We start from the raw sequence: 115,343 nt of genomic DNA, 5'->3' as shown, positions 1-115,343 counted from the left end.
TGGTGGCTAGCAACGCTCCGGCCACCTTCGCCAAGGGCACGACTACGGTAACCTGGACGGCGACCGATGCCAGCGGCAACACGGCCACCGCTACCCAGTTGGTGACCGTGAACGACACCGAAGCTCCCACGATTTCGGCCCCGGCTATGGTGTCGGTTTCGGCCGACCTGGGCCAGTGCTCGGCTAGCCATGTGGCCCTGGGCAATCCTGTTGCCGGCGACAACTGCACCGGCGTAATGGTAACGAGCAATGCCCCCGCAGTTTTCCTCAAAGGCCTGACTACCGTAACCTGGACTGCTACGGATGCGGTCGGCCTCACTGCCACCGCCACGCAGGTAGTGACCGTACTGGATGTGGAGAACCCCATCATCAGCGCGCCCGCCGCGGTAGTAGTAAGTGCTAACCCCGGCCAGTGTAGCGCCACGGGCGTGGCTCTGGGCAATGCTATTGCAACGGACAACTGCTCCGGCGTAACTGTAGCCAACAATGCCCCGGCCACCTTCGCCAAGGGCAGTACTACCGTCATCTGGATTGCTACCGACGCCGCTGGCAACAAAGCCACTGCCACCCAGACGGTAACCGTGAACGACACCGAGCGCCCGAACCTGATGGTGCCCGCCAACATGGTGGTGAGCGCCCCGGCTACGCAGTGCGGGGCCACGGTGAGCTTCAATCCCACTGCTACCGATAACTGCGCCGGTGCCACGGTGGTTGCCAGCCCGGCTTCGGGCAGCACCTTCCCGGTAGGCACCAGCACGGTAAGCGTGACGGCCACCGACGCCAGCGGCAACACCAGCACCGGCAGTTTCACCATGACGGTGAACGACGTGACGGCCCCGACCGTAGCGACTCGCACCGTAACCGTTACGCTGGTAAACGGCGTGGCTTCGGTGACGGCCGAGCAGGTCGATAATGGCAGCACTGATGCCTGCGGTATCCGTAGCCTGAGTCTCAACCGTACCAGCTTCAGCTGTGCCAACCTGGGCAACAACCCCGTAATCCTGACCGTGACCGACATCCACGGCAACGTGGCCAGCGCCCCGGCCACGGTGAGCGTAGTGGGTACTATTCCGGCTCCGGCCATTGCGGTAACGCCCAGCAGCACAGTGTACACCGGTGGCGTCGCTACCAACCTATACATCGGCTACGGTGCTCAGAGCGCCACGCTAACTGCCTCGGGCGGCGTGAGCTACGTCTGGATTGGAAGCAAAGGACTCAGTAGCAATACCGTATCCAATCCCGTGTTCACGGCTACCACACTCGGCACGTTCACCTTCACCGTGACGGCGACCAACCAGTACGGCTGCACGGCCACGGCTACGGTGACGCTCCACGTCATCAATGCCTACTGCGATAAGGACAAGGTAATTGTGTGCCACAACGGCCACGAAATCTGCATCTCGCCCAACGCCGTGCCGGCTCACCTCACCGGCCACCCCGGCGACCAGCTGGGTAACTGCACCACGGCTGTCCGCGGTGTAGCGGCCAACGCTCCGGTGGCCAATTCCACCAACGAGCTGTCGGTGTTCCCGAACCCAGCGGCTGATAAGGCTACGGTGTCGTTCCGGACGGCAGAGAATGGCGCAGCACAAGTAGTGGTATACAACCTGCTTGGCCAGCGCATTGCTACTCTCTACGATGGTACCGTAACGGCTGGCCAGCTCTACTCGGCTACGCTCAACAGTGCCAACCTGTCCACCGGCTTGTACGTGTGCCGCCTCGTTACTAATGGTAAAACCGAGTCGCTGCGACTGAACATCGAGCGGTAATACCACGCCGTCAGGCATCTGAAAAATCCCCTGCCAGAGTATCTGGCAGGGGATTTTTGGTTGAATGGCTGCGGCGCGCCGCCGTGCTACTGCCGCAGATACCCGCTCAAATCCGACACACTCATGATGCCAAGCTTCTGCGCCTGCTGCCCACGCATGAGCAAAGCGTAGGTGTTGTTGAAACCCAGCGGAGCCAGCCACTCCAGGCCAAAGTGGCGGCGGAACTCTGCGCGTACGTAGTTCAGCACCGCTGCCGGCCGCCCGCCCAGCGAGTCGACCACGGCGGGCCGGGGCTGCAGCAGCACCAGCAGGCCGGTGCCGGTGTACTCGGGGTACATATCGATGGCCCCGCTGCGCAGCGCCTCGAAGCAGATGGTGGTGCCGCCGAGGCCGGTTTTGGTTTCCACCGCCAGGTCGGTATTGCCCCGGATGAGGGCCGCGTATAGCTCGGCCAGAATGTACTGCTCGGCGAAAATCTTCGAGCCCAGCTTCACCACCGCCGCACCCGACACGGCCGGGCGGGCATCCCGCCACAGCCCGCGCCGCCGTAGAAAGGCTTCGGCAATGGCTTTTGGGGCCTGATGCAGGTAGTCGGCCCGGTAGTTCAAATCGGTCATTACCGAGTCCGAAATCTGGTTGTCCAGCATCGCCAGAATTGCTCCCAGCTCGGGATGCTCGCGCAGCAGGGCGGGGCGCACCACGGGCACGGCGTAGTAGGGCGGGAATACGCGGCGGTCGTCGCGCAGCACGCGCAGGCCGTAGGCCCGGATGCGGCCGTCGGTGCTGTAGCCGTCAATCACGTCCACGTTGGCATTGCGGGCGGCCTCATACACCAGCGCGGGGGCCAGCACCACGCTGGGCAGGTGTGTGAGGCCGTAGCTTTTGGTGAGGCCCGGCAGCCCATCGGCCCGCCCCACAAACTCGGGGCTGAAGCCGGCCAGCAGCTTGCCCGTGGCGCGGGGCAACAGGTATAGCCCGCCCAGCAGTGGCAGTGCCACCAGCAGCGCCGCGCCCACCTGCCCCAGGCGGCGCGTGCTCAGCTTTTGCACGCCGCCCAGCAGCGCATCAAACGCCAGGGCCAGGCCGGCGGCGGGCAGGGCACCGGCCAGTATCATCACCGGGTTGTTGAGGGCGATGCCGCCGAAAATGAACTCGCCCAGCCCGCCGGCCGCCACGTAGGCCGCCAGCGTGGCCACACCCACGTTGATGACGGTGGCCGTGCGAATGCCGGCCATGAGCACCGGCAGCGCCAACGGCAATTCTACCCGGCGCAGCACCTGCCCATCGGTCAGGCCGAGGCCCCGGGCGGCTTCCACCACGGCCGGCGGCACCCCCCGAATGCCCGCCAGTGTGTTGCGGATAATGGGCAGCAGCGAATACAGGAACAGCGCAAAAATGGCCGGTTTCGGCCCAATGCCCAGCACCGGAATCAGGAAACCGAGCAGGGCGATGCTGGGCACCGTTTGGAGCACGCCAGCCACGCCCAGTACCGCCGGGGCCCAGCGCGGCCGGCGCGACAAAAACAGCCCCAGCGGCACGCCCACCAGTACCCCCAGCAGCAGCGAGCCCGCCGTGAGGCCGATGTGCTGCACCGTTTGTTCGCCGAGCTTGCCGGCCTGCTCGTGCCAGAAAGTGAAGAGGGCCGTTAGCGTTTCCATGGGCAAAGGGGGAGCGGGGAGTGGGAAGCGGGGAGTGGGCGCAGGGGGCTTAGCGTTTCCATGCGTCCTCCTCCCGTTGTAAAGCTTCGCCAAAACCCGCCATCAGTTGGGCCACCGTGAAGGGCGCTGCCGCTGCTGCTGAGCCGGTCAGGGCTTCCAGTGCCTCGTGTACGGTGGTTCCAGCGCGGAAAGCGTCTTTTGGTCCTTCGGCTTCATTGCCCTCAAAAACATCGCCCAACGTGAGCGTGCGTAGCTGCAAAGTCAGCCGTTCGGCCGCAAAAAACCGGCGTACAAAGTCGTTGGCGGGTCGAAACAGCAGCTCGCGCGGCGTGCCCAGTTGCTGAATCTGGCCGGCATCGAGCAGCATAATGCGGTCGGCGAGCTCGAAGGCTTCGGTCACGTCGTGGGTCACGAGCACCATCGTTTTGCTGCGCAGTTCCTCCAGCTCCCGAAACTCGTGCCGGATGCTGGCCCGGGTTACGGGGTCGAGGGCCCCAAAGGGCTCATCGAGCAGGATGATGGGCGGGTCGGCGGCCAGGGCGCGGGCCAGCCCCACGCGCTGCTGTTGCCCGCCCGAGAGCTGGTGCGGATACTGCCCGGCGTAGCGCGCGGCCGGCAAATGCAGCCGCGTGAGCAGCGCCTCGGTGCGCGCCGCGATGGCCGCCGGGGCGTGGCCCAGCAGGCGGGGCACCACGGCCACGTTCTCGGCCACGGTGTAGTGCGGCAGCAGCCCCACCTGCTGAATAACGTAGCCAATGCCGCGCCGCAGCACTTCGGGCCGCTGGCTGAGCACATCCTGGCCGTTGATTTCGATGCGGCCGCCATCGGGCTCAATCAGGCGGTTGAGCATTTTGAGCAGCGTGGTTTTGCCGCAGCCGCTGGGGCCCAGCAGCACCAGCGTTTCGCCGGCTGCTACCGCAAACGACACGTCCTGCACCACCGCGTGCGCCCCAAACGCCTTGCGCAAATGCGATACTTGGATGACGGGCGGCGGGGTTTGGGGCATAAAGCAACAACGGCGAAGGAGCAAGGTAAACCCGCGGCGCTCCATCGGGTTACAGCTACCGGCGACTGTTCGCCGCTTTTCTGCTGCTCTATGCGCCATTCGTTCCGGTCTTTGCTATTGCTTGTCGCCCTGCTGGGGGCGGCCCCCGCCGCGCTCCGCGCCCAGGACGCGCCCGCCACCCCGCCGCGCCCCGACCGCACGCCGCCCCACGTCTTCACCATTCCCAATTTCCGGACTGAAAGCGGGACCACCCTGCCCCTGGCCCGTGTGGTGTACGGCACCTACGGCCACCTCAACGCCGCCCACGACAACGCCATCCTGCTGCCCTCGCACTACATGGCCGACCGCCACGGCTACGAGTGGCTCATGGGGCCGGGCAAGGCCCTCGATACCACCAAAGTATTCCTGGTCACCAGCGAGCTGTTTGGCAACGGCCATTCCTCGTCGCCCAGCAACACGCCGGAGCCCTTCCACGGCCCGCGCTTCCCCGTCATGACCATCCGCGACAACGTGGCCGCTGTGCATCAGCTGCTGGTCAATGATTTGAAAATAAACCACCTGCGGGCCATTATCGGCTTTTCGATGGGGGCGCAGCAGGCCTTTCAATGGGCCGTGAGCTACCCCACCTTTGCCGACCGCCTCGTGGCCACCTCGGGCACGGCCAAAACCTACCCCCACGGCATCGTGCGCCTCGAAGGCCAGATTGCGGCCCTCACCGCCGATGCCGCCTTCCAGAACGGCGACTACACCGCGCCGCCCACCAAGGGCATTGAAGCCTTTTCCGTCGTCTGGACGGCCTGGCTCTACTCGCAGGAGTGGTGGCGGCTGGAGCTCTGGAAAGCCGATAATAAGCCCGGCACCACCTTCGAGCAGGTGCTGCACGAGTACCGCACGCACTTCATCCCCGGAGCCGATGCCAACGACCTGATTTTGCAGATGAGAACCTGGGAATCGAATAACGTGGGCGCCACTACCGGCTTCGGAGGCAACGTCGAAAAGGCCCTCCGCAGCATTAAAGCGCCCATTCTCTACATGCCTTCGGCCACGGACCTGTACTTCCCGCTCACCGATGCCCGCTACGAAGCCGCCTTCATCCCGGGCGTGGTGCTCAAGCCCATTCCGTCGTTGTGGGGCCACACCGCCGGGGCCGCTCCCAACCCCGCCGATGCCAAGTTTCTGAACGACAACATCAAGCAGTTTCTGGCGCAGCCCCGGCGCTAGAGGCAAGAGAACGGTCATGCTTCGGCTGCGCTCAGCATGACCGTTTTTACAGCAGCTAAGACGCGGCTACCAGAGCCGAATATCCGTCATGCCCGCCGGAATGGGCGGCTGGTTGCTGAAACCCAGCACGCACCAGTCGGCCTCTACGCCGAAGTTGCCGCCTTGCAGCACGTAGCTCACCCAGCGGGTAATGGTGCGGCCGGTATGGTTGTTGGCTTCGGGGTCGAACTCGCGCAGCAGCAGCACATCGCCCACCTGAAAATCCTCGTGGTTGCGGCGCACATCGAAGGGCTTGTAGCCCGCTCGCACCGCCGCGAAGCAGTCGGGCCACAGCGGCAGCTCGTGGGTGTGCACGTGGGTTGGGTCGGAGGCGTGAAACTGGGGGGCGAAAGCCTCGGAAATCAGGTTTGGGTACGTAGTCATATAATTGCGATGCTAAATAAAGGTAAGCTGCTCCCGGCCGGAGGGCCAGCAGCTGGCCCGCTACGGTAGGGTGCGGAATTTTATCAAGATAATGAATAATGGCGGGCCAAGGGGCAGTAACAATAAGGAAATCAGTGCGGTTCCAACGCTTCGCGCGTTGTTGTTTCCCGCATCGCCGTGGCTTGGCCCAGCCGGTGCGGGATGCGAAAACCCACCGTCGGGCTATTTAAATCGTTTGGGGTCGGAGCCTGGTGCGCGAATTCCTGCCACCTTTCGCCGCCTGAGTTGTCCTTTTGTAAATTCATTCATTTTCTCTTCCCCGCTCATGCGCTTTCAGTACCTGCTATCCTCATTGCTGCTTCTGTTGCTGGTCGGCCGGCCCGCCGCCGCCCAGATTTATTCCCGCACCGACCCGTTTGCCCACACCTTCAGCATTGTAGCTCGCGACCCGGCCACCGGCGAAATGGCGGTGGCTGTGCAAAGCCATTGGTTTTCGGTGGGCACCTCGGTGAGCTGGGCCGAGGCCGGCGTGGGCGCGGTGGCCACGCAGTCATTCACCAACAAGTCCTTCGGCCTGCGCGGCCTGGCCCTCCTAAAAAGCGGCAAAACGGCCCAGCAGGCGCTCGATGAGCTATTGAGCAACGACGACGGCCGCGACGTGCGCCAGGTGGCCATTCTCGACAACCAGGGCCGCGTGGCCACCCACACCGGCAAAAAATGCGTTGATATGGCCGGCCACCAGCAGGGCAACCAGTTCTCGGTGCAGGCCAACATGATGCTTTCGGATAAGGTGTGGCCCGCCATGGCCGCCGCCTACGAAGCCAATGCCAAGCTGCCCCTGGCCGAGCGTGTGCTGGCCGCCCTCGATGCCGCCCAGGCCGCCGGCGGCGACGTGCGCGGCCGGCAGTCGGCCGCGCTGCTGGTGGTGCGCGGCACCGCCACCGAAGGCCCCTGGGCCGACCGCCTCATCGACCTGCGCGTGGACGACAGCGCTGCCCCGCTGCCCGAGCTGCACCGCCTGCTCAGTCTGGACCGCGCCTACGACCACATGAACGCCGGCGACCTGGCCGTGGAAAAAAATGACATGCCGAAAGCCATTCAGGAGTATCAGGCCGCCGAAAAAATGTTTCCCCAGAACCTGGAAATGAAGTACTGGCACGCCATTACGCTGGCCAATAAGCAGCAGGTGCCCGCCGCGCTGGCCTTGCTCCGCCCCATTTTCAAGCAGGAGCCCAACTGGCGTACCCTCACCCAGCGCCTGCCCAAAGTAGGCCTGCTCACGGTGACCGACGCCGAGCTGAAGCAGATTCTGGCGCTGTAGGCTAGAACGTCATGTCTCGGCTGCGCTCGACATGACGTTCTTTGTGTTGGCTGTATTCTCACGAAATCTATGCAAACATCTCTCTGTCTCCTCGCTGCCCTGCTCCTCAGCACCTCCGCCAAGGCGCAAGCCCCGCTCATCGTGCCCAAGCCCGTAGCTGCCGCCTTAGAGCAAGTGCAGCCCGCCGCCATCAAAGCCCACATCGCCTACCTGGCCGACGACCGCCTGCTGGGCCGCAAGGCCGGCACCCCCGGCTACCAGATGGCCGTCGATTACGTGACGCAGCAGCTGAAAACGCTGGGCGTGCAACCGGCCGGCGAGGGTGGCACCTTCATCCAGAAAGTGCGGCTGCGGCGCGCCTTCCTCCAGCCCGGCGCTGCTTTCACGGCCCGCGATGCGCAGGGGGCTGCAATGCCGCTCACGGCCGGGCCGGATTACGTGGTGTACCCCAGCCCCGAGCTGCCCGCCACCAGCGTGAAGGACGCCCCGCTGGCCTTCGCCGGCTTCGGCATCAACGCGCCCGAGCTGGGCTACGACGACTACGCCGGCCTCGATGTGAAGGGCAAGGTGGTGATGATTGTGCGCGGGGCACCCCGCACATTTGCGTCCACCGTAGCCTCGGCCAGCCAGGATTTGGCGGGGCTGCTGAAGGCGGCCATCAACCACGGGGCCGTGGGGCTGATACTGGCCTCTGCCCACGCCGGCGCGCTGCCTGACCTCAAAAACGGCACGTACAGCGTGCTCGGGGCCGATGGCAAGGTGGCTGTGTCGCGCACCTTTGCGCCGGGCAGCCGGCAGCAGTTCTACGGGGCCGTGAGCGCGGCCACGCTCCAGCGCCTGCTGCAGGCCTCGGGCCTCGATACCACGCAGGCTTTCGCGGCCATGCGGAACGGTAAACCAGCCTCAGCGGGCCTGAAAACAACGATTAGCGCCAGCGCACAGGCTACTTATCAGGATATTGAGAGCTACAATGTGGTGGGCAAATTCGTGGGCTCCGATGCCAAGCTGCTCGACGAGTACGTGGTGCATTCGGCCCACCTCGACCACCTCGGCGTGGCTGCCCCGGTGCGGGGTGACTCGATTTACAACGGCGCGCACGATAATGCCTCGGGCGTGGCCTGCGTGCTCGAAATCGCCAAAGTCTATTCCCGCCTCAAAGACCGGCCGAAGCGCAGCATGCTCTTCGTGTTCATGACCGGCGAGGAGCTGGGCCTGCTGGGCTCGTCGGCTTTCGCGGCCAATCCTACCGTTCCCAAGGCCAAAATAGTGTCCGATATCAACATGGATATGCCCACCATCATTGCCCCGTTGCTGAGCGTGGTGGCGCTGGGAGCCCCGCATTCCACGCTTATCGAGTGCGTGAAAAAAGCCTGCGCCTACATGGTCCTCGACCTGGAGCCCGACCCCGAGCCCGAGCAGAATCGCTTCATCCGCAGCGACCAGTACAGCTTCGTGACGGCCGGCATTCCGGCCCTGCACCTCAAATACGGCAATAAAACCGCCGATGGCCGCAACAACCTCAGCGAAGATGTGCAGAAGTGGCGCGCCGCGACCTACCACAAGCCGCAAGACGACATCAACGGCCGCTTCGACTTCGAGGCCGGCCGCAAATACGTGCAGCTCTGCTTCCTGGTGGGCTACCAGGTGGCGCAGGCCCCGGCCCGGCCCCAGTGGAACAAGGGCGACTTTTTCGGCCAGCGCTACGGCCAGCGGTAGCCGCCGCCCCGGAAACCTTCTGGCCGGCTCAATGGGTTAGACCTTCGTACTTTTGCACCCGTACGCGGCCCCGCCGCTTTTCAATCTAAATTATTACGACAATGGCAGTTTATCCCGAATACATGGTGGCGCCCATCCGCCAGGACCTCACCGAAGTTGGTTTCGAGCAGCTGATGACGGCCGAGGAGGTTGACTCCGCCCTCGCTTCGAACGAAGGCACCGTGCTGGTGGCCGTGAACTCGGTGTGTGGCTGCGCCGCCGCCAAAGCCCGCCCCGCCCTGAAAATGGCCCTCGCCAGCGCCGACAAAAAGCCCGGCAAGCTGGTCACCGTTTTTGCCGGCATGGAAACCGAAGCCGTAGCCAAAATGCGCGAGCACCTGCTGCCCTATCCGCCCTCCTCGCCCTGCATCGCCCTGTTCAAAGACGGCGAGCTGGTGCACATGATTGAGCGCTACCACATCGAAGGCTCCGACGCCATGCGCATCGTGAACAACCTGCAAGGTGCGTTCGAGGAGTACTGCTAAATCACTGATTTTTAGGATTTAAGCGGAGTTCACGGATTTTGTGGACGATTGCGAAGGGCCCCAGCTGCGTGCGCAGTTGGGGCCCTTTTTATGTTATTGAGGCGCAATTAATGGGAGAGCGGGCGGGAGGGATTGTGGAGGAAGCATTTGAACCGGAGGCTGGATTCGCCAAAATTGACTAGAAGCGCAACTTCCAGGTGGTAAGCTTTAAGGTAATTGATTGCCTGCGCATAGTTGAGGGAGGTTAATTCACTGGTTGCCTTTAACTCGACCAACACTTGGTCGTTGACCAGAAAGTCAGCCCGCCGCGACCCAATGGATGTTTCCTTATAGAAGACGGGCAAGTGTACCTCTGCTTGGAAAGCAACGTTAGCCGCCGCAAGCTCCACGCCCAGCCCCCGCTGGAAAATTGCCTCTGGAAACCCACTGCCCAACTCACTATGCACGCTCATGGCGCAGCCAATTATGGTTTCCGTAAGCCTGTTTAACCGAGTTTCAACTAACGTGAAACGGGTGTAATTCAAAACTGCGCGCTGCCACCGCCAAGCAGAAGTTCGGACTGGTATCTGATGCCCTTAGTGGAGCCCAGAGGCAAGGGCCGATGACTCATGAAAAGGGCAGCGCGTAGTTTTGAATTGCACCCCATGAAACCAATCCATAAAAACAAATCGGACATTCAACAGCACGACATTGCCCCAAAATAATCGGCCACAAAATACGTGAAATCCGCTTAAATCCGAAAAATCAGTGATTTAGTTGGCTACCTCACTCAGGAACTTCACACGCACCAGCCGCAGCTCTTCTTCCGTAAAGTCATTGCCCAGCTCCTTCATCGCCACGGCAATGTTATCAGTATTGGCCGACATGAAGTAGCCGTAAATTTCGTCGCGTACTTCTTCTTCCACCATTTCCTCCAGGTAGTAGTCGATATTAAGTCGGGTGCCGGAGTAGCAGATGTGCTCGATTTCCTCCATCAGCTCGCCCATCGAAATGCCTTTTGAGGAAGCAATATCCTCCAGCATCATCTTCTTGTCAATCTGCTGAATGACGTAGATTTTGATTTTCGAGCGGTTCACGGCCGACTTCACCACCACGTCCTCGGCGGTTTCGATGTCGTTGTCCTCCACGTATTTCTTGATGGCGGCCACGAACGGCGCACCAAACTTCTGGGCCTTGCCCTGGCCCACGCCCGATACGTGCGTGAGGTCGTGCAGGCTCTGGGGGTAGGTGGTGGCCATTTCCTTCAGGCTCGGGTCCTGGAAGAGGACGTAGGGCGGCAGGTTCTTCTGCTTGGCCACCTGCTTGCGCAACTCCTTGAGCTGGGCGAACAGGGCTTCGTCGTGGCCGGCGGCTTGCTGCTCCTCCACCTTTTCCTCGTCGGCCTTCTGCTCTTCGTCGAAGTTGTGGTCCTTCGTGAGCGTGATGGAGCGCGGGTTCTCGATGAAGTCGATGCCTTTCTCGGTGATGCGCACCAGACCCAGGCTGTCGATGTCCTTCTCCAGAAAATCGTTCAGCAGGCACTGACGCAGCACCGAGTGCCAGAACTGCGCGTCGCCCAGCGCCTTACCCTGGCCGTAAATCGGCAGCGCATTGTGGGCGTAGCTCTCAATGTGCGGGTTGTTGAGCCCCAGCAGCACCTGCCCGATGTGTTTAAGGTTAAAACGCGCCTCCGTTTGCACGGTCGCGCGCAGGGCCAGGCCCACGGCTGCTTCGCCCTCAAACCGCTCCTTGGGGTGGCGGCAGTTGTCGCAGAAGCCGCAGTCGGTGTCCAGCTGCTCGCCGAAGTAGTGCAGCAGCTGGCGGCGGCGGCACACGGCGCTTTCGGCGTAGTTGGTCATCTCGGCCAGCAGCTGGTGGGCGTTGTCGCGCTCGGTCACCGGCTTGTCTTTGCTGAACTTCTCTAGCTTGAGAATGTCGTCGTAGCTGTAGAACATCAGGCAGTTGCCTTCCAGGCCGTCGCGGCCGCCGCGCCCGGTTTCCTGGTAGTAGCCTTCAATGGATTTGGGCGCGTCGTAGTGAATCACGAAGCGAACGTCGGGCTTGTCGATGCCCATGCCGAAGGCGATAGTGGCCACAATCACGTCGCATTCCTCGTTCAGAAACGCGTCCTGATTATCAATGCGCACCTGCTGGTCGAGGCCGGCGTGGTAGGGACGGGCGCGCACGTCGTTCACGCGCAGCAGCTCGGCAATTTCCTCCACCTTCTTGCGACTCAGGCAGTAAATGATGCCAGCCTTGCCCTTGTGCAGCTTCACGTACTGAATCAGCTGCTTTTTGGTGTTGTGCTTGGCGCGCACCTCGTAGTAGAGGTTGGTGCGGTTGAAGCTGGTTTTGAAGACGCTGGCGTCGTCCATCTGCAGGTTTTTCTGGATATCCAGCTGCACTTTGGGCGTGGCCGTAGCCGTGAGGGCAATAATGGGCACGTTGCCCCCGAGGTTATCGATAATGCCGCGAATCTTGCGGTATTCGGGCCGAAAGTCGTGGCCCCATTCTGAAATGCAGTGGGCCTCGTCGATGGCCACGAAGCTGATGGTCGACTTCAACAGGAACTCAATGGTGTCGTCCTTGGTGAGGCTTTCGGGGGCCACGTAGAGCAGGCGTACCTCGCCGCTTATCACGTCGCGCTGCACTCGTTTCATTTCGGTTTTGGTCAGGGTCGAATTGTACACCTGCGCGTTCACGCCGAAGGCCCCGAGCTGGTCGACCTGGTTCTTCATCAGGGCGATGAGGGGCGAGATGACGATGGCCGTGCCCGGCACCACAAGGGCCGGCAGCTGGTAGCACAGGCTTTTGCCCGCGCCGGTAGGCATAATCACAAACGTGTTGTGCCCGGCCAGCACGTTTTGAATAACAGCCTCTTGCGTACCCCGAAACTGGCCGTAGCCAAATACTTCTTTAAGCGTATATTTCAAATCGGCCGTGAGGACCGGGGCTTCTTGGAGGGCAACTGAGGACATGGGACAAAAGCACTGATGAAAGGCGTACCGACTCGCGGTTCATAACGAAGATAAGCAATAACCCCTATTTTCAGCATGAAAAATGGTGTTTCTCATGAATTGTGGAAAACAATTTATTCATATTGCTGCCGCTTGCGAAATGCGAAGAGGCTATTTGGAAAATTCGGGCTCTCAACCCCGTCCATCTGTGGCAAGTAGCGGTTTCCGAAGTGGCGAGCCACTTGACTTGACATAAGTTAGCGGTTGGCCTGCTATAAATTATCCATTAACCGGCACTGGCTGGTTTTGGCCGGGGGAGGCGGGCTCAGCTTCTTTCCCCCAATTTTGCAATAACATTTCGCGTCTTGCTCATGCCTGCTACTATCCATTCTGATAATGCCACCACCGGGGCGGCCCCGGTTGCCGTCGATGTGCTGGCCATTGCCCGCCAGGTGCTGTACGAGGAGGCCGATGCCGTGCGCGCCGTGGCCGACGCCCTTGCTGCCACGCCCGATTTCGTGGCCTGCGTGCAGGCTATCCTGCAGCTGGAGGGCCGCGTGGTAGTCACGGGTATTGGCAAAAGCGCCCACATCGCGGGCAAAATCGTGGCCACGCTCAATAGCACTGGCACGCCGGCCCTGTTCATGCACGCCGCCGATGCCATTCATGGCGACCTGGGCATGATTCAGCCGCAGGACTTTGTCATTGCCATCAGCAAGAGCGGCGACACGCCCGAAATCAAGGTGCTGGTGCCGCTGCTGCGCCGCAAGGGCGTGCCGCTGGCCGCGCTCGTGAGCAATGCCGATTCCTACCTGGCCCAGCAAGCCACTTACGTGCTGCACGCCCCCGTTACTAAAGAGGCCTGCCCCAACAACCTCGCGCCCACTACCAGCACTACCGCTGCCCTGGCCCTGGGCGACGCCCTGGCCGTGTGCCTGCTCGAAAGTCGCCAGTTCACGGCCGCCGACTTTGCCCGCCTGCACCCCGGCGGCACCCTCGGCAAGCGCCTCTACCTGAAAGTGGGCGACCTGAGCCGCCAGAATCAGCGCCCCCAGGTGCCGGCCGATGCCCCGCTGCGGGAAGTGCTGCTCGAAATATCGGGCAAGCGCCTCGGGGCCACCGCCGTGCTCGATGCCGCCGGCCAGCTCGCGGGCATCATCACCGATGGCGACCTGCGCCGGATGCTGGGCAGCTTTTCGGACCTGGAAAAGCTCAATGCGCGGGACATTCTAACGCCCCAGCCCGCTACAATTGATGTGGAAGACTTTGCCGCCGAAGCCCTGGCCCGCATGCAGCAACGCAACATCACGCAACTGGTAGTGACGGAGGACGGACAGTTTGCCGGGTTCATTCATCTGCACGACCTGCTGCGCGAAGGGTTGGTTTGATTGCGTTGGCTTTTCAATTATATAGTATTTATTGAGTAAATAGCAGACCTGCACGCCCCATCTCGTTCTCCTTTACATTTGCCTCAATGAATTCCAATTACATCGTTGTCATGGCTGGCGGTATTGGCAGCCGGTTCTGGCCGTTCAGCCGCACCAACCACCCCAAGCAGTTTCACGACGTGCTGGGCACGGGCCGCTCCATGCTCCAGCTCACCGTGGACCGCTTCCAGGGTATCTGCCCGCCCGAAAACGTGTTTGTGGTGACCAACCGCGACTACGTAGACTTGGTGCAGGAGCACCTGCCCCACCTGCCCGCCGACCAGATTCTGGGCGAGCCCATTGGCCGCAATACCGCGCCGTGCATTGCCTATGCCTGCTATCGCATTGCCCAGCGTGACCCGCAGGCTATCATCATCGTGACGCCCGCCGACCACGCCGTGCAGCGCGAAGACGAGTTTCGCCGCCTCATCGACATCGCCGTGGCGGCCGCCCGGGCCAGTGATGTGCTCATCACCCTCGGCATCCAGCCTTCCAGGCCCGATACCGGCTACGGCTACATCCAGTACATGGACGACCAGAGCCTGCCCGGCGGCCAACTGCATAAGGTGAAAACCTTCACCGAAAAGCCCAATCTGGAGCTGGCCCGCATGTTCGTGGACAGCGGCGACTTTCTCTGGAACTCCGGCCTGTTTGTGTGGCGCGCCGAGGTCATCATCGATGCCTTCCACCACTATCTGGGCGACATTGCCGAGGTATTTGATGAAGGAGCCGAACAGCTGGGTACGACCGAGGAAGAGGAGTTCATCAGCCGGGCCTACTCGCGCTGCCGCAATATCAGCATCGATTATGGCGTGATGGAAAAGGCCGACAACGTGTACGTGATGCCCGCCGATTTCGGCTGGAGCGACGTGGGCACCTGGGATTCGCTGCACCGTATCGGCCAGCACGATGAGAACGGCAATATGGTGAGCGGTGACGTGATGCTCTACGATACGACCGGCTGCGTCATCAAAACCCCCGCCGACCGCCTCGTGGTAGTGCAGGGCCTGGAAGACTACATCGTGGCCGAGTACGACAACGTGCTGCTCATCTGCAAGCGCAGTGAGGAGCAGCGCGTGAAGGATTTCGTGGCCGATGTGAAGGCGAAGAAGGGCGGGGGGTATAACTAGGCTGCCGAAAAACTCCCCTCCTTACCAAGGAGGGGAGTTTTTGCGTAGCAAAAACGGGGGTGGTTGCGCCGTTGCACGACACCCGAGCGATTCCCGGTATAATCCGGGCGTTTTCGTTCGGGTGTCGTGCAACGGCGCAACCACCCCCGTTCGCGCCTCTTCGGCGCTCACATCCCCTCCTCAACTGAGGAGGGGAGTGGTCGTTCTACTCCGCTTGGTTCACGCGCTGCCGGGCCACTTCAAACATCATAATGCCAGCAGCCACGCCCACGTTCAAGCTCTGAATCTGGCCGCTCATGGGCACTTTCAGCTTCACATCGGCCAAGTTCAGGAGGTCGGGCGAGATGCCGTCTTCTTCTGAGCCCATGAGGATGGCTACGGGGCCGGTGAAGTCAATTTCGGCGGCACCTACTGCTTCTTCGGCTTTCTCGGTACAGGCCACGACGGTAATGCCGGACTGCTGGAGGAAGCGTATGGTTTCGTGCAGATTATTCTCGCGGCACACGGGCAGGATATTCAATGCGCCGGCACTGGTTTTCAGGGCGTCGCCGTTGATTTGGGCCGCGCCCCGGCTGGGCACCACGATGGCCTGCACGCCCAGGCACTCGGCCGTGCGGGCAATGGCGCCGAAGTTGCGCACGTCGGTAATGCGGTCGAGCAGCAGCAGGAAGGGTACTTTTCCTTCCTCAAACAAGCCGGTCACGATGGTATCGAGCGGCGCGTAGTCGATGGGTGATACAAAGGCTACCGCGCCCTGGTGGTTCTTGCGGGTCAGGTTGTCGAGCTTCTCCACGGGCACCAGCTGCACCTGGATGCCAGCGGCGCGGGCGGCCGCCGAAATGTCCGTTACGAGACTGTTTTTGGTGCCGCGCAGTAGGAAAATCTTCTCTAGGGTGCGGCCCGCGTTCAGGGCTTCCTGAATTGGGCGCAGGCCAAACAGCATGTCGATGCTCGCTGCCTGGGCCGGGCGATTTTCGTAGCGGGGGCGCTCGCCGCCGGCGTTGCTGCCGCGCTCGCTGCTTTCGCTGCGCTCGCGGTAGGGTGGGCGCGACTCGCCACGGTCGGAGCGGCCGGTGCGGTCGCCGGCGGCTTCGTCGCGGTTGTCGGAGCCGCCGCGGCCTTTGGGACGGGCGGGCAGGTCGTCAAATTCAGCGCCGCCACGGTCGGGGCGGAACTGTTTCGGGGTGACGGGGCGGTTGGCGCCGTCGTAAAAGCGGCGGCCGGCTACCGGGCGGGCAGGGCGGTTGGGGCGTTCGGGCCGGTCAGGGCGGTCAGTGGGGTTCTCCATTTTTCAACGGCGGCATACCAGAGCAACTCATACTCGGGCCGGCGCACCAATTCGTAGTAATCAGGGGCAAAGGTACTCGGCCGGGGCCGGAAGGTGTAGGTGATGGGCCCGCCGCCCAGCCCGCCATCGGAATAAAACCACCGTTCCTCGCCGTTGAACAGCCGCCGCACGCCCGGCGGCGGCCCCAACACCACGTACAGCAAGCCCCTATCGGTGAGCCAGCCGGCCTTGTGGGCCGCGAAAAGCCGGTTGGCCGCCGTCACGCGGCCGTAGAACTGCCGAATCAATTCCTTGCCCTGCCGCTGGTTGCCCTGGGCAATGTCGAGCCAGAATTTATCCACCGCCCGCTTAGGGTCGGGCGCGTCGGTGAGGCGCTGGCGCTCCTGGCTGGTGGTTAGGTAGCGCAGCGGCTCAATCAGCTCCGAAGCCGTGGTGAGGGCGGGGTAATTGTTGGCCCCCACCAGCACGGCCAGCGTGCGGGTAGGCATGCCGCCCGCGCCGCCCACCTTCAGCGCATACAGCCCGGCCTCCTGAAAGCGCAGCGGCTCGCCGGGCCGGGCCTCGGCCGAGTCGAGGACGGGCAGCAGGCGCGAGCCGGCGGGCATGGCGGCCGGGCTGGTCATGGGCGGCAGGGCGGGGGTGGGCGTCACGGCGTAGCGCTTCCAGCGCACGGGCTGCATCAGGCCGTAGCTGTCCACGCCGAAGGTTTCGCCGGCCCGCACGTAGCGGCGGGCCAGGGGCTGCCCGGCCGAGTCGGTGAGCACGAAGGGGCGCGCCAGCACAGCCTCGGTCAGGCGCAGCCAGGCGGTGGTGGCGGGCTCCTGGTAGTCGTCTTTGGCATCGGCTGGGGCGGTGCTGAGCTGCAGGATGGCCCCGGCGGGCACGCGGGCCGCCGCGATGCAGAAGCTGAGGCGCAGGCTGCCATCGGCCTCGGGGCGCGGGTGCTGTCGGCGGCGCGCGATGCTGTCCTGCCACAGCGGCAGCTTGGCTTCGTAGCTGGGCCAGGCGGCCAGGCGCAGCGGGTGGCCCGGCCCCAGGCGGGCGGGGGCGGGCAGGTGCAGGTAGAGGCGCAGGCTGTCGCCCTCGCGGCGGGTGTCCACGGCCAGGTGCGGGGCGTCGCGGTAGAGGCCGGCGTAGTCGGGGCGCGGGGCCAGGGGCGCGAAGGCCGTGAGCAGCAATACAACCAATAGAAGCAAACGAACCGGCATAGAATAAAACTACGTGAAAACGGACGGCATGGCTAACGAAGAATCTGTCCAAAGTGAAGTATTTGGTGCCGAATGCTCCGGCGGGCCGCATTTGCCCCCAACCCGATGAGTTAGGCGCAAGTGCGACCCGAATGTGTCCATGTCACTTCCTGTCGGAGACAGTTGAGGTCCTCGGGAGCACTTGTCTCCTTGTGCCAAATGCTCCCGAGAACCTCAACTGCCTATGTCACCTCGTTCCCAAGGCAGTTGAGAAATTATTGAAAAGGGTCGTTGCTTAAATGAAAATATCCCGAGCGGTTCTCACTTGCGTAAACTTGAGAGTAAGTAAGTACCAAGCCATTAGCTTTTAGCTGATAGCTGTAAGCCTTTATTCTCATAGCCAATTGATTACGCCGGTCTTATTGTTCGTTTAATTAGGGCTTAGCACTTAATAAACATCGTCTTTCCATGTCTCTCCGCCTCGACCGCACCGCGTTTCACGCCGGCACCCACGCCGAAACCGAAGCCTGCCACCGGGTGCAGGAGCCCGCCACCCTGGCCGAGCGTCTGCGGGTGGCCATGTACCTGAACAGCGTGGCCTTCAATTTCGACCTCAACAACCCGCCCCGACTGGACCGCACGGCGTTTTCGTGCCGCGCCCACGCGGAGCACTAGGAATGGGCAGTTTCGGCCGTAGCGCGAACTTTTAGTTCGCGTCCCCGTGCCGTTGCAACGATTGATGTTTGGGGACGCGAACTAAAAGTTCGCGCTACTAAAAAGGCCGGCCCGCACACTGCGGACCGGCCTTTACTCATTTACTCACTTACCCATTTACCGCGGGTAGTACTGGTTCATCAGGCCCAGGGCTTTTTCGCTGCGGGGCTTGTCGCCGGCCATTTCGGCCGCGCGGTACACGCTTTGCAGGCCCAGGAGGTAGCCGCGCTGGTCGTCCTCGAAGAGGCTGCCGTCGGGCTTGGTGGCGTAGTAGGCCAGCATCTGCTCCGAGCGCTGGGTCATGGTGTCGAGAATCTGGTCGGCTTTGGCTTTTTCGCCACCTGCCACCAGGGCGGGCACCAGCTGGGGCGAGTAGTAGTCGTAGGGAATCGTGTTGTCGGGCATCAGCTCCAGAGCTTTGTCGGCCACTTCCTTGGCCTTGGCCACGTTGTTGGACGCCAGGTAGGCATTGGCCAGGCGGGCGAACTTGTCGCGGTAGTTGGCCGGGAAGCGCAGGTTGTTTTCGTCGTAGAAAATCTTCGGGTTTTGCAGGCCGCGGTAGCTGAAATCCTTCAGCAGGCGCTGGTAGGTGAGGTCTTTTTCCACGTAGCCTTCGTCGCCGGAGCGGGGGTCGTAGTTGGGGTCCTTCAGGGGCAGCAGGCGGTAAGCCATGCCTTCGAGCTGGAAGTAGGGCTGCAGGTTCATGTAGTCGCTCGGGGCCACGGTGCTGCTGAAGTAGATGGGCCGCTTCCAGTTATTGGTGGCAATCATGTCCAGAATCACCAGGTTTTTCTTCTCGATGGCGCGCTTGCCCATGCTCCACTCCATCTTGCTCACGAGCTGGTTTTCGCGGCCTTTGGGGATGATGCCGAGCTTCTTCACGGCCACGGTATCAATCGGCAGGAAGAAATTAGGCGTGGGGAAGCTCATCATCATCGGGCCGTTTTCCTGGTACTGCACCTGCAGCAGCGGGTTGTTGCTCTTCACCAGCTCAATAAATTCCTTGAGGTTCACGCTGGGCACGGCCGGGTTGGCGGCGAAGGGCAGCATGTCGTTGGTGCCCTGGGCGTAGGCTGCCGCCGGCATCGAGATGGGGAAGGGCTGCGAGAGGTAGGAGCGGCGCTTCATCTGGGCAATGTACCAGTCTGTGTTCAGGTAGCTCAGCACGGCCACGCGCACGTCGGTCCGCACGCCTTCCACCTCCTGGGCGTACCAGAGCGGGAAGGTGTCGTTGTCGCCGTTGGTGAACAGGATGGCGTTCGGAGCGCAGCTATTCAGCAGGTTCTTGGCCGAGTCCACCGAGTTGTAGCGGTCGGAGCGGTCGTGGTCGTCCCAGCCCTGCGCGGCCATGATGCCCGGAATCAGCAGGCCCACGGCCAGGGCCAGGCCGGCCCGCAGCCCGTCGGCCTTCACTACTTTGCCAAATAATTCGGCCAGTCCCAGCACGCCCAAGCCTATCCAGATGGCGAAGGCGAAGGTGGCCCCGGTGAAGGTGTAGTCACGCTCACGCGGCTCGCGCGGCGGCTGGTTGAGGTAAATGACAATGGCCAGGCCGGTCATCAGAAACAGCAGGCCGGTCACCCAGGCGTCTTTGCTGTCGCGTCGGCTCTGGAACCATAGGCCGATGAGGCCCAGAATGAGCGGCAGGGCCAGAAAGTTGTTGTGCGCCGGGCTCTCGCCGATGCGGGGGGGCAGCGCCTTCGCGCTGGGGCTGAAGGGCGTAACCACGCCCGCCTGCTGCACGTCGGACTCGCGCCCCACGAAGTTCCACATGAAGTAGCGCCAGAACATGTGGCCCATCTGGTAGCGCAGCAGGAAGCCCAGGTTCTGGCCCATGGTGGGCTTCACGCCGTCCTGAATATCCACCCACTTCTTGTAGTTGGCAATCTGGTCGGGCTCGTAGCTGTAGATGCGGGGCAGCAGCATCTTGTCCTCGTCGCGGTACACCGGCTCCTGCTGGCGCGGCATAATCTCTTTGTAGGTGTTGGTCTTGGGGTCGCGGGCGTAGCGGGGGGCACCCTCGGCGTAGTCTACCGGCTGGGCGTTGAACTGCGGGCCGTAGAGCAGGGGCCGCGAGCCGTACTGCTCGCGCTTGAGGTAGCTCACGAAGGAGAGCACATCCTCGGGGTCGTTTTCGTTGATGGTGGGCTGAAAGGAGCTGCGAATCGGCACAATCAGGTAGCTCGAATAGCCAATCAGGATGAACGTGAAGCACAGCATGGCCGTGTTCAGCAACTGGCTGCGGCGCTGGAAAGAGAGGCGGAAGCCAAACCAAATCAGCCCGATAAACACAATCAGGAAGATGAATAGGCCCGAGTTGAAGGGCAAACCCACGGTGTTGATGAAGAACACCTCGAAGTTGCCGGCCAGCGTGGGCAGGCCCGGAATGATGCCCACCAGGATGGACCCCACGATAATCATGCTCACCACCATCACGATGATGCCGCCCTTCAGCGAAGGATTAGCAGTGCGGCGGTAGTAGTAAATGAAGCCCAGGGCGGGCAGCGTGAGTAGGTTCAGCAAGTGAACCCCGATGCTGAGGCCGATAACGTAGGCAATCAGAATGAGCCACTTATCCGAATCGGCTTCGTTGGAGTGCGCCTCCCACTTCAGCATAATCCAGACCACGGCTGCCGTGCACAGCGCCGACATGGCGTAAACTTCGCCCTCCACGGCATTGAACCAGAAGGAATCGGAGAAGGCAAAGGCCAGTGCGCCCACCACGCCCGCGCTCAGAATGAGCAGGCTTTGGTAGCCGCTGGGCTCAATGGCTTCGGCCGCCAGGCCGCTGTTGCCCGTGGCATCGCGCAGCACCATTTTGCGGGCCATGCGGGTGATAATCCAGAACAGAAACAAGACCGTGAAGGCGCTGCTCAGGCCCGAGAGGGCGTTGATGAGCACTGCGACTTTGGTAACGTCGCCAAACGAGAACAGCGAGAACAGCCGGCCCAGCAGCAGGAAGGTGGGCGCGCCCGGAGGGTGCGGCACCAGCAGCTTGTAGGAGCAGGCAATGAACTCGCCGCAGTCCCAGAACGAAGCGGTAGGCTCCAGGGTGAGCAGGTAGGTAGCGAAGGCAATGGCAAACACGAGCCAGCCGACGAGGTTGTTCAGGCTTTTAAAGGAGCGCATAGAAACGAATGGGACACAAGACACCGGCAAATGTGCAAGCCGCACACTACCGGAAGAAGCAACGAGCAAATCGGTGAAAAGGCAAAAGTAGGCAATGCACCGTTGCACTGATGCTTGCACGAAACCAATTCGGGCTAGAAACACAAAAAGCAGCCCGGGGCTGCTTTTTGTGTTTCGGGTTTCTGACGGCTCGTTGCTGGTTCCTCGCGGCTGGTTGCAAATCAGCAGCCGGCTCAGTTCTGCAGCACGAGGCGTTTGGTGCTGGCCACTTTGCCATCCACCAGCAGGCTGTAGAAGTACACGCCGGTGCGCAGCTCGCTCAGGTCGAGCGCCATGCCGGTGGCGGTCAGCTCTGGTTTAAGGGCTACGGTGCGTACCTCCTGGCCGATGATGTTGCTCAGGCGCAGCTGGTAGCTCTGGCCGGCTTTCTGGCTGAGCTGCACCGTAACCTGGCCACGGCTGGGGTTCGGATACACGCTCAGCGCGGCGGCCAGGTTGGGGTCGATTGTGGCCGTGACAGTGCTCACGATGAGGGTGCCCACCATGCCGGAGTGAACGGTGCAAAAAAACGGATAGGTGCCCGCCGTGAAGGTTGCCGCCGGAAAGGTTTTGGTGGGCGTGGCTGGGTTGATGGTGAACGTGACCCACTGAGCCGCAGCCGTTGGGTGGGTGTTCGAGCCGATGTTTTGAAAAACCAGCACGTCGGTGGGCGCCATGCGAATGGTGGTGGTGCCATCCGGCCCCCGGTAAAAGTTGTCGCCCACCTGCACCGTAATGGTGGCTGCGAAAGCAGAAGCGACCGAGAGCAGCAGCGCAATCATGGGTACTGCCAAACGAGTAAAGAGTTTCATCACAAATGCAAAAAGAAGAAGAGGAGAAAAATAAGGACTCTGCCACAAGGACAAGCACCGTGCCGGGTTGCCCTGCTGGCCACCCAATCAACGCTAGCCGAAGCGTTTCGGTTTGATAGACTGACAAAATACCCAAAAGTTGAATGCCGGCCGCAAGCAGAACGTGGCTGACGGGCGACGGCCATTACCTGTCAGAATTATTATCCTGAAATAAATCACAAACCCTGGATGCCTAAAAGGCTGCCAGGGTTGCCAGGTGTGCCGTTAAATTCTAGCGTCGTCGCCCTCCGCGTGCGCCTCATCCCCCGGCCCCTTCTCCGAAAAGGAGAAGAGGTGCGTTCAACGAGCTCCAGAACTGCTTTTAGAGCAGACCTTTATAGCTCCCCTTCTCCTTTTCGGAGAAGGGGCCGGGGGATGATGCCCCCGGGTAGGACGACGCGAGAACCTAACAGCTCCAGGGTTGCTAGGTGTGCCGAATTTCCTGCAGGCCAAACCGCCGCAGCTCGTTGCCAATGGCCACGGCCAGCCGGCCATCCTCTTCCACCCCGACAATCTGGCCGCTTACCGTTTGCCCGTCGATAATGAACGGATGAGTTTCCTGGTAGCGGTACAGCGCCTGCAGGTAGTCGCGCCGCAGGGTGCCCACCTGCCCGGCCCGCAGCTGCAGGTAGCGCCGCTCCAGGCACTCCAGCAGGCGGGCGGCCAGCGCCTCGCGCGGGTAGGCCCGGCCGGTAAGCAGGGAAAAGGAAGTAGCCGTGTGCAGCTCAAAAGCTTGCTGATTGATATTCAATCCAATACCAATGATGCTATATTGAATTTTTGAGCCGCTCAGGCTGTTCTCAATCAGAATGCCGCCCAGTTTTTGGCTGCCATAATACAGGTCGTTGGGCCACTTCAGCTTCAGTTTGGGGTCGGGGCCGAGCAGGGCCACGGCCCAGTCGTGCACGCCCAACGCCACGGCCTGGCTGAGGCGGAACTGCTCGGTGGCGGCCAGAAACGTGGGCTGCCATACCACCGAAAGCATTAGGTTTTCGGCGGGGGCGGCCACCCACTGGTTGCCGCGCTGGCCCCGGCCGGCGGTCTGAAAGTCCGTTATGACGGTACAGCCCTCACTGGCCCGATTTTGGACTATCAAAGTTTGAGCCTCCGAATTAGTCGAGGGGCAGGTCGGCAGCCAAACTAATTGCTGGCCCGTGAACAGGGTTTTTGGAGTGACAACCACGGCCTTCTTTCGCGTATCGTTAACTTCGTAGACTTTCGGCTGTAAAGCTCACACCTAATAAGACAATATGAAAAGCACGTTGGTCCGTCAGGATTCAGACACATTGGCAGATTTGGTCGTTCGCGGCATGCAGGATAAGAAGGCAGCCGACATCGTGGTGCTGAATTTGAAGGAATTAAAAAATGCCGTTGCCGATTATTTCATCATCTGCTCGGCAAACTCCGATACGCAGCTCGAAGCCGTGGCCCGCTCGGTGGAAGAAGAAGTCGAAAAAGTAACCGGCGAAAGCCCCTGGCAAACCGAAGGCCGCACCAACCGCGAGTGGGTGCTGCTCGACTATGTCGATGTGGTGGTGCACGTTTTCCTGCGCGACCGCCGCAAGTTCTACGCGCTCGAAGAGCTGTGGGGCGATGCCAACATCAGCTACATCGAATCGGAGCCGGCGTAAGGCGGTTGGTCTGAAAGGGCCGAAGAAGAACGTCATGCAGCGCGCGGCGAAGCATCTTTACCGCGCAACGCAATTCAATTAAAAGGAATTACTGCTGCGGCAAAGATGCTTCGCCGCGCGCTGCATGACGTTCTTTTTACTACACGAAGTAAAATAAAACCGCTCCCTCTCCGTCTTCCTTTCTGTCGAACATTTATTTTCGACGCGGTGTTTTACTTCTACCTATAATCGGTTTTAAGTAGCTATTTTCATGTCGGATAAAAATCTGAATAATAAGAAGAAGAAGCCCACCGCCCCGGTGCCCAACCCGCGGCCGGGCTTGCAGCTGTGGGTGCTGGCGGGCCTGCTGGTGTTTTTGTTCGGGGTGATGTGGGTGAACAACCTCAACTCGCCCGCCAAAATCAACCAGCAGCGCTTCGAGAGCATGCTGGCGGCCGGCGATGTGCAGGCAGTAACCATAATCAGCAACCAGAAAATGGTGGAGGTGACGCTTAAGGAAGCGGCCCGCGCCAAATACAAGCAGGAGCTCACGCGCCGCTCGCCCTTCGGGGGCGAGGGGGTGGGCTCGCAGTTCTACTTCCCGGTGGTAGATGCCAAGCTGTTTCAGGAAAACCTGGATGCTTTGCAGAAAGACGTGCCCTCGGCCCAGCGTCTGCCCCTCAACATTGAGGAGCGGTCGAGCCCCGGTGACTACATCGGTACCTACGGCTTCATCGTTCTGATGATTGTCGGCTTCTGGTTCCTGATGCGCCGCATGGGCAGCGCCGGCGGCCCCGGTGGCCAGATTTTCAGCATCGGCAAAAGCAAAGCCGCCTTGTTTGAAGGTGGCGATAAGGTGAAAATCACCTTCAAAGACGTGGCCGGCCTCGAAGAAGCCAAGGAGGAAGTGCAGGAAATTGTGGAGTTCCTCAAGAACCCCAGCAAGTTCACCATCCTCGGCGGTAAGATTCCGAAGGGCGCGCTGCTAGTAGGCCCTCCCGGTACCGGCAAAACCCTGCTGGCCAAAGCCGTAGCCGGCGAGGCCGACGTGCCGTTCTTCTCGCTCTCGGGTTCCGACTTCGTGGAGATGTTTGTGGGCGTGGGCGCGGCCCGGGTTCGTGACCTGTTCAAGCAGGCCAAAGCCAAAGCGCCCTGCATCGTCTTTATTGATGAGATTGATGCCGTGGGCCGTTCGCGCAGCAAGGGCTCGATGCCCGGCGGCAACGACGAGCGCGAAAATACCCTGAACTCGCTGCTGGTGGAAATGGACGGTTTCGGTACCGACTCCGGCGTTATCATCCTGGCTGCCACCAACCGGCCCGATACCTTGGACTCGGCCCTGCTGCGTCCCGGCCGCTTCGACCGGCAAATCAGCATCGACAAGCCCGATATCAACGGCCGCACCCAGATTTTCCAGGTGCACCTCAAGCCGCTGACGCTGGGCCCCGACGTGGATGCCCGCCGCCTCTCGGCCCAAACCCCGGGCTTTGCTGGCGCTGAAATTGCCAACGTCTGCAACGAGGCGGCCCTTATCGCCGCCCGCCGCGACAAGAAATTCATCACCGACCAGGACTTCACCGATGCTATCGACCGCGTGATTGGCGGCCTGGAGAAGAAGAACAAAATCATCTCGCCCGGCGAGAAGCGCATCGTGGCCTACCACGAGGCCGGCCACGCCATTGCGGGCTGGTTCTTGGAGCATGTGGACCCGTTGGTGAAAGTGAGCATTGTGCCCCGTGGCGTGGCGGCGCTGGGCTACGCCCAGTACCTGCCCAAGGAGCAGTTTCTTTACAATACCGAGCAGCTGATTGATGAGATGTGCATGGCCCTGGGTGGCCGCGCCGCCGAGCAGCTGGTGTTTGGTAAAATCTCGACCGGTGCGCTGAGCGACCTGGAACGCATCACCAAGATGGCTTACTCCATCGTGACGATGTACGGCATGAACGCCAAGCTCGGCAACGTGTCGTTTTACGACTCGAAGGGGCAGAGCGAGTATGGCTTCTCGAAACCTTATTCGGAAGCTACCTCGCAGATGATTGACGAGGAAGTGCGGACCATCATCGAAAGTGCTTACGTTCGTACCAAGGAGCTCCTCACCGAGCGCCGTCACGAGCTGGAAGTGGTAGCCAAGGAGTTGCTGGAGAAAGAAGTGCTGCAACAGGAAGACCTGACCCGCCTCGTGGGCCCGCGCCCCTTCGATACCCAGACCAACTACCAGGCCCACATGGCCGGCACCGACCGCAGCGAAACGGCTAGCGAAGTACGCGGCGAGCTGGCTGCCGGTGGCACCATCAGCAGCGACCTGCCCGACCTGAACCTGCCCGGCCTTGATGGCAACACCAGCAATGAAGCCCCCGGCGCCAGTGGCAGCGCCGTAGCTGGCTAGTAACACAGTGCCATAAACTGAAGCTTACGGTCCAATTGGAAAGCCAGCCTCTTATGGGGCTGGCTTTTTTTATGTTATTACTTTTGCGTCATGTCCGAATCTTCCCGCGATGCCGTTTTAGTCCGAATCCGCCAGGGGCTGGCAGCCGGCCCCGCGCCGCTGCCGCCCCGGCCCGATTTTGCCACCCCCGTGCACCCGCCGCTTAGCAACGCCGACGTGGTGGTGGCATTCGCGGAGCGGTTCCAGCAGGTTGGCGGTGAGTTTTACTATTGCGAAGACCTAGCCGAGCTGTCCACGCAGCTGGCAGCTTACCGGGAGCGGCAGCAGGTGGGCGCGCCCTACGTGTGGGAGCCTGATTTGCAGGCTGTACTGCAGGCCGCCGGCGTAAATTTTCGTGCTGACGAAGCCGGTTTCGTGGCCAATGCCGACCTGAGCCTTACTTCGTGCGAGGCACTGGTAGCCCGTACCGGCAGCGTGCTGGTGTCGGCCGCTACGGCCAGCGGCCGGCGGCTGAGCATCTACCCCGACCAGCACCTGGTGCTGGCCCGCCCCAGCCAGGTAGTGGCCGAAATCGGCGATGCGTTGCGCGTAATACAGGAGCGCTACGGCGCGGCCCCGCCCTCCATGGTTTCGCTCACCAGCGGCCCCAGCCGCACGGCCGATATTGAAAAAACGCTGGTGCTGGGCGCGCATGGCCCGCGCCGTATTGCGCTGTTTTTGCTTGAGGAAGAGGGTGAGATATAGAAGTAGAACGTCATGTCGAGCGCAGCCGAGACATCTCGCTCGCATCGTTGAGCAGTTTTGATTACTTAATTCACGCGAGATTTCTCGGCTGCGCTCGACATGACGTTTAATGACGGTTTAGATTACTTGTTTCCTGAATGAAGTCACCCCATTTACTTTCTGATATTATCCTGCCGCCCGGCAAACGGGTGTACTTCGCTTCCGATTTCCACCTCGGCGCGCCCAACGCGGCGGCTTCGCTGGAGCGGGAGAAGCGCATTGTGCGCTGGCTGGATGTGGTGGCGAAGGATGCGGCGGCTATCTACCTGCTGGGCGACTTGTTCGACTTCTGGTTTGAGTACAAGCACGCCATTCCGCGCGGGTTCAGCCGCTTGCAGGGCAAGCTGGCCGAGCTCACGGATGGCGGCCTGCCCATCACCATCTTCACCGGCAACCATGACATGTGGATGTTCGGCTACTTTACCCAGGAAATGGGCATTCCGGTGCTGCGGCAGGAAGTTTCGCAACGGATTGGGGATAAGCTGTTTCATATTGGCCACGGCGACGGGCTGGGACCGAAGGATTACAGCTACAAAGCGCTGAAGCAGGTATTCACCTCGGGCGTGGCGCAGTGGCTCTTTGCCCGGCTGCACCCCAATTTCGGCATCGGCATGGCCAATAAGTGGAGCCGCCGCAGCCGGATGCAGGCTGGCAAGGACGATGCCGTGTATTTCGGCGATGAGGAGTGGCTGCTGCAATACTGCCGCGCGCTGGAAACGCGCATGCACCACGACTACTACATTTTCGGCCACCGCCACCTGCCGCTGGATGTGGAAGTAGCCCCCGGCAGCCGCTACGTGAACCTGGGCGAATGGGTCAATTATTGCAGCTACGGCGTGTATGATGGCAACGAGCTGGCCTTGCGGCATTTTGAGCAGTAGCGCCGGGCGCTGGCTGGCGCGCGTCTGTGACGCGCTGCCCACTGGGTTCGAGCCTGCGGCTCGGGCATTGAATGCGTTTGCAGACGCAACTATGGACCGAGCCGCAGGCTCGAACCCAACCGGCACGCGTCGCAGACGCGCGCCAGCGGGAGCGTTTCTCCTTTTTCTCCTGCTCACCGCCGCTGCCCATGCCCAAACCACCGTGCCTTCTGCCGCCTCGGCCGCGCCGGCCGCCATGCAAATCGTGGCGCCCGTGCAGTCGGTTCCGCAGCCGCCGGTAGATGCGACGGCCGCGCCCACCGTGGCCGCCTGGAAACTGCTGCGCCTCATCCGGCTGCCCAACCCGGGCGCGGCTTCGCTCGACCGGCGTGGTGCGCTCTACGTGGCCGATGCCGATAACAACCTGCGCCAGTACGGCCCCGAGGGCTTGCCCCTGAATACCTACGCGCCCGCCCAGCCCGGCCACGTGGCTCAGGTTGAAGCCTGGAATGTGACCAGTACGCTCGTATTCAACGACGACCGGCAGCAGCTGGTGCTGCTCGACCGGTTCCTGTCCCTCATCAGCGAGGTGCGGCTGGGCGATGTGCTCGATGGCACGGTGCGCGTGGCCACGCTGGCCCCCGATAATTTCATCTGGCTGCTCGATGAAAGCACGCTCATCCTGCGCGAATTCGACCCCAATACCCTACGCGCGGTGCAAAGCACCCCGCTGGACCTTATTATTGGCCGCTCGCGGCCCGATTTCCGCTTCATTCGTCAGTACCAGAACAATACCTACCTCGTGGACCGCAGCACGGGCGTGTATGTATTCGACAACCTCGGTAACTATAAGAAAAAGCTGCCCTTTCCGGGGCTGAGCACAGTGGGCTTCCGGGGCGATGAGCTGTACTTTCTCGAAGCCGGGGCCATCCACTTCTTCCACCTTTATAACCTGACCGAGCGGCGCGTGGCCCTGCCCGCTGGTACCGACCCCGGCGCGGTGCGGCAAGTGCTGGTGGGCGGAACGTACGCGTATATTTTCACGGCGGCGGGAGTAGCGGTGTATCAGATGTAAGGGGCCGCCATAAGGTTGATGCTATTGGCCAGCCGAGCCGAACCGTAGTAACCCGCCTGAAAAAGAGGCCGTTAGCCAGGGAGTTTACGCTCTCTCACTTCTAATGGCCTCCTTATGAAAGCTCTCCGAATTCACGGCATGCGTGATGTCCGCGTTGATACCGTGGACGACCCCAAAATCCACGAAAGCCGCGATGCCATTATTCGCGTTACCAGCACGGCCATTTGCGGGTCTGACCTGCACATTTACAACGGCAGCCTGCCGCAGCCTACGCCCCAGACGCTGGGCCACGAGTTCATGGGCATTGTGGAGGAAGTGGGCAAGGGCGTGACCAATCTCAAGCGGGGTGACCGCGTGGTGGTGCCCTTCCCCGTGGCCTGCGGCCATTGCCTGTTCTGCAACCACGACCTGCCCGGCCACTGCGAAAACTCCAATCCCGACCATTACGGCCCCGAAGGCGGCCTGATGACTGAAAAGGGCGGTGCCCTTTTTGGCTACACCGACCTCTACGGCGGCTACGATGGCGGCCAGGCCGAATACGTGCGCGTGCCCTACGCTAACAACGGCCCCCGCATAGTGCCCGACAACCTGACCGACGAACAGGCACTTTTCCTTACCGATATTTTCCCAACGGGTTATTCCGGCATCGACTGGGCAGGGGTGAAGGGGGGCGAGATAGTGGCCATTTTTGGCGCTGGCCCCGTGGGTATTATGGCCGCTAAAAGCGCCTGGCTGCGCGGGGTCAGCCGCGTTATCATCGTCGATACCCAGCAGTACCGCCTCGATATGGCCAAAAAATCGGCCAATGCGGAGGGCATCCTTTGGGAAAGCCACAAGCAAGTGGTCGACGAAATCAGAAGCAAAAGCTACGGAGCCGATGTGTGCGTGGATGCCGTGGGCTTCTAGCCTGACCGTAGCATAGGTGACCGCGCAAAGTCGGTTATCAATCTCGAAAAAGGCTCCGACAAGGTGGTGCTGGCCTGCATCAGCGCCGTGCGTCGGGGCGGGTTCGTGTCCATCCTGGGGGTGTATGCCACGCCGTTCGATAACTTCCCGTTGGGCCAGATTTTCGATAAAGGCATTATTATCCAGGCCGGTCAGGCGCCCGCCCACAAGCATATCGACAAGCTGATGCAGTACGTTTCCAACGGCGACGTGAAGCTCGACGACATCATTACCCACCGCCTGCCGCTCTCGCAGGCCCCGCACGGCTACGACATCTTCCGTCACAAAAAGGACGGCTGCGTGAAAGTGGTGCTGAAGCCGGGCGAGTAAGCGCTGCCATTAATTGACCCACAAAAAAGGAGCCTGCGTTCGTGGGCTCCTTTTTTATGGGTCGAATTCTGCTCAACATCAATAAAACAGATTGCTTTATCTTTGGCGAGGCCCGCCCCGGCGTGGATTATCCATTCCAAATTGCGAAGTATATGACGCGAGCCCGGCGTGAAGTGGTATCTGGTTCAAAAAATCTGGGACGTAGTGGTTGGGCGCTGCTGCTGGGACTGCTGCCGCAGCTGCTACTGGCCCAAACGCCCGGCGCGCGCGCCACGTTGGGCAAGCTGGCTCCCGGGCTGCAGGCCGTCCCCGCCGCGCAACAGCCCCGCCCGTTGCGCATCCGCGTGGCCGATGGCCCGGCGTTTCGGCAGTGGGCGCGGCAGCACCTTCCGGCTGCGCGGGTAGCGCAGGTAGGGAACGACGCCCGCACGCTTACCATCACTGGCCTCACGCCAACCCAGCTGGTGGCCGCGCCGGGCGTAGAATTCGTGGACGTGGCCGACCGCCGCGCCCACGAGGAGCGGTACCTGGGCAATTCCGACTTGTCGGTAAACACCATTTCGGCGGTGCATGCCCGCTTTCCCGACCTGACCGGCCAGGGCCTCACGGCTTCGGTGAAGGAACTGCCCTTCGACCCCGACGATATTGACCTGAAGGGCCGCGTGGTGGCCCTCGGCGCATTTGCCAAGCCATATTCTGACCATGCTACGGCCATGGCCACGCTGCTGGGCGGGGCCGGCAACTCCGACCCGCTGGGCTGGGGCGCGGCCCGCGCCGTGCGGTTAGCTACTTCCGATTTCGCCCGCCTGCTGCCCGACGATGCTGCTCAGCTCACCCAGGCCGGCGTGTCGGTACAAAACCACTCCTACGGCGTGGGCATCGAGAATTATTATGGCCTCGAATCGCAGGCCTACGACCAGCAGACGCAGCTGCTGCCGCAGCTGCTGCACGTATTCTCGTCGGGCAATGTAGGGTCGGCGGCCAGTCCCAGCGGTACTTATCAGGGCATCGCCCGGTTCGCCAACATCAGCGGGCAGTTCAAGATGTCGAAAAATACCCTGACCGTGGGCGCTACCGCCCCCGGCGGGCAGGTGGCCGCCCTCAGCTCGCGCGGCCCGGCTTATGACGGCCGCATCAAGCCCGAGCTGGTGGCCTACGGCGAAGGCGGCTCCTCGGAAGCGGCCGCGCTGGTGTCGGGTGTCAGTATTCTGCTGCAGCAGCAGTACCGCGACCAGCACGCCGGCACCCTGCCACCCGCCGCCCTCGTCAAAGCCGTGCTCCTGAACAGCGCCGATGACCTCGGCACGCCCGAAGTCGACTACCTCAGCGGTTTCGGGCAGGCCGATGCGCTGGGGGCCGTGGGCACTATGCGCGCCGGCCGCTTTTTCGGCGGCAGTGCCAGTCAGGGGGCCGACCAGGTCTTCCGAATCACGGTGCCGGCCGGCCAGCAGCAGTTGAAGGCTACACTGGTCTGGAGCGACCCTGCCGCCAACGCCAACGCCGCCACGGCCCTGGTCAACGACCTCGACCTGGAGCTGGTGGCCGTGAGCACGGGCCAGCGCTGGCTGCCCTGGGCCCTGAGCGCCTACCCTCATGCCGACTCGCTGGCCCGCCCCGCCCGCCGCCGGCCCGACCACCTCAATAACGCCGAGCAGATAACCCTCACGCTGCCCGCCGCCGGTACCTACGAGCTGCACGTGCGGGGCTATGCCGTGCCACAGGGTTCGGAGGCATTCAATGTCGCCTACGAAATCAACGCGCCCGGCCTCACCTGGACCTATCCCGCGCGCCCCGATAACCTGCGCCCCGGCACCACCGCCAATCTGCGGTGGCAGTGGAGTGGCCCGCCCGCCGCCACCGCCCGCCTCGACTATCGCCCCGTGGGCGGCTCCGGCTGGCGCGTGCTGAATGCGGCCGTGCCGCTGGCCGACCGCCGCATCACTTTGGCCGTGCCCGATACCGCCACGCTGGCCCAACTGCGGCTGGTGAGTGGCGGCAGCGAGTTTGTATCCGATACGTTTACCGTTGTGCGCCTCCCCGAGGTGCAGGTTGGCTATGCCTGCCCCGATGAAGCCCTGCTGCAATGGCGGCGCATTCCAGGCGTGGCCCGCTACCAGGTGTACCAGCTGGGCCACGCCTACCTCGAGCCCCTGGCGCAAACGGCCGATACCTCTTTGGTACTGGGCCGGGCTCAATTATCGGGTCTTTACTACGCCGTGGCTCCGGTGATGAGCGGGCGCGTGGGTCAGCCAGGCCTTACCATTAATTACACCACGCAGGGCACGGCGTGCTATTTCCGCTCGTTTCTGCCCCGGCAGCTGGTCGATGAGACCATTCGTTTCGATGCGACGCTGGGCACGGTGTATCACCTGAAATCGGCCACCCTGGAGCGCCAGCGGCCCGACGGCACCTATGAAGCCGTGCAGACCATCAGCCCGGTCACCAGCACCATGCTGGCATTCGCCGACCAGCCGCTAGCCGCCGGCCGCTACCTCTACCGCGTGCGGCTCGACAACGCAGCCGGCCAGCAATTCTACAGCAATACCGAAGAAGCCTTCCTGCTGCGGGCCGGCCTCACCCAGGTTTATCCCAACCCGGTAACCGCTGGCCAGCCCCTGCAGCTGGTGGCCAATACTACCGGCGTAGTCATCGTGCAGCTCTCTGATATGCTGGGCCGCTTCCAGCGGGAAACCACCGTGGATGGCCGAATAAACGAGCTTGATACCAGCGGCCTGCGCCCCGGCGTGTACCTGCTGCGCGTGCAGGCGGAAGGGCAGGCACGACAGGTCGTTCGGGTGGTGATACAGTAAGCGCCTATTTGGATGAATTCTAAGTGGCTGCTTGACTGTGGATTCTTAAAAGTTTGTCATGCAGAGCATAGCGAAGAACCTTGCTACGACCGCACCGCATGCAGTACTTCGGGCGATGCGAGCGTGACAAGTTCCTTCGCTGCGCTCAGGATGACAGTGCGAACAGTTTGTTAGCTGCCAGCAAAATGCGGTTACAGAATAATGTTCAAACAAAATGCCCCGGCTCGTAAGAGCCGGGGCATTTTGTTTGAACATTCTAACCGGAGTTAATAGATGTAGTTCAGTGCCGTCAGGTCGTTGGCGGTGAAGGGGCGGTTCACGCCGTTGCCCACGCAGGCCAGCATCCAGGAGTTCGGTTCGGCCGCCGAAGGCGTACCGGGGATGAGAATGGCTCCCACCGTGCTGGCGCCTTCGTTGGAGGCACTGCCACCGCAGCTGTAGGCGCGGTTGTAGTAGTCGGTGTGGCGCATGCCGATGCAGTGGCCCATCTCGTGCGCCATGATGGTCGCAATGTAGTTAGTGTTCGAGCTGTTGATTACGTTGGGTACCAGGGTGAAGCCCGGTGCGGGATTGCCACCGCTGGGGAAGCCGCCCGACTGGCCCAGTACGCCCGTGCCCAGGTTCGACGAATACTTAACGGGCAGGTCGGCCGTGCCCGAGGTGATGCGTCGGAACGTTACTCGCAGGCTGGCCGCGTTGTAGCGCCGGATGGCCTCATCAATGGCTGTCACGTAGGCCGAGTTAAACGAGCTGCTGATGCTCACGGTGAGCACGCGCGGCAGGCTGCCCACCAGATTGGTGGTGCGGTACTGCTCGTCCTGGCCCACGCGGAGGGTGGAGTAGCCGGGGGCGCTGGCCAGCAGCTCCGGGGTCAGCAGTATATCGCCTTCCACAACGTAGCCGTCGTCAACTTTTTTTACATCCTGTGTGCTGAATCCCAAGGCTTTAATCTGAGCCATGGCATCCTGCGAAACAGCCGAAGGAGCTGCGGCGACTTCTTCTTTTTTGCTGCACGACGAGAGGGATAGAGTCGCGCCAGCCAGCGCCAGCAGTGGGAGAAGTCTGAAACTTTTCATAATGGTTTTTGGGATGATGATTTGGTGAAGAATGAGCGAATGTATAGGGCTGTAATTACAAATAAGAGCACTCATTCATTCGTATTTTAAAAATGGTTTAATCAAAATGCCTTTTTTTGGAATCTGAATGAGTTTTTGCTGATTTACATTGCAAAAAATGACAAAATCTTGTAAGTGTCAGTATAATAAACTATTGTAATAGTTATATGTATGAATTGGGGCACTGCAGCCGGTATCCGGGCTGGCCGTTGGGGGGTAGGGGGTGGACCAAACCCCGCCGCGAGCCCATCGGAAGCGCCCTGTGCTATTTGTGTATCTTTGCTAGGAACCGAATTTTCGCGAAAACCAGCTTTTCGCCCAACTATATAATTGTCTGACTTGTGGCTTGTGCATCATGTTCAACCGGTGGGGGCTGCGGCACCACCAAAGTAGGGGGCTGCGGCTCGAAGGGGGGCTGTAGCTCCGGCGGCTGCACTCGAATGAACGTCTTCGACTGGCTGCAGGACGTGGAAATCCCCGATTCCTTCGCCGGCTTCGACCTGGTGGAAGTGCGCTTCAAGGGCGGGCGTAAGGAGTTTATGCGCAACGACTTACGCCTGCCCCTCGTGACCGGCGACGCCGTGGTGGTGGATGCCGCCGGCTCGGGCTGGCACCTTGGCCACGTCTCGCTCAAGGGCGAGCTGGTGCGCCTGCAAATGCGCAAGAAGAAGGTGCCCACCGACTCCAAGGAAATCCGCAACATCCTGCGCGTTGCCACCCCCGACGACGAGGAGCGGTGGCAGGCCGTGCGCGACCTCGAAACCGGTACCATGTTCCGGGCCCGCGCCATGGTGAGCGAATTGCGCCTGCGCATGAAGCTGAGCGACGTGGAATACCAGGCCGACCGTACCCGCGCCCTCTTCTATTATTCTGCCGAGGACCGGGTCGATTTCCGCGAGCTCATCCGCCGCCTGGCCGACGAGTTCCGGGTGCGCGTCGAGATGCGCCAGATTTCGCTGCGGCAGGAAGCCGGCCGTATCGGCGGCCTTGGCATTTGTGGGCGCGAGCTGTGCTGCTCGACCTGGCTCACCGACTTCAAAACCGTGAGCACCACCGCCGCCCGCTACCAGAACCTCAGCCTGAACCCCCAGAAACTAGCCGGCCAGTGCGGCCGCCTCAAGTGCTGCCTCAACTACGAGCTGGACGCTTACCTCGATGCCCTGAAGGACATCCCGCAGGTTCAGCGCCCCCTCAAAACTAATAAGGGCGAAGCCTTTTTGCAGAAAACCGACATCTTCCGCCGCCGCATGTGGTTTGCCTTTAAGGGCGACAACAACTGGGTGATGCTGGACACGGCCCGGGTGAAAGAGCTGCTGGAAATGAATAAGCGCGGCGAGGTTATCGAAAGCCTGCTGCCCCCCCGCGAAGAAGCCCCCGAGCCCGAAGTGTCGGCCATTGTGGAAGGCTCGCTCGACCGCCTCGACGACAAAATAAAATCGAGCGCCAAGCGCACCAAGCGCAAGAAAGGCAAAGGCGAGAAAGAAGGCGAAACCGCCGAAGCCCGCCTCCCCCGCGAAGGCCGGGAGCTGCGCGAGCCCCGTGCGCCCCGCCCCGAGCGGGAGCCCCGCGCCGCCCAGGAACCCGGCACCGAGCCCCGCGAAGGCCGCGAGGCCCGCGAGCCTCGCGAAGGCCGGCCCCCTCGCGACGGCCGCCGCCCCGCCGGTGCCGCCCCCGCCGGCCCCCGCCCGCCCGAGCAGATGACCAGTCCCGGCCCCGGCGATGCCGACAACCCGGTGCCTGCCCTGGACGATACGGCCGAGCAGCGCGGCCGCCGTGGTGCCGCCGCCCGCCCCAGCAACCGCCGCGGCGGCCGCAACCGGACCGACGCGCCCCGCCCCGAGGGCGAAGCCGGCGAGCCGCGCCCCGAAGGCCCCCGCACCCGTCGCCCCGACAGCCCCCGCCGCGCCGATTCTACCGCCGGTGCCCCGCCCCGCCCCGCCGCCGAAGGCACGGGTGAGCCGCGCCCGCGCCGCGAGGGTGGCGAGCGCCGCGCAGAAGGCGGCGAGCGCCGCGAAGGCCGGGGCGGCCGCAACCGGCGCAGCGGCCGTGGCCCGGCCGGCGAAGGCGGTGCCGCGTCCGACTCGGCCCCGGCCGGCTCGTAATCAACGCCGTTTTGTTTTTGGATACCAGTTACTATTATGAATCAGCATTTTGCATGGAAGTTGGTGGTAGTAGGTGGGCTCCTGAGCCTGCTCACGGCCTGCGACCCCAACCGGGTTTTTGAGCAGAATACGGACTTCCCGAAGTACTCGTGGGACGTGCAGCAGAAGCCCGCCTTCACCTTCACTATTGAGGACACGACGGCGCGCTACGACGTGTTTTTCAACGTGCGCTATGCTTCAGCGTATGGGTTTTACAACCTGTACATGAAGCACACGCTCACCGGGCCCGCCGGCCCGGCGGGCCCGCCGCTGCTGCACCAAATCCTGCTGATGGACCCCAAAACCGGCGAACCCAAAGGCAGCGGCACCGGCGATATCTACGACCTGCAGGCCCTGGCGCTGCCCAACCAGCACTTCGCCAAACCCGGCAGCTACACCCTCACTCTGGAGCAGTACATGCGCCAGGACCAGCTGCCCGGCCTCATGGCTGTGGGCGTGCGGGTGGCCCGGCATGCGGAGAAAAAGTAAATGGATTGGAAATGGCTGCAATGCCAAAAGGCCGGCCTCACACAATGCGGGGCCGGCCTTTTTCTGTGACGCAAACAGCGCGGTATTGATTATTATACCCGGGTTACGTCCACGGCGTTGGGGCCTTTCTTGCCGGCTTTGATGTTGAACTGTACCCGGTCGCCTTCCTGGATTTCGTGGATGAGGCCGGTTTGGTGGACGAAGATTTCTTCCTCATTATCGTCGGCAATGATGAAGCCGAAGCCTTTGGTGTCGTCGTAAAACTTAACGGTGCCGGTAAGCATAAGCGTGGGGTAAGGGTAAAATGAATCGGGTTTTGATGCGCTGCACCTGGCCGGCCAAGGGCCAAAAAACCGAAGCGCGGCGGGCCGTTCCCGGACAAAGGTAAAATGGCACCACCGAAAATCGTGCCGATGCCCGCGCCCGACCCGCGCCGAAAACAACGGGTTCGGCCGTGCGTATAGGGAAGCAGCCTTTGGCTAATGCCCTCCACCTCTCCACTTATCAGCCCACCACCATGACCAACGCCGAAGAAAACCTGAACACCGAGCCCAACGACATCGCCGGCAACCGCATCGACGGGCCGGTGGGCAATACGGCCACCAAGCACACCCGGCCCGGCGAAGGCGTGGGCCCGCCCGGCGGCCCGCCCACCAGCCCCGCCGCTGCCGCGCTGGTATCGAGCGAAGCGCTGGCCGCCGCCGAAACCAGCATGGCCGCCGGAGCCGTGGACGCCGACGCCCAGCCCCAGGAAAATAAAGAAGCCAACCCCGCCGACCTGGTGCCCGAAGGCTCCTACGGCGGCAATTTCGGCAACGGCACCCAGGACAGCTACCAAGACCAGGACCGCCGCGAAAACCAGGACAGCGACCCCAACCGGGGCGAGTTTGGTGCCCAGGACCTGGGCGGCACCACCCACGGCGGCTTTGGCAACCAGAACCGGCTGGCCGATTACGAGCCCAACAACACCGCCGAGGACAACTACTACGGCGGCTCCGGCCGCCCCGGTAAGCAGGACAATTCCTACCGCAGCTACGACGGCCGCGACGAGCGCCTCGACAGCCGCACCGAATATGGTTTTGAGGCCGGTACCGCCACCGGCCAAACGCCTACCAGCGCCAATCCCCACGAAAACGACAACGGCTCGCCCAAAGGCCCCGGCAGTGGCTACTCGGCCGACTACGGCCATACCTCGCTCAACCCAAGCAACGCTACTGACCAGCGCAATGGCGCAGCGCCCGAAGTAGACCACCGCAACCAGACCGAGGACTACATGCCCGCCCAAAGCGGCACCGACAGCCAGGGCCGCCACGACCCGGAAGCCTACTCCACCAATCAGCCCGAAATGGCCAACCAGCGCGGCCAGGGCTACGGCGACCGAAACCGCGAACAGCCCAACAGCCTGCCCAATAACAACACCGGCGATGAGCGCAACGGCTACACGGCGGCCGGCGCTAACAAGGGCGATGTAGGGCAGGGCATCGGCTCACGCGGCGGCTCATATAACGATGCCTACGACGACAGCAAAGCCGGTAGTACTATGGGCTCGCCCGCCCAGGGCGACCAGCGCGCCGAAGACAAGGCCCAAAACTACGGCTTCGCTGCCCGCCAGGAGAATCGGAACAGCGAGGACGACAGCGCCGACCACGGTGCGCCGCGCCGCAACGCCGGCCGCGATGGCGCAGCTGACGAATAGGTGAGCAGTGAAATGGTGAGCTTGATGTTCGGACGGTGCAAGCAGTGCATCCGGAACATCAAACTCACCACCTCACCATTTCACTGCTCACCTTACCGGTGCACTTTCACGTTGATGTCGTACTGGTAGCGCGGCGGGCCGCCCAGCGGAATGGCGAAGAACGGCATGGCCTTTTCGTACTGGTCGGTCACGTAGAACACCATGTCGTTGGGCGCGGGCTTGGTGGATGTGAGGCGGAAATCGAGGCTGAGGCCGTGCTCTTTGGGCGATACCGGAAACACGCTGCTGGTCCACTCCCCGTCGCCGCTCATGGTGCCGGGCTGGCCGTTTTTAGCAATGCTGAACACGTTGAGCGTGGCCGCATTATCGGCGTCGAAGTTGCTTTGCTTGATGCTCACCACCTTGTCGTTCACGAAAGGGTAGAGGTGCACGGTGGTTTTGGTGGCCGTGGCCGGCAGCCGGAAGCAATACTCGTAAGTGAAGGCGTTGCCGCCCTCCACCGACACGTTGGCCGTGGGGCTGGTGCTGAAAAAGTAGCGGTACAGGTTGCCGTCGTTGCCGGTGAGGCCCCGGGCTACGAACTTGAAAACGCGGCCTTTAAATTCATTTACCTGCTCGCCCTCCAGCGGGTTCAGCGGGCCGAAGGTGTACCATTTGCCATTGTACTGCGGCTCATTGCCGAAGGTCTGGCTTTTGAGCAGGCGGCCGGTGGGCACGGGATTGGTGGGGCGCGGGTCGCGGGCCTGCGGGCCGCTGAAAGTGCCCGGGCCGCCGTAGAGGCTGAACGACGTGGTGGTATTGGCAGCGCCTTTCAGGTCGTCGTTTTTGCCGCCGCAGTCGGGGTCGAATACGCGGATGTAGACCGGGGCGCGCTGCGTTGAGGGAACTAGGAAGAAGAAGGTTTGGGTGAAATCATCGTCGCCCCACATCTTGTCTGACTGCGCACCGAAGGTGACCAGACTCTCGACCCGTTCGCCGGCGTTGGGCACCGCCTGGGCCTGAGCTTGCGGGGTTAACGCAAATGCCAGCGCAACCAGCGCACTACAATACCAAAAACATTGTTTTACCATGCAGCCAAGATACCAGCCCGAAACCAAATGCTGAGCTTGGCGGGGCGGAAATCCACCGTAAAGTATTCGGAATCCGCTGCTAAATTGTATGTTTACGACTCGTTAGCCTCTGCTTTTATGCCCGTTGCCGTTCGTGCCACCTCCGATTTCTTTGACCAGCTAACCAATGACCTGCTGGTGCTACGGGTGAAGGCGCAGCAGCGTTTTCGGCCCCTGAGCGCCGAAGAGCTGAACCGCCGCCCCGGCCCCAGCCGCTGGAGCGCCGGCCAGTGCCTGGAACACCTCAACATTGTGGGCGGCTACTACTTACCCAGCATCGCGGCCCGCATCAAGCGCGCCCAGGAGCGGGGCTCGAGGCCGGCTGCCGTGGCCAAACAGGGCTATCTGGGTAAGAAATTTATCGACGCCATGCGCACGCCATCGAGCGTCAAAACCTACAATTCGCCCCAGCGCTATGCGCCCACGGGCACCCGCCTGCCGCGCACCGTTACCGAGGTTTTCAGTCGGCAGGTCGATGAGCTGCTGCGCCTCACGCTGCTGGCCCGGCAGGTTAATGCCAACACCATCCGCATTCCCAACGCTTTATTTCCGTTGATTTTGCTGCGCCTCACCGACCAGCTCGAATTCCTGGTGGTGCACATGCAGCGCCACATTGCCCAGGCCGAAGCCGTGCTGGCCGGCAATGCCGTGGGAGCCAAAGCCTCGGCGGCCTGAGAAATGCCCCGACCATCCGCAAAATTTTGTCGGAATGACCGTGAAACTGTAGAAGCGCCGGGCTACCCGGCGCTTTTTTTATAGCGCGAACTTTTCGTTCGTGTCCCCGCGCTGCTGGCTGGTTCTGTGACGCGAACTAAAAGTTCGCGCTACGGTGTGCGAAAATATAGCCCGCTCTGTGCAATAAAGTTCGACCGGGCATCTTTATGGCTTCAACCTTCTGCTTGTGCCCACCCCGCCTATGCGCCTGTTCTTGTTTGCCTGCCTGCTCCTGACCATGATTGTTCGTGCCGACTCGGCCACGCCCGGGTCACCGCCCGGCCCCTACGCCGCACAGTGGAAGAAGATTGACGCGCTGCTGAAGAAGGACCAGACCGCCACGGCCGCGCCGCTGGTGGAAGCCATCTATCAGCAGGCCAAAAAGGAGGGCAACAGCCCGGCCTACGTGCGGGCGCTGCTCTATAAAATTCGCCTGCTGCAGGCTAAACAGGAGGATGCCGACGAAAAGGCCATTGCCCTGCTGGAAAATGATGTGAAAACCGCCGCCTTTCCGGCTCGGTCCATTCTGCACTCGCTGCTGGCCGAGCAGTACACCACCTACCTCAACCAGAACCGTTACCGCCTCTACCAGCGCACGGCCGGGGCTTCGCCCACTACCGACGGCCAAAAAACGGCCGATGGCGGCACTGGCCTCGCCACCTGGGACATGGGCCGGCTGGGCGCAGCCATCGTGCGGCACTACTACCAGTCGGTGGAAGATGAGCCCCAGCGCCAGCTGAAAACCACCCTGGCCGAGCTGGGCGACCTGGCTACCGGCGGCGATGCCGAAGGCCGCGCCCTGCGCCCTACGCTGTATGATTTGCTGGCTCAGCGCGCCATTGAGGGCCTGAAGAACCAGGAATTGTACGTGACCCGGCCCGAGCAGCAGTTTCAGCTCACGGAGCCCAAGCTGTTTGGCACCGCCCAGGAGTTTGCCGCGCTGCGCCTGCTAGCCCCGGAGGCCGACTCGCTGAACGGCCAGTTGCACGCGCTGCACCTGTTACAGCGCCTCACCGCCTCGCGCCAGCAGCTGGCCCTGCCGGGTACGACCCCGCAGAACGTGGCGGCACTGGCTGACGTGGATTTGAGCCGCGTGGATTACCTGCATTCCCTCACCCAGAATACTGACCTGGCTGCGCAGTACGAGCCGGCTTTGGTGCAAATGGCCGAGACGTATAAGGCGCTGCCTATCAGCACCGAGTTTGTGGCCCGGCGGGCCGAAGCCCTGCGCGAAGCCGGCGACAACGTGGCCGCCGTGCGCCTGGCGCGGGAGGCCGAGGCGCGGTTTCCAAAGTCGCGCGGCGCGGCGCGGGCCCGGCAGCTGCGCGAGCAGCTGGAGCAGCCGGAAATCAGCTTTACCGCCCCGAATATCGTCATTCCCAGTCAGCCCTGGCGGCTGGACCTGACGGCCCGCAACGTGACCGAATTACACGCCTGGGCCTACCGCATTTCGCTGAAGGAATGGGAAAAATCGGGCCAGTATGATGCCCTGCAACGCACCGTGGCCCAGCGCTATGCCCGTGCTCTGCGCGCCGCGCCGGCCGCCGCCTGGGCGGTGCCGGTGCCCGCGCATCCGCAGGATTATAAAGAGCAGAAGCTGGCGGCGGCGGGTGCGGCACTTCCCGTGGGGTATTACCTGATAGTCATCAGCAACCAGGCGGCGAAGGCTACTGAGCAGCGGCCGGGTGTGGTGACGAGCTACGGATTTGTGGGGGCGAGTGAGTTGAGCGCGGTGAGCCAGCAGGCAGTTACCGATTGGGGGCTGAAGCTGCTGTTGCTGCATCGGCAGCAGGGCGCGCCGCTGGCCGGTGTGCAGGCGCAGGCCACCTACAGCCGCTACGACCAGAAGGCGCGGAAACAGATAACCCGCATGGGGGACGTGTACAAAACCGCCGCTTCGGGCGAAGTGGAAATTCAGGCTTCCAACCCAAACGAGTCGGATGGTGAACGAGTCACGGCCGTGCGCGTCTGGCGGGGCAACGACACCTTGAGGCTGGACGGTATCGGGCGCTACTACCGGCCGAACCTGATGAGCGAACAGGCCCAGCGCCGCACCTTCCTGTTTACCGACCGCGCTATTTACCGGCCCGGCCAGACGCTGTATTTCAAAGGCATTCTGACGGAAACACTGCGCGGCAAAAGCAGCCTTGTAACCAAGCAGCCGATAGTGGTCGGGCTAATGGACGTGAACGGCCAGCCCGTGCAAACCCTGCCGTTCACCACCTCAGAGTTTGGCTCGTTCAATGGCTCACTGGTGCTTCCCACGGGCCTGCTTAATGGCGAAATGACTCTGCAAACTGACCACGGTAGCCTCCGTTTCGCAGTGGAGGACTATAAGCGGCCCACTTTTCTGGTCAGCATCGACTCGGTGCCCGGCCGGCCACAGCTGGGCCAGCCGCTCGCCATCAATGGCCGCGCCCGCGCCTATGCCGGGCAGGCCACCGACGGCGCTACGGTAAGCTACCGCGTTACGCGCCGCGAGCTATTTGCGCTGTTCGATTATGGCTACGGCGGGCGCGGGATGTATGCGCCGGGACGGGGGCAGGGCAGCCAGGAAATTGCCCACGGTACCACCGCCACCGATGCTGAAGGTCGCTTTACGCTCACCTTCACGCCGCCGCTGGTGCCCAAAGCCACCGGCCGCCGGGGTTGGGAGCCGGGCTATTTATTCGAAGTAACCGCCGACGTGACCGATGCGGCCGGCGAAACCCGCACCGGCACCCGCAGCTTCCCCATTGGCCGCAATCCGCTCAGTCTGCGCTTCGCCGGCCCCGATGCGGCCGACAAAGCCAAACTGCCCACGTTCACGCTGCTCAGCACCAATGCTACCGGCGAGCCGCTGCCCGCTGCTGGTACGCTGCGCCTGTTGGCCCGCCGCTACCGCCCCAACCCGCCCGGTGTGCCCGGCCCGGCTCCCGAAACGGAGGAAAATGAAGCCAAGCCGGAGCTGGTGAAGACCCTCGCTTTCGACACCAAAGCCAGCACCGTCCTCGACCTGCAAACTGCCCTGGCCGCCCTGCCCACCGGCCGCTACCGCCTCGAAGCCTTCACCGCCGAAACTGACACGGCCCGCCTTGATTTCACGCTCTACGACGCGCAGTCCGCCATCGTGCCCTTCGCCACGCCGGATTGGTTTGTGGCGCTGGCCGATACCGTGGCCCCCGGCCAATCCACGGAAATCCTACTGGGCAGCAGCGAAGCCGGTGCCCGCATCCTGCTGGAAGTGGAGCGCGAAGGCCAGCTGCTGCGCCAGGAATGGCTGACGCTGAATGCCAATGAGCAGCGTCGCCTGCGCATCGAGAGCGGCCCACCCACGGCCCTGGGCCCGCTCTACATCCACACCACGCAGGTGCGCGACAACCGCCTCTACCGCCACGACGCCACCGTGCAGGTGGCCGAGAAACCGCAGCCCCTCCAACTCTCCATCGCCACCTTCCGCGACAAGCTCCAGCCCGGCCAGCGGGAAACCTGGCGCGTCACTATTCATCAAGCCAACGGCAAAGCTGCCGAGGCCGAGCTACTGGCTACGCTGTACGACCAGAGTCTGGATATTTTCCGGCTGCACCGCTTCATGGGGCTGGAACTGGGCGCAGGGTATTACCCGGCGCGGTTTGGGTGGATGGGGTGGTTTGGAGTAGTTAGCTCACGTACCACGGCAGCGCCCGAAGCCCGCACCGAGTATAACCGGCTGGTTTACCCGCAACTGCGGACCACAGCGGCCAGCTATAACGCGGAATACTTTATCAACGGCCGCATTAGGGGCGACCAAGTGATGGAAGAGGTTGTAGAGAATAAGGTATATACGAGCGTACCCGGAGCCGCTGATATGACGGCAGCTTCGGCTGCGCCGCAGGCGAACCAGCGGATTATGATTCGGGGCGCCTCTTCGATAGCCTCAAATCCTAGTAGTCTCAACGAAACAATAACAGTGGGTTACGGAACGCCCAAACCCGCCGCCCCCGACCTCTCCACCGTGCCCACCCGCACCGATTTTCGCGAAACGGCCTTCTGGCAGCCGGCTTTGCGCACCGACAAAAACGGCGACATCGTGCTCGAATTTCAGATGCCCGAGGCCGTGACGCGCTGGCAGCTGCTGGCCCTGGCCCACGACAAAAGCCTGCACAGCGGCCAGCTGGCCCGGCAGCTCGTTACCCAAAAGGAAATCCAGATAACGCCCAACGCGCCGCGCTTCCTGCGGCAGGGCGACACCTTCACCTTCCCCGCCAAGTTTTCGAACCTGACCGACCACGCCACCAGCGGCACCGCGCAACTTTTCCTGCTCGACGCCGCCACGGGCCAGGATATCACGAGCCAATTACTGAAAGGTTCGGCACAGCAATCCGTATCGGCTGCCGCGCACCAGAGCGCCGCCCTGGGTTGGGAAATTGCGCTGCCGAGTGATTTCGCGCCGGTGGCCGTGACGTATCGGGTGGTGGTTAGTGCACAAAGCTTGGTGCCTGGTGCTGAGTCTACTAAGGACAAGAAGCCCAAGCGTAAGAATCAAAAGTCAGGCACCAACAACCAAGCACCAAGTACCAGTTTCTCCGACGGCGAGGAAAACACCCTCCCGGTCCTGCCGAATAAAATTTTAATCACCGAGAGTCTGCCGCTGCCCATCGTGGGCCCCGGCACGCGGGCATTCGAGCTGAAGAAGCTGACCAGCACCAGCAGCCCCACGCGGCGCAACTACAGCCTCACGCTGGAAATGACCGCCAACCCCGCCTGGTATGCTGTGCAAAGCCTGCCCTACCTCATGGAGTACCCTTATGAGTGCTCCGAGCAGGTATTCAGCCGCCTTTACGCCAACCTCATCGCGGCGCAGATTCTCAAATCCAACCCGCGCTTCAAAACCGTTCTGGCCGAGTGGACGCGCCAGGCCCAGAGCGGTACGGCGGCGCAGAAAAATGCCCTCGAAAGCAAGCTGGCCCAGAATCAGGAGTTGAAAAACCTGCTGCTCCAGGAAACGCCGTGGGTGCGCGACGCTCAGGGCGAAACCGCCCGCCTGGCCCGTCTCACCGAGCTGTTCGACGAAGCCCGGCTGCAGGGTGAAACCAGCCGCACCCTGCTCAAGCTTCAGCGCATGCAGCTGCCCGGCGGGGCCTTCCCGTGGTTCGAGAAAATGCCCGACAACCGGTACATCACGCAGCTCATCGTGGCCGGCTTTGGCAAGCTCAAAAAACTCGGCGCCTTTGATGCCGAGAAAGATGCCGTGGGCCGCGACATTCTGCAAAATGCCATGCGCTACCTCGACGCCGGCCTAGCCAAAGACTACGCCGAGCTGCGCCGCCAGAAAAACGTGAAGCTGGCCGATAACCACCTCAGCGACATGCAAATCCAGGCCCTTTACGCCCGCAGTTTCTGGCCCCAGCCCGCCGAAGCGACTACAAAAACGGCCTACGCCTACTACCGCGGGCAGGCCGCCAAATTCTGGCCCGCCCAGACCCGCTACCTGCAAGCGCAAATTGCGCTGGCCCTGTTTCGGCGCGATGCCAAGGCTCCTGCCGCTGCTGAGATTCTTCGCGCCCTCGCCGAAAATGCCCTGCACTCGCCCGAATTGGGCATGTACTGGAAGGAAGTGCGCGGTGGCTACTACTGGCGCGAAGCCCCCACCGAAACCCAGGCCACCCTCATCGAAGCCTTCGATGAAGTGAAGAACGACCAGAAATCGGTGGATGAAATGAAGCTCTGGCTGCTGAAGCAGAAGCAAACCCACCACTGGGAGAGCACCCGCGCCACCGCCGATGCCTGCTATGCCCTGCTGCTGCGCGGCTCCGATTGGCTCGCGCCCACCCAGCCATTGCAAATCACCGTCGGCAGCCAGGCGGTGAAGCCTGCTGCCGCGCAGGCCGGCACCGGCTATTTCAAAACCAGCTGGTCCGCCGCCGAAATCCAGCCCGCCCAGGGCAACGTGACCATCACCAAGCCCGACGCGGGCGTGGCTTGGGGCGCGCTTTACTGGCAGTATTTCGAGGACATCGACAAGGTGACGCCCGCCGCCACGCCGCTCAGCCTGGAGCGCCAGCTCTACCGCGAAACCCGCACCGCCGCCGGCCCGGTGCTGGAGAAGCTCACGGCTGCTTCCCCCCTAAAAATCGGCGATGCGCTGGTGGTGCGCCTCGTGCTGCGCACCGACCGCGCCCTCGAATACGTGCACCTCAAGGACCAGCGCGCCGCCGGCCTCGAGCCCATCGGCCAAACCAGCGGCTACCGCTACCAGAACGGCCTGGGCTACTACGAGAGCCCGCGCGACGCGGCCACCAACTTTTTCCTGGGCGAGGTGCCGCGCGGTACGCACGTTTTCGAGTACCGCTTGCGGGCCAGCCAGGCCGGCGATTTTTCGGGTGGCCTGAGTCAGGTACAGTGTTTGTATGCGCCTGAATTCGGAGCGCAATCGGCCGGCGTGCGGCTGCAGGTAGCCCCGTAGCCGACGGGTGAGCAAATAGGCCCTTAGGTGGCTCAAACGGCTCCGAAAGGGTTTAAAACCACTTTGCCCTTGCATTTAACCGGGGTGAGGTGTAGCTTTGTCTACTGTTGATATTTCTTTATTCGTCTATGAAGCACCTATTTGCCTTCCTTTTGTTGCTCCTCACCTGGGGCAGCGCCCAGGCCCAAAACGAGAAGCAAACCCCCGTAACCAAGCTGCCGGGCGAGGAAAACCTCAGCCTCCGTGAGCGCGCCGAGCGTGATTTTCTGATGCCGGTGCGTCGTAAGAAAATCGTAGCCGAAGCCTCCAAAGCCGGCAACGAAGACAACACCGCATCGCCCGAGTCGGATGCCACGGCCCACTACGCCGAGGCCACCGACGAAGCCGCCAGCATGTCGGCCCGCACCGCCCGTAGCTACGAGGCGCGTCACTCCGAAGCCCTGGCCGCCCGCCGCACCGCCGCCCGCGCCGAAGCCCGCGCCGAAGCCCGCGCCGAAGCCCGCGCCGAGGCCCGCGCCGAAGCCCGCGCCGAAGCCCGCCGCGCCGCCCGCCACAGCAGCCACCGTAGTAGCAGCAGCAAATCGAAAGCGCACAAATCGACGGCGCACACCAGCAGCAAGAGCAAAAGCAAGTCGGCTTCGTCGAAAGCGAAAGCCAAATCGACCGCGCATTCCAGCAAAAGCACCTCGAAGAGTAAAAGCAGCAAAGCCACCCAAAGCAGCGCTTCGAAAGCCAAGAAGACCAGCGCCAAAAAGAGCCCGGCCCACAAAGCCACCACGAAATCCACCCCTTCGAAAACGAAGACCAAGCATCGCCGCTAGAGCGTGAGGACAATTACCTTTGCTTTGGCAATCGTTTATAACGAAGAAATTATTTATGCGAAGACATGAGATTAGCGATGCTCAATGGCTGGCGGTGAGCCCCCTTTTGTCGGGCAAAGCCACTGATTGCGGGGTAACGGGCAAAGACAACCGCTTGTTTTTCAACGCGGTCGTGTGGATAATGCGCACCGGCTGCCCGTGGGCCGACCTACCCGAACGCTTCGGCAAATTCAACACCGTGTGCAAGCGCTTCCGGCGTATGGCGACCAAAGGGGTTTGGGAGCGGGCCTTCCAGGCCCTGCAAGCCCCCGAACTGGACTGGGTCATGCTCGATTCGACCGTCGTGCGGGCGCACCAGCATTCAGCAGGCCAAAAAAAAGTACCGCCGCCACCGAGTGCCTCGGACGCAGCCGCGGGGGCATCGGCACCAAAATTCACGCCTGCGTGGAGTCGCTGGGCAACGCCGTGCGGCTGATTGCGACCGAAGGCCAGGCGGGCGACAGCCCGCAGGCGCTGCCCTTGCTGGCGGACCTGCAGCCGGGCAAAGTGCTGGCCGACACGGCTTACGACAGCGACGCGACCCGCGCCTATTGCACCGAAAAGGGCATCGAAGCCGTCATTCCCAGCCATCCTAACCGGGTAGAACCCTTGGCAATGGACGAAGAAACCTACCGCGACCGCAACAAAGTCGAGCGCTTTTTTGGCCGCCTCAAGCAATACCGCCGCCTAGCCACCCGCTACGAAAAAACCGCCGTTTCCTTCCTCGCCTTTTGGCATATTGGTGCTACGCTAGATTGGCTTAGGTAAATAGATAAATCTTTGATTGTCCTCACGCTCTAGGGCAATAGCTCGCAACCGTAAAAACAGCAACGCCCGACACTGATGTGCCGGGCGTTGCTGTTTTGGGTGTGCCGGCCTGCTCTCTGCTTTTTCGGAGTTGTACTCCGCCGAAAGCGAACCTGCCAGGGAGCTTCACTCCCAATCGTTGAACTGAAATAGTCTGACGATGGGGGCTGCAAGCCCCCGGCAGGCGGCTTTCGGAGTACAACTCCGAAAGAGCAGAAAGAGCAAAGGCATACTTCCTACCGCTGGTTGCAGATGATGAAATTGTTGAACGTGGCCGTGTTGTCGGCATCGCCCTGGGCTACCAGCGCCACGCGCACGCCCCGGTCCCAGGGCGGGAGGTAGGTGCCGTTCAGCGTGAAGTTTTCGGTGGGCAGGGACTGCCAGGTAGCTCCGTCGGTGCTGTAGGCGAAGCGGTAGCGCTGGCCGCCCCATACTTCGAGGCGCAGCGATAGAGTAGGGCAGGCATCGATGAAAATAGTGGCCAGGCACTGTTGCTTGCCGCTTTTCAGGTGCCATATTTGGAGCTGGCCGTTGCCGGCCATTATTGCCAGGGCATTGTAGGGGTCGCCCACGGCGGCCAGGCCGGCGAAGGTATCGGCGGGCAGCGTGGCGAAGTCGAGGGTGGTGGCGGCCTTATAGGTAGCAGCGTGGGTGCGGCGCGCCACCAGCGCCCCGAGGCGCGAGTCGTGCGCGGCGAGGTGCAGCTGGCCGTGGCGCACGGCCGTGGTGGGCTGCTGGCCAATGGGCCACTGCCACGCCAGGCCCAGGCGGTCGCCCGCGAACCCATCGGCCACGTTGAAGCGGGCCATGTTGGTGAGGGGCGGGGCCTGGGGGCTGCGGTGCACGAACTCGGGCCATTCCTCGGCATTCCAGGTAAACTCGCTGAGGAGGCCCTGACGGCCCACAAACTCGTGGCTTTCGGCCGCGTAAGCGTGGTGCAGCAGGAACCAGCGGCCGTCCAGCTCGGTCACGGTGCCGTGGCCGGGGCACTTCCAGGTCGTGTTGCGGTCGAGGATGGGGTTTTGTGCGTGCTTTTCCCAAGGGCCCAGCAGGTGGCGGGAGCGGGCCACGCCGGTGGCGTAGTTGCAGCTCTTGCCGCAGCAGCTATTGCCGGCATAAAACATGTAAAACCAGCCGTTGTGCCGCACCAGGGCCGAGCCTTCCACCAGCGGGCCTTCCCACTGCGCATCGTTGCCAAACAGCTCGGTGGCTTCACCGATGAGGGCGGTGCGCTCCGGGTTCAGGCGCTGCGCCCAGATGGGCGTGTCCTGGTGGCAGGAGTTCCCGTCTTCCTTCCAGATGAGGTAGAGGTTGCCGTGCTCGTCGGGCATCGCAAAGCCGTCTATGGAGCCGGCTTCCTGGCCCACCAGCGGGCCGTGGTCGGTATAGGGGCCGGCAGGGTGGTCGGCGCTGGCCACGGCTACGCACAGCACGCCGCCCTTTTTGCGGGCAGTGTAGTACACGTAGGTGCGGCCGTTTTCATAGTAAAACTCGGGGGCCCAGAAGTTGGAGCCGGCCCAGTCGGGTAGCTTCTCGGGGAAAACGTGGCCCACTAATTCCCAATCCAGTAAATTCTGCGAGGTGAAGAGCGGGAACACCGCGCCCCACTCGGCCGAGGTGGCGCTGGCCCAGTACGTATCGCCGATTTTGGTGACGGTGGGGTCGGGGAAGTCGCCGGGCAGCACCACGTGGTCGTAGGAAACACGGGCGGATACGGGCGCTGCGGCGGAGAGGTCGCCCGCCATTTCTAGTTCAAATGACACGGGTGGGAAGTGTTAGGCGAATAGAAAAAAGCCGAATGGGTTTATTGTTCAGCTTTTAATATTTCGAAAGGTATGAATTTGTAATAAATAGCGAATAGCAACCGGGGATTAACGAGTTTAACAGTGTTGAATACTCGGCGAACGCCCCCTGGTGCTGGATGGGTTAAGCGGCTGAAAAGTTGTTTTTTGGAATGATAAAAGGGCCGAGACCATTAGCGAATACTTGAGGCCAATCTAATGTGCGGGCGGTTTTAGCTATATTTAAAAGTAGTTTTTTTTCAAGAATTGGGAATTTCTAAAAAGAACTTAAAGTACTCCCTTGTTGAAGGGGGGCAACCGCTAATAGCTGAGCTTGTTTTCGTGTGCCGGCCCTTTTGGAAAGGGGGATGACGACCAGAACAGCGGTTTTGCAGGCCGCAGGCCTTTTCTCACAACTCAAAGCGAGCAGTGCAGGTCCCGGCAATCGTGCTGCTTACCCGGTGTTACAGGCTGGTATCGGACACTTTAGCCCCGCTTCTCACCCGACAGGCCTCCAGAATATGGATGGCCACTGCGAGAAATGGAGTCACTTACCGGGCCCGGGTCGCAGCATGCTGAGCGTCGGAAATAAAACTGCCCGCTTCTTTGGGAAAAAGCGGGCAATTGAAAATCAGCAGCCTGCGAGCGAGGCGGGCCGGCGGCTACTGACGGAGCCGCGCCGCCGCCGCCTGCAGCGTGGCCGATTCCTTGGCGAAGCAGAACCGGATGAGGCCATCATCGAACCCATCGTGGTAGAAGGCCGAGACGGGCACCACGGCCACGCCCTTGTCGCGGGCCAGGAACTGGGCAAAGGCCAGGTCGCTGGCGGGCGAAAAGGCATCGTAGCGGGCTAGCTGGAAATAGCCGCCGGGCACGGGCAGCAGGTCCCAGCCCGCGCCGTCGAGTAGGGCCCGAAATTCGTCGCGCTTCTGCTGGTAGAAGCCGGCCAGGCCCCGGGCATGGGCATCGGTGGCATCATCGGTGAGGGCGTCGGCGAGGGCGTGCTGGGTGGGCGTGCTCACGGCAAAGGTGAGGAACTGGTGCACGCGCCGTACCTCGGCCGTGAGGGCGGGCGGGGCAATGCAGTAGCCTACTTTCCAGCCGGTGGCGTGGTAGGTTTTGCCGAAGGATGAGAGCACGAAGCTGCGCTCGCGCAGGGCCGGATGCTGGCGGGCGCTCATGCGCGGGGCGCCGTCGAACACGAGGTGCTCGTACACTTCGTCGCTGAGCACCAGCGCATCGGTACCGTCGAGCAGGCGGGCCAGCTCGTGCCAGTCGTCGGCCGTGAACAGGGCCCCGCTGGGGTTGTGGGGCGTGTTTACCAGTACGAGGCGGGTGCGGGGCGACACCACCCGGCGCACGGCGTCCCAGTCGGGGCGGAAGTGGGGGGCGGGCAGGCGCACGTAGCGCGGCACGCCGCCCTGCAGCCGAATGGCCGGTCCGTACAAATCATAAGCCGGCTCAAATACCACCACTTCATCGCCGGGGCGCACCACGGCGGCCAGCACGGCATAGAGCGCCTCGGTGGCACCGGCCGTGACGGTGATTTCGGTGGCCGGGTCGGGGGTGGGCGCGTCGGCGTGGAGGCGGGCTACCTGGGCCGCAATGGCCTCGCGCAACCGGGGCAGGCCGGGCATGGGCGCGTACTGGTGGTGGCCGGGGGTGCGGGCGTGGCGGGCCAGGGCTTCGAGCAGCTCCTGCGGCGGGTCGTAATCGGGAAAGCCCTGCGCCAGGTTGATGGCCCCGGTTTCCTGGGCCAGCAGGGTCATTTGGGTGAAGATGCTGACGCCAACGTCGGGAAGCTTGGACTGGAGCATGGGGGGAGGGGTGAGATGGATGGTTTCAAAATAACGTCATGCCGAGCGCAGCGAAGCATCTTTACTGCAATAGTAAATCCTTTCGATTAGATTACTTGCTGCGGCAAAGATGCTTCGCTGCGCGCTGCATGACGTTCTTTTTTAGTGTGACAACCAGTCGCCCCCAATCCTCACAAATAAATCTGAAACGTGGTGCCCTCGTCCACCTTGCTGCTCACTTCGAGCCGGCCGCCGTGGTTCTGCACAATGCGGTTGACGAGGTAGAGGCCCATGCCGGTACCGTCGACCTGCGGATGGAAGCGGCGGAAGAGCTGGAACAGCTGCGGGCCAAAGCGGTCGAGGTCGATGCCCAGGCCGTTGTCCTGCACCGTGAGGGTGGGGCGGCCGGTGAGGGCATCGGGGGTGCTGCTGAGGCGGATGCGCGGCGGCCGGCCGGGGGCGGCGTATTTCAGCGAGTTGCTGATGAGGTTGAACAGGACGCTTTGCAGGTTGAGGCGCACAAATGTGACCACCGGATACGTGGCAAAATCCAGCGCAAACGTGGCCCCGGTCTGGGTAATCTGGTCGTGCAGGCTGGCTAATATTTCGTCCGTCAGCTGACTCAGGCTCACGGCTTCGGCCGGCATTTCCTGCTGCTGGCGCTGCACCTGCACAATGGCGCTGAGGTCGTCGATGGTGGCATAAATCCGGGCCAGGGCGCGCTCAAAGTAGTTGATGAGCTTGATGGCGTCGGGGTCGCGGAAATAGGCCGTGCGGGTGAGCTCCTCAAAAATGCCGGCCATGTTGTTGATGGGCTGCTTGAGGTCGTGCGAGGCCGTGTAGATGAAATTGTCCAGGTCCTCGTTGGTGCGTCGCAGGCGGGCATTCTGGCTTTCGAGCTGGTGCTGGGCCTGCTTCAAATCGTGCACGTCGGTGTTGGTGCCCACCCACAGCACCACCTCCCCGTGGGCATCCCGGATGGCTTCGCCGCGGGCCATAAACCAGCGGTAGTGGCCCTGCTTGTCGCGCCAGCGGTGCTCGTTGGTGAAGGTTTCGCCGGTGCGTAGGCTATGGTGCCAGTGGCGCAGGGTGCCGGTCAGGTCATCGGGGTGGATAAACTGTTCCCAGCCCCAGCCCTTCAGCTCTTCAAACGAGGTGTCCAGCAGGTCGTACCAGCGCTGGTTATAATAGTTGATGCTGCCATCGGGTCGGGCTGTCCAGGCCAGTTGGGGCAGGGTTTCGAGCAACTGCTTGAAGCGGGCCTGGCTGGCCAGCACCTGCTCCTGCAGCACGCGCTGCTGGTGCACATCGGTGTTGGTGCCGTACCATTTCAGGATGTGGCCGCCGGGAGCGCGGCGGGCCTGGGCTTGGCCCAGAAACCAGCGGTACTGGCCATCGTAGCGGCGCAGGCGGAATTCGGCCTCGTAGTAGCGCTGGCTGGCAATGGCGGCCTGCCACCGCTGCTCCATGGGGGCGCGGTCGTCGGGGTGCACGAAGCTGAGCCACTCCGCCGCGCCGTTTTTCTCCATGGCTTCGCCCAGGTAGGCGGCCGTGCGATGGTTGTAGAAGTCCACGGTGCCATCGGGCCGGGCCGTCCACACCTGCTGCGGAATGCTCTCGACCTGAATGCGCTGCTCTTCCTCGCTGGCGGCCAGTTGGGTTTGCAGGTGGCGCAGCTCGGTCACGTCGGTGTTGGTGCCGAACCAGCGCACCACCGCGCCGGTAGCTTCGTCGCGGATGGGCCGGGCGCGGCTCAGGAACCAGCGGTACTCGCCGTCGTGGCGGCGCAGCGGGAAGGTGTCTTCCCACGGCTGCCCGGCCTGAATAGCCACTTGGTACCGGGCATTGATGTCTGCCAGCAGGGTGGGGGCGTGCACGGCCTGCCAGCCCTCGCCCTGCATGGTTTCAAAAGTGGCTCCGGTGTAATCGTACCAGCGTTGGTTATACCAGAAAATATGGCCCGTGGCGTCGGCCATCCAGGCCAGCTGGGCCATGTTGTCGGCCAGCGCGGCAAAGTCGGTGCGGCTGCGGGTCAGCTCCTCGGTGCGCTCGTGCAGGTCGTGAATCTCCACGGTGGCCGCGCTGAAGCCGGCCAGCTGCCCGGCGGCATTGGTGTAGGGCTGCACTTTGGTCTGAAACCAGCGCAGCTCGCCATCGTGCCGGCGGCAGCGGAAGGTGGCCTGCCAGGCTTCGCCGGCCGCCATGGCCGCCTGGGCCACGGTGCTCACGGCGGCGCGGTCGTCGGGCGGCAGGAAGTCCCAGGCCGCGTTGGGCGCAGCGGCCGGGCTCAGGCCGGTGTATTCGTAGAAGTACGGGTTGGTGTAGGTGATGTAGCCGCTGGGGTCGAAGTTGAAAATGAACACCGGCACCGAAGCGGTGATGGCGTTCACCTGCTCGTTGCGGCGGTTCATTTCGGCCGCCAGGGCCTCGGCGTGCTGGCGGGCGTGCACGCGTTCGGTTACTTCCAGGGCAAAGCTCAGCACGCCATACACCCGGTCTTGGTTGTCGCGCAGGGGCACCAGGTTCAGGTCCAAGTAGTGCTCCGTCAGGGATTCGGTGGGGTGGTGGCCGGGCAGCCGAATGAGCATTTCGTGCCCCACAAATGGCTGGCCGGTCTGGTACACGCGGTCGAGCAGCTTCAGAAAGCCCTGCCTGGCCACTTCGGGCTGCACCTCGGCCACGGGCTGGCCCAGGTGGGGGCGGGGGCTCATCAGCTGGTAGTAGCCGGCGTTGAAGAAAGAGTAGCGGTGGTCGGGGCCCTCAAACGTGGCAATAAACGCCGGGGCCTGGGCCAGAATCTGGCTTAGCTGCCGGTCTTTAACTTCGAGGCTATACCGGGCCTCGTGTAGCTCGTGAATGTCGAGGTCGGAGCCGAACCACTGCCGGGCGTGGCCCACGGCATCGGCCAGCGGCTCGGGCACGCCCTGGCTCATAAACCAGCGGTATTCGCCATCGTGGCGGCGCAGGCGCAGCTCGTAGTGCCACGGCGTGCCGGCGGCCAGCGCAACGGCGTATTCGGTGGCCACGCGGGCGCTGTCGTCGGGGTGCAGGCAGGCAGTCCAGGCATTGGCCAGGTCATCGCCCAGCTGGGTGCCGGTGTAGGCATACCACTGCGGGCTGAGGTAGAGCACCTGCCCGGTCTGGTCGCTGATGAAGGTGATGGACGGCAGGCTTTCCGTCACGTGGCGCAGGCGCTGGTCGGCGGCGCGGGCCTCGGCCAGCAGGGCTTCACTACGCTGGCGGGCCTGCACCTGCTCGGTCACGTCGAGGCTGTAGGCCAGCACGCCGGGGGCGGCCCCGGGCTCGCCGGCCAGCGGCAGGTAGCCGAAGTTGTTGTAATACTCGCGGAGCTCGCCGGTGGTGGGGTCGGTCAGGATGGAACGCTCTTCGTGGCCCAGCACGGGCTGTCCGGTGGCCACTACCTGCTGCAGAAGCTGAAGGTAGCCCTGGTCGGCGATTTCGGGCAGGCTCTCGGCTACGGTCGTGCCGATGCTGGCCCGGGAACCCATCGACTCCCGGGCGCGGGCCGAGAGAAAAGTAAACCGAAAATCGGGCGCTTCCATCGAGGTGATGGTGAGCGGCAGCTGGTCGAGAATGCGCTGCATGTGGCGCTGCTGGTCATCCATGAGCACCTGGGCGCGGTAGCGGGCGTCTATATCGGTGCACAGGCCAAACCAGCGCTGCACCTGCCCATCGGCCCCGCGCTGGGCCACCACCTGCGAAAGAAACCAGCGGTACTCGCCCGCCACGCCGCGCATCCGGAACTCCAGCTCGAAGGGCTGCGCGTTGTGCAGCGCCTCGCCCCAGCGGGCGTACATCCCGGCCAGGTCATCGGGATGAATAATCTGCTGCCACAAAACGGCTTTTTCCGCTTCGCTCATCTGCAGCACGTCGTGGCCGGTGTAGGTCAGGAAGCGCTGATTGGTATAATCAGGCTCGCCCTGCGCGTTGGTGGCCCACACGAGCTGCGGCAGGCTTTCGGCCAGAAACCGGAACCGCTCCTGCTCTTGCTCGGCCACCAGCTGGCTGTGCAGCTGTGGCGTCACGTCGAGCAGGCGCAGCAGCACATAGCGCGCCTGCGGCGGTGGAATGGGCTGGAGCGTGGCCTGCCAGTAGCCGTGCGGTGCGGCCAGGCCGGAGGGCACCGGGGCTGGCATCAGGACTTGGGCCGTGCCGGCCAGCGCGGCTGCCAGGGCCGGAGCCCAGGCGGTGCTGGCCGCCAGCACGGCACCACCCGCCTCGGCGGCGGCGCGCAGTACGGCCAGCGGCTGGCCGATGAGGGCATCGGGCGCGGTGCCGGCGGGCAGCAGGGCAACCATGGCCGCGTTCAGGTGCAGCACCGTGCCATCGGGTGCTAATACGCCGTGGGGCGCGGGCAGCAGCGAGAACAGCAGCTCAAAATCCAGCGCTGGTGGGGTAGCAAACGACATATCAAGAGCGGATATTCAACTGAAAACAGCCACCAGCAGGCCACTTCCGCTTTCGAAGATAGGCTGCTGGAAGCAGGTGCACGGCGGCCATCAAAAAGCCCCGGCCGTTGCGGACCAGGGCATTTTGGTAGGGCGCCAACTAAACAGCCAACGCCTACAGCGGGTTTTTGAGGTCTTTGGGAAATAGCTTCTGTACATGCTCTACTTTGTGCGCCGATACGTGGATAATATAGGAGCTTTCGGGGTGCAGGCGGTAGTAGCCCTGGTGGTAGTCCTCGGCGGGCCAGAACTTCTGGAACGGCACTACTTGGGTCACAATCTTGCCGTCGTACTCCTTCGTGGCGTTGACTTTGGCAATGGTCGTTTCCAGCACCTTCTTTTCCTCCGGGGTGCGGTAGAACGCGGCCGAGCGGTACTCCGGCCCGGCATCGGGCCCTTGGCGGTTGAGCTGGGTGGGGTCGTGCGAGGCGGTAAAGAAAATGTCGGCCAGCTTCTGGTAGCTGATGACTTTGGGGTCGTAGTATATCTGCACTGTCTCGGTGTGGCCGGTGGTTTTGTCGGCCACTTCCTCGTAGGTGGGGTTGGCCTTGGTGCCGCCGGCGTAGCCGCTCACCACCTGCTTCACGCCCTTTAGCTGCTCAAAGGCCTCTTCCTGCGCCCAAAAGCAGCCGCCGGCAAAGGTGGCCTGGGCCAGCCCGGTCAGGTTGGTGGGCGCGAAGCCGGCCGTGGAGCGCGGCGGGTTCTGAGCATCGGCGGGCTGCTGCGAGCCGCAGGCAAACGTGAAGGCCAGCAGGCCAATGCCAAAAAGGGATTTCAATTGACTTTTCATGAAAATGAGACGAAGAGAGGAATGCTAAAAGGAGATAGCTGCGACGATAGACGCCGAAGCCTGGCCGGCCTTACAACCCGTGCCAATCTCCTTGATTCTTAATGTACGGCCTCGGGAGCCGTCCGGGTTGGTGGGGTGGCCGTGCTAGTGGCCGGGCCTGCAATGGCAACCGCAACAGCGCCGCCGTGGTTGCGAAATCAATTGCTCAATGCGCAGATTCAGGAGGATGCGAAATGACGTAGTATCCGTATTTATACTGGTGCAGCGGTTGGCGCATGCTTTTTGAGGGAGGGGGCCCCAATAAAGATGAGCAAAAAATTCATGTTTGCATCCTTTGCTACGTACTTCCCGTAGCAGGCGCTATTGCTATCCGATTTGAAGCTATGTCCCTGCAAACGTTACTTGAAGCACCTCATATTACCATTGCTTATGACCATCTGAATGAGTGGCTTCTGGCCGACTGGCACGGCAACCAGGACCTGGCCAGTGTGCAGCAGGGCAGCCAGGAAATACTGCGGCTCATGCAATTGCAGCGCTGCCATAAGGTGCTGAACGACAATACCCGCGTAACCAGCATGTGGAGCGAAGCCGCCGAGTGGGCCGGCAAAGACCTGTTTCCAGCCTTGGCGGCCGCCGGCCTGCGGTACTTCGCCTGGGTGTATTCGCCCAACCTCTACAGCCGCCTTTCCACCGACCTCACCCTGCAGTTCGCGGCTGGTAGCCCGGTGGTGGCCACCTTCGACGACGTTGACACGGCGCAAGGCTGGCTAAAGCAGATGTAGCCAGCGGCCGGGCTGAACCTATTTGCCGTATTTTTGTCTGCAAGGCCGGGCGCGTCCTCATTTACCACGCCCGTCTTCTGCTTCTTTATGGCTTCAGCACCTAATGCTTTCACCGTGGCCACGGCCCCCGAGCCGCACCGCGTGCGCACCCGCCAAATCATCAAGGCCCACCCCGAGGTGAAGCAGCTGATGACGCGCAACCCCACTACCTTCCTCATTGGGCTGGGCTGCGTGGTGGCGCAGGTGGCCATTGCGTACTTTCTGCGTGGCCAGGCCTGGTACTGGACCATTCCGGTGGCGTATCTGGTGGGCGCGTTTTTCTCGCACACGCTGTTTGTGGTCATTCACGAGGCGGCCCACAACCTGGTGTTTCGCAAGCTGTGGCAGAACGTGGCCACCGGCATTCTGGCCAACTTCCCGTCGATTTTCCCCACGGCCATCAGCTTCAAGAATTTTCACATCAAGCACCACGTTTTTCAGGGCGTACACGAGCTCGATGCCGACCTGCCCGACTGGTACGAGGCCAAGCTGATTAACAACTACAGCATTGGGAAAGCCATCTGGCTGTTTTTCTTCCCGGTGTTTCAGCTCATTCGCACCATCCGCTGTCGCGAAATTGCTACCGTCGACAAGTACGTTTTTGCCAACATCGCCGCCCAGATTGCCTTCGACGTGGCCATCGTGTATTTCTTCGGCTGGACGGCCCTGCTGTACCTATTCCTGAGCTTCTGGTTTTCGGTGGGTCTGCACCCGCTCGGGGCGCGCTGGATTCAGGAGCACTACCTCACCCTGAGCGACTCGCAGGAAACCTATTCCTACTATGGCCGTCTCAACGGTATCAACCTCAACGTGGGCTTTCACAACGAGCACCACGACATGCCCAGCATTCCGTGGAACAACCTGCCCAAGCTCAAAACCGTGGCCCCCGAGTTCTACGAGCCCCTGCTGGCCCACACCAGCTATACCAAGCTCTTCTTCATGTTCCTGTTCGACCAGGAAATCAGCCTCTACTCGCGCATTACGCGCAAGGAGCGCGGCACCGCCACCCTCAAGGATATGAGCGTGCCCGATAAGGAGTTGCTCTCGGCCTAGGGTTTTTAATCGGTTTTACTGGAATGCCCGGCGCGCCCGACCAATTTGGCCGGGCGCTCTTATATTGAGCCGATTTCGGAGTAGGTAGGATTATTGCCGCTTGCCGAAGGCCCTTCCCGTTGCGTTTCTTTCCACCGTTCCATGTCGTTTTCTACCCGTTTACGCCTGCGCCGGGCGTGGCCGCCGGCCGCCCTGCTGGCCGTTGTAGCGCTGAGCGCCGCCGCCTTTCACTCGCCCACCGACGATGATGTGGTGCGCCGCCTTGTGCTGAGTGTGCAGCGGTTTTATGCCGCTGCACTACCCGAAAAAGCCTATCTGCACCTCGATAAGCCTTGGTACACGGCCGGCGAAACCATCTGGCTGAAAGCCTACGTGGTAGACGCCGAACGCCACCAGCCCGACACCCTGAGCAAGGTGCTGCACGTAGAGCTGCTGAACGCCAACAGCCAGCTGGTGGCCCGCCGCAACCTGCGCCTGGAAGCCGGCCTGGCCCCCGGCGACGTGGCCCTGCCCGATACCCTCAGCCCCGGTAACTACACCCTGCGGGCCTATACCGGCTGGATGCGCAACGCCGGCCCCACCTTTTTCTATAGCCGCCAGGTGGCCATCTGGCCCGCGGCCCCGGTCGAAACCCCCGACTCGAAGCCGGCGGCCGTGCGGGCCCGGGCCGCCGCCGCCCGCCAGCTGGCCCAGTCCGTGGCCACGCCGCCCGACGTGCAGTTTTTCCCCGAAGGCGGCAACCTGGTGGCCGGCCTCGAAAACACCGTGGCATTTAAAGTCACCGACTTTGCCGCCCACGGCATCGATGTGGAGGGCAAAGTATTTGATGGGGATAATAAACTCGTTGCCGCGTTTGGCAGTAGTCATTTGGGCATGGGCACGTTTGTGCTCACCCCGGCGGCGGGGCAGCGCTACCACGCGGTGCTGGCCCCGGCGGCCGTGCCGCTCACGGTGCCCTTGCCGGCGGTGCAGGCCAGCGGCTACACGCTGCACGTCGTCACCCTCACCAACGACTACCTGGTGGCCATCCGGCAGCAGGGGGGCAGTGGCGGGCCGGTGCTGGTGCTGGGCCAGGTGCGCGGCACGGCGGCCTACGTGGGCCGGGGCCAGGTGTCGGGTACCGAGACCTTCACGGCGCGCATTCCGAAAAGTAAGTTCCCGGCCGGCATTGTGCATTTCACGCTTTTTGATGGGCAGGGTGCGCCGCTGGCCGAGCGGCTGGCCTTTGCCCAAACCGACCCGGGCCTGCGCGTTACCCTCACGCCCGACCGGCCCAGCTACGGCAGCCGCCAGCCGGTGCGCGTGCGTGTGGCCGTAGCCAATGCTGCCGGCGAGCCGGTGGCCGCCAACCTGTCGCTGGCCGTAACCGATGCCGGCGTGGCCGAGGCCGAGGCCAACGCCGAAACTATCGCATCGAATCTATTACTGACTTCTGACCTGGCGGGCTACGTCGAAACCCCCGGCTACTACTTCCAGAACCCCACCCCCGAAACCGCCCAGCACCTCGACGCCCTGCTGCTCACGCAGGGCTGGCGGCGCTTTGCCTGGACCAACGTGTTGAGCAACAAGGCCCCGGTGCAGAATTTTGGCGTTGAGCGCTCGGTGAGCGTACTGGGTCAGATACTGCAGCGCAACGGCAAGCCGGTGCCGGGCGGCAAGCTCAACTTTCTGCAAACTGCGCCCACCAAGCTGTTTATGGCCACTACTGCCGACGAGGAAGGCCGTTTTCTGTTCAACGGTATTGGCGGCTGCGACACCATTCATGTAACGCTGCAGTCCCGCACCGGTAAAGACGGCCGCAATGCCGAGCTGCACCTCGACCCCGGCCCGCCCGTGCTGCGCCGGCCAATGTTCCCGCTACCCATGCAGGTACCGGGCTCCCTGGCCGATGCCCTGGCCCGCAGCCAGCAGCAGCGCACCATCGAACGCAAGTTTCGGCTCGATACCACCAAAACCATCCTGCTCGGCGGTGTCATGGTGAAGGGGGCCAAGGCCGTGGTCAGCGACCCGCGCCGCCTCTATCCGTCCACGGGCGCTACCGTGCTGAAAATGGACGATTACCCCGGCAGCGGCAGCAACACGGTGCTCCAGATGCTGCAGGGCCGGGTAGCGGGCGTCACCGTTACCGGTACCGGCGAAAACACCAACGTGTTGATTCGGGGCGTCACCAGCTTTGCCGGCAGCTCCTCTCCGTTGTTTCTGCTCGACGGCGTGCCCGTGGACGTGAGCGCCCTGGCTTACTTCCCGGCTACTGATGCCGAAAGCATTGAAGTTCTGAAAGGCGGCCAAGCCGCGATTTACGGCAGCCGTGGTTCCAATGGCGTTATTGCCGTGTATTCGCGGCGCCGCAGCCCCAATTACAAGCCCTCGTCAGCGCCCGCGCCGGGCGTGGCCGTGCTGCATCTGCCGGCCTACTACTGCGGCCGCGAATTCTACGTGCCGCGCTACGACGCGCCCAAAACCAACCGGGAATTTCCCGATGCCCGCCGCTCCACGCTCTACTGGAACCCCACCGTGCAGACCGATGCCGCCGGCCAGGCCGAAGTACGCTTCTTCACTTCCGATGCCAAAGGCGCGTTTCAGCTCCGCACCGAAGGCCTGTCCCGTGGTGGCCAGCCCGCCCAGGGCCAGGGCACGCTGCGCGTGGAGTAGCTGATAAATCAACCATAAAAAAAGCGGCTGCTCCCGAAGGAGCAGCCGCTTTTTTTATGGTTGGGAGCCGCCATTCGGCGAGTCCGGTTAGGCCTGCTTGGCAAACTGCACGTTGATAATCAGCTTCACGTCGTCGCCCAACACAATGGAGCCGGCTTCGGTGACGGCACCCCAGGTGAGGCCGAATTCCTTGCGGTTGATTTTGCCGGTTACCTCGAAGCCGGCCTTGTGGTTGCCGTAGAAATCGACGGCCGAGCCGCCGTATTCGGCTTCCAGGGTCACGGGCTTGGTTACATCTTTCACGGTCAGGTTGCCGGTCACCTTGTACTCGTTGCCGCCGGTGCTCACGAAGGAAGTCGACACAAACTTGATTTGCGGAAATTTGGCCGCGTCGAAAAATTCCTCGCCGCGCAGGTGCGCGTCGCGCTGTTCCTGGTTGGTGCTGATGCTCTCTACGTCGAGCGAAAACTCCACCTGGGCATTCTCAAACTTGTCGTCTCCGGCCGACTCCATCGAGCCCGCGAAGGTGCTGAACGAGCCTGTGACGGTGGAAATCACCAGGTGCTTGATTTTGAACTGAACTTCTGAGTGCATCGGGTCGAGCACCCATTTGGTGGCGGTGGCGGTGGTATCGGACATGGCGTTGGGGATTGAAAAGGTGAATTAGGATTACAAAGATAATCAATGTTGCTACATTTGATGTCGATACATGAATCATATTTTCAGCCCTATTGCCCGGCATCTAAATTAGTTCGGATACCGGGCGTGGCTGAGGCCTGCAACGAGGTCATGCTACTGATTTTCATCGTTTAGTGTCCTATATCGTGTGTTGCGTAGGCGGCTGGTTTGTAGCGTATTTAGCTTGTGCGGCGTTGCGTGGCTACGGCACAAGTCAAAGCGGGTGCTACTGCCCATCAGGAACTTGTCCGGCTTCTGCTGCCCCCGACATGACGTTCTTTATACCTCGTATCCCGAAGTCCGGTTATTCTATGCGTCGTTTGCTACTACCGGGGCTGCTGAGCCTGTTTGCCATTGCCCCGGCCCACGCCCAAAGCCTGCCCATTCTCTCCCAGAACCCGCCCGAGCTGCGCTGGCGCGAGGTGCGCACACCGCATTTCCGGGTGCTATACGCGGGCGGCATCGACTCGGCCGCGCAGCACACGGCGGCGCGGCTGGAGCAGCTGCACGGCCCCGGCGTGGCCACGCTGGGCGTGCGCCCGCGTCCCATTGCGGTGGTGCTGCAGAACCAGACCACGGTCAGCAACGGCTTCGTAACGTTTTTGCCCCGGCACGCCGAGTTTTTTACCACGCCGCAGCAGGGGTTCGGGCTGGGCACCGTGGACTGGCTCGATGGGCTGGCGGTGCACGAGTTCCGGCACGTGGGGCAGTTTGAGAAGGCCCGGCAGGGCGTGGGCCGGGTGCTGGGGCCGCTCTTTGGCGATGGGGCGCTGGGTATTGCGGCGGTAGGCGTGCCGCAGTGGTTTTTTGAGGGCGACGCTGTGGGCACCGAAACGGCCCTCACGCGCAGCGGGCGTGGGCGCATCCCCAGCTTCAACGTGGGCCTGCGGGCCAACCTGCTGGCTGGTCGCCGCTACTCTTATCAGAAGGCCGTGAACGGCTCATTGGTGGATAATGTGCCCGATTGGTACGTACTGGGCTACTTCATGACGTCGTACCTGAAAACCCACTACGGCCCCGACGTGTGGGCCAAGGTGCTGGATAACTACTACCGCTTCCCGTTCTATCCATTCTCATTTTCCAACGGCATCCGGCGCACGACGGGCCTGCGTGTAGAGCAGGTGTACGCGCGCAGCATGACGGAAATCGACTCGCTGTGGTGGGTGCAGCAGCGGGAGCAGCCGGCCCCCACGCCGGTGCGGGAGCTGAGGCAGGCCGGGGTGGGGAAAATCTTCACCCAATACCAATACCCGCAGTACGTGACCGACAGCACGGTACTGGCCCTGAAAACCGGCCTCGACTACATTCCGCAATTCGTGTTGCTGAGCCGGCACGGAGCCGAGCAAAAGGTATTCACGCCGGGCCAGCTCAACCTGCCCGAAATGCTGTCGGTGAACGGCGGCCGGGCCGTGTGGCCCGAGTACCAGCAGCACGCCCGCTGGGGCCAGCGCATTGCCTCGGAGCTGAAGGTGCTGGATTTGAAAACCGGCCGGCTCACGCGTATCGGGCGCGGGCAGCGCTACACGGCCGCCGCCCTCTCGCCCGACGGCCGCTGGCTGGTGGCCGCCCGCACCGATGCCGCCTACCACCACGCCCTGGTCATTCTGGATGCGGAAACCGGGGCCGAAATCCAGACCCTGCCCAACCCCGCCAACGACTTCTACCAGCAGCCCCGCTGGCACCCCGACGGCCGCTGCTTGGTGGCCGTGGCCCTGAGCAGCGCCGGTAAAACCATTGTTGTGCTCGAACCTTCCGGGCAGGGCCCCGCCGGGCCAGGCCCTGTCACGAGCGCCGCCCACAACCTGCTGCCCGTGGCCAACCTCAACCTGGCTAACCCGCAGCCCTGGCACGATTTCGTGCTCTACAATTCCTCCCAATCGGGCATCGATAATATTTACGCCGTGAGTGCCCGCACGGGCCAGACCTACCGCGTGACTTCGCGGCCCTTCGGTGCCTACCAGGTGGCCGTGGCGCCGGATGGCCGCACCCTGGCTTTTCACGACTACCGGGCCACCGGGGCGCGGGTGGTCGAAATGCCGCTCGATACCACCGCCTGGGTGCCCCTGCCCACCGCCACCGCCGATATCGCCGGGCCGTACGCGGCCGCCCTCACGGCGCAGGAACCCGCCGGGCAGGCTGTGCCGCGCCTGCTGGCCCGCCCCGATTCGGCCCTGCCACGCTACGGGGTGCGGCGGTATTTGCCGTTGGCGCACGCCTTCAACCTGTTCAGCTACGGCGTGGTGCAAAGCCCCAGCGGCAACGCCGTGAGCGTGGGCCTGCGCTCCCAGGATTTGCTGAACACCACGCAAGTATTTGCCGGCGTGGGCTACGACCAGACGGAGCGCACCTTCAGCGCCACCGGGGCGCTCAGCTACCAGGGCCGCTTTCCGGTGCTGGATGCCGACATAACCTACGGTGGGCGCGATGCGGCCATCATTTACCGGGGCACTACTTACCGCGACCAGTGGCAGTACGCCCGCCTCACGGCTGGCCTGCGGCTGCCACTCAACCTCACGCATTCCAAATATTTGCAGGCGCTCTCGCTCGGCACCTACTTCCTGCACGAGCAGGTGTACGGCTATGACCTGCCCGTCCGCCGGCTCTCCGAAACCGGCCCCAACTCGCCACTAAACGCCGTGCAGACCACTCTGAGCTACGTCACGCAGCTCAAGCGCAGCGCCCGTAGCGTGGCTCCCAGGTGGGGCGGCTCCTTTCTGAGCACTTGGCGCACCACGCCCTTCGGCACGGGGCTGGAGGCCCGGCAGTGGGCGGCGCAGGGCAGCCTGTACCTGCCGGGCCTGACGCGCAACCACGCCATTCGGCTGCGGGCCGGCTACCAGTGGCAGGACCAGCTGCAGTACCAGTTTGCGCCCGCCGTATCCATTCCGCGCGGGGAGGGCTACACCAGTTTTGACCGGTTGACCGTGGCCAGCTTCGACTATAACCTGCCGCTGGCTTTCACGCACTGGGAGCTGGGCCGCCTGCTCTACGTGCAGCGCCTGCGGGCCACCGTGTTCGGCGACGTGGCCCAGGGCAACGACTACCGGGGCACCGCCGCCCGCCTCAACTACCGCAACGCGGGGGCCGATTTGCTGCTGCTCTTCAACTTGCTGCGGCTGCGTACGCCCGTGGAGGCGGGAGTGCGGGTGGTATACCGCTCGGCGGTGCAGCAGTGGGTGGTCGAGCCGCTGGCGTTCAGCATTCGGCTGTGAATAAGTGGTATTGCCGGGGCTGTGAATGGAGGCCTACAGCATGGTTTCGTGGTGCAGGAAGTGGTCCATGGCCGAAAGGGTTTGCTGCGGGGCGCTGAGGTGGGGGAGGTGGCCGTTGGTTTCGATAACCACCATGCGGCTGTCGGCCAGCTGCTCGTTGATGTAGTGGCCCACGGCCAGCGGCGCGATAACGTCGTGCGCCGACTGCACGATGAGCGTGGGGATGGTGAGGAAGCCCAGCTCGGCGCGGGTATCGGAGAAAAAGGTGACGCGGGCGAAATGCCTGGCGATTTCGGGGTTGGTGCGCACGAAGCTGTTGGTGAGGGCCATTGCCAGCTCGGGCGAGTCCTGCTGGCCCGCCATTACGGGCGGGAAGCCGTGCGCCCAGCCGTTGTAGTCGGCCTCCATGGCAGCTAGCAGCTCATTAATATCCTTTTGTTCGAAGCCGCCCGCGTAGCCCTTCTCGTTGACGAAGCGCGGGGAGGGCGAAATCAATACCATTTTGGCGAAGCGCTGGGGCTCGCGCACGGCGGCAATTACGCCAATCATGGCGGCCACCGAATGACCCACGAACACGACATCGTGCAGGGCCAGGGCGCTGAGTACGCCCAGCAGGTCGGTGGCGTGGCCGTCGAGGGTGCTGTGGGAGGTGGTGGACTGGTAGGCGCTGAGGTCGGACTGGCCGGCCCCAATCAGGTCGAGCAGGATAACCTGGTAATGGTTTTCAAAGGCGGGGGCGATGAGGCGCCAGTCGTGCTGGTCGCCGCCGAGGCCGTGCAGAAAGACGATGGCCTGGGTGCCGGGGCCGGTAGCGCTGGAAATGGTAACATTGCTGCGGTCGAGAATAGGGCTAGCGGATGAAGTCATGGGGGCTAGAGCGTGAGGACAATCAAAGATTTATCTATTTACCTAAGCCAATCTAGCGTAGCACCAATATGCCAAAAGGCGAGGAAGGAAACGGCGGTTTTTTCGTAGCGGGTGGCTAGAGCGTGAGGACAATTACCTTTGCTTTGGCAATCGTTTATAACGAAGAAATTATTTATGCGAAGACATGAGATTAGCGATGCTCAATGGCTGGCGGTGAGCCCCCTTTTGTCGGGCAAAGCCACTGATTGCGGGGTAACGGGCAAAGACAACCGCTTGTTTTTCAACGCGGTCGTGTGGATAATGCGCACCGGCTGCCCGTGGGCCGACCTACCCGAACGCTTCGGCAAATTCAACACCGTGTGCAAGCGCTTCCGGCGTATGGCGACCAAAGGGGTTTGGGAGCGGGCCTTCCAGGCCCTGCAAGCCCCCGAACTGGACTGGGTCATGCTCGATTCGACCGTCGTGCGGGCGCACCAGCATTCAGCAGGCCAAAAAAAAGTACCGCCGCCACCGAGTGCCTCGGACGCAGCCGCGGGGGCATCGGCACCAAAATTCACGCCTGCGTGGAGTCGCTGGGCAACGCCGTGCGGCTGATTGCGACCGAAGGCCAGGCGGGCGACAGCCCGCAGGCGCTGCCCTTGCTGGCGGACCTGCAGCCGGGCAAAGTGCTGGCCGACACGGCTTACGACAGCGACGCGACCCGCGCCTATTGCACCGAAAAGGGCATCGAAGCCGTCATTCCCAGCCATCCTAACCGGGTAGAACCCTTGGCAATGGACGAAGAAACCTACCGCGACCGCAACAAAGTCGAGCGCTTTTTTGGCCGCCTCAAGCAATACCGCCGCCTAGCCACCCGCTACGAAAAAACCGCCGTTTCCTTCCTCGCCTTTTGGCATATTGGTGCTACGCTAGATTGGCTTAGGTAAATAGATAAATCTTTGATTGTCCTCACGCTCTAGGCGGCGGTATTGCTTGAGGCGGCCAAAAAAGCGCTCGACTTTGTTGCGGTCGCGGTAGGTTTCTTCGTCCATTGCCAAGGGTTCTACCCGGTTAGGATGGCTGGGAATGACGGCTTCGATGCCCTTTTCGGTGCAATAGGCGCGGGTCGCGTCGCTGTCGTAAGCCGTGTCGGCCAGCACTTTGCCCGGCTGCAGGTCCGCCAGCAAGGGCAGCGCCTGCGGGCTGTCGCCCGCCTGGCCTTCGGTCGCAATCAGCCGCACGGCGTTGCCCAGCGACTCCACGCAGGCGTGAATTTTGGTGCCGATGCCCCCGCGGCTGCGTCCGAGGCACTCGGTGGCGGCGGTACTTTTTTTTGGCCTGCTGAATGCTGGTGCGCCCGCACGACGGTCGAATCGAGCATGACCCAGTCCAGTTCGGGGGCTTGCAGGGCCTGGAAGGCCCGCTCCCAAACCCCTTTGGTCGCCATACGCCGGAAGCGCTTGCACACGGTGTTGAATTTGCCGAAGCGTTCGGGTAGGTCGGCCCACGGGCAGCCGGTGCGCATTATCCACACGACCGCGTTGAAAAACAAGCGGTTGTCTTTGCCCGTTACCCCGCAATCAGTGGCTTTGCCCGACAAAAGGGGGCTCACCGCCAGCCATTGAGCATCGCTAATCTCATGTCTTCGCATAAATAATTTCTTCGTTATAAACGATTGCCAAAGCAAAGGTAATTGTCCTCACGCTCTAGGCTAAAGCGTTAACTAATTGAACGGGATAACATACTACATATTTATGTTCGTTGGATTGACAGTATGATTAATAGTACTATAAATATTTTATAGACTAATGATTTTCGGTTTCATGCTAACAATTGAGCAGAGTTTTCTAGTCGGAATAATTGCGCGGTAGCGATTCTTCGATAAACTCAGCACGACGCTTTGCGATTTCAGGCGTCTGCTTTGCCTGGGCCCGGCGGGTTAGCTCAGGTGTACGCCACGGTGGGCAAGCTGATGGTGAAGGTGGTGCACACATCCGGCTGTGTTTCGACGGTGATGTGGCCCTTGTGGTTTTTTACGATGTCCTGGCTGATGAACAGCCCCAGGCCGGTGCCTTTGGAAGTGGGCTTGGTGGTGAAAAAGGGGGAGAACAGCTGTCCCTGCTCCACTTCGGAGATGCCCGGGCCATTATCCCGAATCCGAATTTGTACATCGGCTGCGTGAAATGCGGTGGTGACCACCAGTTGGGGCTGAAAACCGGGCGTTAGCCGTGATTTCTCCCGCACCGAATACAGCGCGTTGTTGAGCAGGCTGAACAGGACCGTGCTTATCTCGGCGGGCACTATCCTGGCCGCAACGTTTTCTGTGTTGGCGTCTTTCACCAGCTCCACGGGAATTGTGCGGTCGGCCTTATCCAGCCCCTTGCGATACGCCGCCAGCTGCTCGTCCACAAACGCGTTGATGTCGACTTCGACGAACTGCGCCGATTTGGCCTGGAGCAGCTTGTCCATGCTGCGCACTATCCGGGTCAGGCTCGCGCCGTGGTCGTTGATTTTGCTGGTATTGCCCGCCACTAGGGCCAGCAGCGGCACCAGCTCCGTCTGAACGTGGGCATCGGCGGCGTAGGGGGGCTGGGTAAGCAGCTGCTGGCACTCATCCAGCAGCTCGGCCGATATTTCGGCAAAGTTCTTCACGTAGCTCAGCGGGTTGAGTAGCCGGTCGACCAGCCCTTTGGTGAGCTGGCCAATGGAAGCCAGCTTCTCCTGCCGGATTAATTGCTCCTGGGTTTCGCGCAGGTCGGCCAGCGTTTTTTTCAGGCCTTCCAGCAAGTCGTCCGACTTCTTTTTCTCGGCCAGCAGCTCGCTGCTGCGGGCATCCAGCGCCTGGCGGGTGGTGGAGAGGTCGGTGACCATTTTGTTGAAGGCCGTGCCCAGCTCCCCAATCTCATCGCGCGAGTTGCTGGGCACGCGCTGCGTGAGGTCGCCCCGGCCCACTTTGGTGGCAGCATCGCGCAGCTTGAGCACGGGCACCGAAATGTTTTTCGCCAGTACAAAGCCAATGCCGATGCCGATGCTGAACACCACGAAGCTGAAAAACAGCGAGGTAATCCGAATCTGCCGCCGGCTTTGCACAATCTCCTGCGTGGAAAGGGCCAGCAGGATTTCGCCGCTCATGACCGGGGTACTAAAGCCCGCCCGCTTCACCACCGTGGAGTCGTTGGAGGCCGCGCCCACGTTTATCTTTTCCCCGGCGGGATAGGTTTTGAACACCGTGCGCGTGAGGCGGTAGCGGGCGTGGCGGGCGTCCCAGGCCGTATCGGTCTGGAGTAGGCTCACGAACTGCAGCAGTGGGTCCTGCTTCACAAAATCCATGGCGGTTTGCACGCCCTGGAAATTCTGTTCGGTCATGGCGATTTTCACGCCCAGGGCCACGGTGTTGGCCTGGTTCTGCACGTCTTTGTTGAAGTTGTTCAGCAGGCTGCGCTCCTGAATGGCGGGCAGGTAGAAAAGCACGAAAAAGGAAAACAGCAGCACAATGCTCGTTACCGCCAACCAGATTTTGGTCTTGACCGTGAGGCGCAAATGCCGGATAAGCTGCGGCAGGTAGGGGGTGCGGGCGTGGTTGGCCATGTGGGGCGGGACCTGGCGGAGCAGGCCGGAAAAACACGGTTGTTATAAAAATTTCTTCCCGTCGATGGTGATGGTTTTGCTGCTGGCCATGGGCTGGTTCACCACGCCAATGGCCCCGGTGGTCTGGGCTACGAACTCGGCCAACTCGGTTTCGGAGCTGAAGAAGTTGGGCGCGTCGGCCCTGCCCTGAAACACCAGCGCCAGCCAGTATTTATTCAGCTCGTTGGCGCTCATGTTGTATATTTTTTTGCTGGTGCTCTGGCCAATGGGCGTGGTGGTTTTCATCAGGGCAATTACCACTTTGCTGCCGTCGGGCCAGCGCAGCTTTTCGCCCTTCAGGGTCGATTTCAGCTGCGCCAGGTGCATCTCGGGCGGCACCCCTTTGCTGTTGCCGATAACCACCAGGTTCTGGTCCTGCGCCCGGGCGGGCGGGTGGCCGCACCCGATGAGCAGGAGCAGGCAGAACGTAAATCGATAAAGCCAGGCCATATCCATAACGAGTTAAAAGCCAACGGCTATCTGGAAGGTTACCTTGTCGGTGGTGGGGTACAGGGGGCTGTTGGCCCGTTGGTACTCCAGCTTCAGCACGGCCAGGTAGCTGAGCTCGTAGCGCAGCCCACCCACGAAGGATTGGGTTCTATTGGGCATGAAGTACACCTCCTGGTTGGCAAACCGAATGTCATCGAGCCGGATGTAGGGGATGAATTTCTCGGTGAGGCGCAGGCCCGCGTACACGTAGGTGGCCACGGCGCGCTGCAGGCCCAGGCTGTCGGAGCGGTTGCTGACCATGCTGCTCTCGGCCAGCAGCTCAAATTTCTTCGTGAAAATCGAATCGTTGTAGGAAATGGAGGCTGTCATGATGTCCTGGTTGATGCGGGTGAGGGCCACGGGCATCACCCCGCCCAAGTGGTTGTGCGCCGTGCTGCCCTTCGAGATGGCATCGTGGTAGAAGGACGCCCCGAGCCGCAGCCCGTCGGTGGGCTTGACGTGCACCGCCAGCGTAGTGGATTTGAACGGGTTGTTGTCCACCACATCGCCCGAGCCGATGCCGTTACCCACCATCACGTCGTAACCGAAGCGGAGGCGGCCCAGATTTTGCCCCTGCAGGCTCACGCCCGTGGTATGCAGCGGGATAATGCCTTGGGCAAACAGCAAAGGCCGGTCGATGGTGGGGAAGAACACCCGGCCGTGGTGGTAGGTATCGTTCCAGTAGTTGAGGGGCGTGTGGTGCTTGCCCAGCAGCACGCTGTGATTGCCGAAATAGTTGTATTTCAGAATAATACGCTCAACGCTGATGTTGAAATCGGTGGGCGACTCGGGCGAGTATTTGAACACGGTTTCGCCCAGAAATGACAGGCGCTCGGTGATTTCGGAGGTGATGAACAGGTCCTGCTCGCCGAGACCAAAGTTCACTTTGCCATTTTGGTAGTAGGTCACCGCATCAGCGAACCCCTTTATCTGCGTTCGTTGGGCCCTGGCGCGTGGGGCAGCGCCCAGCAGCAGCCCCAGCAGCAAAAGAGCAGTAAGCGAGTAATGAGGTATTTTCATACGCTTGGCTTTCGAACGGAAACGGGCTGGGAAGGACAGATAAGCAATGGCGGAGCGTGGTTAAGCGCCACACCCTGTTGCTATAATAATTCTTGCTTTAAAATGCATTATGTTGCCAATGCCTCAAATGTACTTCAATAATAGATTCTTTTAGTACAAATAAATAATGTGGGTAACATAGGACAGTTGCCCCCTGGAAGGACCACAGGTTTTGCCATACTGGCTGCTTTGTAAGGTGGGATGCCGTTCAACTTTCTGCGCAGCACTGATAAAGACATGCATGCCTTCACGCTGCTCAGCCGGCCGCTGCCCGCTCTACGCCGGCTACCCACAGGCCCGCCAGCTACTCAACTCCGGCGGCAGGGGCGGCCAGGAGAAACCGGCCGCGACGTAAGTTTCGGCAGGACTTTCAAAAAAGCCGCCCGCTTCCGGTTGGGAAGCGGGCGGCTTTTTTGAAAGTCAAGTGCCAAATAGTGTCTGCTTATAACTCGTATTCGAGCTTATAAGCTTTGTCATCCTTGCCATTTAGATTGAGGTCAACACTAAACGCATTGCTCTGCTTGTCTCGAATTACGGCTCCTGCGATGTGCACAACCTCAGCCCCATATTTCGTTTTGTCAATTCGAAACCCAAAAGGCCTAAATCCTTCGGTCACATTGCCGAATTGAGGGTCAACTACTTGCAGGTTTGCTATAAGCTGATTTTTATCATAGGACTTACGCAAAAGGTGTAACTTGAAAGGAAAAGCCATGAAAGTGACCGCACAACTTTACGGGCAATTTTTGGTGAGCAGCCAGGTGAATTACACGGGCACGTACCTGGCCGACCATCTGGAGGGCTTGACGCACGACAACGTGCGCTATTTTCTCAAGACCCGGCATTTCACGCCCCGTCAGCTCTGGCAGCAGGTGCGCCCGCAGGTGGTGTTCAGCGCGCGGGGCTACGTCTTGTTCGACGACACGGTGCTCGATAAGCACCACAGCCGACGCATCGAACTGGTCCGCCGCCAGTACAGCGGCAACGCCCACGGCGTGATTGCCGGCATCGGCCGTCACCTGCGTGTACGTCAACCCCGAAACCGACCAGTTCTGGCTCCTTGATTACCGCCTCTTCGCCCCCGACGTGGACGGCAAGACCAAGCTCGAGCACGTGGCCGACATGCTCGCGCAGTTGGCCCCGCGCGGCATTACCTACCGCACGGTCTTGATGGACAGTTGGTACGCCACCACGGCCCTGTTCAAGTGGCTGCTGGCAGCGGGCAAGACGTTTTATTGCCCGCTGAAAAGTAACCGCCTCGTCGATGATTCCGGCGGCCAAGAGCCCTACCAGCCGGTGGGCTGCCTGTGCTGGTCGAACGAGGAGGTAGCGCAAGGCAAAATGCTGAAAGTAAAGGGAATGCCCAAAGACTGCAAACTGAAACTCTTCCGTGTACTGGTGTCCACCCACCGGACGGACTACCTCGTGACCAACGAGGTGGAGCCCCGCGAAACGGCCGCTGCCGAACAAGAAAGCAGCGTCCGTTGGACGATTGAGCAGTTTCACCGCGAACGCAAGCAACTCACCGGCGTGCAGGCCTGCCAGTGCCGGCTGGCCCGCAGCCAACGCAACCACATCGCCCTGGCCGTGCGGGCCTGGACATGCCTCAAACAAGCCGCCTACCAGACCCAAAAAACGGTGTATCAACTCAAACAAGGGTTCTTAGATGAATATATGCGACACGAATTGAGGCAGCCCACGCTGGCGTTTGCGTAAGTCCTAACATTCTTGTCGGGGTAGTTGTAGATGCCGGCTATCATATCCAGAATGATGTGGGCCGGCTCGGTGCCCGGAAACGTGTATTGTTGTAAGCCCACGCGGGTGGTGGCCGTGCGCTCGGCGAGGATGTTGTGGTCGTCGAACTTCACCCGGTAGTAGGCCGGCTCGGCCACCTCGTTCTGGTGCGAGAAGGCGGAGCGGTATCCGGTCCGGGGCCGGTTGGCGGGGCCGGGAGCTGGAGTGGGCCGGTGGTGGGCATGAGCAGGAAATCACCCAAATTGGAGTGCCCCGTGCCGCTAAAGTGGGTATGATTGAAGCCGGCGATGCTTCGGGCGTCGTAGTGATGCCCCGCGCAGGACTGGTAGCCGTCGGGGTATACTTGGCGTTCAGCTCGTAGCTGAGCGTGGCGGTTTCGGGCTAGGACTGCACAATGCCGTAGGGCATAGTAGCGCTGGGGTAGGTGTGGCCCATCTTCTGCGTGCCCACCATGGGGTGCAGGTACTGGACGTGGTTTTCGAAGACTTTTTGGGCGGTGGCAGCTGCGGCGGCGAGCAGCAGGAGTTTCATGAGACGCAAGGTAAGAAAGGCCCTTGCGTGCACCGCGCCCTAGTGCAGCCGTTCCGTAAGCTGCTCGTGCAGCGCATCCACTACGCGCCCGATTTCTTCCTGCGTTGAGGTACGGTAGGCTACAGCGGCATCGGTTTCGGAGCTTTCTTCCCATTTAGCCAGCTCAGCCAGGGTGCCAAGGCGGTTCACGGAGGCCTCAATCTGGTCGTAGAGCGTGGTCCACAAGGTGGAACCGGGCTGGCTGCCGTCGGTATTTTCCGACTGAATGCGCAGGTCCAGCAGGCGTATCACAATGTCGGAAAGGCGCTCCAGCAGTGCCTGTTCTTCGGTGCCGAAGTACCGGGGCAAGCGGTCAATTACGCACAACACGCCCACCGGAAAGCCGCTGGCCGTGCGCAGCGGGCTGCCGGCATAAAACTGTAGATTCATCCGTTGCACGAAGCCGGGTTCGGCCAGCTCGCCGGGGGCGGTTTCGAGGTTTTCGAACACTGTGGTATCGCCTTGCAGAATGGCGACCGAGCACAGGCTCTCGTCGCGGGGCTCCCGGGCGGTGCCGGCGGGCAGGCCCACGTTTAGCCGAAACTGCACGGTGCTTTCTTCCACCAGCGCCACAATGGCAATGGGCACGTTGAAAAGCATAGCCGTGAGCCGAATCAGGTCATCGAACAGCGGGTTTGGAATGGAGGTAATGAGCTGATACGGGCGCAGAGCCTGCAGCCGGTGCGCCTCGTCGGCGGGGCGGCGGGGGTAGGAGTTAGCCATGATGAAGTGAACGAAGCACAAGGACCGCCGGGAGCTGCCAAAGACTTGTTTTTATACAATACACTGCAAATATTATGGTGTTAACCAGAAGTATATCGGGGGTATTTTGCTTGCTACGGTTCAAGCTTGCGTCTGAAATCAGGGGGATAAAAGATAGGAGCGGTGGTCCTTTTTTTTTCCTTGGCGCAGCAATTTGCCCGGCCTAATGCGGTAATTTCAGCCATGAATAACTGCCTGCACTGCGGTGCTAAAATTGCTAACGCAAAGTATTGCTCCCGCTCGTGCGCTAACCGTGTAAACGGACATCTATTTCCCAGCCGCAAACCCATTGCTCGCAGCTGCAAGCATTGCGGCGCCGCACTGCAAACCCGGCGTACTACTTGTGATAATTGTAACCCGAGCGTGGTTGATTGGACTACGGTATCGCTGCAACAACTCAAAACCAAAGCCCTACAACAGTACGCCGCCCAAATCCGCAGTCTGGCGCGCCTGGCGTACCGCAAATCAAGCCGGCCCAAAGCGTGTGCGGTTTGTGGCTACGATGTGCATTACGAAGTATGCCATATCAAGCCCATCAATGAGTTTTTACCCACCGATTTCGTCGCTGGGGTGAATAAACTGACCAATTTGGTGGCGCTTTGCCCCAATCATCATTGGGAGTTCGACCACGGGCGCTTAGCTGTTGCTCTCATCACTTCTATGGCAGAAAAGGAATTTGTATCCGGTGCATAAATAAAAATGCCGTTTTCGAATTGAAAACGGCATTTTTTAACTGTCTGAAAATCAAGTAGCCACGACGAGAATCGAACTCATATCAAGCGTTTAGGAAACGCCTATTCTATCCGTTGAACTACGCAGCCATGCTACAAAGATAAGAACATACGCCGCCGCCCTACGACTTATACAGCAGCGCGATGCCGAACGAGAGCGCCGTGAGAATAATGCCCACCAGAAAAATGGTGTAGCTGGTGCGCAGCAGGCGGTATTTGCGGGTGAGCACCTCGCCGAGGTAGTAAATGTCCGTCACCATGTTGGTGTAGAGCATGTCTTTCTGCTGCATAATCTCGCGCATGCCGCTCTGGAAATTATCGAGGTTGAGCTTGGTGAACTGCCCGAAGAACAGCAGGTTGACGCGGCGGTTGGTGGCAATTTCGGGGCTTTTCTTGAGCCAGTGGAAACTTGTAACATCGGGCTGGGCCGAGAGAATGGCCGTTGTCACCGAGCCCAGGGCCGTTATCAGGAGAATACTCACCGGAATGGCCAGCACGGGGTTGTTACCCATCAGCGGGGCCAGGCTGCCGGCCTTGCCTATTTTGGCCCCCAGGTAGGTGATGATGACCGAGATAAGCACCGCGTTGAGCTGAATCATCATGCTGGCCTTTTTGTCGGCCATGTCGCTCAGCTTCATGTGGTTCGAGTACATGGTGCGGAACATGGTTTCGATGCCGCGCTTGGGCTCGGCAAAGGTTTCGCTCTTTCCCCGGGTTTTCTTCTTGGTTTTTTTTTCCTTCTTCTTGAGGTGGTCGCGCTGGTCGTCGATGTGCTTTTTGAGGGCCTTCTTGTACCGGTCTTTGCCCGCTTGGGAGAAGTACTTGTGGGCCAGCATGAAGTTAAGCTGCAGCTCGGTCCACTCCGGCGTGGAGTAGGTTTTGTCGAGCACTAGCTCCCACTCGGTGCGCAGCAGCTCGGCGCGGGAGCGGTAGTCGTCGCGCGCCAGGTTGCTCATGTCGGCATCGACCAGGATTTTTTGCAGCTCGGTTTCAGGCGGCGAGTCGCGGTGCGTGGCCTTAATCAGGCCCTGAATCAGCTCGACGCGGGCTTTGGGCAGGTCGTGTTTGGCCAGCCAGGCCCCGGCCCGCTCCATGCTGCGAAACTCGTGGCCGTCGTACACATCAAGGTAGCCCGAGTCGTGAAACCAGGCGGCCAGCAGCAGGCTCTCGGTGTCGTCGGCGCTGAGGTTGGCGGCGGGGACCAGGGCGCGGCACTCCTTCACCACGGCCTCGGTGTGGCCCAGGGTGTGGTAGGTGAGCTTGGGCGATAATTCTTTGGCAAACAGGTCGGTGATGTAGGCCTGCGCCGCTTTTGTCAGGGCCGAGGTTTTGGCCTTGGGGGCTTTGTCGGCCTCTGCCGCAAGCGGCTCCTCGGGGGCGGGGGCCGCCGGGGGCGCGGCCGGAGCCGGGGTTTCCACCGATGCAGCCGGTGCGGACGCCGCAGAAGTTTCGACGGATTCGGGGATAATTTCTTTCATGATACGCGAAGCTACGGCGGCGCATTTGGCCGGTCCGCCGGCTTTCAACGCGAAGCGCCCGCCGGAAGTTGAAAACCCCGGCCAAACCGCACTGCCGTGCTTTGCGTATCGGGCGCTATGGCGCCGGACCTTTGCCGGCCGGCCGCCGTATTTTTGTATTTGTCCGGGTCCTGCGGCGTAGCCAGTTCTTCGCCTCGTAATTTTATTTCATGTACTTATTTCGCCGGTTCACTTTTCTGCTTGCTTGCTGCCTGCCGCTGGTTGCCACGGCTCAGCAAGCTGCTCTCAAAACCCCCAAAGCGCCCAAAGAGTCCCGCGGAACCCAGCGGGAGCTTCCCGAGCCCGGCGAGTCGGACCAGAACCCGCACACCAGCCGCCCCAACTACCGCAAGGCCGGCGTGAACTGGGCGCGCAATACGCCTCCGGACTCGACCCGCATCCGCTACCGCGTCTTCTTGATTGGCGACGTGGGTAATCCCATTCCGGTGGCCAAGGGCGGCGAGCCGAGCCTGAATTTCCTGCGTCAGGAGATAATGAAGGCCGGTAAAAACAGCACCACCATCTTCCTGGGCGACAACGTGTACAACTACGGCATGCCTGAGGAAGGGGCCTACGACCGTAAAAATGCCGAGGAGCGCCTCACCGCCCAGCTCGATATTTTCCGGGGCTACCCCGGCGAGAAGTACATGACGCCCGGCAACCACGACTGGATTCAGGGCACGGCCGGCGGCCTGGAACAGGTCAACCGCGAGCAGGCCTTTGTGGAGCAGTACATGCGCAAGGACTCGACGGCCTTCTCCTACACCGGCGACTTTTTCCTGCCCCGCGACGGCTGCCCCGGCCCGTTTGAGGTGCGCGTGCAGGACGACCTGGTGCTCATCGCCCTGAACTCGCAGTGGTTTCTGACGCCGCCCACCAACCGGCCTTTCGGCCTGAACGGGGCCTGCGGGGCCGATAACAACGATGACGTATTTGCGGCGCTGGAGGAGATTATTGCCCGCAATAAGGACAAGCACATTATGGTGTTTGCCCACCATCCGCTGTTCAGCGACGGCATTCATGGCGGTTACTTCACGCTGGCCGACCATATTTTCCCCCTGAGCATTGTGTTCAAATACGCTTTCATTCCGCTGCCCGTCATTGGCTCGATTTACCCGTTTGCGCGCAAGTACGGCGGCATCAGCCAGGACATTCCGCACCCCATGTACCAGGCCTACCGTAAGGGTCTGCTCGATATTTTTGCCAAATACCCCAACGTGGTGTACGCCGCCGGGCACGAGCACAATCTGCAATACTACACGGAGGGCAGCACGCACTTCATCACCAGCGGCTCGGGCTGCAAAACCCAGCACGTGAAGCCCGGGGACGGCGGCGGGGCCATTTTCTCGGATAAGGAGAAGGGCTTTGCCGTGGTGAACTACTACGACGACGGCCAGGTGTGGAGCGAGTACTTCATTCCGCAGGGCAATGGCCAGACGGCCCGCCGCGTGTTCCGCACGCCGATGTATGCCAAAACCACGGGCACCATTGCCACCACGCCCGCCGAGCCCCTTTCCGAAACGGTGCTGACCACCACCAATGGCCAGGCCGGCGGCCAGAAGCTGCCCCAGACGGAAGCGGCCATTGAGGAAAAGAAAAAGGACAAGAAAAAGAAGCAGCAAAAGGCCGAAGCCGCCATCGCCAAGGCCCCGATTCCGACCACGCGCCCCGACTACCGCGACAGCTCCGTGACGGTGGCCATCAACGCGAACTACGACCGCCACGGCGGTTTTCACAACTGGCTGCTGGGCGAGCATTACCGCAAGGAGTGGGCCACGCCCGTGAAATTCCGCACCCTGGACCTGGCCAACGATAAAGACGGCCTGATGCCCTACAAAACCGGCGGCGGCAAGCAAACCGCCTCGCTGAAAGTGCGCAACGAGGTGGGCTACAACTTCACCCTGCGCGGCATCGACAAAGACCCCGCCGCCGTGCTGCCCGAGCAGCTGCGCACCGGCCTGGCCAAGGCCGTGCTGCAGGACCAGATTTCGGCCCAGCACCCGTATGCGTCGTTTGTGCTGCCGCCGCTGGGCACGGCAGCCGGCATTCTGCACACCAACCCGGTGCCGGTCTACATTCCGCAGGACCCCTTGCTGGGGCAGTACTACGCGCAGTTTGCCAACCTGCCCGCCGCCTTGGAAGAAGACGCCAAGGACAGCCAGGACAATGTGGCCAGCCTGGGCTTCGCCAAAAACCTGGTGGGCACCGAGAAGATGCTGACCCGCCTGCTCGACGACAACGACAACCAGGTGAACCAGAAAGCCTTCGCCCGCTCGCGCCTCTTCGATATGTGGATTGGCGACTGGGACCGGCACGAGGACCAGTGGCGCTGGAGCGAAACGAAGGATAAGGGCGGCGACCGCACCTTCACGGCCGTGCCCGAAGACCGCGACATTGCCTTCTTTAAGGGCGATGGCGTGCTGCCCTATATCATTTCGCGCAGGTTTGCCATCCGCAACTTCCAGAACTTCGGGTATGACTACGCCGACTATAAGGGCCTGAACCAGACCGGTATGAGCAACGACCGGGTGTTTATGAGCGCCGTGACCCGCCAGGACTGGATAAAGGAAGCCGATTACATGAAAGCCCACCTCACCGATGAGGTAATCGAGAAGGCCTTCCGCGATAAATGGCCCAAGGAAATTTACGACCTGCACGGCAAGGAAATCATCGCCAAGCTGAAAAGCCGCCGCGACCTGCTGCCCGACGTGGCCGGTAAGTACGCCGACTTGTTGGCCGAAATAGTGGAAGTGCGCGGCTCCAAAAAGAACGAGAAGTTTACCGTGGAGCGCCTTGCCGACCGCAAAACCCGCGTGGTGATGCAGAAGATTAACAAGGATGGCAAGCTGACCAAAATCCTCTACGACCGCACCTTCGACGATGCCGTGACCGACGAGGTACGCCTCTACGGCATTGCCGGCAAAGACGTGTACGACGTGAAGGGCGACGTGAAGCGCGGCGTGAAGCTGCGCATCATCGCCGGTACAGGCCGCGACTCCATCACCACCCGCGACCACGTGGGCGGCCTGCTCCACAAAACCCAGATTTACGACGCCGATTCCGGCAACGTTATCAACACCAGCTCCGAAGCCCGCCAGCGCCTGGAGCCCGGCTACGAGGTGAGCCGCTACGACTACCCGCACCGCTTTGACCTGAAGGATTACCGCCTCGACTACGTGGGCCCGGCCCTGTACTTCGGCTACAACATTGACGATGGCGTGCTGCTGGGCGGCGGCGTGACCTACCGGCACTACGGCTTCCGCCGCGAGCCGTATTCGTGGGAGCAGAGCATCACGGCCAACTTCGCGCCGGCTCGCGCGGCTTACAACATCCGCTACATGGGCCAGTTTACCCGTATTTTCAAGAATACCGACCTGCACATTGCCGCCCAGTACTACGGCCCGCAGCTGCTGTACAACTTCTTCGGCATTGGCAACAACACGGTGAACCTGGCTACCAAGGATGAGAACCGGGGCGTGGTTACCAACCGCAGCGTGAACAGCGCCTACCGCGTGCGCTTCAACCGGCTCACCATTGCGCCCACCTTCGAGCGCAAGCTGTTCAACTTCCTTAAGTTCGGCATCGGGCCGCAGTACGACCAGTTCCGCATCGAGCAAGACCCCATCGGCTCGGTTATCAAAGACAGCCTGACCAACAAGAGCGGGGTGACCACCTACGAAAACCGCCGCTTCGGCGTGCGCGCCTCCGATTTCCAGACCAACCAGTACCTCGGCGGCCTGATGTACCTGAACCTCGACGCCAGCTCCTCGGCCAAAAACCCCCGCATCGGCCTGCGCTGGTACAACGAGTACCAGTATAACTGGCAGCTCAACAGCGAAAGCCTGAGCTTTGGGCGCTTCAGCACCGAGGTACGGGCCTACCTCACGCCCAACTTCCCCTTCCACCTCACCTACGCTGGCCGCATTGGCTACCAGCACAACTTCGGCGACTACCGCTTTTACCAGGCCAACACCTTGGGCGGCACCACCAACCTGCGGGGCTACCGCCGCACCCGCTTCGCGGGCCGCACGGCTGTGTATGCCAACTTTGAGCCGCGCCTGGAGCTGTTTTCCTTCAATGCCTACCTCTTCCCCGGCAAGTTTGGCGTGATGGGCCTGGCCGATATCGGCCGCGTATATTCCGACAACGACACCGGCACTTATACCGGCCTAAATGCCTTCCACAGCGGTTTCGGCGGCGGCATCTACGTCGATATCCTCAAGGCAGCCATCATCAATGCCACCTACTCGGTAGGCGAGGAGAAGCTGGTGTTCGTCGGGTTCGACTTCCTGTTCTAATGTATTGTTAGTGCAGGGTTTATGGCCGACTAATAATGACTTATCCCTCTGAGAGCCGTCCACTTGGGCGGCTCTTTTGTTTTACCGTAATTTTTTTACTGAGTCTAAAATGAAAACTCGGTGAGTTTTCCCGATTGATTAGCGGGTAAATAATGGAATAAGATAATAGATTGAGAAAAACGCAACCAATTCCGGAATTTTATTAATAATATTGCCATATTTTCAATAGCTTGCTAGTCCATAAACCATTTTTGCCACCAAATTCCTGTTTGAATGAAAGTAAATGTTTACGCCGCTGCGCTGAGCCTTTTGGGTCTTGCGCTCACCACTAATTCGGCCAGTGCCCAGGCACCCGCTCCCCACCGTACCTGTGCTTCGGTAGAAGTGCTGGCCGCCCAGCTCGCCGCCGACCCCGGCCTGGCTCAGCGCATGGCCGTCATCAACAGCCAGGCCGTGCAATTTGCCAAAAACAACCCGGCCACCAATGCCACTTCCGCCGTCACGCTCACCATTCCGGTGGTGGTGCACGTGCTGTACAGCACAACGGGCGAGAACATTTCTGATGCCCAGATTCAGTCGCAGATTGACGTGCTGAACGAGGACTACCACAAGCTGAACCCCGACTACACCAAAACCCCCAGCGCCTTCGCCGGCCAGGTGGCCGACGTGGGCATCCAGTTTGTGCTGGCCAAGCGCAACCCCAGTGGCCTCGCCACCACGGGCATCGAGCGCAAAAGCAGCAGCACCACCAGCTGGGGCACTGCCGATAAAATCAAGAAAGCCAGCACCGGCGGCCTCGACGCCTGGAACGCCAGCCAGTACCTCAACCTGTGGGTGGGCACCATTGGCGGTGGCATTCTGGGCTATGCGCAGTTTCCCGGCGGCGCGGCGGCTACCGACGGCGTCGTGATTTCGCCCGTGTACATCGGCCGCACCGGCACCGTGGCCGCGCCCTACAACCTGGGCCGCACCGCCAGCCACGAAGTGGGCCACTGGCTGAACCTGAATCACATCTGGGGCGATGACAACGGCGCCTGCACCGGCACTGATAACGTGGCCGACACCCCTAACCAGGGCGCTGAGAACTACGGTAAGCCCGTGTTCCCGCACGTATCGTGCTCGAACGGTCCCAACGGCGACATGTTCATGAACTACATGGACTACGTGGACGACAACGCCATGTTCATGTTCTCGACCGGCCAGAGCTCGCGCATGAACGCGCTGTTTGGCACCGGCGGGGCCCGCGTGGGCCTGCTCACCTCGCAGGGCGGCGTAGCCCCGAGCGGCGGCGGCGGCACCACGCCTCCCCCCACCGTTACCTACTGCACCAGCAAGGGTGCCAGCGTAGCCTATGAGTATATCGACTACGTGAAGCTGGGCACCATTGCCCGCACCTCGGGCGCCGATGGCGGCTATTACGACGGCACCGCACTGAGCACCAGCGTAGCCGCCGGCTCGGCCCAAACCATCAGCTTCTCGGCCGGCTTTGTGGGCACGGCCTACTCGGAGTACGTGAACGTGTACATCGACTACAACCAGAACGGCGTGTTCACCGATGCCGGTGAGCTGGTCGTATCGGCCGCCGCCAGCACGGCTGCTACCACCCGCACGGGCTCCTTCACGGTGCCCACCACGGCCAAAAGCGGCAACACCCGCATGCGCGTAGTGCTGAGCGATGCCAGCGCCACCACCAGCTGCGGCAGCTACAGTTACGGCGAAACCGAGGACTACACCATCACCGTAACCGGTGGGGCCCGCCTCGATGCCACCACGGCCCGCACCAGCGGCACCACCGGCCTGGCCGACCAGTACACGCTGTACCCCAACCCAGCCAGTAGCGTGCTGAGCATTGCCCGCCCGCTGAGCATGGACCCCGAGCAGGCCTTCTCGGTGCGCGTGTACGACGTGCGCGGCAGCGAAATCCAGGGCCTGTCCTTCGTGGATGGCCAGCTGAACGTGGCTTCGCTACGCGCCGGCATCTACACGCTGAGCGTGAGCGACGGCAGCAAAACCTCGCACCAGCGCTTCGTGAAAGAATAGCCTTTCTGCGCTACTGAAAATAAAAGAGCCCCGGCCGGTTGGTCGGGGCTCTTTTGTGTTGTAGCCTCTGTCAATAAAGAAAGAACATCATGTTGATATGACCGTCATGCTGAGCGGAGTCGAAGCATCTCGCGTGCCACCATTAATAGGCCAGCACCGCCGCCTTGTCGTTCTCAATGACCACATTTACACCTTGCCTAGCGAACAAAAAGCTCACCTTGGTAGGTAACTCCGTGCACCTTGAAAAGCATGGCCCGGAACTCATACCACGTCGAACAAGACTTCGAAGCTGTTTAGAAAGTCCCCGAACGGTCATGCAGCGCGCAGCGCAGCATCTTGCTCGCATCGTCAGGCCCGTTCAACGATGCGAGCAAGATGCTTCGCTGCGCGCTGCATGACCGTTTGAGTACCTTTTGTGACTTTTTAAACAACTCCAATGTATTCCAGGTAAAAATCACGCATGTACCATAGGTTGCGGGACGAAAACCCGCTCATGCCCACAAACTCCGTTTGCAGGTCGTGCGCCAGGTTCTCGACTACGCCTTTGCCCCAGCCGTGCTGTTGCTGGCGCTCGGCAATGAGTTGGCCCAGGTCCTATTAGAGCTGGATTTGCTGTTGATTGACTTGCCGCAAGGCTTGGTACTGGGCTTCGCGAACGCGCTGTTTCACGGCAGTGAGCAGCTGGTGGTAGTCGGGAGCGGTAGGATTCATGGCTGGAAGATACGCTTGGCGCTTGAATCGATAATGACGCGCTTTTGAGGGAAAAGGCCAGCCCTGTTCTCCCGTCCCGGCCGCCACGTCGGCCGCTGGCGGAGCAATGGCCCTCATGTACTTCGGGCTTCGCGGGCAGGGAAGGTGCAGCGGCACAGCTCCGCCGAACCCAGACCGTCCATAACCTTTTCCTAACCTCCCCGGTAAGCAAAAGCCCGTTAGCTTCGTCCCCATGAAAACCCTCTATCTCCTTCGCCACGCCAAATCCAGCTGGAGCTTCGATGAGCTCAGCGACCAGGAGCGCCCCCTCAACGATCGGGGCCGCGACGATGCCCCCCTCATGGGTCAGGCCCTGGCCAAGCGCCGCATTTGCCCCGATATCGTGGTGAGCTCGCCGGCCGTGCGCGCCATGAACACCGCCGTGCTGGTGGCCCGCGAAATGCAGTACCCGCACGATAAAATCAAGGTCGAGCCCGGCATTTACGGGGCCGACGTAGACGATTTCCTCGCCATTATCAAAGACTTGCCCGATTCGGCTGCCTCGGCCCTGGTGGTGGGCCACAACCCCACCATCACCGAAACGGCCAACGAGCTTTCGCCCTCCAGCCTCAACGAAATGCCCACCGCCGCCGTGGTCTGCCTGCGCTTCGCCTGCGAGCACTGGGCCGAAGTGAGCAAGGTGAACGCCGAGTTTTATTTCTACGACTACCCGCGCAACGCGGAGTAGGGTTTGGGTTGAACGAATTTAACAGAACGGTCATGCCGAGCGCAGCCGAGGTATCTCGCGTGTAGAGCAGTAACCCAATCGCTGCAACGATGCGAGCGAGATGCCTCGGCTGCGCTCGGCATGACCGTTGTGCTTTCTTTTTCCGTTAAACGCTTGGTTCACCAACCCGCATAATCAATTGAAAACCCTTTCCCGTGACCTGAGCTGGCTGCGTTTCAACGCCCGCGTATTGCAGGAAGCCCAGTGCCCCACCGTGCCGCTGCTGGAGCGCCTCAAATTTCTGGCTATTTTCAGCAGCAACCTCGACGAGTTTTTTAAGGTGCGCGTGGCCACGTTGCGGCGGCTGACGAAGCTCAAAAAGAAAACCCGCGCCAAGCTCGGCGAAAGCCCCAAGCGGCAGCTGAAAGAAGTGCTGGCCGAAGTGGCGCGGCAGCAGCAGGAATTCGGGGCCACGTTCCGCGAGCAGCTGCTGCCCGAGCTCAACCGCCGCCGCATTCACCTGCTCACCGAGGCCACCCTCACCGACCAGCAGCGCGAGTGGACGGCCCGCTACTTTGCCGAAAACGTGCGCGACCTGCTCTCGCCCATGGTGCTCGATGACACCCTGCACCACCTCTTTCTCAAGGACCAGGCCGTTTACCTCACCTTCTTCCTCAGCCAGCCCCACGCCGCCGCTGGCAAAGCCAAAAGACGGCCCGACGATGAGCGGGTGCTGATAATGGAGCTGCCTACCAAGCGCCATGGCAGCCGCTTCGTGCGCCTGCCCGACGAAGGCGAGGAGCGCTACGTACTGTTTCTGGACGATGTGATTCGGGTGGGCGCGGCCAGTCTGTTTCCGGCCTATCAGCAGGTCGAAGTGAATGCCATTAAGCTCTCGCGCGATGCCGAGCTGGATATCGAGGAAGAGGTTTCGGGCGATTTGATGGAGAAAATCCGCAGCAGCCTGGCCAAGCGCGCCACCGGCTTCCCCGCTCGCCTGCTCTTCGACCCCGAAATGCCCCGGGAAGTGCTGCGCGCCATCAGGCAGAAAACCGGCATCACCGACGAGGAGCTGGTGGAGGGCAGCCGCTACCACAACTTCCGCGATTTCTTCGGCTTTCCCGATTTCGGCGAGGCCGATTTTCACTACCCGCCCCGGCCCGCGCTGCCGCACCCCACGCTGCCGCGCACGGGCAGTCTGCTGGCCGTCATCGGCGCGCGCGACCACCTGCTGCACCCGCCCTACCAGTCGTTCGACTACGTGACGCGCCTGCTGCGCGAAGCCGCCACCGACCCGCGCGTGGCCGTCATCAACATCACGCTCTACCGCGTGGCCAGCAAAAGCGCTGTGGTGAAAGCCCTGCTCAAAGCCGCCAAAAGCGGTAAGCAGGTGACGGTGGTAATGGAGTTGAAAGCGCGGTTTGACGAAGAGTCCAACCTCTTTTGGGCCGATAAGCTGAAGCGGGCCGGGGTGCACGTCATCTTCACCCCGCCCGAGCTCAAGGTACACAGCAAGCTCCTGGTCATCGTGCGCCGCGAGGCCGACGAAACCACGCGCCGCTACGGCTACTTCAGCACCGGCAACTTCAACGAAAGCACCAGCGAGCTCTACACCGACCACGGCCTGTTTACGGCCGATGAGCGCCTGACCGAAGAGGTTGCCGCCGTGTTTGAGTACCTGCGCGACCAAAGCGTGGTGCCCGAGCTGCAGCAGCTGCTGGTGGCTCCCTTCGGCCTGCGCCCCAGCCTGAACGCGCTCATCGACTACGAAATCAAGCAGGCCAAAAAGGGCCGTGAGGCCTATATCATCCTCAAAGTGAATGCCGTGGAGGACGAAGGTATGATTGCCAAGCTCTACGAAGCCAGCCACGCCGGCGTGCGCGTCGAGCTCATTGTGCGCGGCATTGGCCGGCTGGTGCCCGGCCAGTCCGGCTTCAGCGAAAACATCAGCCAGCGCGGCCTCGTCGACCGCTTTCTGGAGCACAGCCGGGTTTACGTCTTTGGCCACGGCGGTGAGGAAAAAGTCTACGTCTCGTCTGCCGACTGGATGACTCGTAACCTCGACCGCCGCGTGGAAGTAGCCTTCCCCATCCTCGATGAAAGCCTGCGGGCCGAAGTGCGCCAGCTGCTCGATTTTCAGCGCAACGACAACGTGAAGGCCCGCGATTTTGAGAATGACTATATCCCAGCGCTGGAAGGGGAGAAGCCTATGCACGCGCAGGAGGCCACCTACGCGTGGCTGAAGGGCCTGAAGCGCCGCCAAGCAAAGGGTGTAAGGTAAGCGCTACTTCCGGCGGCGCGCGGCCTTTTGCAGCAGCTTTTTGGGCGGCACGATGAACAGGTCCAGGCTGGCGTAGGGCGTGCCGCCGAGCTGGCTGTCGATGAGGCGGTCGCGGGTGTTGTTGGTGCGGTCGAAGGCGTTGAGCTGGTAGTTATAGCGGTAGCCGGCCTCAATGCCCGTCCAGAGGAAGAAGAGGAGCTCACGCTCGTAGCGCAGGCGGAATTTCAGGTCAATCTGGCGCAGCTCCAGCGAGGTGACTTTGGAGTTGTTGGGCGCGGCGCAGGCATTGCGCAGCTTGATATTGTAGTTATTGCTGGCCACCTCGTAGCCGGCAAACAGCAGCGCGTTGGACGACAGGTTGCGCCGCACCAGCACCCGGGCCGGAAACAGCGCCTCTACGCCCCAGCGCGGATTAAACGTGCGGTTGTACACGATGACTGGGTAGAGGCTCTGGCGGCCCAGGTTGTAGCCCAGCTGCACCCCGATGCCCCAAGCAAACGTGGAGCTGCGCTTCCAGCCGTAGATGAATTCGGAAGTGACTTTTAGGTAGTCGCTCACGCTAAGCTCGTCGGAATTGTAGTCGCCGTTGAGCTCGGTTTTGGCGCGGAACAGGTACCAGTGCACCGCGTCCACGGGCCGAATCACGGCCAGCTGCGCGCCAATCACGCTCAGGCCCTTGTTCTCGATGTTGCTGTAGAGGCCGTACTGGTCGGTGGTGGCGGGGGGGGCTGAACTGGAACTCCTGCCGGTCGTAGTTCAGGCCCAGAATCAGCTTGAGGTGCGGGTGGTTGAGCAGCGGCGCGTAGGCCTTGATAACGAGGTTGGCGTTTTTGCTGACTTCGGTGCGGTAGTCGCCCACCCCACCCACGGCTGAGCTGCGCAGGGTGAAGTTGCCCGGAATCCGCTCGTGTTTTATAATCAGGCCCTTGCTCGGGCCCATGCCCACCACCTGCGAGTTGGCGAACGTCTGGCCGTCGGTGCGGCCCAGGCCCATCGTGTCGAGCGGCGCGGGCGGCGGGTACACGGGAATATCCTGCGCGGTGGCTCGGCCCAAACCCAGCAGTAGCAGGCCACCCAAACGAAGAAAACGCACCTGCATCATAACAGAAAAGGCCGGGCCTGATAAAGCCCGGCCTACTCTACCCTACTATTTTTCAGGTACAAAAACGGGGCAGCCCGACCTTTGGGGTTACGACACCACCAAAAAACCGTTCTGCCCCGTGAAGCAACACTTCGCTGCTAAAATTACGACGCTTTTGCAACAGGCCCCGTTTGTGGGCCACTTGTCCCGCCAAAAGTTTGTGGGCCAGTTCATTCTTGGCCTGATAAAGAGCCGCAACGTGCAATTCGGCGAGGTGGCCCAGCACCTCAATGACGCGGCCAAGCCCGCCTCGAACGAAACGCGCATTCAGGACTTTTTCCGCGAAGTAGACCTCAATTACGTACTGTTGGCCAGGCTTTTACTGAGTTTGTTGCCTGCGCAGGGCAAGCTGCGCTTATGCCTCGACCGCACGGAGTGGGACTTCGGCCAGTGCCAGGTGAACATCCTGCTCGTCACCGTCGGCACGGGCGAGGTCCACGTGCCCCTTTATTGGCACCTGCTCGACAACCGCAGCGGCAACTCCAACGCCGCCGACCGCATCGCGGTGCTCGAAAAGTGCCTGGCCTTGCTGGGCAAAGACCGCATCGGCCTGGTCGTGGGCGACCGGGAATTTGTCGGCCATGCGTGGTTCAAGTGGCTCAAAGACAATGGGCTTAATTTTGTCATGCGCCTGCCCAAGCACCACTGCCTGACCCACGCCGACGGCCGGCGGCAGGCCGTGGCCGACCTGGGCCTGGTGCCGGGGCAGGTGCGCCGCTTCGCCCACGTGCAGGTCGACGGAGTCTGGGGGCAGGTCTGGGTCAAGGCCGTGGCGGCGGACGCGTTTGTCTTCCTGTTTGCCACGGCCGGCCTGAACCACCTCGCGCAACTCTATGCCAAGCGCTGGACGATTGAGCAATGCTTTCAAAATCTGAAAGGGCGGGGCTTTAACCTGGAAGCCACCCACTTGCGCTGTTTCCAAAAGCTGCGCAAGCTCGTGGCCCTGGTCAGCCTGGCCTACGCGTTTTGTCTGGGCGTGGGCGCGGCCGCCCACGGCGGCCGCCAGCCCATTGCCCGCAAAAACCACGGCTACCGGGCCGCCAGCCTGAGCCGCCACGGCCTCAATCTGCTCCGCCAACTCGCCCGCCCGCTGACCCTGCCCGAGGACCCATTGGCCCGCTTGGTTGAAACGCTACTGAACTGGATTACGAGGCAACTTGCTAAAAATCAATTACTAAAAATAGTAGGGTAGAGTAAGCCCGGCCTTCGCCCCTACGATAATATTCACGTAACGTTCATGCCCGGCCGGCCCGGCAAAAATTTGTTAATGCCGCCGGACCGATTGGGCTATTCGCTGGCCCAGGTGTTGGCCTGGTAAGGGTAGCGCTGCTGGTGCAGGGCCACTACGCGCTTGCCCAGCAGCTCGCGTAACTCTTCCATATTGGTGCGGTCCTGGGCCGAAATAAATACCACCGGGTCGTGTAGCTTGGCCATGTAGGTGGCCTGCAGCTGCTCAAGCGGCGGGCGCGGGGCAGTGCCATCGTCCTCGGCATCCAGCACTTCGCCGAAGGGGTCCATCTCTACATCGTCGTGCTTGTACTGGTCTATTTTGTTGAATACCAGCAGGGTTGGTTTGTCGGCCGCACCAATGTCGACCAGCGTATCGTTCACCACCTGAATCTGCTCCTCAAAATTGGGGTGCGAGATATCCACCACGTGCAGCAGCAAATCGGCTTCGCGAATCTCGTCGAGCGTGCTCTTGAAGCTCTCAATCAGCTTAGTAGGCAGCTTGCGAATAAACCCAACCGTGTCCGAAAGCAAAAACGGCGTGTTTTCGAGCACCACTTTGCGCGTGGTCGCGTCCACGGTGGCGAAGAGCTTGTTTTCGGCAAATACATCGGCCTTGCCCAGCACGTTCATCAGCGTGCTCTTGCCCACGTTGGTGTAGCCCACCAGCGCCACCCGAATGTTGCCGCCGCGCGATTTGCGCTGGGTATGGCTCTGCTTGTCGAGGTCTTCGAGCTTCTCTTTGAGGAAGGCAATCCGGTCGCGCACAATGCGGCGGTCAGTTTCAATTTCCGTCTCGCCCGGGCCCTTCATGCCCACGCCGCCGCGCTGCTTGTCCAGGTGAGTCCAGAGGCCGGTGAGGCGGGGCAATAAGTACTGATATTGCGCCAGCTCGACCTGCGTGCGCGAGGTGGCCGACTTGGCCCGCAGCGCGAAAATATCGAGAATAAGCAGCGAGCGGTCCACAATTTTCACCAGCAACTCGGCCTCCAGGTTGCGCAGCTGCGACGGCGACAGGTCATCGTCAAACACCACCATGCTGGTGCCTTCGTGCTGCACGTAGGCTTTGATTTCGGCCAGCTTGCCCTCGCCCACGTAGGTCCGGATGTCGGGCTTTTCCAGGCGCTGCACAAAGCGCTTGGTGGCGGTGGCACCGGCGGTTTCAATCAGAAATGCCAGCTCGTCAAGGTATTCGGTGGTCTGGGCTTCGGACTGCCGGCGCGGGGGCACGGAAATGAGTACAGCGGTTTCGTGCTCCTTAGCCGTTTCGTAGGTGCCGTTGTCGGTCGCTTTCAGGAGGATGCGGCCCGCCCGGCCTTTCACGCCGTCGACGGCGCCGACGTGGCGGGTGCTGTTGCCGGGCTTGCGGCCGCCGGATTGGGTATTTGCCATGGGATGGGGTTGTAATCAGTATTGGATGGGTCAGAATAAGCTAAACGCAGTTCCGGCCAAAAAGAACGTCATGCCGAGCGCAGCCGAGGCATCTCGCGTGCTGCCACTAATCAATACGATTGAATTACTTCGGCACGCGAGATGCCTCGGCTGCGCTCGGCATGACGCTCAATGTTACTTCAAAGTAAGCGAATAGGCCACAACCTGCTGCACCTGCTCGGGCATAAGGGATTTGCCGAAGGCCGGCATCTTGCCCATACCATTGGTAACGAGGTAGGTGCGGCCGAACGCGTTGAGGTTGCTCTTGGTGAGGTCATGCGCGCCATTGAGGCCGCGCTTGCCGTTGGCTCCGTGGCAGCGCACGCAGTTTTTCTGGAAGATAAGCTGGCCCGGTAGCACCGGCGGCGTGGCCGAAGCCACCTGCGGCAGCAGCGCCAGCAGAAACAGAAAGGCTGAAAGTTGAAGGTTCATGGCAGGCATAACACGCAAAGCGCCCACAAAGTACCGGCGAAAAGGTGAAATGGTGAGTGTTTGAATAAACAGGTGTGGGTAAAATCCGTAAGGTCGACCTTTGCCCCGGAACTCACCATCTCACCACTCACTACTCACCGTCTTGCGCGTCGCCATCGTCATCAATACCAGCTGGAACATTTGGAATTTCCGCGCCAGCCTCGTGCGGGCCTTGCAGGCCGCTGGCCACGAAGTGCTGGCCATTGCCCCGCCCGATGACTATTCGGCGCGCCTCGAAACCGAGCTGGGCTGCCGCTTCGTGCCCATTCTGATGGAGAACAAGGGCACCAACCCCGTGAAGGATGCCGCCCTTACGCGCCGTTTCTACCAGATTTATAAGCGTGAAAAGCCCGATGTGGTGCTGCACTACACCATCAAGCCCAATATCTACGGCAGCATTGCGGCCCGCATCGCGGGCATCCCCAGCATCAACAACGTGAGTGGGCTGGGCACGGTGTTTATCATCAAAAACTTCGTGAGCAAGGTGGCCCTGGGGCTCTACCGCTTCGCATTCCGCTTCCCGGCCAAAGTGTTTTTCCAGAACGGCGACGACCGGCAGCTATTTCTGGACAATGACCTGATAAAAAGCGAAATAACCGACCTGCTGCCCGGCTCGGGCGTTGATACCACCAAGTTCCGGCCCGCCGCCGGGTTCGTGCGCCAAACCCCGTTCGTGTTTCTGATGGTGGCGCGGGTACTCTATGAAAAGGGCGTGGTTGAATACTTTGAGGCCGCCAAAATCATTCGGCAGGCCGTGCCCAGCACCCGCATTCAGCTGCTCGGTAGCCTCGATGAGGCCGGCGGCGTGGGCGTGCCCCGTGCCACGTTTGAGGAGTGGCTGCTGAGCGGCGATATCGAATACCTGGGCCGCTCCGACGATGTGGCCGCCCACCTGCACCGCGCCGATTGCGTGGTGCTGCCCAGCTACCGCGAAGGCACCCCCAAAACCCTGCTCGAAGCGGCCGCCGTGGGCAAGCCCATCGTAACCACCGACGTGCCCGGCTGCCGCGAAACCGTGGTGGACGGCCGCAACGGCTACCTCTGTCAGGTGCGCGACGGCGAGGACCTGGCCGCCAAAATGCTGCAAGTGCTGCACCTGAGCGATGCCGACCTACGCGGCATGGGCCAGAACAGCCGCTACCTCGCCGAAACTAAGTTTGATGAGCGGCTGGTGCTCGATAAGTACATTGCCGCAGTAGCAGCAGTGCAGCGGAAGTAAATGAGTAAGAAAGAAAAGAACGGTCATGCTGAGCGCAGCCGAAGCATGACCGTTCTTTTTACGGCCTAACTATAAAACCAATATTCCCCAATCTTCTACCTTTGCCCCGATGGAAGTAAAGAAATTCCCCCTAGCCGGCCTGATTGAGTTTACCCCCCGCGTTTTCGCCGACGACCGGGGCGTGTTCTTTGAAACCTTCTGCGAGCGCCTCATGGCCGAGGCCGGAGCCGATGCCCAATGGGTGCAGGATAACCAGTCGAACTCCAAAAAAGGCGTATTGCGCGGCCTGCATTTCCAGCGCCCACCCCACGCGCAGGCCAAGCTGGTGCGCGTAGGCCAGGGCCGCGCCTTCGACGTGGCCGTGGATTTGCGCCAGGATTCGCCCACCTACGGCCAGCACCAAATGGTGGAGCTCACGGCCCACAAGGCCAACATGCTCTACATTCCGGCCGGCTTCGCCCACGGCTTCATGGCTCTCGAAGACAATACCATCTTCATCTATAAGTGCTCCGACTACTACGCCCCCGCCACCGAAGGCGGCCTGCGCTGGGACGATGCCGACCTGGGCATCAACTGGGGCACCGAAGTGCACCCGCTCGTGTCGGGCAAGGATAATGAGCTGCCGGCCTTCAAGGATTTCGTGAGCCCGTTTTAGTGGTGAGGTGTGAAATGGTGAGGTGGTGAGTTTGATGTTCGATTTGCGCATTTCGGCCAATTGAACATCAAACTCACCACCTCACCATTTCACACCTCACCAATCACAGCAGCTCCACCAGCGTTTCCAGGGCCATGCCGCGGCTGCCTTTCACCAGCACCTGCCGGCCGCACACGGGGTGGGCGCGCAGCCATTCGGCCGCCTCTGCTTTGGTGGCGAAATGCTGGGCTGAGCCGGCCCGCGCCGCCGCCCGCGCCATTTCCGGGCCGATGAGCAGCACCTGCGGCAGCGGTAGCTCCGCCAGCAGCTGGCCCAGCGCCGCGTGCTCTTTAGCACTCTCGTCGCCCAACTCGAACATGTCGCCGAGCAGCACCAGCTTGGTTTGGCCAGCCGCCACCGGGCGGGCTGCGAAGCTGCGCAGGGCCGCGCCCATGCTGCTGGGGTTGGCGTTGTAAGCATCCAGCACCAGCTCGTTGCCGGCGGGGGTGCGCAGGAGCTGCGAGCGGTTGTTTTGCGGGTTGTAGCGGGCCAGGGCGGCCGCGATTTTATTGGTCGGAACTCCGAAAAACTGGCCCACGGCGGCGGCGGCCGCTAGGTTCGGGAAGTTGTAGTCGCCGGTGAGCTGGGCCACTATTTCGGTATTGTCGCCGAGGCGCAGGGCCACGGCGGGCGCAGCCGAGAGCAGCGTGGCGGGGTAGTCGTCCATCACGCGGGGATAGGTGCGAATAACGGGCACCTGCGCCGCCAGCGACGGCAGGCGCGCATCCAGGGTGTTCACGAAGGCCGTGCCGCCGGTGCGGGTGAGGTAGTCGAACAGCTCGCCCTTGCCCAGAGCCACGCCCTCGGCCCCGCCAAATCCTTCGAGGTGGGCCTTGCCGATGTTGGTGATGAGGCCGTGGGTTGGCTCGGCCCACTCGCAGTAGGCCGCGATTTCGCCCCGGTGGTTGGCCCCCATCTCAATCACGGCAAAGTCGTGCTCGCCGGTGCGCAGGCGCAGCAGCGTGAGCGGCACGCCAATGTGGTTGTTGAGGTTGCCAATGGTGGCCAGCACTTTGAACTGTTGCGCCAGCACGGCTGTGAGTAGCTCTTTGGTGGTGGTTTTGCCGTTGGAACCCGTGATGGCTAGCACCGGGATGCGGAACTGCCGGCGGTGGTGGCGGGCCAGCTGCTGCAGGGCCACCAGCGGGTCGGGGGCGTAGGTGTAGCGGATAGGATCGGAGGCGGCCAGCAGCACGTCGTCGACCACGGCGTGGCTCGCGCCAGCGGCCAGGGCCTGCGGCGCAAATGCCGCCCCGCGAAAGCTGGGGCCGTTCAGGGCAAAGAACAGGGTGCCGGGCTGGGGCTGGCGCGAATCGGTGCTGACGAGGCCGCCGGCGGCCAAATAACGGGAATAGAGCAACATGCTGCGGAACTGGAAAATCAAACCGGGTGTAACTTGCTGCAAAGGTGGGCGTGATTTTTGTTCCGCGCACGGCACCGCTTCCCCAATTTCTTTTCCATGATTCGTTCTTACGCTTTGGTGCTGGCGCTGCTGGCTTTTGCCGGGGTTGCCTGGGGCCAGTCGGGCAGCGCCGCCTTTGGGTTTGAGAGCCGGGCCACGGCCAAGGTGGTGCAGGGCACCGATACCCTGCGCAATGCCTGGGCCGGCGGCTTCAATACGCCCCAGTTCAGCACCATCGACCTGAACAACGACGGCCAGCCGGACCTGTTTGCCTTCGACCACGAAAGTAGCCGCTGCTACACGTTTCTGAGCGTGGCCGCGCCCGGCACCACCGCCGGTCGCCGCTGGGAGTATGCCCCGCAGTACGAAAGCCTGTTCCCCAGCGACCTGCGTGGCTGGGCGCTGCTGCGCGACTACGACTGCGACGGTCGCCCCGACCTGTTCACCTACATCAACGGCGGCGAAATCCGGGTGTTCCGCAATGCCCTGGTGAATGGTCGGCCCAGCTTTGCTCTGGCCACTAATCAGATTCGCTTCACCGGCAATTTCACGGGCTCGGCCAACCTCACCATCGGCGGCTACAACCTGCCCGCCATTCAGGACGTGAACGGCGATGGCAAGCTCGATATCATGACCTATGATTTCGTCAGCGCGTCGTTCATCGAGCAGTACATCAACAACAGCCCCGGCACCTGCGGCAGCGCCCTCACCTTCACCCTCACCACCGATAACTGGGGCGGCATCCAGTCCTGCGGCGGCTGTGCCGAGTTCAAGCTCAATGGCCAGCAGTGCTTCACGGCCACCCGGCCCACCCACACTGGCGGCCACAGCCTGCTGCTGGTGGACCTCGACGGCGACGGCGACCAGGACCTGCTCGACGGCCGCGACAACTGCCCCGAGCTGGCCCGCCTGCTCAACTCGGGTACCACGGCCCTGCCCGTGGTTACGCAGGTGGGCATCAGCGCCAGCTTTCCGTCGGCGGCCGCGCCGGCGCGGGTGCCAGTATTTCCGGCCGGCTATCAGTTCGATGCCAACTTCGATGGCAAGCCCGATTTGGTGGTGGCTTCCAATATGGTCAACAACGTGTCGGATTTGGTGAGCATGCGCAACAACGTGCAGCTCTTCACCAATTCGGCCGCCAGCGGTGCGCCCGTTTACACCAGCCAGCCGGCCGGTTTCCTGCAAAACGACATGATTGACGTGAGCGAAGGGGCCGCGCCCACCTTCGGCGACCTCGACGGCGACGGCCTGCCGGATATGCTCATCGGCAACCGGGCCGACCGCGTGAACAACGTGTACCGCGCCAGCCTCACCTACTACTGTAACGTGGGCACCCGCGCCCGGCCGGTATTCCAGTTCGTGAGCAGCGACTACTTGGGCCTGGCTGCCCAGGGCCTGCAAGGCCTCAAACCCGTGCTCGTAGACCTGAACCGCGACGGCGCCACCGACCTGGCCTACGCCGCCTGGGACCGGGGCACCAACATCCTCTATTACATTCTGAACACCGCCGCCGCCGGCCGGCCCGTGGCCTTTAGCGCGGCCAATGCCATCAATTTTAAGCCGCAGGGCGCAACCACCGGCACCGGCCTGCTGCCCTATACGAAGGACGACATGCCCTGCTTTACCGATGTAGACAACGATGGCTACGTCGACCTGCTCATCGGAACCAATGAGGTGCGCGAGCCGGGCATGGCCCTGCGCTACTTCCGCAACCGTGGCCGCGGCCCGCTCGATAGCGCCTTCGTGCTGGTGAATAACGACTACGGCCGCATCCGCACCGCGACCGGCGACCGGCCCGCCAACCTGAGCCCCACCGTGGCCGACTTCGACGGCGACGGCCGCCCCGACCTGCTCACGGCCGATGCCACCGGCTACCTGCGCCTCTATTCCGACTACCGCACGCAGTCGCCGGCCCTGTTCGCCGAGCGTACCGATTTGCAGTACAACCCCCTCACCGCGCTCTACGAGCCCACCCGCCTGGGTCTGGGCGACTACTCGCACTACGGCCTGGCCGCCGCCGATATTAATGGTGACGGCGCGCCCGAGCTATTCATCGGCATTGAGGCGGGTGGAGTGCTGAGCTACGGCACCCGTAACCGCACCGTCACGGCCACCCGCACCGAGGCCGCCCGCGCCCTGGCCCTGAGCATCTACCCCAACCCCGCCACCGCCATGGCCACCGTTGAGACCGCGTTGCCCACCCGCGTCACCGTGCTCGACCTCACGGGCCGCGTGGTGCAGGCCGCCGACGCGGCCCAGCGCCGCCATACGCTCAGCCTCACGGGCCTGGCCGCCGGCGTGTACCTCGTGCGCGCCGAAGGAACCGATGGAGCCGCCGCCGTGCAGCGCCTGCTGGTGCGGTAAGGGGGAGTCGGAAAGCCCCAGCGGGGCACCAAGGCGGTTTCGGCTTCAATGTGCCGGCTGAACAAGGTAGGGGCGGGGCCTGCCCCCGCCCGTCGTTAGGTTCCGTGGCAACGATTCCGTTCAACGGTGGGCGGGGGCAGGCCCCGCCCCTACATCGTTCAACTCAAACCCGTCCCCGTCATTGAGGGCGGTGAATTTGTTGCGGAAATCATCCAGCTCGGCCCGGCTCAGGGTGTGGGTGAAGATGCCGTTCTGGTCGTGGGCTTCGGCGAGGTAACTGCCTTTGGCGTCAATCAGGGCCGAATCGCCGGAGTAGGCGTGGCCTTTGCCGTCCTTGCCGGTGCGGTTCACGCCCAGGGCGCAGGCCACGTTCTCGATGGCGCGGGCGCGGAGCAGCGTGCGCCAGGCGGTGCGGCGCACAGCGGGCCAGTTGGCCACGTACAGCAGCAGGTCGTAGGGCGCGACGGGCTGGTTGCGGCTCCAGACGGGGAAGCGCAAGTCGTAGCACACCAGCGGGCAGATACGCCAGCCGCGCCAGTCCTCCACCAGGCGCTCGTGGCCGGGGGTGTAGGTGTGCTGCTCGCCGGCCAGCGTGAAGAGGTGGCGCTTGTCGTAGCAGCTCAGGCTGCCATCGGGGCGCACCCAGAGCAGGCGGTTGTAGAAGTAGCCGTCTTCCTCGATGATGACGCTGCCGGTGATGACGGCATCGTGGTCGGCGGCGCGCTGGCGCATCCAGGCCACGGTTTCGCCCTGCATGGTTTCGGCCTGGGCGGCGGCCTCCATGCTGAAGCCGGTGGTGAACATCTCGGGCAGCACAATGAGGTCGGCGGGGACGGTTTGCCGGGCCAGAAACTGGTCGAAGGCGGTGCGGTTGGCGGCGGCATCGTGCCAGTGCAGCGCGGTCTGAATAAAGGAAACGGTGAGGTCGGACATGGGGTGGGAATGCTTTTGTGGCCCGTAAGCTACGGCGCGGCGCAGTTGCGGGCGGAGCGGCCCTCAAATTATCAACGCGCTCAACCGTGTTACTTTGCGAAAAACCATGCTCCTTATGCCCACCCGCGCCCAGGCTCCGGCCGTGCCCCGCCTCACGTATCTGCGCATCAAAAACTACCGCACCCTGCGCGACGTGGAGTTTCGCGACCTCACGCCGCTCACGGTGCTGATTGGGCCAAACGGCAGCGGCAAATCCACGGTGCTGGATGCACTGGATTTTCTGGCGGAAGCGGTTGGGGGGATTTAAAAGATGCTTGCGATAAGCGGAACCGGTTCGCGGGAATGCGAACGCGAGGAAGTGAAGGCAGCATTTCGTTTGAAATAGTAATAAGCGGTTTCCCTTATCTAGGTCAGTTGAAATACATCTTAGAATTAGAAGAAGGTGATAAGGGAAAAATACTGGTGAAGGAATGGTTGGCAGTGAAGGATGATAGCACAGAAGAATTGCTATTGACCACTGAGCCTGCTAGAAAAGAAGGATGGACCGACTTCATTTCATCACTAAATACTGAGCAGTCTGACGATGACAAAATTGAAAAGCCAGTTAAAATTTCGATTAGCAGTTCGTCGCAAGTGATGCTGGGATATGCTTTCGCAGTGAATTCAAAATTGAGCATATATGCACATGCCGTAATTGATACGCTAAAATCCTACCGCTATATCCACCTCACCGACGACCACCTGAAAGGCTATTCCGACGCCGGCCCGCGCGAAAAGCTTTCGCCCAATGGCGACAACCTGCCCAACGTGCTCTATTACCTGCACACCAAACACCCGGAAACCCTCGCCAAAATCACGGCGCAGATGCGGAAATGGGTGCCGGGACTGTCCGACATCGTCCCGGAAATAACCTCGGATGAGCGAATCCTGCTGCGGTTCAGGGATGCCGAATTTGAGAAGCCGCTGCCGGCGCAATACATGTCGGACGGCACCATGCGGCTGGCCGCCCTGCTCACGCTGCTTTATGAGCCCGACGCGGTCGGGCTGCTGGGCCTTGAGGAGCCGGAAAACGAGCTGCACCCGCAGCTACTGGCCGGGCTGGCCGAGGAGCTGATTGACGCGGCGGAGCGGCGGCAGCTGCTGGTGGTCACGCATTCGCCGGCCCTGCTCAATGCCCTGGCCCCCGAGCAGGTATGGATACTGCATCGCGGGGCCGATGGCTACACCCAGGCCACGCGGGTGGCCGACTTGCCGGGCATCCCCGCGATGGTGGAGGAAGGTTCGCCGCTGGGCTACCTGTGGTCGCGTAATTTCTTCGACGTGGGCAACCCGCTGGACCTGCCAGCTCCGATTAAATAGCGGCCATGCAGATTGACTTTCTGGTCGAGGAAATTTCGCCCCAAGCGGCCTTGGACCAGCTGTTGCCGCGCCTGTTGCCGGGCCATTCGTATCGCGTGCGGGTATTCGAGGGCTGGCAGGATTTGTTGGGCCAGCTGAAAGCCCTGCTGCAAGGCTACCACAAGCGGATATTTCGGGAAGGGCAAACGGATTTGCGGGTAGTGGTGCTGCTGGATGGCGACGGCATCTGCGAGCGGCGCAAAGCGGCGCTGGAAGCAAAAGCACGGGAGGCGGGCTTACGCACCAAAACCACCGCCGGCCCCGGCGAGGTATTCCACGTCCTCAACCGGATAGCCGTGCAGGAGCTGGAGGCGTGGTGGCTCGGCGACCGGGAAGCCATTATGGCCGCCTACCCCGGCGTGAAGCCGCACCATTCCAAGGGCCTTGACCGCGAGCCCGCCGCTCCGCTTAAACCAAATGAGGTGCTGTGGAGCGTGTTGAAGCAGGGCCGCTACTTCGCCACGGGCAAGCGCAAAACGCAATGGGCCACGGATATCGGCCGGCACGTTGACCCGGCCCGGAATACGTCCGCCAGCTTCCGGTATTTCTGCGAGGGCCTGGCGGCGTTGCGCTAACGGCCGCCGCTCACTAACCACTGACCACTACACAATCGCCTTTTCCTCCATATCCTTTTCCACCAGCGGGGCTTTGGTTTTGCCGATGATGTAGCGCAGGCCCTTATCCTGGGTGAAGTAATTCCAGGCCCAGGAGAAAAATACGGCGACGCGGTTGCGGAAGCTGACCAGCGAAATGACGTGGACGAAGCTCCAGGCCAGCCAGGCAATGAAGCCGTCGAGGTGGAATTCGCGGCCGAAGAGCTTGATGTCGGCCACGGCGTGGTTGCGGCCGATGGTGGCCATCGTGCCCTTGTCGTGGTACTCGAAGTTTTCCATGAGCTGGCCGTTGAGCTGGCGCTTGAGGTTGCGGCCCAGCCAGTCGCCCTGTTGCAGGGCGGGCTGGGCCACCATGGGGTGGCCGTCGGGGGTGGCGTCGGTTTTCATGATGGCGATGTCGCCGATGGCGAATACGTTCTCGTAGCCGTGCACGCGGCTGTAGCCGTCCACCAGGTAGCGGTTGCCGGCCAGCAGGCAGTCGGCGTTGAGGCCCGCGATGGGTGCGCCCGTCACGCCCGCCGCCCAAATCAGGGTGCGCGCAATGAGCTGCTGGCCGTTGTTCAGCGTCACGGTGTAGCCGTCGTAGGACTTCACCCGCGTATCGAGCCACACCTGCACGCCCAGCTTCTTCAGGTATTCCAGGGACTTGGCCGAGGAGTTGGCCGACATGCCTTTCAGCAGCACCGGCCCGCTCTGCACCACGTGGATGTCCATTTCCTTGAAGTCGATTTCGCGGTAGTCCTTCGGGAAAACGTGGGTGCGCAGCTCGCTGAGCGCCCCCGCAATTTCGACGCCTGTGGGGCCGCCGCCCACAATCACAAAATCCAGCATGCTGTTCAGCTGCTCGTAGTCGCCGAGCTGCAGGGCCTGCTCGAAGTTGGAGAGCACGGTATTGCGCAGCTCGATGGCATCCTCTACGCTCTTGATGGCAATGGCGTTTTTGGCCATCTCGGCATCGCCGAAGTAGTTGGTGGTGGCCCCGGTGGCCAGCACCAGGAAGTCGTAGCGAACGAGGCCGATGCTGGTTTCCACCACCTGCGCCTCGGGGTCGACGCTGGTAACTTCGGCCAGCCGGAAGTAGAAATTCTCCTGGTGGTTGAGGATTTTGCGGAACGGCGACACGATGTCGCCCTCATCGAGCCCGGCCGTGGCCACCTGGTACAGCAGCGGCTGAAAGGCGTGGTAGTTCTGCTTGTCAATCAGCACCACCTGCACCGGCGCATCGGCCAGGGCCTTGGCCAGCTCCAGGCCGCCGAAGCCGCCGCCCACAATCACCACGCGTGGTTTGCCGAGGTCGTCAATTTTCGTTAGCCCTTCCATGCGGTAAAGATGCGGGCCAGACGCTGGCCCACCAATGGGCTGCTTACCGGCTTTGCGGGCCGGAGGTTGTCCGGCTTACTGCGCCGTGCGCCGAAACAGCAGGCGCGGGGCCGGCGCGGTGGCATCGTACAGCCGCAGCTCGTTGCCGCTGATTTCGTAGCGGGCCGTCAGGGCTAGGTTGTCGAGGTAGCGCGTTTCCAAATCCTGCACGGGACAGGTGGCGCGGGTCGCAATCTGGGGCGTGATGTGCAGCTCCTGGCTGCCGGCTGCCAGGGCGTAGCGGCCGCTGAAATTATTGCACGGCTCCAGGCCCACGGTGCAGGTGCCCAGCGCCACAAATTCAAGGTAGGACTTACTGGTTTCGGCGTAGCTGGAAGTTGCCACCGGGGTCTTGTCAATCTGCGTTAGCTGCCAGCGGCTTTGCAGCAGCGCGGTGGGCTGCGTTGGCAGAGTGGCGTCGTCTTTTTCGCAGCTGCCCAGCGCTAAAGTCATCAGCAATGCCAGGGGGAAAAGGCGGCGGGTGGTCATCAGATTGGTAAGCAGGTGTGGCAATGCAATAGTGAAGCTGTTTAGAAAGTCCCCGAACGGTCATGCAGCGCGCAGCATCTTGCTCGCATCGTCAGGCCCGTTCAACGATGCGAGCAAGATGCTGCGCTGCGCGCTGCATGACCGTTTGAGTACCTTTTGTGACTTTCTAAACAACTCCAGTAATAGAAAAACAAATAAGTTGGGAAGTAGGGCAGCGTAGGGCGTCAGAACCTCGGTGAATGGACGATTTAGCCGGGTGAAATCAGTTGTTATCGAACTCTTTACGTAAAGTCGGGCGTTGGCATTGTATTTCCCGCCACCGCTCACCAGCTAAATTATTCGCTTATGAACGTGTTACCGCTTTGCTCATTGTTGATTGGCAGCAGCTTTCTGGGAGCCGCTGTGCCCGCCGCCTCGCGCGACGAAACCACCTCGGTTACGGTGGTTGTTTCGTCGCTGGTATCCACCACTGCTTCCGTGCGGCTGTACTTCTACAACAACCGCGAAGGCTTCCTGAAAAGCGGGAAATGGGCCTTTTCCAAATCGGTAAAGCCCCAGGGCAAGAGCGAGTTCTCCCTGCCCGTCGAGCTGCCCAGGGGCGAGTGGGCCGTGGCCATTACCCAGGACCTGAACAACAACGACAAAATCGACAAGAACTTCCTCGGCATCCCCACCGAGCCTTATGCTTTTTCCAACAACGTGCGGCCTACCATCGCCGCGCCTGGTTTCGATGAATGCAAGTTCACCGTTGACGAGCCCGGCAAGGTGGTGAGCATCGTGCTCAAGGACTGAGCCGGAAGCCGCCTGCGTGGGTATCCCAACTCAGAATAGGCCAGGCCGCCGCTGCATTTGCAGCGGCGGCTTTTTTATGTCCCAATGCAACCTCCTGCCTAAAGGCGGGAGGTTACGGTAAATGAGGGTGTCAGGAAATGATTAAATAAAATCAAAATCTTGTTATATTTATTGAAAATGCTTTAGATTTGCTACATCATTTTTATGTTTTAGTTTTTCTTTTTTTCGTTATGGAAAAATTCTATGCTGCTGTATCCGGCACCAAAGGGTGCGTTGCTCGTAAGCTGGCTGTGCTGGCTGGCACCCTGTTGTTTATGACAATTGGGGCTGGTAATTCCTTGGCGCAGTGCATCAGCTGCACCATTTCCATCAACAGCACGAATGCCAATGCTGGCTTTGTGCTGGTCGGGGGCGAAACCGTCACCATTGGCAGCGGGGTAAGCTACACGGGTGGGCTGAGCGTGCGAGGTAATAATGTGACGATTATCAACAACGGCACCATCGCCGGCAATGCCGGGCTGACCGTAAACAACGGCCTTACCGGCACGCTGATACACAACCTGGGCGCGGTACCCTCGCAGAACATCGAGTTGAATTCGCCGGTCACCATCAACAATGGGAGCCGCGATGGCGGCACCACGGTGTTAGCCGGGGCCACTTGGTCGGGCTACGTGGGCAATGACTTTAAAGCGCCCATTACTGTTAATAACTATGCGTCGTGGACGGCTCAGATTCAGGACCTGCCCGGGGGCACCATCACCAACAAGCGAAACGCGACCTGGACGCCTGACCTTACCAACGCCGGCAACCTGACCGTGGTGAACGAAGGCCGCTGGAGCGGCCACCTGCAAACCAGTGGCAATGCGGCCGTCTTCACCATCACCAACACCAGCACCGGCAACTGGGCGCAGGAGTCTACCTTCAACAGCGCCGCCCCCATTACCGTGAATAACCAGGGCCAGTGGCCCGCGCAGATAAACTACAACGGTGCCCTCACCGTGAACCACACCAGCGGGACCTGGACGGCTATTCTCGCCGGCACGGGCTCGCTGGTAGTAAACAACGGTGCCACCTGGGCCAAGGGCATTATCTTCCCCACTACTCTACCCTACTATTTTTCTAGTGAATTGATATCGAGTAATTTGCCAGCAAAACCAGCGCAATACTGTTTCCACCATTCGGGCGAGCTTCTCAGCCGCCCCGGTACCGGGGCGGCTGAGCTGGCGCAGGATATTTAAGCCGTGTCGGCTAAGGCTCATGGCTCGGTAGCCGTGGTTTTTGCGGCCGATGGGCTGGCTTTTCCGGTCGGCTACCGTGCCCACGCCCAGGCAAAAGGCGTACGCCAGACTGACCAGGGCCACGAGCTTGCGCAACTTCAGGTGGCAGCGCAAGTGACTGGCCTCCAGGTTGAAGCCCCGGCCTTTGAGGTTCTGAAAGCACTGCTCGATGGTCCAGCGCTTGGCGTAGAGCTGCCCCATGTACGGCAGGCCCACGTTGCCAAAAAGAAAGAGGAAATCCCCGTCCGTCAAGGCCTTGACCCAGACCTGTCCCCAGACCCCGTCGACCTGGCACTGGGCGAAGCGCCGGGTCTGTCCGACGGCCAGGCCCAGGTCCGTAATGGCTTGCCGGCGGCCACTCGGGTGAGTGAGCAGATGGTGCCGGGGTAGACGCATAACAAAAGGCAGTCCGTTGTCCTTGAGCCATTTGAACCAGGCATGGCCCACGAATTCGCGGTCGCCCAGCACCAGGCCAATCCGGTCTTTGCCCAGCACCTGGACGCAGACCCGGAGCAGGGCGATGCGGTCAGCCGCGTTGGAATTGCCGCTGCGGTTGTCGAGCAGTTCCCAGTAGAGGGGCACGTGAAACGCGCCCTGACCCACGGTCACGAGCAGGATATTGACCTGGCACTGGCCGAAATCCCACTCCGTGCGGTCCAGGCACAGGCGCAGCTTGCCCTGGGCCGGCAGCAGGCCCAGCACTAACTGCGCCAGCACCAGATAGTTCAGGTCCGTTTCGCGGAAAAAATCCTGAATCCGGGTTTCGTTCGAGGCCAACTTGACGGCATCGTTCAAGTGCTGGGCCACCTCGCAGAATTGGACGTTGCGGCTTTTTATCAGCGCGATAATGAACTGGCTCACAAACTTTTGGCGAGCCAGGTTGCGCACCACCGGCAGGTGTTGTAAAACGGTCGTAATTTTGGCGATGAGGCGTTGCTTCATGGGGCGGAACGAGTTGAGCGTGTAGGAACCTCAAAGGTCGGGCCGCCCCGTTTTTATGCCTTGCCTGACTTTTAGTAGGGTAGAGTACTTCCCCACACCCGGCCCTAACGCGTTTAATAACCCGGCCGGCTCCACGGCCACCCTCGACAGCTACCTGCGGATGGACGCGACCATCACCATCACCAACGGCGGGGTGATGTTCATGACCAAGGGCATGAGCGACCTGAGCGCTAACTCGCTGCTTACCAACAGCCGCGGGGCCACGTTTCGGGTCACGGGCCAGTTCATCAGCAACGGGCGCGTAGATAACAGCGGTACCATCGCCGTGTCGGGTAATTTCACGAACGAAAACAGCGGAGTGTTTTCGGGGCCAGCAGCACCGCTGCGCGGCAGCATCACGGCCGGCGGCTACACCCGCAACTACGGCATCTTTGGCGCAACGGGCCGCCTCGATTTCTGCGACACCGATACGCAGCCCAGGCTGGGGTTTGATATGCCGTCCGGCACGGTGGGCCCCAACACCACCTTCTGCTCGCTGCGCCCACTGCCCGTGGAGCTCACCAGCTTCACGGCCGAAGTCGCGAATGGCAAAGTAGAGCTACGCTGGACTACGGCCACGGAGCGCAGCAGCGCCCGGTTTGTGGTAGAGCGCAGCGCCACCGGCGAGGCATTCAGCGTCGTGCGCGATGTAGCCGCCCAGGGCAATGCCACCACCGCCACGGCATACGCTGCTACCGATGCCGCCCCCTTGGTCGGCCTGAGCTACTATCGCCTGCGGCAGGTTGATTTGGATGGCAGCGCCGAATACTCCCAGGTCGTAACCGTGAGCCGGAAGGCCGGCAACGAGTCCATCGGCCTATACCCCAACCCCGCTACCGACCGTCTCACCCTCGACCTCACCGCCCTGGCGGCCGCTTCCTGCGAAGTGCGCCTGCTGAGCCTGACGGGCCAGCTGCTGCGGCACGAAACCCTGGTGGGCGGACAGCTTCAGGAAGTTTCGCTGGTCGGCATCCCCGCCGGGCTCTACGTGCTGAAAGTGGGCAGCACGGTGCACCGCATCGAGAAGCACTAGTGGCTAGTCGCCCCGAAACGAGTGCAGGCCGCGCGCCAGCCGCTCGGTCAGCGTCAAGGCGCGGCGGATGCGGGTTTCGGGCTGCTTGGCCTCGGCCACCAGCCGGGCAATGGCCCGGCGGTGCGAACCGCTGTAGCTGTTGACGGCGGTTTCGGCCTCGGGCCAGGCGGCGAGGGCTTCGGCCAGCTCATCGGGCAGGTCGACGTGGTCAGGGCCAGGCTCAATGCTGATTTCCAGCTCATCGCCCAGCCTGATGCCCACGGCGGCGCACACGTCCTTGTTCAGCATGGGGTAGCGCCCGCCGCCTTCCAGCGGCAGCAGTCCCAGCCGCAGCGCGTGCCCGCGAATGGTGACGATGACGCGCTTCGCGGCCTTGCCACTGAGGGCTGTCAGCACTTCGGCCGGCACCACAATGGTCTGGGTGGGCATGAAGCTGGGGCCGCCCGGCTCCAGCACGGCGTGGAAATAGAGGGGAGTAGGCATGACGTACTGTTACGAACTCCGGACTTGTCCGGTGCCGCGCACCAGCCATTTGTAGCTCGTCAGCTCCTCCAGGCCCATGGGGCCGCGGGCGTGCAGCTTCTGCGTACTGATGCCGATTTCGGCCCCCAGCCCAAACTGCGCGCCATCGGTGAAGGCCGTGGAAGCGTTGGCGTACACGGCGGCGGCATCTACGGCATTCAAAAACGTTTCGATGTTAGTTACATCTTCCGAGATAATGGCTTCGCTGTGTTTTGAGCCGTAGCGGGCAATGTGGTCGAGGGCTTCGGACAGGGAGACCACGGTTTTTACGGCCATTTTCAGGGCCAGAAACTCGGTGCCGAAATGCGCGTCGGTAGCTGGGGCCAGCAGCGCGGCCGGGTAGTGCCCGGCCAGCATGGCGTAGGCCGGCGCATCGGCAAAAAGCTGCACTTTGGTGGCCGCCAGCGGGGCCAGCAGCGCCGGCAAATCGGCCAGCCGGCGCTGGTGCAGCAGCAGGCAGTCGAGGGCGTTGCATACGCTCACGCGGCGGGTTTTGGCGTTGGCGATGATGGCCGCGCCGCTGGTTAAATCGCCGGTTTCATCGAAAAACGTGTGCACCACGCCCGCCCCGGTTTCGATGACCGGCACCCGCGCATTTCCCCGCACGTAGTTGATGAGCGACTGGCTGCCGCGCGGAATCAGCACATCGACGTAGTCCACGGCGGCCAGTAGGGCCGCTGTGGCGGCGCGGTCGGGCGGCAGCAGCGTGGCCACGGCTGGGTCCAGGCCGTGGCGGGCCAGCACGGGCGCGGCCACGGCCAGCAGCGCGGCGTTGGAGAAAGCGGCATCGGAACCGCCTTTCAGCAGGCAGGCGTTGCCGCTTTTCAGGCACAGCGCCAGGCTGTCGAAGGTCACGTTGGGCCGGGCCTCGTAGATGATGCCGATGACACCCAGCGGCACGCGCACTTTGCTTAGGTGCAGGCCGTTGGGTAGGTCTTTTTGGGCCAGTACTTGGCCCAGGGGCGAGGGCAGGCCGGCCACGGTGCGCAGGTCGGCCGCGATGCCGGCCAGGCGCTCCGGGGTGAGACGCAGGCGGTCGTGGCGCGGGTCGGCTTCGGGCATCAGGGCCAAATCGCGGGCATTTTCGGCCAGCAGGAAATCGGTTTCGGCCACCATGGTACCGGCCAGGTCGCGTAGCAGGGCGTCGATGGTGGTAGCGGGCACCGTGACCAGCGTGCGGCTGGCGTGCTGGGCGGCGGCGAAGAGGGGCGTCAGGTCCACGGTGGAGAAGTTAAGAGTTAAGCGTTAAAGGTTAGGAGTTAAAAATTGAGGATGAGCTTCAACGCTTAACGCTACCCCAGGTCGGGATTCAAAAACAGGTAATCGTAGTGCACCAGCGGGCGCTGGTGCTGCTGGCCCAGCCGCTCCAGGGCTTTTTCGGCCCCGTATTCGGCAATGCCGAGCCCCAGCAGCTGGCCGGCTTCGTCGGCCAGCTGCACAATATCGCCTTTCTGGAATTGCCCATCGATGCTGATAATGCCCACCGGCAGCAGGCTCACGGCTTTGCCGGGCGTGCTCAGGGCCGCTCGGGCCCCGGCATTCACGCGCACCACGGCCTTGGCGGCGCTTTGGGCGTGGGCCAGCCACTTCTTTTTGCCCGAGGCCGTTTTGCTGGGTCGAAACCAAGTGCTCAACGCCGTGCCGGCCAGCACGCCGGGCAGAATATCGGCCGTTTTGCCGTTGGCAATGTGCACGCTGATACCCAACTTGGCCACTTTGTGCGCCATGTGGCACTTGGTGAGCATGCCGCCGCGCCCAAACTGCGAGCGCTGCGCTGTAATAAACTGGTCGAAGCCCGTATCAGCCGGCGCTATTTCCCTGATTAATTCCGACTCCGGCAGGCGCGGGTCGCCGGTGAAAATGCCGTCCACGTTGCTGAGGATAATGAGCGCATCGGCATCGAGCTGCGCGGCAATAAGGCTGGCCAGCTCGTCGTTGTCCGTAAACATAAGCTCCGTGACGGAAATCACATCGTTCTCATTCACAATGGGAATAACGTCCTGCTGGAGCAATTCCTGAAAGCAGTTTTTCATATTCAGGTAGTGCTGGCGGTCGCGGAAATCCTCCTTGGTTACCAGCACCTGGGCGCAGAGCAGGCCGTGCCGGGCCAGCAGCTCGGCGTAGGTGCTCAGCAGCTTCACCTGGCCCACGGCGGCCAGCAGCTGGCGGCTGCGCACGGCATCGGCCTGGGCGGGCAGGGTGATGAGGCTGCGCCCCGCCGCTACCGCCCCCGACGATACCACGATGACTTCCAGGCCCTGCGCTTTAAGCTGCACAATCTGGGCCACAAGGTGCTCCATGCGGGCGAGGTCGGGCAAGCCGTTATCTTGGGTGAGGACGTTGGAACCGATTTTGACAACGAGGCGGCGATAGGGGAGGGGCATGACGTTCTTTTATTCGCTACACACTACACCGCTGCCGTCTCCAGCGTCTTTAGCTGCTTATTGATGAAATCAATCTCCTCAAACGTCAGCTTGAAATCCATAGCGCGGGCGTTTTGTACGGCTTGCTCGGGGTTGCGGGCGCCCACCAGCGCCACCGTGATGCTGGGCTGCGCCAGCGTCCAGCGCAGCACGAGCTGGCTGAGGGTGGCGTTTTTGGTTTCGGCCAGCGGGCGGATTTTATTCAGCACGTCGTTCACGCGCTTCACGCTTTCCGGCGTGAAGAAGCGGTTGCCGTTGCGCAGGTCGCCCTCGCCGAACTCCTGGCCGGGCTTCATCTTGCCCGTCAGCAGGCCCAGCTGCAGCGGGCTGTACACCAGAATGACCTTGTTGTTTTCGATGCAGTACGGCACCACGTCGGTTTCGATATCGCGGCGCAGCATGCTGTAGGGTACCTGGTTGGAGGCGAGGTGGAGGGTTTTTTCGGCTTCCTGCATCTGGGCTACCGAGTAGTTGCTCACGCCCCCGGCGCGCACCTTGCCCTGCTCGATGAGGCGGCTCAGGGCCTCCATCGTCTCGTCGATACTCGTGGTTGTGTCGGGCCAGTGCTGCTGGTAGAGGTCGATGTAGTCCGTGCCGAGGCGCTTGAGGCTGTCCTCGCATTCCTTGATGATGCTGTCGCGGCCGGCGAACTTGTACACGTCAACGTCCTGGCCGTTGTTGTCCTTGGTTTTCATGGCGAAGTCGCCCTTGGCCAAATCCCAGCGCATGCCGAATTTGGTGAGAATCTGCACCTTGTCGCGCGGCAGGGTTTTGATGGCTTCGCCCACAATCTGCTCGCTCAGGCCCATGCCGTATATCGGCGCGGTGTCGATGCTGGTCACGCCCAGCTCGTAGCTGGCGTGGATGGCACCCACGGCGTCGTTCTGCTCGGTACCGCCCCACATCCAGCCACCGGCCGCCCAGCTGCCAAAGGTGATGCGCGAAACGGAAACGTCGGAGGAGCCTAATTTTTGATATTCCATGAGCAATTGAAGTTTGTTGAAAGGGAAAAGGCCGCGTTGGGGCCGGGGTTGTTAACCGGGGTTTTGGGCGGAAGGTTATGTGAGGAGGAAAGGCTGCTTATTGGCTCCAGCCTTTCCTCCGAAACTTTTCGCCGCTCCCGTTTCTTGTAGTTTCTTCCATTGCCATCAGAAAAACCCTAAGATATGAAAGTTGAAATCTGGTCCGACGTCGTTTGCCCGTTCTGCTACATCGGCAAGCGCAAGTTTGAGAATGCCCTGAAAGACTTCGCGCACCGCGACGAAGTGGAAGTGGTGTGGCATAGCTTCCAGCTCACGCCCGATTTTCAGCCTATTCCCGGCGAAAGCATCCACGAGTCATTGGCTAAGAAAAAGGGTGTTTCGGTGGAGGAAGGCCGTAAAATGAACGACTATATGACGGAGGCCGCCAAGGAAGTCGGCCTCAATTATCAGTTCGAAAAAACCATTCCGGCCAATACGTTCCTGGCCCACCAGCTCATTCATCTCGGCGCGCACCATGGCCGGCAGGATGCCACCAAGGAGCGTCTCATGGCTGCCTACTACCTCGAAGGCCAGAACATCGGCGACCTCGACAACCTGGTGAAGCTTGGCACCGAAGTGGGCCTCGATGCCACCGAAAGCCGCGCCGCCCTCACGGCCGGCACCTACGCCGAAGCCGTGCGCCTCGACGAGTACCACGCCCAGCAAATTGGCGTGCGCGGCGTGCCATTCTTCGTGTTCGAGGATAAATACGCCGTGTCAGGAGCCCAGCCCAGCGAGTTGTTCGGCGAGGTGCTGGCAAAGGTGTACGACGAGTTCAAGCCCGCCAAACCCGCCCTGACCATGGTGGCCGACGGCGACACCTGCGGCCCCGAGGGCTGCGAGATATAAGCGCGTTTTAGCACAGAAGAGAGGACGTTAAAGAACGAAGCTGTTTAGAAAGTCCCCGAACGGTCATGCTGAGCGGAGTCGAAGCGTGACCGTTTGAGCACCTTTTGTGACTTTCTAAACAACTCCAACGTCATGCTGAGCGGAGTCGAAGCATGACGTTGGAGTTGTTTATAACCTTAAAGGTTAGCTCAACTCCGCCGCATGGGGATGTGCGGAATGCCGTCTTCCACGTACATCGGCCCGCACTGCTCGTAGCCGAACTCATTATAAAACCGCTCCAGGTGCTGCTGCGCGCCAATTTTATTGGGTTGAGGCCCGAAGAGTGCATCGGAATGCGCCAGGGCCTGCCGCATTAACTCGCGGCCCAGGCTGTAGCGCCGAAACGGCTGGGCCACGATGACGCGCCCGATGCTGGCTTCCTCGTAGCACTTGCCAGCGTCGAATAGGCGAGCGTAGGCGGCCAGCTCGCCGGCTTCGTTGTAGCCCAGCAGGTGGTGGGCATCCATGTCCTGGCGGTCAATATCCTGAAAAACACAGTTTTGCTCTACCACAAACACCTCCGAGCGCAGGCGCAGCAGGTCGTAGAGAATGAGGGAGGGTAATGATTCGAAGGGTAGGCAATGCCAGCGAATGGTCATAAGGCAACGTTAGTTTTTGGGCATTTTCTCCACGTCCGGCAACGTCAGCACCCGGTACGGAATGCCCAAATTAGCGGCATTCTGCTCAACGGTGGTGGGGAAGCCGGCTTTTTTTCGGCGCTCGTTCACGCCCGCCGCATCCCGGATGGGCCATACGAAGGGCCGTTGGGCCTCGCGCTGGCCGGTGGCGGGGTTCAGCACGGTGTAGCCCATCGCCTGGGTACCGTACTGCTGTTCCTTGCCGGCGCGCATGAGCTGGCGGTCCAGCATCTGGGCGTAGAGGTAGAAGGGCAATTCGCCTTTGTCGGCCGCTTTTTGGATGAGCGGCAGGTAGTGGGCTATGTCGGGCGAGTGCTGGATGACGTACCACGCGGCCTCGTTGGCGGGCGTGCCCACCAGCGTTTTGCCGGGGTAGCCGTACTGCTTCAAAATTGCCTTCATTCGCCCCAGATTGGTCGAGTCGGTGCGCAGCATCTGGCCCGGAATGTAAGTCGGCAGGCTTTCGCGCGTCACGCTCAGCGCCCGGGCCAGCGAGTCGGACCGCCGGTTGATGCGCGGGTCAAACAGCATGCTCCGCCAGCGCTGGTCCACGGTGTAGATGCTATCGAGCTCGTGCTTCAGGCGCGGGTTTTTGGGTGTTTGGGCGGTGGCGAGTAGCGGCAGTAGCAGAACAGCGAAGAATAGGGATTTCATGGGTTAGAATAGTATAGCGTGGCGGTTTTCGCCCTCCGCGTGCACCTGACCCCCTGCCCCCCTCTTTTTTGGAGAGGGGGGCAGGGGGTCAGGTTAACCGCTACGCCGCCACCGCCTCCTCGCTGCCCAGCTCGCTCAGCACACGCTTGGCCTCCTGAATGGAGCGTACTTCCTCAAACGTCACAATCAGTTGCGCCTTGTGCTCCTTGAGCTTGGCAGTGCGCGGGTGCGTTTGCACGTAGTTGAGGATGGTGCCGAACTGCTCGCCCTGGAAATAGGCCTTGTGGTCGTCGTCGGCGGGCAGGTAGCCTTTCAGCGTGTCGCGCTTGAGCGTGATTTTGTGGAAGCCCACTTTGCAGGCCTGCCAGCGCAGGCGCACAATGTCGGCCAGCTGCTCCACCTCGGGGGGCAGCGGGCCGAAGCGGTCCACCATGCTGGCCAGCAGCTTGCGCAGCTCCTCCGGCTTCTGGGCACGGTCGAGCTTGGCGTAAAGCTGCAGGCGCTCCGACACATTGCTCACGTACTTTTCGGGAATGAGCACCTGCTGGTCGGTCTCCACGTTGCACTCGTGGCTGCGGCCCGCGCCGGCCGCCAGCTGCAGGCGCTGCTGCGAGTTGGCATCGCCCAGGAACAGGTCACGGAATTCGGTTTCCTTCAATTCCTGCACGGCCTCGTCCAGAATCTGGTGGTAGGTTTCGTAGCCCAAATCATTGATAAAGCCCGATTGCTCGCCGCCCAGCAGGTTGCCCGCGCCGCGAATGTCGAGGTCGCGCATGGCCACGTTAAAGCCTGCGCCGAGGTCCGAAAACTCCTCCAGCGTGCTCAGCCGCTTGCGGGCATCGGCTGGCAGCTGGGCCACCGGCGGCGTGAGTAAGTAGCAGTAGGCCTTGCGGTTGGAGCGGCCCACGCGGCCGCGCATCTGGTGCAGGTCGCTCAGGCCGGCCAGGTGGGCGCGGTTGATGATGATGGTATTAGCATTGGGAATGTCGAGGCCCGATTCGATGATGTTGGTTGAAACCAGCACGTCGTACTCGCCCTCCACGAACTTCATCATGCGCTTTTCCAGCATTTCGCCGTCCATCTGCCCATGGGCGAAGGTGATTTTCGCATCCGGCACCAACCGCAGAATCGTAGCGGCCATTTCCTCAATATCCTTCACCCGGTTATGCACGAAAAACACCTGCCCGCCGCGTTTCAATTCCCGCGCCACCGCGTCGCGAATCAATATCTCATCATACACGTGCAATTCCGTATTCACCGGCTGCCGGTTGGGCGGGGGCGTGGCAATCACGCTCAAATCGCGCGCCCCCATCAGCGAGAAGTGCAGCGTGCGCGGAATGGGCGTGGCCGAAAGCGTGAGCGTATCCACGTTCACCTTCAATTCCTTGAGTTTATCCTTGGTCTTGACGCCGAATTTCTGCTCTTCGTCAATAATTAAAATTCCGAGGTCTTTAAATTTAATATCCTTATTCGTAAGCCGGTGCGTGCCGATGAGAATGTCGGTTTTGCCCTCGGCCACGCGCCCCAGGGTTTCCTTAATCTGCTTCGTCGACTTAAACCGGTTGATGTATTCCACCGTCACGGGCAGCGTGGCCAGCCGGTCGCGGAAAGTCTTGTAGTGCTGCATGGCCAGAATGGTGGTGGGCACCAGCACGGCCGCCTGCTTGCCATCGGCCACGGCCTTAAACGCCGCCCGAATGGCTATTTCCGTTTTGCCAAAGCCCACGTCGCCGCAAATCAGCCGGTCCATTGGGTGGGGCTGCTGCATGTCGTTTTTCACGTCCTCGGTAGCCTTGGCCTGGTCGGGCGTGTCCTCGTAAATGAAGCTCGATTCCAGCTCGGCCTGCAAAAATCCGTCAATGGAAAAGGCAAAGCCCGGCGCGGTTTTGCGCTTGGCATACAGCCGGATAAGGTCGGCCGCAATGTCCTTCACCTTCTTCTTCACCGACTTCTTCTTGTTCTCCCACTCCGGCGAGCCCAGCTTGCTCATGGTGGGCGGCGAACCCTCCGCGCCGCTGTATTTTGCAATCTTATGCAGCGAGTGAATGCTCACCGTCAGCAAGTCATCATCCCGATAAACCAGCCGAATGGCCTCCTGAATCTGCCCGTTTATCTCCACCTGCGTGAGGCCCGCAAAGCGCGCAATGCCGTAGTCTTGGTGCGTCACATAATCACCGGGTTGCAGCGTTTTTAATTCGCGCAGGGTTAGGGCTTTTTTCTTCGAGAATTTGCGCGCTTCCTGCGCCCGGTAATACCGCTCGAATAATTGGTGGTCGGTATAAACGGCTAACTCAAGCTGCTCATCAATAAAGCCTTCGCGCAGCGCCAGCAGCAAGTGCTGAAATTGCACGTTGTTATCTAATTCGTCAAAAATCGTCCGCAGCCGGTCGGCCTGGCGCACGGTATCGGCGGTAATTATCGTAGTGAAATTCCGGTGCTGGTTCTCCTTGATATTCTTCACCATGCGCTCGAATTCCTTGTTGAAACTCGGCTGCGGCTTGGCGGTGAATTGAAACGTATCGGCGTTTTTGAAGTGAAAGCGCTTGCCGAATTCCACCACCGCGAATTCATCAAACAGTTTTTTAAAGCTTTTACCCGATTCGAATAAATCGCCGGGCTTGCTCACTATTTGCATCCCGCCGCTCTCGCTCAGCATCTGCTGAAAATTAGCTTCGGCTTTTTCAAATAATTCCGTCACCACGTCCAGTGTCTGGCGCACGTCTTTGGCCCAGATACAGGCCGTGCGGGGCAGAAATTCAAGGAAAGCTTCCCGCGTTTCGGTCAGCATCTTGGTCTGCACATTCGGGATAATGCTGATGGTGGCCTTCGTGTCAACCGACAGCTGCGTTTCCGGATTAAACGTGCGAATGCTCTCTATTTCATCGCCGAATAATTCGAGGCGAAACGGCAATTCATTCGCGTAGCTGAACACGTCCACAATGCCGCCGCGCACCGCGTACTGCCCCGCTTCGTACACGAAATCCGTTTTCTCAAAATCGTATTCGCCCAGCAATTCACCCAGAAAATTCACGTCCAGCTTGTCGCCCACCTTGGCGTTGAAGGTGTTCTTCACCAGACTTTGCCGGTTTATCACCTTCTCTGTCAGCGCTTCCGGGTAGGTCACGATGAATACACTGTTGCCGGTGCCGGCCGCCCGCGTCGTGTTGATGCGGTTCAGGGCCTCGGCGCGCATCAGCACGTTGGCATTCTCCGTTTCGTCGAACTGATACGGCCGCT

The 115,343-nt window shown here is 61.6% G+C and carries 84 protein-coding genes, 1 tRNA gene and 5 pseudogenes (2 of these 90 cut by a window edge); 44 read left to right on the top strand and 46 right to left on the bottom strand.

What is annotated here, in order from left to right; translation table 11 throughout:
• Positions 1-1,769, top strand: partial view of an HYR domain-containing protein gene (locus KQ661_RS01250; protein WP_216685444.1) — the end only. The gene continues 2,911 nt to the left of window position 1, outside the view; 1,769 of the gene's 4,680 nt are visible here — the last part of the coding sequence; the start codon falls outside the window, past its left edge; its stop codon occupies positions 1,767-1,769.
• An 86-nt stretch (positions 1,770-1,855) separates the two neighbouring features.
• Here KQ661_RS01250 and KQ661_RS01245 read toward each other — a convergent pair whose 3' ends face one another.
• Together KQ661_RS01245 and KQ661_RS01240 are read right to left on the bottom strand one after the other, a co-directional pair.
• Positions 1,856-3,427 carry an ABC transporter permease/substrate-binding protein gene (locus KQ661_RS01245; RefSeq protein ID WP_216678990.1) on the bottom strand — a complete coding sequence of 524 codons (1,572 nt, stop codon included), beginning with the start codon at positions 3,425-3,427 and terminating at the stop codon, positions 1,856-1,858.
• A 49-nt stretch (positions 3,428-3,476) separates the two neighbouring features.
• A complete protein-coding gene (locus KQ661_RS01240) occupies positions 3,477-4,433 on the bottom strand; it encodes an ABC transporter ATP-binding protein (RefSeq protein ID WP_216678989.1) in 957 nt (318 codons plus the stop codon).
• A gap of 90 nt (positions 4,434-4,523) precedes the next feature.
• Here KQ661_RS01240 and KQ661_RS01235 point away from each other — a divergent pair, with 90 nt between their 5' ends.
• Entirely contained in the window at positions 4,524-5,654 is a 1,131-nt protein-coding gene (locus KQ661_RS01235) for an alpha/beta fold hydrolase (protein ID WP_216678988.1), read from the top strand.
• A 66-nt stretch (positions 5,655-5,720) separates the two neighbouring features.
• Here the strand turns inward: KQ661_RS01235 and KQ661_RS01230 are convergent, their stop codons facing one another.
• Complete coding sequence (locus tag KQ661_RS01230; protein ID WP_216678987.1) at positions 5,721-6,077, bottom strand: ASCH/PUA domain-containing protein; 357 nt, start codon at positions 6,075-6,077, stop codon at positions 5,721-5,723.
• A gap of 325 nt (positions 6,078-6,402) precedes the next feature.
• Between KQ661_RS01230 and KQ661_RS01225 the strand changes: the two genes are divergently transcribed.
• The 3 genes from KQ661_RS01225 to KQ661_RS01215 all read left to right on the top strand — a co-directional run bounded on the left by KQ661_RS01225 (position 6,403) and on the right by KQ661_RS01215 (position 9,638).
• Positions 6,403-7,398 (top strand): DUF1028 domain-containing protein, encoded by a 996-nt coding sequence (locus tag KQ661_RS01225; RefSeq protein WP_216685443.1) that lies wholly within the window; start codon positions 6,403-6,405, stop codon positions 7,396-7,398.
• Positions 7,399-7,467: 69 nt separating this feature from the next.
• Positions 7,468-9,114 carry a M28 family peptidase gene (locus KQ661_RS01220; RefSeq protein ID WP_216685442.1) on the top strand — a complete coding sequence of 549 codons (1,647 nt, stop codon included), beginning with the start codon at positions 7,468-7,470 and terminating at the stop codon, positions 9,112-9,114.
• Between the two features lie 101 nt (positions 9,115-9,215).
• The gene (locus KQ661_RS01215; RefSeq protein WP_216678984.1) at positions 9,216-9,638 is read left to right on the top strand and encodes a BrxA/BrxB family bacilliredoxin; all 423 of its coding nucleotides are present in this window, start codon (positions 9,216-9,218) and stop codon (positions 9,636-9,638) included.
• Positions 9,639-9,745: 107 nt separating this feature from the next.
• On the opposite strand, the gene KQ661_RS01210 is transcribed toward KQ661_RS01215, so the two are convergent.
• Positions 9,746-10,162 (bottom strand): GxxExxY protein, encoded by a 417-nt coding sequence (locus tag KQ661_RS01210; protein ID WP_262898288.1) that lies wholly within the window; start codon positions 10,160-10,162, stop codon positions 9,746-9,748.
• Between the two features lie 228 nt (positions 10,163-10,390).
• A complete protein-coding gene (gene recQ / locus KQ661_RS01205) occupies positions 10,391-12,595 on the bottom strand; it encodes a DNA helicase RecQ (protein ID WP_216678980.1) in 2,205 nt (734 codons plus the stop codon).
• Between the two features lie 350 nt (positions 12,596-12,945).
• Here recQ and KQ661_RS01200 point away from each other — a divergent pair, with 350 nt between their 5' ends.
• Together KQ661_RS01200 and KQ661_RS01195 are read left to right on the top strand one after the other, a co-directional pair.
• Positions 12,946-13,962 carry a KpsF/GutQ family sugar-phosphate isomerase gene (locus tag KQ661_RS01200; protein WP_216685440.1) on the top strand — a complete coding sequence of 339 codons (1,017 nt, stop codon included), beginning with the start codon at positions 12,946-12,948 and terminating at the stop codon, positions 13,960-13,962.
• A gap of 86 nt (positions 13,963-14,048) precedes the next feature.
• Positions 14,049-15,131: a mannose-1-phosphate guanylyltransferase gene (locus KQ661_RS01195; RefSeq protein WP_216685439.1), complete on the top strand. Its 1,083-nt coding sequence runs from the start codon at positions 14,049-14,051 to the stop codon at positions 15,129-15,131.
• Positions 15,132-15,336: 205 nt separating this feature from the next.
• Here the strand turns inward: KQ661_RS01195 and rlmB are convergent, their stop codons facing one another.
• Positions 15,337-16,419 carry a 23S rRNA (guanosine(2251)-2'-O)-methyltransferase RlmB gene (rlmB, locus tag KQ661_RS01190; protein WP_226915677.1) on the bottom strand — a complete coding sequence of 361 codons (1,083 nt, stop codon included), beginning with the start codon at positions 16,417-16,419 and terminating at the stop codon, positions 15,337-15,339.
• Complete coding sequence (locus KQ661_RS01185) at positions 16,356-17,615, bottom strand: GWxTD domain-containing protein (RefSeq protein ID WP_216685438.1); 1,260 nt, start codon at positions 17,613-17,615, stop codon at positions 16,356-16,358. The genes rlmB and KQ661_RS01185 overlap by 64 nt, the downstream gene beginning before the upstream one ends.
• A gap of 459 nt (positions 17,616-18,074) precedes the next feature.
• Here KQ661_RS01185 and KQ661_RS01180 point away from each other — a divergent pair, with 459 nt between their 5' ends.
• Positions 18,075-18,281, top strand: a complete 207-nt coding sequence (locus KQ661_RS01180) for a hypothetical protein (protein ID WP_216678976.1) — start codon at positions 18,075-18,077, stop codon at positions 18,279-18,281.
• A 156-nt stretch (positions 18,282-18,437) separates the two neighbouring features.
• On the opposite strand, the gene KQ661_RS01175 is transcribed toward KQ661_RS01180, so the two are convergent.
• The 3 genes from KQ661_RS01175 to KQ661_RS01165 all read right to left on the bottom strand — a co-directional run bounded on the left by KQ661_RS01175 (position 18,438) and on the right by KQ661_RS01165 (position 23,522).
• Positions 18,438-21,449: a protein O-mannosyl-transferase family gene (locus KQ661_RS01175; RefSeq protein ID WP_216685437.1), complete on the bottom strand. Its 3,012-nt coding sequence runs from the start codon at positions 21,447-21,449 to the stop codon at positions 18,438-18,440.
• 233 nt (positions 21,450-21,682) lie between these two features.
• Positions 21,683-22,300 (bottom strand): T9SS type A sorting domain-containing protein, encoded by a 618-nt coding sequence (locus KQ661_RS01170; RefSeq protein WP_216678974.1) that lies wholly within the window; start codon positions 22,298-22,300, stop codon positions 21,683-21,685.
• 463 nt (positions 22,301-22,763) lie between these two features.
• Positions 22,764-23,522 carry a biotin--[acetyl-CoA-carboxylase] ligase gene (locus KQ661_RS01165; RefSeq protein ID WP_216678973.1) on the bottom strand — a complete coding sequence of 253 codons (759 nt, stop codon included), beginning with the start codon at positions 23,520-23,522 and terminating at the stop codon, positions 22,764-22,766.
• A 67-nt stretch (positions 23,523-23,589) separates the two neighbouring features.
• Between KQ661_RS01165 and rsfS the strand changes: the two genes are divergently transcribed.
• The 8 genes from rsfS (at position 23,590) to KQ661_RS01130 (ending at position 33,138) form a co-directional block, all read left to right on the top strand.
• Positions 23,590-23,970, top strand: a complete 381-nt coding sequence (gene rsfS / locus KQ661_RS01160; RefSeq protein WP_216678972.1) for a ribosome silencing factor — start codon at positions 23,590-23,592, stop codon at positions 23,968-23,970.
• 250 nt (positions 23,971-24,220) lie between these two features.
• A complete protein-coding gene (gene ftsH / locus KQ661_RS01155; protein ID WP_216678971.1) occupies positions 24,221-26,335 on the top strand; it encodes an ATP-dependent zinc metalloprotease FtsH in 2,115 nt (704 codons plus the stop codon).
• Between the two features lie 90 nt (positions 26,336-26,425).
• Complete coding sequence (locus KQ661_RS01150; protein ID WP_216685436.1) at positions 26,426-27,079, top strand: LutC/YkgG family protein; 654 nt, start codon at positions 26,426-26,428, stop codon at positions 27,077-27,079.
• A gap of 137 nt (positions 27,080-27,216) precedes the next feature.
• Positions 27,217-27,999, top strand: a complete 783-nt coding sequence (locus tag KQ661_RS01145) for a UDP-2,3-diacylglucosamine diphosphatase (RefSeq protein WP_216685435.1) — start codon at positions 27,217-27,219, stop codon at positions 27,997-27,999.
• Between the two features lie 202 nt (positions 28,000-28,201).
• Positions 28,202-29,053, top strand: coding sequence for a hypothetical protein (locus KQ661_RS01140; RefSeq protein ID WP_216685434.1), 852 nt, complete (start codon positions 28,202-28,204; stop codon positions 29,051-29,053).
• Between the two features lie 114 nt (positions 29,054-29,167).
• The gene (locus KQ661_RS01135) at positions 29,168-29,959 is read left to right on the top strand and encodes an alcohol dehydrogenase catalytic domain-containing protein (protein WP_394369601.1); all 792 of its coding nucleotides are present in this window, start codon (positions 29,168-29,170) and stop codon (positions 29,957-29,959) included.
• 66 nt (positions 29,960-30,025) lie between these two features.
• Positions 30,026-30,328: an MDR/zinc-dependent alcohol dehydrogenase-like family protein gene (locus KQ661_RS23005; RefSeq protein ID WP_394369600.1), complete on the top strand. Its 303-nt coding sequence runs from the start codon at positions 30,026-30,028 to the stop codon at positions 30,326-30,328.
• 56 nt (positions 30,329-30,384) lie between these two features.
• Positions 30,385-33,138: a S8 family peptidase gene (locus KQ661_RS01130; RefSeq protein ID WP_216685433.1), complete on the top strand. Its 2,754-nt coding sequence runs from the start codon at positions 30,385-30,387 to the stop codon at positions 33,136-33,138.
• A 266-nt stretch (positions 33,139-33,404) separates the two neighbouring features.
• Here KQ661_RS01130 and KQ661_RS01125 read toward each other — a convergent pair whose 3' ends face one another.
• Positions 33,405-34,214 (bottom strand): M57 family metalloprotease, encoded by an 810-nt coding sequence (locus KQ661_RS01125; protein ID WP_216678965.1) that lies wholly within the window; start codon positions 34,212-34,214, stop codon positions 33,405-33,407.
• Between the two features lie 479 nt (positions 34,215-34,693).
• On the opposite strand from KQ661_RS01125, the gene ricT reads away from it, so the two are divergent.
• Positions 34,694-36,355 carry a regulatory iron-sulfur-containing complex subunit RicT gene (gene ricT / locus KQ661_RS01120; protein WP_235726906.1) on the top strand — a complete coding sequence of 554 codons (1,662 nt, stop codon included), beginning with the start codon at positions 34,694-34,696 and terminating at the stop codon, positions 36,353-36,355.
• A gap of 36 nt (positions 36,356-36,391) precedes the next feature.
• Complete coding sequence (locus KQ661_RS01115) at positions 36,392-36,883, top strand: gliding motility lipoprotein GldH (protein ID WP_216685431.1); 492 nt, start codon at positions 36,392-36,394, stop codon at positions 36,881-36,883.
• Positions 36,884-36,975: 92 nt separating this feature from the next.
• Here KQ661_RS01115 and KQ661_RS01110 read toward each other — a convergent pair whose 3' ends face one another.
• The gene (locus tag KQ661_RS01110) at positions 36,976-37,167 is read right to left on the bottom strand and encodes a cold-shock protein (protein WP_216678962.1); all 192 of its coding nucleotides are present in this window, start codon (positions 37,165-37,167) and stop codon (positions 36,976-36,978) included.
• Positions 37,168-37,358: 191 nt separating this feature from the next.
• Here KQ661_RS01110 and KQ661_RS01105 point away from each other — a divergent pair, with 191 nt between their 5' ends.
• Entirely contained in the window at positions 37,359-38,579 is a 1,221-nt protein-coding gene (locus KQ661_RS01105) for a hypothetical protein (RefSeq protein WP_216685430.1), read from the top strand.
• 92 nt (positions 38,580-38,671) lie between these two features.
• Here the strand turns inward: KQ661_RS01105 and KQ661_RS01100 are convergent, their stop codons facing one another.
• Entirely contained in the window at positions 38,672-39,568 is an 897-nt protein-coding gene (locus tag KQ661_RS01100; RefSeq protein ID WP_216685429.1) for a hypothetical protein, read from the bottom strand.
• A gap of 198 nt (positions 39,569-39,766) precedes the next feature.
• On the opposite strand from KQ661_RS01100, the gene KQ661_RS01095 reads away from it, so the two are divergent.
• The 4 genes and pseudogenes from KQ661_RS01095 to KQ661_RS23000 form a co-directional block, all read left to right on the top strand.
• A complete protein-coding gene (locus KQ661_RS01095) occupies positions 39,767-40,363 on the top strand; it encodes a DinB family protein (protein ID WP_216678959.1) in 597 nt (198 codons plus the stop codon).
• A 226-nt stretch (positions 40,364-40,589) separates the two neighbouring features.
• On the top strand, positions 40,590-46,826 hold the full coding sequence (locus KQ661_RS01090; protein ID WP_216685428.1) for an alpha-2-macroglobulin family protein: 6,237 nt from the start codon (positions 40,590-40,592) through the stop codon (positions 46,824-46,826).
• 128 nt (positions 46,827-46,954) lie between these two features.
• Positions 46,955-47,647, top strand: a complete 693-nt coding sequence (locus KQ661_RS01085) for a hypothetical protein (protein WP_216685427.1) — start codon at positions 46,955-46,957, stop codon at positions 47,645-47,647.
• A gap of 82 nt (positions 47,648-47,729) precedes the next feature.
• Positions 47,730-48,454 (top strand): annotated as a pseudogene (locus tag KQ661_RS23000) (IS5 family transposase); the annotation flags it as partial.
• Positions 48,455-48,729: 275 nt separating this feature from the next.
• On the opposite strand, the gene KQ661_RS01075 reads toward KQ661_RS23000, so the two are convergent.
• The 4 genes from KQ661_RS01075 to msrA form a co-directional block, all read right to left on the bottom strand.
• A complete protein-coding gene (locus KQ661_RS01075) occupies positions 48,730-50,256 on the bottom strand; it encodes a family 43 glycosylhydrolase (RefSeq protein ID WP_226915675.1) in 1,527 nt (508 codons plus the stop codon).
• A 680-nt stretch (positions 50,257-50,936) separates the two neighbouring features.
• Complete coding sequence (locus KQ661_RS01070; RefSeq protein ID WP_216678956.1) at positions 50,937-52,091, bottom strand: methionine aminotransferase; 1,155 nt, start codon at positions 52,089-52,091, stop codon at positions 50,937-50,939.
• Between the two features lie 170 nt (positions 52,092-52,261).
• Positions 52,262-56,500 (bottom strand): PAS domain-containing sensor histidine kinase, encoded by a 4,239-nt coding sequence (locus KQ661_RS01065; protein ID WP_216685426.1) that lies wholly within the window; start codon positions 56,498-56,500, stop codon positions 52,262-52,264.
• A gap of 154 nt (positions 56,501-56,654) precedes the next feature.
• Complete coding sequence (gene msrA, locus KQ661_RS01060; RefSeq protein ID WP_235726905.1) at positions 56,655-57,317, bottom strand: peptide-methionine (S)-S-oxide reductase MsrA; 663 nt, start codon at positions 57,315-57,317, stop codon at positions 56,655-56,657.
• A gap of 395 nt (positions 57,318-57,712) precedes the next feature.
• Between msrA and KQ661_RS01055 the strand changes: the two genes are divergently transcribed.
• From KQ661_RS01055 to KQ661_RS01045, 3 genes are all read left to right on the top strand, one after another.
• Positions 57,713-58,111, top strand: coding sequence for a hypothetical protein (locus tag KQ661_RS01055; protein ID WP_216685424.1), 399 nt, complete (start codon positions 57,713-57,715; stop codon positions 58,109-58,111).
• A gap of 87 nt (positions 58,112-58,198) precedes the next feature.
• Positions 58,199-59,203: a fatty acid desaturase gene (locus KQ661_RS01050; RefSeq protein ID WP_216678952.1), complete on the top strand. Its 1,005-nt coding sequence runs from the start codon at positions 58,199-58,201 to the stop codon at positions 59,201-59,203.
• Between the two features lie 141 nt (positions 59,204-59,344).
• The gene (locus KQ661_RS01045; RefSeq protein ID WP_216685423.1) at positions 59,345-61,855 is read left to right on the top strand and encodes a TonB-dependent receptor plug domain-containing protein; all 2,511 of its coding nucleotides are present in this window, start codon (positions 59,345-59,347) and stop codon (positions 61,853-61,855) included.
• Positions 61,856-61,942: 87 nt separating this feature from the next.
• Here KQ661_RS01045 and KQ661_RS01040 read toward each other — a convergent pair whose 3' ends face one another.
• The gene (locus KQ661_RS01040) at positions 61,943-62,494 is read right to left on the bottom strand and encodes a YceI family protein (RefSeq protein ID WP_216678950.1); all 552 of its coding nucleotides are present in this window, start codon (positions 62,492-62,494) and stop codon (positions 61,943-61,945) included.
• A 350-nt stretch (positions 62,495-62,844) separates the two neighbouring features.
• Here KQ661_RS01040 and KQ661_RS01035 point away from each other — a divergent pair, with 350 nt between their 5' ends.
• Entirely contained in the window at positions 62,845-65,745 is a 2,901-nt protein-coding gene (locus KQ661_RS01035) for a hypothetical protein (protein ID WP_216685422.1), read from the top strand.
• Between the two features lie 33 nt (positions 65,746-65,778).
• Here the strand turns inward: KQ661_RS01035 and KQ661_RS01030 are convergent, their stop codons facing one another.
• A complete protein-coding gene (locus KQ661_RS01030) occupies positions 65,779-66,612 on the bottom strand; it encodes an alpha/beta fold hydrolase (RefSeq protein ID WP_216685421.1) in 834 nt (277 codons plus the stop codon).
• A gap of 174 nt (positions 66,613-66,786) precedes the next feature.
• Here KQ661_RS01030 and KQ661_RS22995 point away from each other — a divergent pair.
• Positions 66,787-67,521 (top strand): annotated as a pseudogene (locus KQ661_RS22995) (IS5 family transposase); the annotation flags it as partial.
• 53 nt (positions 67,522-67,574) lie between these two features.
• On the opposite strand, the pseudogene KQ661_RS01020 reads toward KQ661_RS22995, so the two are convergent.
• From KQ661_RS01020 to KQ661_RS01000, 5 genes and pseudogenes are all read right to left on the bottom strand, one after another.
• Positions 67,575-68,242, bottom strand: a pseudogene (locus KQ661_RS01020) (IS5 family transposase); the annotation flags it as partial.
• Between the two features lie 293 nt (positions 68,243-68,535).
• A complete protein-coding gene (locus KQ661_RS01015; RefSeq protein ID WP_216685418.1) occupies positions 68,536-70,179 on the bottom strand; it encodes a sensor histidine kinase in 1,644 nt (547 codons plus the stop codon).
• A 42-nt stretch (positions 70,180-70,221) separates the two neighbouring features.
• Complete coding sequence (locus KQ661_RS01010; protein WP_216678946.1) at positions 70,222-70,668, bottom strand: hypothetical protein; 447 nt, start codon at positions 70,666-70,668, stop codon at positions 70,222-70,224.
• 12 nt (positions 70,669-70,680) lie between these two features.
• Complete coding sequence (locus tag KQ661_RS01005) at positions 70,681-71,727, bottom strand: hypothetical protein (protein WP_216685417.1); 1,047 nt, start codon at positions 71,725-71,727, stop codon at positions 70,681-70,683.
• A gap of 481 nt (positions 71,728-72,208) precedes the next feature.
• Positions 72,209-72,478, bottom strand: a complete 270-nt coding sequence (locus tag KQ661_RS01000) for a hypothetical protein (protein WP_216685416.1) — start codon at positions 72,476-72,478, stop codon at positions 72,209-72,211.
• Between KQ661_RS01000 and KQ661_RS00990 the strand changes: the two are divergent.
• Positions 72,477-73,479: pseudogene (locus tag KQ661_RS00990) on the top strand (IS701 family transposase). The gene KQ661_RS01000 and the pseudogene KQ661_RS00990 overlap by 2 nt on opposite strands.
• On the opposite strand, the pseudogene KQ661_RS21835 reads toward KQ661_RS00990, so the two are convergent.
• The 3 genes and pseudogenes from KQ661_RS21835 to KQ661_RS00980 form a co-directional block, all read right to left on the bottom strand.
• Positions 73,407-73,807: pseudogene (locus tag KQ661_RS21835) on the bottom strand (hypothetical protein). The pseudogenes KQ661_RS00990 and KQ661_RS21835 overlap by 73 nt on opposite strands.
• A gap of 92 nt (positions 73,808-73,899) precedes the next feature.
• Positions 73,900-74,049 (bottom strand): hypothetical protein, encoded by a 150-nt coding sequence (locus tag KQ661_RS21830; RefSeq protein WP_226915954.1) that lies wholly within the window; start codon positions 74,047-74,049, stop codon positions 73,900-73,902.
• Between the two features lie 39 nt (positions 74,050-74,088).
• On the bottom strand, positions 74,089-74,811 hold the full coding sequence (locus KQ661_RS00980; protein ID WP_216685415.1) for a GAF domain-containing protein: 723 nt from the start codon (positions 74,809-74,811) through the stop codon (positions 74,089-74,091).
• Positions 74,812-74,991: 180 nt separating this feature from the next.
• Here KQ661_RS00980 and KQ661_RS00975 point away from each other — a divergent pair, with 180 nt between their 5' ends.
• Complete coding sequence (locus tag KQ661_RS00975) at positions 74,992-75,543, top strand: HNH endonuclease signature motif containing protein (RefSeq protein WP_216678940.1); 552 nt, start codon at positions 74,992-74,994, stop codon at positions 75,541-75,543.
• Between the two features lie 56 nt (positions 75,544-75,599).
• Here the strand turns inward: KQ661_RS00975 and KQ661_RS00970 are convergent.
• Together KQ661_RS00970 and KQ661_RS00965 are read right to left on the bottom strand one after the other, a co-directional pair.
• Positions 75,600-75,671: transfer RNA gene (locus tag KQ661_RS00970), tRNA-Arg, on the bottom strand.
• 32 nt (positions 75,672-75,703) lie between these two features.
• The gene (locus KQ661_RS00965) at positions 75,704-77,059 is read right to left on the bottom strand and encodes a Pycsar system effector family protein (RefSeq protein ID WP_226915673.1); all 1,356 of its coding nucleotides are present in this window, start codon (positions 77,057-77,059) and stop codon (positions 75,704-75,706) included.
• Positions 77,060-77,268: 209 nt separating this feature from the next.
• On the opposite strand from KQ661_RS00965, the gene KQ661_RS21825 reads away from it, so the two are divergent.
• The gene (locus KQ661_RS21825; protein ID WP_226915672.1) at positions 77,269-81,396 is read left to right on the top strand and encodes a metallophosphoesterase; all 4,128 of its coding nucleotides are present in this window, start codon (positions 77,269-77,271) and stop codon (positions 81,394-81,396) included.
• Positions 81,397-81,669: 273 nt separating this feature from the next.
• Entirely contained in the window at positions 81,670-83,436 is a 1,767-nt protein-coding gene (locus tag KQ661_RS00955; RefSeq protein WP_216678939.1) for a GEVED domain-containing protein, read from the top strand.
• Positions 83,437-83,859: 423 nt separating this feature from the next.
• On the opposite strand, the gene KQ661_RS22990 is transcribed toward KQ661_RS00955, so the two are convergent.
• Positions 83,860-84,015, bottom strand: a complete 156-nt coding sequence (locus tag KQ661_RS22990) for a DUF1016 N-terminal domain-containing protein (RefSeq protein ID WP_226915868.1) — start codon at positions 84,013-84,015, stop codon at positions 83,860-83,862.
• Positions 84,016-84,379: 364 nt separating this feature from the next.
• Here KQ661_RS22990 and KQ661_RS00945 point away from each other — a divergent pair, with 364 nt between their 5' ends.
• Together KQ661_RS00945 and ppk1 are read left to right on the top strand one after the other, a co-directional pair.
• Complete coding sequence (locus KQ661_RS00945) at positions 84,380-84,874, top strand: SixA phosphatase family protein (RefSeq protein ID WP_216678937.1); 495 nt, start codon at positions 84,380-84,382, stop codon at positions 84,872-84,874.
• A gap of 178 nt (positions 84,875-85,052) precedes the next feature.
• Positions 85,053-87,134, top strand: coding sequence for a polyphosphate kinase 1 (gene ppk1, locus KQ661_RS00940; protein ID WP_216678936.1), 2,082 nt, complete (start codon positions 85,053-85,055; stop codon positions 87,132-87,134).
• A 3-nt stretch (positions 87,135-87,137) separates the two neighbouring features.
• On the opposite strand, the gene KQ661_RS00935 is transcribed toward ppk1, so the two are convergent.
• Positions 87,138-87,779, bottom strand: coding sequence for a DUF6268 family outer membrane beta-barrel protein (locus tag KQ661_RS00935; protein WP_216685414.1), 642 nt, complete (start codon positions 87,777-87,779; stop codon positions 87,138-87,140).
• The gene (locus tag KQ661_RS00930; protein WP_216685413.1) at positions 87,694-88,227 is read right to left on the bottom strand and encodes a hypothetical protein; all 534 of its coding nucleotides are present in this window, start codon (positions 88,225-88,227) and stop codon (positions 87,694-87,696) included. Before KQ661_RS00930 ends, KQ661_RS00935 begins: the two co-directional genes overlap by 86 nt.
• Before the next feature lie 127 nt (positions 88,228-88,354).
• Here KQ661_RS00930 and KQ661_RS00925 point away from each other — a divergent pair, with 127 nt between their 5' ends.
• Positions 88,355-89,467, top strand: a complete 1,113-nt coding sequence (locus KQ661_RS00925; RefSeq protein ID WP_216685412.1) for an IS4 family transposase — start codon at positions 88,355-88,357, stop codon at positions 89,465-89,467.
• Between the two features lie 95 nt (positions 89,468-89,562).
• Here the strand turns inward: KQ661_RS00925 and hflX are convergent, their stop codons facing one another.
• The gene (gene hflX, locus KQ661_RS00920) at positions 89,563-90,894 is read right to left on the bottom strand and encodes a GTPase HflX (RefSeq protein WP_216678933.1); all 1,332 of its coding nucleotides are present in this window, start codon (positions 90,892-90,894) and stop codon (positions 89,563-89,565) included.
• A 174-nt stretch (positions 90,895-91,068) separates the two neighbouring features.
• Positions 91,069-91,365 carry a c-type cytochrome gene (locus KQ661_RS00915; RefSeq protein WP_216678932.1) on the bottom strand — a complete coding sequence of 99 codons (297 nt, stop codon included), beginning with the start codon at positions 91,363-91,365 and terminating at the stop codon, positions 91,069-91,071.
• A gap of 142 nt (positions 91,366-91,507) precedes the next feature.
• Here KQ661_RS00915 and KQ661_RS00910 point away from each other — a divergent pair, with 142 nt between their 5' ends.
• Entirely contained in the window at positions 91,508-92,623 is a 1,116-nt protein-coding gene (locus KQ661_RS00910; protein ID WP_216678931.1) for a glycosyltransferase family 4 protein, read from the top strand.
• A gap of 109 nt (positions 92,624-92,732) precedes the next feature.
• Positions 92,733-93,278, top strand: coding sequence for a dTDP-4-dehydrorhamnose 3,5-epimerase (rfbC, locus tag KQ661_RS00905; protein ID WP_216678930.1), 546 nt, complete (start codon positions 92,733-92,735; stop codon positions 93,276-93,278).
• Positions 93,279-93,381: 103 nt separating this feature from the next.
• On the opposite strand, the gene KQ661_RS00900 is transcribed toward rfbC, so the two are convergent.
• A complete protein-coding gene (locus KQ661_RS00900) occupies positions 93,382-94,680 on the bottom strand; it encodes a UDP-N-acetylmuramoyl-tripeptide--D-alanyl-D-alanine ligase (protein ID WP_216685411.1) in 1,299 nt (432 codons plus the stop codon).
• 96 nt (positions 94,681-94,776) lie between these two features.
• On the opposite strand from KQ661_RS00900, the gene KQ661_RS00895 reads away from it, so the two are divergent.
• Positions 94,777-97,083 carry a T9SS type A sorting domain-containing protein gene (locus tag KQ661_RS00895; RefSeq protein ID WP_216685410.1) on the top strand — a complete coding sequence of 769 codons (2,307 nt, stop codon included), beginning with the start codon at positions 94,777-94,779 and terminating at the stop codon, positions 97,081-97,083.
• 120 nt (positions 97,084-97,203) lie between these two features.
• Here the strand turns inward: KQ661_RS00895 and KQ661_RS00890 are convergent, their stop codons facing one another.
• A complete protein-coding gene (locus tag KQ661_RS00890; protein ID WP_216685409.1) occupies positions 97,204-98,016 on the bottom strand; it encodes an amidohydrolase in 813 nt (270 codons plus the stop codon).
• 106 nt (positions 98,017-98,122) lie between these two features.
• Here KQ661_RS00890 and KQ661_RS00885 point away from each other — a divergent pair, with 106 nt between their 5' ends.
• From KQ661_RS00885 to KQ661_RS00875, 3 genes are all read left to right on the top strand, one after another.
• A complete protein-coding gene (locus tag KQ661_RS00885) occupies positions 98,123-98,323 on the top strand; it encodes an AAA family ATPase (protein WP_216685408.1) in 201 nt (66 codons plus the stop codon).
• 362 nt (positions 98,324-98,685) lie between these two features.
• Positions 98,686-99,375, top strand: a complete 690-nt coding sequence (locus KQ661_RS00880) for an AAA family ATPase (protein WP_394369599.1) — start codon at positions 98,686-98,688, stop codon at positions 99,373-99,375.
• 5 nt (positions 99,376-99,380) lie between these two features.
• On the top strand, positions 99,381-99,989 hold the full coding sequence (locus KQ661_RS00875) for a DUF4276 family protein (RefSeq protein ID WP_216685406.1): 609 nt from the start codon (positions 99,381-99,383) through the stop codon (positions 99,987-99,989).
• A gap of 27 nt (positions 99,990-100,016) precedes the next feature.
• On the opposite strand, the gene KQ661_RS00870 is transcribed toward KQ661_RS00875, so the two are convergent.
• Both KQ661_RS00870 and KQ661_RS00865 read right to left on the bottom strand, forming a co-directional pair.
• The gene (locus KQ661_RS00870; protein WP_216685405.1) at positions 100,017-101,348 is read right to left on the bottom strand and encodes an NAD(P)/FAD-dependent oxidoreductase; all 1,332 of its coding nucleotides are present in this window, start codon (positions 101,346-101,348) and stop codon (positions 100,017-100,019) included.
• Between the two features lie 75 nt (positions 101,349-101,423).
• Positions 101,424-101,900: an META domain-containing protein gene (locus KQ661_RS00865; RefSeq protein ID WP_216685404.1), complete on the bottom strand. Its 477-nt coding sequence runs from the start codon at positions 101,898-101,900 to the stop codon at positions 101,424-101,426.
• Between the two features lie 321 nt (positions 101,901-102,221).
• On the opposite strand from KQ661_RS00865, the gene KQ661_RS00860 reads away from it, so the two are divergent.
• On the top strand, positions 102,222-102,668 hold the full coding sequence (locus KQ661_RS00860; RefSeq protein ID WP_216678921.1) for a DUF2141 domain-containing protein: 447 nt from the start codon (positions 102,222-102,224) through the stop codon (positions 102,666-102,668).
• Between the two features lie 1,103 nt (positions 102,669-103,771).
• On the opposite strand, the gene KQ661_RS00855 is transcribed toward KQ661_RS00860, so the two are convergent.
• Positions 103,772-104,887 carry an IS4 family transposase gene (locus KQ661_RS00855; protein WP_216685403.1) on the bottom strand — a complete coding sequence of 372 codons (1,116 nt, stop codon included), beginning with the start codon at positions 104,885-104,887 and terminating at the stop codon, positions 103,772-103,774.
• 55 nt (positions 104,888-104,942) lie between these two features.
• Here KQ661_RS00855 and KQ661_RS00850 point away from each other — a divergent pair, with 55 nt between their 5' ends.
• Positions 104,943-105,959 (top strand): T9SS type A sorting domain-containing protein, encoded by a 1,017-nt coding sequence (locus KQ661_RS00850; RefSeq protein ID WP_216685402.1) that lies wholly within the window; start codon positions 104,943-104,945, stop codon positions 105,957-105,959.
• A gap of 3 nt (positions 105,960-105,962) precedes the next feature.
• Here KQ661_RS00850 and KQ661_RS00845 read toward each other — a convergent pair whose 3' ends face one another.
• The 4 genes from KQ661_RS00845 to KQ661_RS00830 form a co-directional block, all read right to left on the bottom strand.
• Positions 105,963-106,442 (bottom strand): YdeI/OmpD-associated family protein, encoded by a 480-nt coding sequence (locus KQ661_RS00845; RefSeq protein WP_216685401.1) that lies wholly within the window; start codon positions 106,440-106,442, stop codon positions 105,963-105,965.
• Positions 106,443-106,451: 9 nt separating this feature from the next.
• Complete coding sequence (locus tag KQ661_RS00840; protein WP_216685400.1) at positions 106,452-107,702, bottom strand: glutamate-5-semialdehyde dehydrogenase; 1,251 nt, start codon at positions 107,700-107,702, stop codon at positions 106,452-106,454.
• 71 nt (positions 107,703-107,773) lie between these two features.
• A complete protein-coding gene (gene proB / locus KQ661_RS00835) occupies positions 107,774-108,865 on the bottom strand; it encodes a glutamate 5-kinase (protein WP_216678917.1) in 1,092 nt (363 codons plus the stop codon).
• A 23-nt stretch (positions 108,866-108,888) separates the two neighbouring features.
• Complete coding sequence (locus KQ661_RS00830; protein ID WP_216685399.1) at positions 108,889-109,887, bottom strand: aldo/keto reductase; 999 nt, start codon at positions 109,885-109,887, stop codon at positions 108,889-108,891.
• Positions 109,888-110,070: 183 nt separating this feature from the next.
• Between KQ661_RS00830 and KQ661_RS00825 the strand changes: the two genes are divergently transcribed.
• Positions 110,071-110,775, top strand: a complete 705-nt coding sequence (locus tag KQ661_RS00825; RefSeq protein ID WP_216685398.1) for a DsbA family oxidoreductase — start codon at positions 110,071-110,073, stop codon at positions 110,773-110,775.
• Between the two features lie 188 nt (positions 110,776-110,963).
• On the opposite strand, the gene KQ661_RS00820 is transcribed toward KQ661_RS00825, so the two are convergent.
• The 3 genes from KQ661_RS00820 to mfd all read right to left on the bottom strand — a co-directional run.
• On the bottom strand, positions 110,964-111,413 hold the full coding sequence (locus KQ661_RS00820; RefSeq protein WP_216678914.1) for a GNAT family N-acetyltransferase: 450 nt from the start codon (positions 111,411-111,413) through the stop codon (positions 110,964-110,966).
• 9 nt (positions 111,414-111,422) lie between these two features.
• Positions 111,423-112,106 carry a DUF6624 domain-containing protein gene (locus tag KQ661_RS00815; protein ID WP_216685397.1) on the bottom strand — a complete coding sequence of 228 codons (684 nt, stop codon included), beginning with the start codon at positions 112,104-112,106 and terminating at the stop codon, positions 111,423-111,425.
• Positions 112,107-112,206: 100 nt separating this feature from the next.
• Positions 112,207-115,343, bottom strand: partial view of a transcription-repair coupling factor gene (gene mfd, locus KQ661_RS00810; RefSeq protein ID WP_216685396.1) — the 3' portion only. Its footprint extends 283 nt past the window's final position; 3,137 of the gene's 3,420 nt are visible here — the last part of the coding sequence; the start codon falls outside the window, past its right edge; its stop codon occupies positions 112,207-112,209.

Origin of the sequence: Hymenobacter siberiensis (assembly GCF_018967845.1) — a bacterium.
GTDB classification, from domain to species: Bacteria; Bacteroidota; Bacteroidia; order Cytophagales; family Hymenobacteraceae; genus Hymenobacter; species Hymenobacter siberiensis.
Note: the sequence above shows the minus strand (reverse complement) of the source record. Positions and strands in the feature narration are given on the sequence as shown.

What these genes read in the sequence shown, in the direction of transcription:
- KQ661_RS01225 (WP_216685443.1), top strand. Translation starts at nt 6,403, where the DNA reads ATGCGCTTTCAGTACCTGCTATCCTCATTGCTGCTTCTGTTGCTGGTC.
- KQ661_RS21830 (WP_226915954.1), bottom strand. Translation starts at nt 74,049, where the DNA reads ATGAAACTCCTGCTGCTCGCCGCCGCAGCTGCCACCGCCCAAAAAGTC.
- KQ661_RS00890 (WP_216685409.1), bottom strand. Translation starts at nt 98,016, where the DNA reads ATGTCCGACCTCACCGTTTCCTTTATTCAGACCGCGCTGCACTGGCAC.
- KQ661_RS01240 (WP_216678989.1), bottom strand. Translation starts at nt 4,433, where the DNA reads ATGCCCCAAACCCCGCCGCCCGTCATCCAAGTATCGCATTTGCGCAAG.
- KQ661_RS01095 (WP_216678959.1), top strand. Translation starts at nt 39,767, where the DNA reads ATGCCCGTTGCCGTTCGTGCCACCTCCGATTTCTTTGACCAGCTAACC.
- KQ661_RS01030 (WP_216685421.1), bottom strand. Translation starts at nt 66,612, where the DNA reads ATGACTTCATCCGCTAGCCCTATTCTCGACCGCAGCAATGTTACCATT.
- KQ661_RS01035 (WP_216685422.1), top strand. Translation starts at nt 62,845, where the DNA reads ATGCGTCGTTTGCTACTACCGGGGCTGCTGAGCCTGTTTGCCATTGCC.
- KQ661_RS01110 (WP_216678962.1), bottom strand. Translation starts at nt 37,167, where the DNA reads ATGCTTACCGGCACCGTTAAGTTTTACGACGACACCAAAGGCTTCGGC.
- proB (WP_216678917.1), bottom strand. Translation starts at nt 108,865, where the DNA reads ATGCCCCTCCCCTATCGCCGCCTCGTTGTCAAAATCGGTTCCAACGTC.
- KQ661_RS01115 (WP_216685431.1), top strand. Translation starts at nt 36,392, where the DNA reads ATGAATCAGCATTTTGCATGGAAGTTGGTGGTAGTAGGTGGGCTCCTG.
- KQ661_RS00945 (WP_216678937.1), top strand. Translation starts at nt 84,380, where the DNA reads ATGAAAACCCTCTATCTCCTTCGCCACGCCAAATCCAGCTGGAGCTTC.
- KQ661_RS01230 (WP_216678987.1), bottom strand. Translation starts at nt 6,077, where the DNA reads ATGACTACGTACCCAAACCTGATTTCCGAGGCTTTCGCCCCCCAGTTT.
- KQ661_RS00870 (WP_216685405.1), bottom strand. Translation starts at nt 101,348, where the DNA reads ATGGAAGGGCTAACGAAAATTGACGACCTCGGCAAACCACGCGTGGTG.
- KQ661_RS00955 (WP_216678939.1), top strand. Translation starts at nt 81,670, where the DNA reads ATGAAAGTAAATGTTTACGCCGCTGCGCTGAGCCTTTTGGGTCTTGCG.
- KQ661_RS01000 (WP_216685416.1), bottom strand. Translation starts at nt 72,478, where the DNA reads ATGGCTTTTCCTTTCAAGTTACACCTTTTGCGTAAGTCCTATGATAAA.
- KQ661_RS01145 (WP_216685435.1), top strand. Translation starts at nt 27,217, where the DNA reads ATGAAGTCACCCCATTTACTTTCTGATATTATCCTGCCGCCCGGCAAA.
- rlmB (WP_226915677.1), bottom strand. Translation starts at nt 16,419, where the DNA reads ATGGAGAACCCCACTGACCGCCCTGACCGGCCCGAACGCCCCAACCGC.
- KQ661_RS00915 (WP_216678932.1), bottom strand. Translation starts at nt 91,365, where the DNA reads ATGAACCTTCAACTTTCAGCCTTTCTGTTTCTGCTGGCGCTGCTGCCG.
- KQ661_RS01040 (WP_216678950.1), bottom strand. Translation starts at nt 62,494, where the DNA reads ATGTCCGATACCACCGCCACCGCCACCAAATGGGTGCTCGACCCGATG.
- KQ661_RS00815 (WP_216685397.1), bottom strand. Translation starts at nt 112,106, where the DNA reads ATGAAATCCCTATTCTTCGCTGTTCTGCTACTGCCGCTACTCGCCACC.
- recQ (WP_216678980.1), bottom strand. Translation starts at nt 12,595, where the DNA reads ATGTCCTCAGTTGCCCTCCAAGAAGCCCCGGTCCTCACGGCCGATTTG.
- KQ661_RS00825 (WP_216685398.1), top strand. Translation starts at nt 110,071, where the DNA reads ATGAAAGTTGAAATCTGGTCCGACGTCGTTTGCCCGTTCTGCTACATC.
- KQ661_RS01195 (WP_216685439.1), top strand. Translation starts at nt 14,049, where the DNA reads ATGAATTCCAATTACATCGTTGTCATGGCTGGCGGTATTGGCAGCCGG.
- KQ661_RS00885 (WP_216685408.1), top strand. Translation starts at nt 98,123, where the DNA reads ATGCTCCTTATGCCCACCCGCGCCCAGGCTCCGGCCGTGCCCCGCCTC.
- KQ661_RS00845 (WP_216685401.1), bottom strand. Translation starts at nt 106,442, where the DNA reads ATGCCTACTCCCCTCTATTTCCACGCCGTGCTGGAGCCGGGCGGCCCC.
- KQ661_RS01055 (WP_216685424.1), top strand. Translation starts at nt 57,713, where the DNA reads ATGTCCCTGCAAACGTTACTTGAAGCACCTCATATTACCATTGCTTAT.
- KQ661_RS01245 (WP_216678990.1), bottom strand. Translation starts at nt 3,427, where the DNA reads ATGGAAACGCTAACGGCCCTCTTCACTTTCTGGCACGAGCAGGCCGGC.
- KQ661_RS01180 (WP_216678976.1), top strand. Translation starts at nt 18,075, where the DNA reads ATGTCTCTCCGCCTCGACCGCACCGCGTTTCACGCCGGCACCCACGCC.
- ftsH (WP_216678971.1), top strand. Translation starts at nt 24,221, where the DNA reads ATGTCGGATAAAAATCTGAATAATAAGAAGAAGAAGCCCACCGCCCCG.
- ricT (WP_235726906.1), top strand. Translation starts at nt 34,694, where the DNA reads ATGAACGTCTTCGACTGGCTGCAGGACGTGGAAATCCCCGATTCCTTC.
- KQ661_RS01125 (WP_216678965.1), bottom strand. Translation starts at nt 34,214, where the DNA reads ATGAAAAGTTTCAGACTTCTCCCACTGCTGGCGCTGGCTGGCGCGACT.
- KQ661_RS01135 (WP_394369601.1), top strand. Translation starts at nt 29,168, where the DNA reads ATGAAAGCTCTCCGAATTCACGGCATGCGTGATGTCCGCGTTGATACC.
- KQ661_RS00980 (WP_216685415.1), bottom strand. Translation starts at nt 74,811, where the DNA reads ATGGCTAACTCCTACCCCCGCCGCCCCGCCGACGAGGCGCACCGGCTG.
- KQ661_RS01050 (WP_216678952.1), top strand. Translation starts at nt 58,199, where the DNA reads ATGGCTTCAGCACCTAATGCTTTCACCGTGGCCACGGCCCCCGAGCCG.
- KQ661_RS01150 (WP_216685436.1), top strand. Translation starts at nt 26,426, where the DNA reads ATGTCCGAATCTTCCCGCGATGCCGTTTTAGTCCGAATCCGCCAGGGG.
- KQ661_RS01175 (WP_216685437.1), bottom strand. Translation starts at nt 21,449, where the DNA reads ATGCGCTCCTTTAAAAGCCTGAACAACCTCGTCGGCTGGCTCGTGTTT.
- KQ661_RS01215 (WP_216678984.1), top strand. Translation starts at nt 9,216, where the DNA reads ATGGCAGTTTATCCCGAATACATGGTGGCGCCCATCCGCCAGGACCTC.
- KQ661_RS01235 (WP_216678988.1), top strand. Translation starts at nt 4,524, where the DNA reads ATGCGCCATTCGTTCCGGTCTTTGCTATTGCTTGTCGCCCTGCTGGGG.
- KQ661_RS00855 (WP_216685403.1), bottom strand. Translation starts at nt 104,887, where the DNA reads ATGAAGCAACGCCTCATCGCCAAAATTACGACCGTTTTACAACACCTG.
- KQ661_RS01085 (WP_216685427.1), top strand. Translation starts at nt 46,955, where the DNA reads ATGAAGCACCTATTTGCCTTCCTTTTGTTGCTCCTCACCTGGGGCAGC.
- rfbC (WP_216678930.1), top strand. Translation starts at nt 92,733, where the DNA reads ATGGAAGTAAAGAAATTCCCCCTAGCCGGCCTGATTGAGTTTACCCCC.
- KQ661_RS00830 (WP_216685399.1), bottom strand. Translation starts at nt 109,887, where the DNA reads ATGGAATATCAAAAATTAGGCTCCTCCGACGTTTCCGTTTCGCGCATC.
- hflX (WP_216678933.1), bottom strand. Translation starts at nt 90,894, where the DNA reads ATGGCAAATACCCAATCCGGCGGCCGCAAGCCCGGCAACAGCACCCGC.
- KQ661_RS00860 (WP_216678921.1), top strand. Translation starts at nt 102,222, where the DNA reads ATGAACGTGTTACCGCTTTGCTCATTGTTGATTGGCAGCAGCTTTCTG.
- KQ661_RS01070 (WP_216678956.1), bottom strand. Translation starts at nt 52,091, where the DNA reads ATGCTCCAGTCCAAGCTTCCCGACGTTGGCGTCAGCATCTTCACCCAA.
- KQ661_RS21825 (WP_226915672.1), top strand. Translation starts at nt 77,269, where the DNA reads ATGTACTTATTTCGCCGGTTCACTTTTCTGCTTGCTTGCTGCCTGCCG.
- KQ661_RS00900 (WP_216685411.1), bottom strand. Translation starts at nt 94,680, where the DNA reads ATGTTGCTCTATTCCCGTTATTTGGCCGCCGGCGGCCTCGTCAGCACC.
- KQ661_RS01130 (WP_216685433.1), top strand. Translation starts at nt 30,385, where the DNA reads ATGGGTCGAATTCTGCTCAACATCAATAAAACAGATTGCTTTATCTTT.
- KQ661_RS01220 (WP_216685442.1), top strand. Translation starts at nt 7,468, where the DNA reads ATGCAAACATCTCTCTGTCTCCTCGCTGCCCTGCTCCTCAGCACCTCC.
- KQ661_RS01005 (WP_216685417.1), bottom strand. Translation starts at nt 71,727, where the DNA reads ATGAAAATACCTCATTACTCGCTTACTGCTCTTTTGCTGCTGGGGCTG.
- KQ661_RS01010 (WP_216678946.1), bottom strand. Translation starts at nt 70,668, where the DNA reads ATGGCCTGGCTTTATCGATTTACGTTCTGCCTGCTCCTGCTCATCGGG.
- KQ661_RS00895 (WP_216685410.1), top strand. Translation starts at nt 94,777, where the DNA reads ATGATTCGTTCTTACGCTTTGGTGCTGGCGCTGCTGGCTTTTGCCGGG.
- KQ661_RS01045 (WP_216685423.1), top strand. Translation starts at nt 59,345, where the DNA reads ATGTCGTTTTCTACCCGTTTACGCCTGCGCCGGGCGTGGCCGCCGGCC.
- KQ661_RS01200 (WP_216685440.1), top strand. Translation starts at nt 12,946, where the DNA reads ATGCCTGCTACTATCCATTCTGATAATGCCACCACCGGGGCGGCCCCG.
- KQ661_RS00965 (WP_226915673.1), bottom strand. Translation starts at nt 77,059, where the DNA reads ATGAAAGAAATTATCCCCGAATCCGTCGAAACTTCTGCGGCGTCCGCA.
- rsfS (WP_216678972.1), top strand. Translation starts at nt 23,590, where the DNA reads ATGAAAAGCACGTTGGTCCGTCAGGATTCAGACACATTGGCAGATTTG.
- KQ661_RS00850 (WP_216685402.1), top strand. Translation starts at nt 104,943, where the DNA reads ATGCCTTGCCTGACTTTTAGTAGGGTAGAGTACTTCCCCACACCCGGC.
- KQ661_RS00875 (WP_216685406.1), top strand. Translation starts at nt 99,381, where the DNA reads ATGCAGATTGACTTTCTGGTCGAGGAAATTTCGCCCCAAGCGGCCTTG.
- KQ661_RS01015 (WP_216685418.1), bottom strand. Translation starts at nt 70,179, where the DNA reads ATGGCCAACCACGCCCGCACCCCCTACCTGCCGCAGCTTATCCGGCAT.
- KQ661_RS01170 (WP_216678974.1), bottom strand. Translation starts at nt 22,300, where the DNA reads ATGAAACTCTTTACTCGTTTGGCAGTACCCATGATTGCGCTGCTGCTC.
- KQ661_RS00820 (WP_216678914.1), bottom strand. Translation starts at nt 111,413, where the DNA reads ATGACCATTCGCTGGCATTGCCTACCCTTCGAATCATTACCCTCCCTC.
- KQ661_RS01065 (WP_216685426.1), bottom strand. Translation starts at nt 56,500, where the DNA reads ATGTCGTTTGCTACCCCACCAGCGCTGGATTTTGAGCTGCTGTTCTCG.